We start from the raw sequence: 115,343 nt of genomic DNA, 5'->3' as shown, positions 1-115,343 counted from the left end.
TCCATGTGAACATCTCCTATTATTCAAGGTTTCTACAAAGTTATCCCCATTCGGGGGATAACTTTGGTGAATTACACACAAATTATCCTCAATTATTCAATAATGCAAAAAACCATCCGGTCTTTTTTGTTGATATCTTTTTTAACATACACTTTTGCTTCGGGAAATGCAGCTTTAAGCATCTCTTTTACCGCCGCTCCCTGTTTATAACCTATTTCCAAACCGACAATTCCAGGTTTGTTTAGCAATTCCGGCAGTTGCTGCGCCAATTTTTCGTATAAAGCAAGACCATCATTATCTGCGAATAATGCTAAATGCGGTTCAAAATCACGGACACTATCCGACAAGTCTGCAGCTTCACTGTAAGCAATATAAGGCGGATTAGATAAAATCACGTCCCATAATTCACCTTTTAAAGGCTCCGCCAGATCGCCTTGTAAAAAGGCAACATCTGCCATAAGCTTTTCGGCATTTTTTTGAGCCATTTGCAGCGCTTTTTCTGATATGTCTGTAGCCGTCACTAATGCTTCAGGAATTTCGCATTTCATCGTCACTGCAATGATTCCGCTCCCTGTGCCAATATCGGCTATTTTTAGATTTTTCCCTGGAAAATGACGCTCAATTTGACTTAAAGCTTCTTCAATCAGTTCTTCAGTTTCCGGCCTTGGAATCAGCACATGTTCATCGACCTGAAAACTTCTGCCGTAAAATTCCTCGCTGCCCGTCAAATGCTGAATTGGTGTGCCAGCAACATGGCGCTCAATGTTTGCCCAAAAACGCTCATGAACTTCCTTGTCGATTTCATCCCGCAACGATGCAAGAAGCCCGGCATGCGATAAGCCGAGTTCGTGTTGAAGAAGAATGCGCGCTGCTGCTTCCTCTCTGCCATTATCCTTTAAAAAAGAAGAAGCCCCGTTAAGGGCCTCGAAAATTAATATTTTATCAGTCATTGTTCAAACTTTCCATTTTTGCAGACTGTTCTTCTACAACAAGCGCTTCAATGATTTCATCCATTTTGCCTTGTAGAATCTGATCCAGCTTTTGGATGGTCAATCCGATGCGGTGATCGGTCACACGGTTTTGCGGGAAATTGTAAGTTCGAATCCGTTCAGAACGATCTCCTGTACCTACAGCGGATTTTCTTACTGCATCATACTCAGCTTGCGCTTCTTGCTGGAACTTATCATAAACACGCGCCCGCAAAACTTTCATGGCACTCGCTTTGTTTTTAATTTGGGATTTTTCATCTTGGCACGTTACTACAGTATTTGTCGGAATGTGGGTTAAACGCACAGCTGACATGGTCGTGTTAACCGATTGCCCGCCGGCTCCGGACGAAGCATATGTGTCAACGCGAATATCATTGTCATGGATTTCCACTTCAACTTCTTCCACTTCCGGCAAACATGCAACAGTTGCCGTTGATGTATGGATACGTCCGCCTGATTCAGTTTCCGGAACCCGTTGAACGCGGTGTGCGCCGTTTTCGTATTTCAGTTTTGAGTAAGCGCCTTTTCCGGCAACCATGAAGACCAGTTCTTTAAAGCCGCCAAGACCTGTCGGATTGGAATCCATAATGGTGACTTTCCAGCCATTTGTTTCGGCATACCGGCTATACATGCGGTAGAGATCTCCGGCAAACAATGCCGCTTCATCCCCACCAGCTGCCCCTCGGATTTCCATAATGACGTTTTTATCGTCATTTGGATCTTTTGGTATCAATAAAATGTGGAGACGCGCTTCAACTTGTGCCAATTGCGCTTCCAGTTCGTTCACTTCTTCTTTTACCATTTCACGCATATCCGCATCCAGCTTGTCTTCAAACATCGCTTTTGCGTCATTCAATTGAGAAGTCAATTCTTTGTATTCCCGGTAAACTTCTACGGTTTCCTGTAAATCGGATTGCTCTTTGGAATACTCCCGCAGTTTATTGGTATCGCTGACAATTGCCGGATCGCTTAACAGTTCATTCAAACGGTCATAGCGATCTTCAACTGCCTGTAATCGATCAAACATGATTTCACCTCTAATTTTCAAGTTTCTTCTATATAAATGTATTTATTATTTAGATACCGTAACGCCTGCTGGCACTTCGTGATGATGGCGGCAGCGCGGCTCATATGCTTCTGAAGCCCCCACTAGAATGGTCGGATCATCAGCACCTGCCGGATTGCCATCAATCAAGCGTTGAGTTCGGCTTGCCGGTGATCCGCAAACAGTGCAAACCGCTTGCAATTTTGTAACTTGTTCAGCAATTGACAATAGGATTGGCATTGGTCCAAACGGCCGGCCGCGGAAGTCTTGGTCCAGCCCGGCGACAATAACCCGGAACCCGTGGTTCGCCAATTTCTGGACGTTTTCAACCACTTCATCATCGAAAAACTGAGCTTCATCAATGGCAATAACGTCGTATTCATCGTTGACGTACTTCCAAATTTCACTGGAATGTTCAACAGGCATAGCGATAACAGACGTGCCATTATGTGAAACGACTGCTTCCTCACTGTAACGGTTATCAATTTTCGGTTTAAACACCGCAATTTTTTGTTTGGCAAATTGTGAACGGCGAACGCGGCGGATCAGCTCTTCCGATTTCCCGGAAAACATGCTGCCGCAGATTAATTCCACCCATCCGGATTGTTTCATGACGTACATAAGTATAGCCCCTTTCAAACACTTTATCATTTTTATCACGAGTCCGACTTTCGCCAATTAAAGGAACGCCACTGCTCGTACAAACCGCTTATTGTCATCGGCAACCTTCCGGAATCTAAACTTCCGATGATTGCACTTTCACTTTATCATACCTAAAATTCTATAAAAAAACCGCTATTTCTCTCTATGTAAAACATATTTTAAGGATTAGAACGAAAAAAAATACCTGCCTTGCGTTTTCGCGCCAGGCAGGTATATTTTTTTGATTACTGGTTGATTTCTTCTTTTAGGCCGTATTTTTTGTTGAAACGGTCTACGCGTCCATCTGCAGAAGCAAACTTTTGGCGTCCAGTATAGAATGGGTGGCACTCTGAGCAAAGTTCAACGTTGATGTTTTCTTTTACAGAGCCTGTTTGGAACGAGTTGCCGCAAGAGCAAGTTACTGTTGCTAATTTGTAATCTGGATGAATACCTGTTTTCATAATGTTTTCTCCTCCTGCCCTGAACCATCTGGAACAGAGTTTATTAGTATCTATTTCACTATTGCCTTACACGGCTCTTTAGGCCGTATATGCAATAGCTCTGCTTTAATTCACTTATACTATAATATCAGAAACCGAAGCTGTTTGCAACTATTTAAATCATCTTCTTGCTGTTTCGATGTGCTTTCATTTCGGTGTTCAGTTGACCAAAAAATTCTTCATTGGTTTTTGTCCGGCCAAGTTTTTTCAAGAAGCGTTCGCCAAAATCCGGTGAGTCGGAAAAAGTATTGCGGATCGCCCACAATTTATCCAGCTGCTGCCGATCAATAAGCAACTCTTCTTTGCGTGTGCCGGAACGGCGGATATCAAGAGCCGGGAACACACGGCGTTCCGCAAGGCTGCGGTCTAAATGCAATTCCATATTGCCTGTTCCCTTGAATTCTTCATAGATAACTTCGTCCATCCGCGAGCCGGTTTCTACTAAGGCCGTTGCAAGAATCGTCAAGCTGCCGCCTTCTTCAATATTCCGGGCTGCCCCAAAGAAGCGCTTCGGACGGTGGAATGCCGCTGGATCTATTCCTCCTGATAGTGTACGCCCACTCGGCGGAATAACCAAATTATATGCTCGCGCAAGACGCGTGATGGAATCCATCAAAATAATGACGTCACGCTTGTGTTCAACAAGGCGCATGGCGCGCTCTAAGACAAGCTCCGCCACTTTCACATGGTTTTCCGGAACTTCATCGAACGTAGAAGAAACTACATCGGCATCGACCGATCGCTCAATGTCGGTTACTTCCTCTGGGCGCTCATCAATCAATAGCACAATCAGTTCGGCTTCCGGGTGATTGGTGGTAATCGAATTGGCAATCTCTTTCAACAGCATGGTTTTCCCTGCTTTTGGCGGAGCGACAATCAAACCGCGTTGACCAAATCCCACGGGAGCCACTAAATCCATGATGCGCGTCGATAAATGCTTAGGGGTTGTCTCTAAGCGGATGTGGCGGTCGGGATAAAGCGGCGTAAGCCCAGGAAAATGGACGCGTTCTTTCGCAACTTCTGGATCTTCCCCATTTACTGCTTCAACTTGCAGCAAACCGAAATAGCGTTCGTTTTCTTTTGGCGGACGCACTTTTCCGGATACTTTGTCCCCGTTCCGCAAATCGAAACGGCGGATTTGCGAGGCGGAAATGTAAATATCCTGTGAACTAGGAGAATAATTGATCGGGCGCAGGAAGCCAAACCCTTCGGAAGGAATGATTTCAAGTACGCCTTCCATAAAGAAAAAGCCTTCTTGTTCGGCACGCGTTTTTAGAATTGCAAAAATCAATTCTTTTTTCGTCAGTTTGCTGTAATTTGTTAATTTGTATTCTTTCGCCAAACTGTAAAGTTCTTTTAGCGTCATGTTTTCCAAAGCGGAAATTGTTATTGTTGCCATAAGTCAGACACCACTCTTATTTTTATAGGATTTAATAGATGAGGATCGTTCAGGTTGGGAAGCTCTTTTAAAGAAGGAGTCCGGCAAATCGCCGGACTCAAGAAGTATCATTATGAATCATATACAGCAGGACTCATGTTTCTTTTGTTGTGGCGTCATTTACAAACTGCACAGTACCAAATTAATATGCTTATGAGCACTAAGGTATGGCCATTTGCAAAAATGCAGTTTCACTCTTCCGTTCAAGCTTCAAAACTATCTTCGTAATTGTAGCATATATCTTTAGCTTTATAGAGGTTAATTTGCGTCTTGCGCTGTTTTGGAATTTAGGCTCGCCACCGGATCAATCGTCTCTCTCCGGATGTCCGCGCCAAGTCCCCGCAACTTTTCAATAATTGAGGAATAGCCTCGTTCAATATGATAAATTTCGCGGATTTCCGTCTCGCCTTCCGCCATCAAACCTGCAATGACCAGTGCAGCGCCGGCGCGCAGATCAGAAGCTACTACAGTAGCCGCTGTCAGTGGGGTCGGCCCTGTAATGATCGCCGCTCTTCCTTCTACCCGGCCGCTTGCGTTCATGCGGCGCAGCTCATCGATATGTTTAAAACGAGCGGAATAGATGGTATCCGTTATCATCGAAGACCCTTCCGCTTGCGTCATCAATACCGAGAACGGCTGCTGCAAATCTGTAGCAAATCCAGGATAAACAAGGGTTTTCACATCAATTGCCTTTAAATTTTTCGACTTCGGAATAAAAATGGACTCTTCGCCTTCTTGCACGTCAACGCCCATTTCCCGCAACTTCGCGGTTAATGCTTCCATATGGAATGGAATGACGTTATCAATGGTAACCCCATCGCCTGCTGCAGCTGCCAAAATCATAAACGTTCCAGCTTCAATGCGGTCAGGAATAATGGTGTGTTTTGTGCCGTGCAATTCTTCAACGCCGTCAATCCGGATAATGTTCGTTCCGGCCCCTTTGATTTTAGCGCCCATGTTCGTGAGAAGCGTAGCGACATCAATAATTTCAGGTTCTTTTGCAGCATTTTCGATGACGGTTTGCCCTTTTGCCAGAACAGCAGCAAGCATAATGTTAATGGTCGCGCCTACACTGACAACATCCAGGTAAATTTTTGCACCGCGCAATTCATCGGCACGCAAATAAATAGCCCCGTGTTCATTTGTCACTTTGGCGCCAAGCGCTTCAAAGCCTTTAATGTGCTGGTCGATGGGGCGTGGACCAAGAAAACAGCCGCCAGGCAGCCCAATCGCCGCATGTTTAAAGCGGCCAAGCATAGCTCCCATCATATAGTAAGAAGCGCGTAATTTTTTAACGTTGCCGTTCGGCAGTGGCATATCGACCATATTTGTCGGGTCGATGCTCATGTTCCCATCTTCAAACGTTACTTCTCCACCAATTTCTTCCAAAATATTCTTCAGTGTCCAGACGTCGGAAATTTCCGGCAAGCCCTCAATATCCACTGGTGAATTGGCTAAGATTGACGCAGGAATCAATGCCACTGCGCTGTTTTTAGCCCCATTCACTTTAATAGTGCCTGATAAGCGGTTGCCGCCTTTAATTTTGTATACATCCATCAGATCGAATTTCTCCTTTGGTCCCACTTTTCCGGGCAAACGTATGCCTGTAAAAGTTCGATTAGTTAAACGAACGCCAAGCGAAAAAACTTGCTTGACGATGTTTTACTGAATCCATTACTCGGCAGAGCGTTTTTCCCAGTCAGCCAAGAATGCTTCAATTCCTTTGTCAGTCAACGGGTGGTGAAATAATTGCTTGATTACTTTAAATGGCATTGTGCCAATGTGTGCCCCATTCAACGCAGCTTCGGTAACGTGTTGAGGATGGCGGATCGAGGCAGCGATAATTTCTGCTTTGATCTCGTGGATTGTGAAAATCGTCGAGATGGTGGAGATTAGATCCATTCCATTGTGGCCAATGTCATCCAAGCGGCCAAGGAAAGGCGAAACGTAAGCCGCTCCAGCACGGGCTGCCAAAAGCGCTTGGTTGGCGTTGAAAATTAGCGTAACGTTAACTTTCTTGCCTTCACCAGCTAGAACCGCACATGCTTTCAAGCCATCCGGCGTCATCGGCAATTTAACCGTGATATTCGGAGCCAAAGCTGCCAATTCACGGCCTTCTTTGATCATGCCTTCCGCATCAAGGGAAATTACTTCCCCGCTGATCGAACCGTCCACAAGTGCAGCGATTTCTTTCAAGCGGTCGTGGAAAGACACGTTCTTTTCTTTTGCAACTAGAGAAGGGTTAGTCGTAACTCCGGAAAGGATGCCCCAAGAGTGGGCTTCTTTGATTTCATCGAAATTTGCCGTATCAATAAAAAACTTCATCGATTTTCCTCCTAGTTATGTTGAAAAAGAGAAGAGACCTATCGGACGCTTCTCTCCTCCATCCATTTTTAATGGTGATTTTATTATGCTTTGCCTGAACTGCCGAATTCGCGCATTTTGCCAATGACTGTCGCTTTGATCGCGTCGCGCGCAGGCGTCAAGTATTTGCGTGGGTCGTACATTTCTGTATCTTTAGCCAAAGCTTCGCGGACTGCTTTTGCAGAAGCGATTTGGCTTTCTGTGTTGACATTGATTTTCGCTGTTCCAAGTGAAACAGAACGCTGAATATCTTTTAATGGAATTCCAGTTCCTCCGTGCAATACTAAAGGCACGTCGCAAAGCTGAGAAATTTCTTCCATTTCTTTAAAGCCTAAGTTTGGCTCGCCTTTATATGGTCCATGGACAGAACCTAGAGCTGGCGCCAAGCAGTCAATACCTGTTTGATCAACTAGCTGCTTGCATTCCTGCGGATCTGCGTAAATAACGCCATCAGCGATCACATCATCTTCCTGTCCGCCGACTGTTCCTAGTTCCGCTTCTACAGACACACCATTTTTATGTGCATATTCCACTACTTGCTTCGTGGTTTCCACGTTTTCTTCGAACGGGTGATGGGACGCATCAATCATGACTGAAGTAAATCCAGCATCAATCGCTTCCTTACATTTTTCAAAGCTGGATCCGTGGTCCAAGTGGATTGCCACTGGTACGGTAATTTTGTAATCATGCATTAATCCCTTCACCATATGTACTACTGTGGTGAATCCACCCATATAACGGGCAGCTCCTTCAGACACTCCTAAAATAACTGGAGAATTTTCTTCTTGTGCCGCTTGGAGAATGGCTTGAGTAAACTCAAGGTTATTTAAGTTGAATTGGCCAATTGCATAGCCTTCCTGTTTTCCTTTAATCATCATTTCTTTCATTGAAACTAATGCCACGCTAAATTCCTCCTAAGGCTAGATATAATGTAAATATCCATACTATCATAACAAAATCCCTGTACCTTCGCCACTGCCGAAGCTGTCAGTCTTCCAATAAACTCTTTACAGCGTCCCGGACTTCGAAAACATCGAAGGGTTTTGTGAAATACCGGACCGCCCCGCAGGTGATTGATTCTTCGATCAAATCCATTTCCCCATATGCCGTCATCATCATAACCCTTAAATCCTGCTGTTCTTTTTTCAGTCTTTTTAAAATTTCAATGCCATCCATTCCTGGCATTTTCATATCCAGAAGAACCATATCCGGACGGGCTTCCCCCGCTTTTTGAAGTGCTTCTCTTCCATTTCCTGCTGTAACCGTATGAAAACCTTCCAGCGAAAAAACTTCATCCAATAAAAGCCGAATGCCCGGCTGATCATCTACAATTAAAATTGTTTTCACGAAGAGTCACCCTTTCATTTCCTTCTGGAATTGCTTTCCTTTTATTCTACCAAATTTTTCCCAACTTTATCACTCTTTCCTTTCATCTGATATACTTTTGTCATGAGGTGAAGAAAGATGAAAATGTTGACAACGCAACTCACAGGATTATTCCAGCGTATTTCCCAACAAGAAGAAGCCATTGAAGATACCGCCCGCCTATTAGCGCAGGCAGCAGTTGGAGAAGGAACTATTTTCTTAGCGGCTTTTGGCGAAATGAAAGCTGTTGTCGCAGCTGCCATTAACGGAGCAGAGCCGCTTCCGCGCATTGCCGAATGGCAGCCGGACAGCATCGTCACAAGCGCTGATCGTATTTGGATCTTAGCGAAAAAGGACGAAGGCGACGAACTTGCCGGCAGGCTCGCCGATGCCCACATGCCATTGGCCATGCTTGCAGCTGAAACGAAAGAAACCGATATGGCCGACGCTTTTATTTCATTGAAAATGGATAAAGGACTGCTGCCGGCAGATGACGGCGGACGGACACTCGTCCCCCATGCGATGGGCGCCCTTTACGTGTATCACGCGGTGAAACTGTTGATTGATGAAATGTTGGCAGAATAAAGCAGAGAAAAAAAGAAAAAAGCCTGCCTGAAAAATTCAGGCAGGCTTTTAAAATTATTTATTTTCAAGAGACGCGCGCACAAATTCACGGAATAGCGGCTGCGGGCGGTTCGGGCGCGAGATGAATTCCGGATGGAATTGGCAAGCCACAAACCAAGGATGGTCAGCAAGCTCAATGATTTCCACCAAGCGGCCGTCCGGGCTTGTGCCTGAGAATTTAAATCCAGCAGCTTCGAATTGCTCGCGGAATTCGTTATTGAACTCATAACGATGGCGGTGGCGTTCGTAAATAATTTCCTCACCATACGCTTCGTGGGCTTTCGACCCTTTTTCCAATTTCGCAGGATACAGGCCAAGACGCAGTGTGCCGCCCAGGTCTTCAATATCTTTTTGCTCCGGCAATAAATCGATGATTGCATAAGGCGTTTTCGCGTTCAATTCAGACGAATGCGCACCTTCAAGTCCCATGATGTTGCGGGCAAATTCAACTGAAGCCAATTGCATGCCAAGGCAAATTCCAAAGAACGGCACATTGTTTTCACGAGCAAATTGCGATGCCACAATTTTCCCTTCAACTCCCCGGTCTCCAAATCCGCCTGGAACTAAGATGCCATCCACGCCTTGCAATGTTTCTGCGACGTTATCTGCATTGATGTGTTCCGCGTTGATCCACTCTACTTCAATTTCAGCATCATGGGCAAATCCAGCGTGTTTCAAGGCTTCAACAACTGAAATATAAGCATCTTGCAATTCGACATACTTTCCGACAAGACCGATTTTCACTGTTTTTGATAATGATTTCACTTTGTCGACCAACGCAGCCAATTCAGTTACATCAGCTTCAGGCGCTTTGATGCCGAAATGGTCGAGGACGATTTGGTCCATATGCTGCTCTTTCAAGCGAAGCGGCATTTCGTAGATCACGTCAACATCGCGCGATTCAATCACTTCTTCTGGCTTGATATCGCAGAACAACGCAATTTTATCCTTCATGTCTTGCGGCACTTCGTGCTCCGTGCGCACAACGATCAAGTTTGGCTGGATTCCGAGGCTGCGCAATTCTTTAACGCTGTGCTGGGTCGGTTTTGTTTTCATTTCTTTTGCTGCACCTAAATAAGGAATCAGCGTACAGTGAATGTACATAACTTGCTCACGGCCAAGATCAGACTTCATTTGGCGAATCGCTTCCAGGAATGGCAATGACTCGATATCGCCGACCGTACCGCCGATTTCTGTGATAACAACATCCGCCTTAGCTGTTTTCGCAGCGCGCAGCAAGCGATCTTTGATTTCGTTTGTGATGTGCGGGATCACTTGAACAGTTCCACCCAGATAATCGCCGCGGCGTTCTTTTTGGATAACTGTCGAATAGACTTTCCCTGTCGTCACATTCGAATATTTGTTTAAGTTGATATCGATAAAACGTTCGTAGTGTCCAAGGTCCAAATCTGTCTCTGCACCGTCTTCTGTCACAAATACTTCCCCGTGCTGATAAGGGCTCATCGTGCCCGGGTCAATGTTGATGTATGGATCAAATTTTTGAATGGTTACACTTAATCCTCTATTTTTCAATAAACGCCCTAAAGACGCGGCTGTAATCCCTTTGCCAAGCGACGATACTACGCCACCCGTCACAAAAATATACTTTGTCATGCTCGTTTCCTCCTCAAAATAAAAAATAAAAAGCGCCCCGCCTGCAGCATGCAGAGGGAGCGCGTAAACTGTACGATTTCAATCTCCTTTTTAAGGAGCCCAGTAAAATCTTATCTAGTCTCGCTTAAGAAGTCAAGGTAAAAAATAGTCAGTTTATTTCAGGTCCTCGTCGTCTTCATCTTCTTCAACATCAAGATCTGCATCTAAATCATCTTCCAGATCTTCATCATCTTCGACAAGGATTTCAGCACCTAAATCAACTTCTTCATCCTCGTCTTCGTCAAAATCGAGAACTTCGTCGACTTCAACCGGCAATTTGATTTCGTCCTCATCATCGTCTTCATCTTCATCAACGATTCCTATGCCTAGATCAATGCTTGTGCCATCTTCATCATCGTCTTCGTCATCATCTTCATCGTCGAAATCGTCAAATTCCAATTCATCTTCCAATTCAAGATCCATATCATCGAAATCTTCATCGTCTGCAACTTTCGCTTTCTTCTTGCGTGCTTTAACAGTCGGAGCCGATTCTTCTTCGATTTGTTCCACCGGATACCACTCGCGAAGCCCCCAACGGTTTTCCCCAAGGATCAAGAAGCGTCCATCAATGTTCATGTCCGTATAGAACTGCACTAAACGGGCTTTCATGTCCTCTTTCGACAAGCCCAGCAAGTTCTCGATTTCTGCAACAATTTCAGGATAAGTTTTTGTTTCGTGTGTTTCTTCTAAAATTGCATATGTTAAGTCAACAAATGACTCTTCGACCAGTTCTTCTCTTGTTAATTCACGGATTTTCATTCGTGCACGTCCCTTCTTCTGTCTTAACTTAATTCATTATATACAAAGTAGTGTCCGCCGGCTAGCGTGTTTTCTTTTTTCTCTTGTACAGTTCAGACCATGCAAAATAAAACAAATAGAAAGAAAGGATAAAAAAAGGAATCGATCCAAGCGCTTTGCCGTATAGGAAAAAAATAAGAATCGTGCAGAAGATAAAGATTATGTAATGTGTCAGTTTAGGCATGGAGTATCATCCTCCGCATTTTCTACAATCATTTCTCATTACATTATACAGAAAACTGCCGGCCTTGACGAACAACCGGTTTTGGGGATTAGACATTTTGTTGGTGGCCTATATCTCCCTTGAATATTTCCCCCTATAAATAAACACGCAAAATCGTTTTGCAACGACTTTTGCGTGTCCATCTTTCATTCCAACCTGCAGCAGGCATGTCCACTTACATATTTCGTCTATACTGACCGCCTACTTCATATAAAGCTGTTGTAATTTGGCCAAGACTGGCAACTTTTACAGTTTCCATCAGTTCTTCAAAGATATTGCCGCCTGTCTTTGCTACTTGCTTTAGGCGCTCGAGTGCTTCTGCCGAATCGTTGCGGGCTTGGAACGCGCGCAAGTTATTGATTTGCGTTTCCTTCTCTTCAGTGGTCGCACGGGCGATTTCCATCGAGTTGATATCGTCGTCGCTTTGCGGATTTGGGTTCAAATACGTGTTGACCCCAATGATTGGCAGTTCGCCGGTATGTTTTTTCATTTCATAATACATCGATTCTTCTTGAATTTTTCCGCGCTGATACTGCGTTTCCATCGCGCCTAAAACCCCGCCGCGGTCGTTGATGCGGTCGAATTCTGCGAGTACCGCTTCTTCGACAAGCTGCGTCATTTCTTCAACGATGAACGCGCCTTGCAGCGGATTTTCGTTTTTGGACAGGCCATGCTCTTTTGTGATGATCATCTGGATGGCCATCGCACGGCGCACGGATTCTTCCGTCGGTGTCGTGATCGCTTCGTCATAGGCATTCGTGTGAAGCGAGTTGCAATTGTCTTGCAATGCCATCAACGCCTGCAATGTTGTCCGGATATCGTTAAAATCGATTTCCTGTGCGTGCAAGCTGCGGCCAGATGTTTGGACATGGTATTTCAGCTTTTGGCTGCGTTCGTTCGCGCCATATTTATCGCGCATGACAATCGCCCAGATTCGGCGTGCTACACGGCCGATCACTGTATACTCCGGATCCAGTCCGTTTGAGAAGAAGAACGATAAGTTCGGTGCAAAATCGTCGATATTCATGCCGCGGCTCAAATAGTATTCCACGTATGTGAAACCATTCGACAACGTGAATGCGAGCTGCGAAATCGGATTCGCCCCAGCTTCTGCGATATGGTAGCCGGATATGGACACCGAATAGTAATTGCGCACTTTATGGTTGATAAAATATTGCTGGATATCCCCCATCAAGCGGAGTGCGAACTCAGTGGAGAAGATGCATGTGTTTTGCCCTTGGTCTTCTTTCAAGATGTCGGCTTGGACCGTCCCGCGCACCACTTGCAGCGTGCCTTCGCGGACTTCCGTGAATTCCTCGACAGTCAATGTGCGCCCAAGCTCTTCTTCACGTTTTTTTACTTGCTGATCGATCGCCGTGTTCATGAACATCGCAAGGATGATCGGTGCTGGGCCATTTATTGTCATAGAGACTGATGTGGACGGTGCGCAAAGGTCGAAGCCTGCGTACAATTTCTTCATATCGTCCAATGTGCAGATGGAAACGCCCGATTCCCCAACTTTTCCGTAAATATCAGGTCGATGGTCAGGGTCTTCGCCGTAAAGCGTCACCGAGTCGAAGGCCGTCGACAAGCGTTTGGCATCATCGTCTTTCGACAAATAATGAAACCTCTTGTTTGTCCGTTCCGGCGTGCCTTCTCCTGCAAACTGACGCTTTGGGTCTTCTCCTTCCCGTTTGAACGGGAATACGCCAGCTGTGTAAGGAAAAGAGCCCGGAACGTTCTCTAAGTAAACCCATTTTAAGATTTCACCATAATCTTCGAATTTTGGCAGCACCACTTTTGGCACTTTGATGCCTGATAAGCTTTCCGTACGCAATATCGTCCGGATTTCTTTGTCGCGCACTTTTGTTATAAATTCATCGCCTGTATAAGCTTCTTTTAACGCTTTCCAATTGGCAAGAATGCGTTTCGATTCGGCAGTCAGTTCGTCGCGTATGCCATCCGCAAGCGATTGCAGCGACTGGATCAGTGCGTCATCCGGCGCTTTTTCTCTCACTGCTTCGATGCCGCCTTCCAATTGGAACAAGCGGCGTGCAAATTGAGACTGTTCTTGTGTTTTTGCATGGTAGCCCCGAACTGCATCCGTAATTTCCCGGAGATAATAACGGCGCTCATTCGGAATGATCATGTTCTCTTTTTGGGTTTTTGCGAACATTTCATAATCGGTCTGCCAATTTGTCCCGCATTTCGCGTTTACAACAGCGACCAATGCAGCAAACAACGCATTCGTCCCTTTATCGTTAAACTGGCTGGCAATTGTGCCGAATACCGGCATGTCATCCAAATTTTTATCCCATAATTCCCGGCTGCGCTGAAATTGCTTCTGCACTTGGCGAAGTGCATCTTCAGAACCTTTGCGCTCGAATTTGTTGATGACGATCAAATCGGCATAATCAATCATGTCGATTTTTTCAAGCTGTGAAGGCGCACCGAATTCACTTGTCATCACGTACATCGAAATGTCCGAGAAATTTGCGATTTCCGCATCCCCTTGCCCAATTCCGCTTGTTTCAACAACAATTAAATCAAAATCAGCTGCCCGAACAACATCCAGCACATCTCCAAGAGCACCGGAAATTTCGGTGCGTGAACCGCGTGTCGCCAAGCTTCTCATGAATACGCGTTTGTTGAAAATGGCATTCATGCGGATACGGTCGCCAAGCAGCGCGCCGCCTGTTTTTTGTTTTGTCGGATCAATTGATAAAACCGCTATTTTCTTATCCGGCAGTTCGGATAAAAAGCGGCGAATCAGCTCGTCTGTCAACGAACTTTTTCCTGCACCGCCTGTTCCGGTAATCCCAAGAATCGGCGTGTTTTTGCTTTGCGAGCGAACGGCTTCGAGCAACCTTGTAACGTCTGTGTCCCGCGTATGCGATTCTTCAACCGCTGTAATGGCGTTCGCAAGCGCTACCGGATTTTCGGTCGACAAGTTTTCTGGAACTAAATCGGGTTTGGCGGTCGAGAAATCACATTCTTCCACAATCTCCTGAATCATTCCTTGGAGCCCTTTTTTACGGCCATCTTCCGGAGAGAAGATGCCTGCAATGCCGTATGCTTCCAGCTCTTCTATTTCGCGCGGCAAAATAACACCGCCGCCACCCCCGTAAATCCGGATATGGTTCGCGCCTTTTTCCTGCAGCAAGTCGTACATGTATTTGAAGTATTCCATATGGCCGCCTTGGTAAGAAGAAATGGCGATGCCTTGGACATCTTCCTGGATTGCTGCATTGACCACTTCTTCCACTGAACGGTTATGGCCAAGGTGGATCACTTCTACGCCCGTGCTTTGCAAAATGCGCCGCATGATGTTAATGGAGGCGTCGTGGCCATCAAAAAGGCTGGATGCCGTTACAAAACGGATATGGTTTTTTGGCTTGTATGTTTTTTGTTCCTGTACTATAGCCATAATCTATTATGCCCCCTGTATTGAGATTTTTTCTCCTGCCATCCCCTGCAAAAGAAAGTGCGTCTGTGTCTGGATATATTCTTGAATGGTAAACTCCCGGAGTGCCCAGCGCCGGAACGCCCACATCTGCCCTTGGACAAACAAGTGATGGGCCGCAAGTTTGATTTCTTTCGGTGTCATTTTCAATTCACCGCTTTCTCTGCACTCCATCAGTAAACGCTCAAACAACGCTACCATTTCCAATTCTTTATTCAATACGTATTGCAGGGCGTCTTTCGGAAGTGATTTCGACTCTTGATACATGACAACAAATTCGTCCTGCATATCATCGATCAAGCCGTAATAATGTTCAAGCGCCGTAACCAGCACTTCCAGCGAGCCTTTTTCGACGTCCAGCGAATCTAGGCGCGCATGCACCTCGTCGTAAATCGAATCGCAGACGAGGTATAGCACATCTTCTTTTGTGCGGATGTATTCGTAAAGCGTGCCTATGCTAAACCCTGCCGCTTTCGCAATTTCCCTGGTCGTCGTCCGGTGAAAGCCTTTTTGTTTAAAAAGCGTGACAGCACCGCGGATCATTTGCGCACGGCGCTTTTCGATCAGGCTTTCGTCTTTTACGGAGGACTGTATTTCACGCTTTTTATTCATAGTCATTACCTCCGGTTATTTTGTGACCATACGGGAAATAACAAGACGCTGGATTTCCTGTGTGCCTTCGTAAATTTGTGTAATCTTTGCATCGCGCATAAAACGCTCCACTGGGTAGTCTTTCGTGTAACCATAGCCGCCAAATACTTGAACCGCTTCGACAGTCACTTTCATCGCCGTGTCGCCGGCCATCAATTTCGCCATCGCCGATTCTTTGCTGTACGGTAATTTGTTCGATTCAAGCCATGCCGCCTGGTATGTCAATAAACGCGAAGCTTCGATGGAAGTTGCCATATCTGCCAGTTTGAACGAAACGCCTTGGTTTGCTGCAATCGGCTTGCCGAATTGTTCGCGCTCTTTCGCATAATTGACGGATGCATCCAATGCGCCTTGCGCAATTCCAACTGCCTGCGCCGCAATGCCGTTGCGTCCGCCATCAAGCGTCTGCATGGCGATTTTGAAGCCTTGGCCAAGTTCCCCAAGCATGTTTTCTTTCGGCACGCGGCAGTTATCAAAAATGATTTCCGTTGTCGGGCTTGAGCGGATGCCAAGTTTTTTCTCTTTTTTGCCGACCGAGAAGCCTTCAAAATCTTTTTCGACAATAAAAGCGGTCGTGCCTTTATGTTTTGAATCCGGATCGGTTACTGCAAAAACGATGTAGATATCGGCGATGCCGCCGTTTGTGATGAAGATTTTCGAGCCGTTCAAGATCCAGTGGTCGCCGTCTTCTTTTGCGTTTGTTCTCATGCCGCCGGCGTCAGACCCGGATTGCGGCTCAGTCAAGCCGTATGCACCAATTTTTGTTCCTTCGGCCATTGGGCGCAAGTATTTTTGCTTCTGCTCTTCCGTCCCGAATGTGTATACCGGCCATCCGGCAAGCGATGTATGGGCTGAAAGCGTAACGCCAGTCGATGCGCAGACGCGCGATAATTCTTCGACGGCGATGCAGTATGCCAAATAATCGGAGCCGATGCCGCCGTACTCTTCCGGCCATGGAATCCCGGTAAGGCCAAGCTCTGCCATCTGGTCGAAAATCTCACGGTCGAACCGCTCTTCTTCGTCACGTTCTTCTGCTGTCGGCCCTACTTCGTTTTCCGCAAAATCGCGGACCATTTTACGGATCATTTCATGTTCTTCGCTCAATTGAAAGTTCATTGTCCAATTCCTCCAGTTTTTGAATGTTTTATGTGCTATTCTGAAGACATCACTCCAGCTCTTTTTCATGTCTCGAAGCTAGCGAAGCGATGCAGAGACAGGCGGACGCTTTCCGCGGGTGGACCGCAGGAGTCGACGCCTTCCGCTCTTTCTTCTAGCAATCATCTAGTTTTTTGTAATTGTAAAGCCTAAAATCATTACTTTACAAATTGAATTAAATATAAATGCGTTGCTGATATTACAAGAGATAGTTATGCTTTTCGCAGGCTTGTGTTATATCATCCATTACACTAGTTTTGAAACAGCAATCCTATAGTTTCTTTCATATAGTAAGAATTCCTTAGCTTCGGCGCGTCCAGGGGCTAAGCGAAGCCAGGAGACGGACGATCTTCCCGGCTCCTGGCGGGAGCTATGCCCAAAGCGTCCGATGCGATTTATAAAAATCGATTCTTTTAGTTCAACATATAGCTAAAGTAGGTTTATTATTTTAATAACTGTTTACTAATTACAATGCGCTGTATTTCACTTGTACCTTCGTAGATTTCCGTAATTTTTGCATCCCGGAACAGGCGCTCTACCGGATAGTCCTGCGTATAGCCGTAGCCGCCGAATACTTGGACGGCTTCTATTGCCACGTCCATCGCCGCTTTTGATGCGAACAGTTTGGCAATCGATGCTTCTTTGTTGCAGTCTTTGCCTTTGGCATATAAGTCCGCTGCATTGTAGACGAGCAGCTTTGCCGCTTCCACTTGCGTGGCCATGTCAGCGAGCTTGAAGCCGATGCCTTGTTGAACTGCAATCGGCTTGCCGAATTGCTCGCGCTCTTTTGCATATGCCACTGCGTAATCATATGCCGCTTCCGCAATGCCAAGGGCTTGGGCCGCAATGCCGATGCGCCCGACGTTCAAGTTTGCCATGGCAATGCTGAAGCCTTTGTTTTCCTCGCCAAGCAAGTTTTCTGCCGGCACTTTCATATTATCGAACGTCAGCTGAACGGTTCTTGACCCATGAAGCCCCATTTTCTTTTCGTCTTTCCCGACAATCAAGCCCGGAAAATTCTTCTCAACAATAAACGCTGAAATGCCCCGGGAGCCAGCTGCTGGTTTAGTGGAAGCGAAAACGATATATGTATCGGCTTCGCCGCCGTTAGTGATAAAAACTTTTGAGCCGTTGATGATATAGTGGTCGCCGTTTTTTACAGCTTTGGTTTTCAAACTTGCCGCATCCGATCCTGCTGCCGGCTCAGTCAAAGCAAATGCACCAAGGTATTCGCCAGATGCCAGTTTTGGAATGTATTTTGCAATTTGTTCTTCCGTACCGAAATTCAAGATCGGATTTGTTCCGACCGAAGTGTGCACCGATAGAATAACGCCGATTACCGCGCTCGCTTTGGATAATTCGTGGATGGCGCAGATGTAGGAAGTGAAATCCATTTCTGAACCGCCGTATTTCTCAGGCGCTGTAATGCCCATCAAGCCTAAATCCCCCATTTTCCTGAGAATTTCATGAGGAAATTCCCCATCTTCCATCCGGTCGATAAATGGCGCAATTTCTTCGCGTGCAAAATTTCGGACCATATCGCGCATCATGACCTGCTCTTCTGTAAAACGCAAATCCATTGTTGGTCCTCCTAATTTAACTGTACTCATAGAATCCGCGTCCTGTTTTTTTGCCTAGCCATCCGGCTTTCACGTACTGGCGCAAAAGTGGGCTCGGCCGGTATTTGCTGTCCCCAAAGCCGTCATGCAGCACTTCCATGATATAGAGGCATGTATCCAAACCGATAAAATCAGCTAATTGCAGCGGCCCCATTGGGTGGTTCATGCCGAGGCGCATAATGTCGTCGATCGCTTCTTTTGTGGCGACCCCTTCTTGAAGCGTAAAAATCGCTTCGTTGATCATCGGCATTAAAATCCGATTGGAAACAAACCCTGGAAAGTCATTGCATTCGACAGGCGTTTTCGATAATTGAACGGTCATTTCTTCGACCGTTTTGTAAACTTCATTAGTCGTAGCAAGGCCCCGGATGATTTCAACCAATTTCATGACCGGTACCGGATTCATGAAATGCATGCCGATCACTTGTTCCGGGCGGTTGGTGGCTGCCGCGATTTCCGTAATTGGAAGAGACGATGTATTTGATGCCAAAATCGCATGTTTTGGGGCAACTTCATCGAGTGTTTTAAAAATGCTGTGTTTGATTTCCATATTTTCAACAGCGGCTTCGATGACAATGTCTGCATCAGAGGCGTCTTTCAGATCAAAGGAAGAAGAAATACGGCCTAAGATCGCCGCTTTCTCTTCTTCCGATATGCGCCCTTTTTCAACATTACGGGAGAGGTTTTTTGTAATCGTACCGATTCCCCGGTCATATGCCTCTTGTTTCATATCGTTCATTTTCACATTAAAGCCTGCTTGCGCACATACTTGCGCGATGCCGGAACCCATTTGGCCGGCGCCGATAACCATCACGTTCTGGATTGCCATAGTCAGTTTTCCTCCTGTTTTGGAACTTCGATCATGATAGCGTCGCCTTGTCCGCCGCCTGAACAGATAGCCGCGATGCCGACCCCGCCTCCGCGGCGTTTTAATTCATAAGCCAGGGTTAAGATAATGCGCGCGCCGCTTGCGCCGATTGGGTGGCCAAGTGCCACCGAGCCGCCGTTGACATTGACTTTTTCAGCATCCAGTTCTGCAATTTTCGAACTAGCAAGCGCCACTGCAGCGAACGCTTCATTGATTTCAAAAAGGTCAATGTCATCGAGTGATTTACCAGTCTTTTTAAGAAGTTCATTGATGACAATTCCTGGTGTTTCAGGGAAACGATGCGGTTCGATTGCAATTTCTGTGTGGGCTAAAATATGGGCAAGCGGCTGTTTGCCTTCTTTCTCTGCGCGCTCTTCACTCATTAAGACCAGCGCCACCGCTCCGTCGTTGATGCCAGGCGCGTTTCCGGCAGTAATTGTGCCGTCTTTGCCAAATGCCGGCTTTAGTTTCGCCAATGCTTCGATTGTTGAATTGGCGCGAGGCGCTTCATCAAAATCAACAGTGATCGGATCGCCTTTTCGCTGCGGAATTTCAATTGGTGCGATTTCTTCCGCAAACAATTCTTTTGCTTTGACTGCACGCTCGTGGGAACGGGCAGACCATTCATCTTGTGCTTCACGTGTCAGACCGAACGTTTCAGCTGTTGAATTGCCGTATGTCCCCATATGGACTTTGTCCGGATGGAAGGAACATGACAAACCATCATGGACCATGCCATCAATAACTTGAGCATCTCCCATCCGCATGCCCCAACGCCCTTTCGGCAAATAGTAAGGCGCGTTTGACATCGATTCCATACCGCCTGCTACGATAACTTCCTCATCACCCAAACGAATGATTTGATGTGCAAGTGTTATGCTTCGCATTCCTGAAGCACATACTTTATTGATTGTTTCCGATTTGACGTTATACGGAATTCCCGCTTTTTTTGCAGCTTGGCGCGAAGGAATCTGCCCTTGGCCTGCCTGCAAGACGTTCCCCATAATAACTTCCTGCACATCTTCCGGCTGGATTCCTGCACGGTTCATCGCTTCTTTGATCGCTACTGCCCCTAGTTCGCTTGCCGATAGCGTGCTTAAATTGCCGCCGAATTTCCCAAATGCTGTACGTGCCCCATCTAAAATTACTGTTTTTGCCATGATATTTTTTCCTCCCCTTTTTTGTAAACGGTTACATTTGTGCCGAAAAAAATATAGAGAAGTGCGGGAAAATCGCTTTAAGTAAACGCATCTCCCTGGAGTCGCCGCTGTTACTCTTTCTCCAGGCTGCTTCTCTTGATACTCTTGTGCTTCACTTCGCCAGCTTCACTTGACCCTTTGCTCCTGCATCGCTTCGCTGCTTCGTCGCAAAACATTGCCTCTGCATCGCTCCGCTAGCTTCGAGGCAAACCTATGATGCCGTACTCCGTAAGGCATCATAGGTTGACTGAACGCTCGCTCGGTTTTGTTGCAAAGGAAAAGGGAGCGTTAAACTCCCTTTCTTTTTTAGCTTATAACTGAATCTTAACCAATATTCTGGCTTTTTGCAATTTTTTATTTTGTGAAGTCTTATTGGACGATGGATGCTTCCAGTTCTGGCGTTTGTTTGCCGATGACTGCAAGTTCCAGAAGTTCTGCAACGTCGTAAGTGCCGACTGTCTCTTCCACTTCTTTCGCCTTTGTGCCATCTGACAGCATCGTCAAGCAGTATGGGCAGCCGGATGAAATGATTGTCGGGTTGACGACTAGCGCTTGCTCGGTTCGTGCTACGTTGATGCGGTGGCCTTTGTCTTCTTCCATCCACATCAGGCCGCCTCCGGCCCCACAGCACATCGCATCTTGGCGGCTTCGGACCATTTCCACCAACTCGACGCCTTCAATCGCTTTTAGGATTTCCCGAGGCGCATCATAAACGTCATTATAACGGCCGAGGTAACACGAATCGTGGAAGGTGATTTTTTCATTAACCGGGAATTGCGGCTTTAACTTGCCTTCCTGCAATAGCTCGAACAGCATTTCCGTATGGTGGTAAACTTCTGCACGGAAACCGAAGTCCGGATACTCGTTTTTGAAAATGTTGTAAGCGTGCGGATCAATCGTAACAATTTTCTTAATACCCGCTTTTTCGAATTCCTGGATGTTCGCTGTCGCAAGCTCTTGGAACAAAAATTCGTTCCCTAGGCGGCGCGGCGTATCTCCGGAGTTCTTTTCCTTGTTTCCTAGAATCGCGAATTTCACGCCTGCTTCGTTCATCAAGCGTGCAAAGGACACCGCAATTTTTTGTGAGCGGCTGTCGAATGAACCCATTGAGCCAACCCAGAATAGGAATTCAAATTCTTCGCCTGCTTTATTCATTTCTTTTACTGTCGGAATGCTGACATCAGGCGCTGCATCTCTCCAGCTTTCTTTTTCTTTGCGGTTAAGGCCCCATGGATTCCCCTGTTTTTCGATGTTTGTCATCGCGCGTTGTGCATCTTTGTCCATTTTCCCTTCAGTCATAACAAGGTAACGGCGAAGGTCGATGATTTTATCAACGTGTTCATTCATAACTGGGCATTGATCTTCACAGTTGCGGCAAGTTGTGCATGCCCAAATTTCTTCTTCTGTAATAACATCGCCGATCAGGCTTGGGCTGTAAAGTTCGTCGATTGATACGCCTTCAGCGCCAGCAGCCATCGCCAGCTGATTGCCTTTTGTATTGTTGAATGCCAGTGCAGGCACCCAAGGTTTTTGTTTCGTCATCACTGCACCAGTATTCGTTAAGTTATCACGCAGTTTCGTAATTAAATCCATCGGCGAAAGCATCTTGCCTGTGTTGGTAGCAGGGCACATATTCGTGCAGCGCCCGCATTCTACGCAAGCATAAAAGTCGATCATTTGAGCTTGGTTGAAATCGGTAATTTTGCCGACGCCAAATGATGGCATGGCGTCTTCATCTTCTTCATCTTCCAGTTCTTCAAAGTTGATCGGTTTCAAGCGGCCAACATGATCCACGCGGTGGAACCACGTATTGACCGGCCCAAAAATCAAATGCGCATGCTTTGATTGAGGCACGTAAACCAAGAATGTCAATAAGAACAATAAATGAGCCCACCACATGATGTAGAAGACTGCAGCCGCGGCAGTTGCCGGCATCCATGAAAATCCAGCAGCAATTGCAGATGCTACCGGTTCTGTCCAAGCTGCTGCATGATTGTGCCAAATCATCGCCATTCCGTTCCCGACAAGAACGGAAACCATCAGTCCGCCGATAAAAATCAAGACAAGACCTGATTTCCATCCGCGCTTTAAGCGGACAAGCTTTTCAATATAACGTCTATAGAACGCCCAAACCACAGCCACTAAAATCATCAAAGTCACAAGTTCCTGGAAGAACGTGAAAGCAGGATAAAGTGGACCAAGCGGCAAATGCGCTCCTGGAACCAATCCTTTGATGATAAAGTCGATGGCGCTCGCTTGTACCAATAAGAAGCCATAAAAGAACATAACGTGAATCGTTCCGCTCTTCTTATCTTTCAACAATTTCTTTTGGCCAAATACATTGACCATCACTTTGCGGAGACGTTCTTTGAAATTTTCTTCAAACTCCACTTTTTTGCCGAGTCTGATAAAGTCATACCTGGTCTTTAGCAGGTACAGGAACAAGTAAACGGCGTACGCAGTTATGCCCAGAAACAAGACCCAGTTTGCTATGAGCAATGGCTCCATGAAGATATCCCCCTTATGTGTGTATATTCAAAAAACTTTCGATCCGGCTTCCCTATAAACTCTAGCTAATTATAGATTATATGCCTAATCATAAAATATGAATGAGCATTCAGTCAATAGGAAAATTGAAAGGGTTTTCATTAATTCAAAAGCAATTTCTTCCGTTCGTCAAGTGAAAATTTGAAAAGCAGGACAATATCAGAAATTCTTAAGAAAAACGAAAAGTTTTCAAACAAAAAGAAATACCGCTCAATGCGGTGTTTCTTTTTTAGCTTGTTGAGAAAGTTAACGTTGTATGAGCGAGCATTCCATAACCGATAGTTCTCCAACCAGCTGCGAAGCTATTGGCCGAAGTTATTTTGGCCAATAGCTTTGCGACGAGCTTGCGCAGGAGCATATGTTTTAAATGCCGCGGGCGAGCGCCAAGCCTCCTCAGCCGCTTCGAAAACCTTGTGCTCCTGCATCGCTACGCTAGCTTCGTCGCAGGCAAGCAGTGGTCGAACGGCATTCGGCCACTGCTTTGCAACGAAGCGCAGCTGCAGGAGCAGTACGGTTTTCTCCGCCGCTTGGCTCCCTATTGGGAGAGCAGGAAACACCACCAGCGAATTCGCCCAAACAATCATGAGCCCAGAGCATCTCCAAAGCGAATGAAAAGAAGCGACATGCAGCGGAAGGCGGCGACTCCTGCGGGAATGGTGCGAGTCCTGAGATCCCGCAGGGAGCGCCAGCGAGCGAGGAGGCTTAGGCCGCACCCCGCGGAAAGCGTCCGCCTGGAGCGCAATGTGAAAAGAGCAACAAGAGTTTCTCGACAGCCTGAAAAAAGAAACACCGCTCAATGCGGTGTTTCTTTTTTAGCTATGGATGGGGTAAATATAACGTCCGAAATGTTCAGCCAACCGGTTCCGATTTCCCCCGCGAACACCAATAAGCACACATGTCGACGGGCCAGCCGATGCATTCATATTGATGCTGTGATCAGAATGTATTTCTTCACCGAGCAGCCGCTTTGCTTCGTAGCCGATTCCTTTTGAGCCTACGGGCCACAAGCGTTCAATCAATCTGCTCGCCCGAGCGTCGCTTAGTTTTTTTAAATCTGCAAGCTGATGTGTTTTCAATAGTACATCCTCGCCGGTAAGCGGTACGCCGTAAACAAACCACTCCAACGATTTTATAGACACATCCTCTTTTCGCTTACCTAGCATCGTTACGGCAATCCCGGATTGCAGCGTTTCGATGTTTGTTTCAGAACTGCCGCTAAACTGGACATTTTCAGTGCCAGTTTCTGCAAGCAATTCTTCAATTCCTTCAACATAGCGTTGCCACTGCTCTTCCCCGCTAAAGTTATGGATCAGCACGGCTTCAGGTTCGCTGTTTGCGGCCCATTGCTCAAGCAAGGCGACCCGCGCTGCGAACTTTGCCGTCACCGCGTCCGGCGCTTTTACAAAATCCATCGGTTTCTCACCGATTCCTCCAGAATTGTCCGATGTAATAACCCATTCGCCCAGCAGCAATTCATGGCGCATCACTTCACCCTCTCCCTTAGCCGGCTCGCCATAAACGGCATGGCGGCGGCCGCTCCTAAGGCATTCATTGCTGAAGCGATCAGCAGCCCTGGCACTGAAGTATAGAAAAATGCAGGCGACAACAAAAAATAGAATGGCAAAGCTGCAACAACACCGTTTCCAAAAACGAAAGCAATCCATTTTAAAACTTGGCGTCCACTCTTATGGAGTTTTGCAAACAACCAGAGGACCAATCCCATTTCAATGGCGATAAGTGCATGCATAGGGCCAAGCGGAAAGCCACCGTACAACGCCGAAGCCAAATGGCCAAGCGCAGCGACTGTTCCAGTGAGCGGTGCTGATAAAAACAATGCCGCAATGAGTGCCGGCATGGCATCGAGTGCAACTGACGCAATACCTACAGGAATTTTCAGCATGCCGCCAATGGCCGATAAGCTGATGAAGATTGCCGCCAAAGCAATATTTCTTGTGGTCATCAGTCTTTCTTTTTGGCGCGGCCGCCGTTTTTGAAAACTTTAGCGCTTCGGACATATTCATTATCAGGCACACCTGCCCGTGAATTGACCACACGCGCTGCCGCAAACAAATAATCGGACAGGCGGTTCAGATAGCGCTGAACCACAGGCGGAAATTCTTCTCCAGATTTCATCAAAGTGACCGTCTGGCGTTCCGCACGCCGCGTAACCGTCCGGGCAATGTGGAGTGTTGCTGCAGCAGGCGTTCCGCCCGGCAAGATAAAGCGTTCTAACAGCGGCGGTTCCTCCATCAATTCATCAATTCGTTTTTCAAGTATGGCGACTGGCTCTTCCGTCATTTTAAATTGCGGTTCTTTCCGCACATCAGCCAAATCACCGCCGCAATCAAACAATTCATTTTGAATAGCTTCCAAATCTGCAAGCAGGTCCGAATATTTCGCTGTATCCATTTCTGTCATCGCTTTGCCGATAAATGAATTCACTTCATCGATTGTGCCATACGCTTCGATTCGCGGTGCGTCCTTATCTGCGCGTGCTCCAATCAAACTTGTCTGCCCTTTATCACCGGTTTTTGTATAAATCTTCATCGTTATCCGCCCCTTTTAAAGTTTCTGGTATGCCGTACCATATCCGCGTCACACTTGCCGCTTCTTTGAACAAAAACTGATACAGCCGGCCGACAACATCCCGCTGCTGCCGCTCAATGGGTTCAAGTGGCACAATTCCGCGGTTGATGTCTGTTAAAATCCAGATTTGCCGATTGCTTTCATTCAACAGGATTGCATCTTTGGCGCTTTTCAAGATTTCCGCTTCGCTTTGTTCCGCTTCAAGCTGAGTCTTTACCCATTTCTCCACTCCCGCTATCACTGTACAAAGCGAGCTTCTTGCAGGCATCGCTGCTTCAAGCCAAAAAACTTCCTGGTTTCCCAGCAGTGCTTTCACGTACTCGCGTTTGCCATTAAAGGCACCTCCGAAAACGATGTGCATCGTGTTCCCTCCTCGAATGCTTGCCGGTTTTGCCATACAATTGTATAGAGGTGGCCATGGAGTACCGTTTGTTTCCAAAACGATTCCTGTTTTGCGCGTGCCAACAAATAGCGGATTGGTCCACCGTGAGTTACAATCATAAATTCTTCTTCATGTGGCAGCGCGCAGACGGCCCGTTCCACACGTTCGGCTACCTGATTTAAGCTTTCGCCTCCAGGTGGCTTGTACCGGAATGGATCATTAATCCAATTGCGGTATGCTTCCATGCTTTCAAGTTCTGCATAGGTTTTTTGCTCCCATTTGCCGAAATGGCATTCGCGCCAATTTGCATCTGGATGATAAAAAGCGGCCGGAAACAAAACTTCCGCCGTTTGCCGGCAGCGCTGCAAGTCGCTTCCCCAGACATTCTTTACTTCCGGAAAAGCTAGCGCTTCAAACGGCGCAACCGGTTCATCAGTCCAGCCGATATACTGCTTTGCCTGGTTTCCGACGGTCGGGGCATGCCGGATCAAATGAAGAACAAAAAGGCTATCCATAACAAAAGCTCCGTCCCTTCTATATAAGCTCCGAATAAGTCGCCGGTAACTCCGCCAAAGTTCTTCAAACACCACTTTCTGTAAACATAAAGCGAAACCAGGAGAAATGCAACCAGTCCAAAAGCCAGTTGCCAGCTTTCCCAATAACTTAATAAGATTAAGGCAATTGCCAAATAAACGACTGCCCCTAAAGCAATCTGCCCGCCATTTGTCCTCTGTTGAAAAAAAGCTGCGAGCCCAGTTTCTTTTGCACTTGTGGTTTTACTGAACAACACCATCAATCCGATTCGCGAAAAAACAGGTACCAATGCTATCGCGATTAGCGGCATTTGATCAATCATTTCTGCCAGAACCACAATTTTCCCGAAAATGAGCAGCATCATCGCCATCGCACCGAAAGCGCCAATTCGGGGGTCCCCCATTATTTCCAATCGCCGGTTCCGGTTCTGATATGAAAAATAAGCATCTCCCACATCCGCTACGCCATCCATATGCAGGCCGCCAGTCAAGAAAATGCCGATGACAGCAACAACGAAAGCGATGAATAATGGACTTAATTCCGTAGAATTTATCAGCAGCCAGACAGTAGCCGCCGTGACGCCTCCGAAAAGCAGCCCAAGTACCGGCAGCAACAAATACATAGACGTTACGTCATTCTTTTCCAGTGGCAATTCTTTTTTCACAGGTATGATGGAGAAAAACTGTAATGCGAGCAACCACCCAGTTCCCAGATGCTTCATCCTTTCCCCTCCATAATCCGCTCGACTTGTGCCCAATCGATATGCGCTTTTACATGGCCAGCAAAGCGGCTGTAGCGATCCGAGCACTCTTGAACCATGGGTTGGGATAAGTTTTTTTCTTGGCGGATGGGTGCTAAAAAGGCTTGCCTGGAATCAGCCGAGCCAAAAATCCCGTGAATATGTGTGCCGATCAACCGTTCCGTTTGAACACCCTCGGTTCCATCTTCAAACGAGACCAGTGCTTTCCCGCCATATTTGGACCTGCCCGTATGAATTTCATAGCCATCAACATTAAAAGTCTGCTCATTCATTTTGGCCGTTCCGCTGCGCCTTTTAACAAACTTCTCTTTCGTAAAGTGCGTAACCATTCCAGAAATCAGGCCAAGCCCTTTTTCGAATTCAGCTTTCGTTCCGTCAAAACCATCGGGATCGGATAAGCTATCGCCAAGCATTTGAAAGCCGCCGCACAGCCCAATAATTCGCGTCTTATTTTCAATTGATAAAAGCGTATCTTCAATTTTTTGTTCTTTCCAATAACGTAAATCCGCGATGGTGCTTTTGGTGCCCGGAAAAACCAAAATATCCGGTTTGCCGATGTCTTTTACAAATTCCACCCAGCGGACCGAAACATCCGGTTCATTCAAAAATGGTTCCAAGTCCGTAAAATTCGATAAGTAAGGATGCTTCAATACCGCCATGTCAATCGGCCGATTCCGATTGTCTCTTGATATTTCACGGACGCCCAATGAATCTTCCTGCTCGATTTCATGATTCCCCATGTAAGGGATCACCCCAAGGACCGGCAATTTGGTATACGCTTCCAAAAAGGCAATGCCGTCTTCAAACAGCCGGATATCTCCTCGAAATTTGTTGATCAATAGGCCTTTTACCCGCTCCGGATGCGGCATGAGGGCAAGCGTTCCGACTATCGAAGCAAAGACGCCGCCCCGTTCGATATCAGCAACTAAAATCACCGGGACGTCCGCGCGCTCTGCCACAGCCATGTTGACAATTTCCCGGTCATTTAAATTCACTTCCGCAGGGCTCCCTGCGCCTTCGATGACCAAGTGCGTATAGTTTTTCGATAGATTCACTAATGCCTGGTCTATCGCTGCCAATCCTTGTTCGTAAAAATTTGCCCGATATTCCATGCCACCCATTGTTTCGAGCTTTTTGCCAAACAAAACAATTTGCGACTTCATATCGCTTTCGGGTTTCAGCAAAATCGGATTCATATCCACCGTTGCAACTGTTCTCGCCGCTTCTGCTTGAACGCCCTGAGCCCTGCCGATTTCTTCGCCTAAAATGGTGACATACGAATTGTTCGACATGTTTTGGGATTTGAATGGTGCCACCTGAATTCCTTGATCGGACAGAATCCGGCAAAATGCAGTACAAATCAGGCTTTTTCCAACATCAGACGCCGTCCCTTGAATCATTACACCGCGCATTCCATCACTTCCTTCTGTAAACGGCTCCGTTTTCCATTTCAAAAGCTCGATCTGCCTCAATAACCAGCCATTGATGGATTTTCCCAAGCCATCTTTGGTAAGTTTCATCACGAATAAAATCGTCCAATACTTCATTCGATACAACAACCAAAAGCTGCGCCTGATTTAGTATTTCAGCTAATGTCTCCTGCAATTCCAGCCATTTTTGCTCCATACACCCTGGCTCTTCTGCACAAGGAGAATTTCGTTCCCATCCTTCATAAAGTTCATTTGCCAGCCAGGTTGTTACGCAATCCCAAAGTACAGCGTCCCCACTACGGATTTCCGGAAGTACTTGTTCCATATTCATAGGCTGCTCAATTGTCGTCCAGCCTTGGCCCGAGCGGTCATGTTGGTGTTGTCGAATGCGCGCTTCCATTTCTGCATCATGGGCTTGGCCGCTTGCGAGATACAGGCAACGGGCAGCGCCGGCAGTCATTAGCAGCTGTTCAGCGTATGCACTTTTCCCGCTCCTGACACCACCGCTGACAAAAATCATTTGTCCTCTAGCCATTTTACTATCGCCTCCCGGAGGTCCTTCATCTGAGCAGTGGATTTCATGCCGATGCGGAACCATCGTCCTTCCATCATACGAAACGATTTTGTATGGCGAAGCACAATCCCCGCTTTTAGCATATCTGAGAAAAATTGGTCGGATTGCTGTGGATCGGGCAATCGGAACGATAAAAAGTTCACCATGGAATCGGTCACCACGAAGCCTTTATCCTTCAAAAATATCATCATTAATTGCCGTTCTATCGCTGCTGAACGGACAATTCTGTCACGATATTCGTTTTCTCCAAAACAGCGGGCTCCAATTGAAGCTGAAAGCGCATTAACATTCCAATGGGCAGCCCCTCTTTTCAAGGCTTCTATAAGAGGCGGCGAGCTGATCACATAACCAAGCCGGAGCCCTGGGATTGCATACATTTTAGTCATTGAGCGTACAATAATGAGGTTCGGATGGCCATTCAATTCCGCCACAATCGAATTCCGTTCACCTATAAAATCAATAAACGCTTCATCGACGACCATTTCACAGCCAGCTTTTCGGCAAGCTTTTGCTAGTTCAAGTAAATCTTCCTTTGGCAGCAATCGCCCTGTCGGATTGTGAGGATTGCAAACGTATAACGCCGCACATCCTTCAACAACTTCCTTTGTTTTGGCTATATCGAGCCTCCATGCCGTTTCTGCTTTCAGCTCGACCTCGGTGATTTCTACATTTTCCGCTTCCAGGGTTTTGCGGTATTCCGAAAATGCGGGTTCAATCAGAGCTACCCGCTTTTCCCGATACCGCCTAGCTAGCCAAGTGAAAATCTCTGCCGCGCCGTTTCCTGCTGCGATTTGATCTGCCGAAATCCCGTGAAATTTGGCCGCTGCACCTCGAAACGGCTCCGCGTCGGGATCCGGATAGCGGCCGACAAGCTCCCTCAAATCTGGCCAAGTTTTTTCTAGAAATGCGGGAGGGCCGAATGGGTGGACGTTTTCGCTGAAATCATTTATTTGTGCCGGCGGTTCAATTTCCATTTGTTTGTATAACCGGAGTGGATTTGCTCCATGATCAGGCAAGTTCAAGTAGTAGCCCTCCTAATGCAAAAAGAATAAAAAACCAGAAAGTGGCCGTGTGCATATGTGAAATTGCCATTTGAATATGATGTGCCCCCAATTGAAAAACTGGTGTGCCCATGCGTGCCCGGTCCGATTCCACTCCTTTGTAGGTATTGATGCCGCCCAGCTCGATGCCCAACTGGACAGCTGTTGCCGCTTCCAACCAGCCGCTGTTCGGGCTTGGGTGTTTTTGGGCATCTCGCTTCCACTCCCCCAAACGCTCACGCATAGTTAAAGATCGCTCATTTTTGGTAGTGATCAAAATCAGGAACCCTGTAATGCGGCTTGGGATCCAATTCATCAGGTCGTCCAGGCGCGCAGATGCATAGCCGAATCGATGGAATTCGTCATTTTTATATCCGACCATTGAATCGCATGTATTTACCGCTTTATATAACCACAATCCTGGAGCTCCAAGAAAGAATGCCCAAAACAGCGGCGCAGTCACTCCGTCGCTCGTATTTTCGGATACGGTCTCCACCACGCCCCGGGTAATTTCGCTTTCGTTCAACTTGCCAGTATCCCGGCCGACAATCCACCCGAGTTTTTCACGTGCTGTTGCTAAATCTTTTGTGATCAACGGCCGGTATACTTCTTCCGCGGCATCGCGCAAACTTTTCTGCGCCAGCCCGGCAGCTATAAGCAGCGCTTCAATTGCTGCCCCGATCAGCCAGTGGATGGAATGGCCGATATAAACCAAAAAGAACGCACAAGCAAAGGCGCTTGCCGCCACAATCCCAGTCATCAAAAAACCGTTGCGGAATGCCTCAGATCCGCGGTTCCATTTTACGGTCAACTTGGAAATCAAGTTTCCAATCCACCGGACTGGATGCGGCCATGCTGGCGGATCGCCTATAATGCGGTCGAGCAATAAACCGGCGGCTATAGCTAAGAGGTGGGCCGTCATCTTTTTTTCGCCTCACGGTATAGTTGAATTGCTTCAACCGTGCATTCAAATACGCCGGCACCGATTAATTTTCCAAGCTCCGTGATGGGACCCGCATATGGCAAATGCTCGCCTTGCTGAGTCGCAGCAACCAAGCAGCTGTCAGTTGATGTGCCCGTCGCTATCGTGTCCGTCAGTGGATCCAGCACCCCCTCATGATGGAGTGCTTTTGATTTCGCTTCAGTTGCTGTAATCATCGATTGGATGAACGCTTCATCCGACAACTCCCCATTAATGAAAATCCACGTATTGATGGTCCCGACTTTTACTGCACGGTCAAGCGCTTTTGAGACATCAACTGCGTTGCCGACTCCAGCGGTCACTGCAATGACGACTGAGCCGAATGGTCCTTGATATTCTTTGATGATCACATCTTCGGTTCGGACTGCCGTCATCATCCCCACTGTATCAGTCGCTTTAAACCCTTGACTTTCAATGAACCGTGCCATTTCCCGAGTACTGTCATCGCATTCATATGTGTTGTCGACATGGCGGTTCATGAAAGTCCGGTACCAGCCCGCCCCTGCATTGATAACCGCGGATGACACTGTTTTTAACGGAATTGGGCTTTGGTACAGGACGTAATCGGCAGAAACCGCAAAATCTCCCGCTGCTATCCGGGTGTGGGCAGCCGTCCGATTGACCCCTGGAAGCAAGGTGATTTGCGGCTTTGGCAATTCGGGATGGGGATGGTTGCTGACCCTCGTTCGGTAGACAGCTTCGATGTCTTGTTCACGGACCACTTCATGCGGTTCGCCCATGCGTTTGATATGCCCCCCATCAAGCAACAGCAATTGATCACAATACATTGATGCTAAGTTGATATCATGGAAAATGGAAACCACCGTTAATTCTTTTTCAATCGCTTGTTTCTTTATAGTATCGAGCAATTCTTTTTGGTGGTTGATATCCAAATGATTTGTTGGTTCATCCAGCAGAAGAATCGAAGCATTCTGCGCAAGCGCCTGGGCAACAAAAACCCGCTGCTGTTCTCCCCCCGACATCCGGTCAATCAGCGTATTTTCATATTGCTGAATGTTCATCAGTTCCATAGCTTCTACTACAGCCGCCTCGTCCTCTTCTGACCAAGACGCGAACCAGCCGCTTTGGTGCGGATATCGGCCGAGTGAAACCGTTTCCCTTACTGTATGTTCAAAAGCATGTGCATGAAGCTGCGGCAGCACAGCCATTTTCCTTGCTAATTCTTTAGCGGAAAACACTGAGATGGGCCGCCCATCTACTTCTACTGTTCCACTGGCAGCAGGCAAGACGCCGCTGATCAATTTCATCAACGTCGACTTTCCGCTGCCGTTCGGTCCTAAAATCCCGAGCACATTCCCTTTTTCCACATGGAATGAGACATCGCTGACAATCTTCTTATCGCCATACCCGCCAGTTAAGCCAGTTATCCGAAGCATATTAACCCCCTCCTTTCCGCTGACGGAAAAAGATAAACGCAAAAACCGGTGCACCAATAAATGAAGTAATAACCCCAATCGGCAACTCGGTTGGTGAAATGATTGTCCGCGCCACCAAATCACAAAGAATGAGCAAAGCCGCTCCGTTAATGAAAGACAGCGGCAAAACATGCCGGTGGTCCGCTCCCCAAAGAAGCCGGACCATATGCGGAACAACCAGTCCTACAAAACCGATTGTACCGGAAACGGAAACTGCTGCTCCTGTTAAAACAGAACCGCCGATCAAAATCATCATTTTCCGTTTTTTCACATCAACCCCGAGGTGACGCGCACGCTCTTCTCCGAAAAGCATTGCATTCAATTCTCTGCGGTTCAGCCATAAAACAAACGATCCGACAAGAAAAAATGGCAAAGCCATTTGAACATATGGCCACCCCCGCATTGAAACGCTTCCCAGCAGCCAGCCGATAATTTGGCGCAATTCTTCTCCCGTCAACGCAATCATCAGCGAAATAACAGATCCAAGAAACGAACTAAAAATGATTCCGGTTAAAATCACTGTTTCCATTTTCATTGACCGATCCACCAGTTTCGCAAATCCCATGACTGCAAGCATTGTTGCAAGCGCCCCGATCATGCTCATGACCGGCAGTGTAAATATCCCTAAAAAAGGCACTGAAATGCTGAAAAAGAGTGTCATCACAGCGCCAACTGAGGCACCGGACGACACTCCTAAAGTGTAAGGGTCGGCTAACGGATTTTTGAGAAGCCCTTGGAATGCCGCTCCTGCAATGGCAAGAGACGCTCCAACAAGGCCCGCCAGCACAACACGCGGCATCCGGATATTCCATAAAATATTGGCTGCCGATTGATCGGCACTCCGGTTCCATAACACTTCCGGAGAAATTGAAACCGTGCCGACCAATACCCCCAGCAATACAGCTCCTCCTAAAAAAAACAGAGAAACAATATAGGCTGCCGTGCTTTTATTCACTGAAAACCTCCGGGTAAACAGCTTTTGCCAATTCCTCTAAACCATCCGTCAAGCGTGGGCCTGAACGGCTGACCATATCCGAATCGACATCATAGACAGCTTTTTCTTTTACTGCAGTTACATCTGAAAAACCACCGCGCTCCATGATTTGGTCGACAGCTTCAGGATTATACGTTCCTTCTGTTGTCACAATGACATCCGGGTTTCTATCTACAATTGCTTCTGGATCGATCGTTGCCCAGCCTTCAAGATCACCAGCTGCATTTTCAGCATTGATGATGGAAAGCATTTCGTCCATAAATGTGCCGCTTCCTGTTGTGTAAATTTCAGGAACGCTGCTTACTTCGATGAATACTTTTTTCTGTTCATCAACTGCTGCGGCTTTTTCTTTAATTTCAGCCACTTCTTCTTTCATTTCAGCAATTTCAGCTTCCGCTTCTTCTTGTGCTCCGGTCGCTTTGCCGATTGTGTCAATTGTTTCGTAGACTTCTTCAAAATTCTCGGCATTGTTTACGACAAAAACTTTGATTCCCGCGTCGCGCAATTGTTGAAGCCCTGCATCGCCAACGCCCAACCCTGATTCATGCGCAAGCACGACATCCGGCTGCAAAGAAATGATTTTTTCCACGTTAAATTCCTGGCCGCCGATTTTTTCTGCTTCAGCCGCTTCTTCCGGGTAATTATCAAAATCGGACACTCCGACAATTTTATCGTCTAATCCAAGCTCATACGCAATTTCTGTGTTTGATGGAATCATTGAGACGATTGCTTTAGGCTCTTCTTCGATGGTGATTTCATCTCCCACCGCATCCGTCAATGTTACCGGAAATTCCGCTTCCGCTGGTGCTGCCGGCGTTTCTGTCGCGGTTTCCTGTTCAGCCGGCGCTGCTTCCTGCCCGCATCCTGCAAGCAAAGCCGCTGCTAATCCTGCACTTACCCCAAACTTCCAAACCTTCTTCATCAATAAAATCCTCCGTTTCTATTTTGAAAAGTACAGGCGCTTGCGCTTTTCTATGTCCAGACTCCGGCGCCTAGCCCCTCGAGGTCGCTTCGGTCTTGCCTGCCATGGCAAAATGCGCCATGACCTCCAAGCCCTCCAGCGCTTGTCGGGGCTCCATAGGCGCCTGCGCTTTTCTTTGTCCAGACTCCGGCGCCTAGCCCCTCGAGGTCGCTTCGGTCTTGCCTGCCATGGCAAAATGCGCCATGACCTCCAAGCCCTCCAGCGCTTGTCGGGGCTCCATAGGCGCCTGCGCTTTTCTTTGTCCAGCTCCAGCGCCTAGCTCTTCGGGTCATAAGCCATCCCGGCTGTGCGGCAAAGAGCGCTGCTTCGCCGGTCCGGCTTATGCCTGTCAGAGCTGACCAGGCGCTTCCGCTTTTCTTGCTAAAAAAATCCCCCGCAAACTTTGCGAGGGATTGAAAGGATGACATAAAAAGGCATGTGCATCCCGCCTTGTCCTCGCAAGCGTGTGGGTGTTTCATAAAGGCAGGTCTCCTGGCTTGTGGTCATCGCTTGCTGCGCCTTCCCGAAGTTTCCTTCAGTGGCATGTCGCAGTTCGCTCTCACATACAGTGGCGGGACCGCGCCGGAGTCGAACCGGCTTCCCTTTTAACTCATGTTCTTAGACATAAGCACCTTTATGATGGGTTATCAAATTATCATTCGCGTTTTATTATACACCAAAAATTTCCCTTGTCTCTTACATTTTTTCGGGAGCAGCGACGCCTACTGTTTTCAATGCATTGGCAATTGTCATTCTAACAGCGGTGATTAACGCAAGGCGGGCGCACGTCAACTCTTCGTTTGAAGCGTCCAAAACTTTGTTGGCATTATAGAAACTATGGAAGTTAGACGCTAATTCCTGGATATATGTTGTCACACGGTGTGGTGCGCGAAGTTTTGCCGCGTCCGCTATCACTTGCGGGAAATCGCCGATTTTCTTCAAGACGTCGATTTCTTTTTCAGACGCCAGCAAGTCCAGGTTGGCCGTTGAAGCGGTGAAGCCTTGGCTTTCCGCTTGGCGCAAGATGGAACAAATGCGTGCATGCGCGTATTGCGAATAGTAAACCGGATTTTCGTTGGATTGTGAAACTGCCAAATCCAAATCAAAATCCATATGCGAATCGCCTGAACGCATTGCAAAGAAATAACGGACTGCGTCAAGGCCGACGAGTTCAACAAGTTCGCGCATTGTCACGGCTTTACCTGTCCGCTTGCTCATTTTCATTTTTTCGCCATCTTTGTATAGCTGCACCATCTGGATAATGCTTACTTCGAGTGTATCACGGTCATAGCCAAGCGCTTCGATTGCCGCTTTCATGCGCGGGATATAGCCGTGGTGATCCGCTCCCCAAATATTGATCAGCTTATCAAATCCACGCGATAATTTGTCTTCGTGGTAAGCGATATCAGGCAATAGGTACGTGAAAGAACCGTCATTTTTGATCAATACGCGGTCTTTGTCGTCGCCGAACGTTGTCGAGCGGAACCAAGTTGCTCCTTCTTCTTCAAAAATGTGGCCATTGGCACGCAACTTGTTCAAGGCGATATCAATTTCCCCTTTTTCATACAAAGACGTTTCCGAGAACCAAACGTCAAATTTCACGCGGAAATCCGCCAAGTCTTTCTGCAGCTTCGCCAGCTCCACTTTCAAGCCGTGAGCACGGAATTCCTTGTAGCGCTCTTCGTGTGTCATATCGGCAAATTTGTCGCCGTGCTCTTTCACCAAATCTTCGGCGATGTCCTTGATGTCCTGGCCTCGGTAGCCGTCTTCCGGCATGCTGTCAGCATGGCCAAGCGCTTCGAAATAGCGGGCTTCGATTGAAAGCGCCAAGTTGTTGATTTGATTGCCGGCATCGTTAATGTAATATTCACGGGACACTTCGTAGCCTGCAAGGTCGAGAACATTGCACAAGGAATCGCCGACTGAAGCGCCGCGGGCATGGCCCAGGTGCAGGTCGCCGGTCGGGTTTGCGGAAACAAACTCGACTTGTACGCGTTCTCCGCCGCCTGATGTTGAGCGGCCATATTCTCCTTGTTGTTCAAGAACCGTTTTCACTACATCCAGCAAATAATCTTTTTTGATTGTGATGTTGATAAATCCAGGTCCGGCAATTTCAACCGTTTCAATGTTTGCCGCTTCCTTGTCGAGGTTGGCTACAATTGCTTCCGCAATCGCACGCGGCGGCTTTTTTGCAAGCTTCGTCAATTGCATCGCAATATTTGTCGCGTAGTCGCCGTTAGTTTTGTCTTTCGGCGATTCCAAATGAACCGTTACCGGTTCTGCTGTCAATTCCGCTTTTTGGACTGCTTCGCTGATCACTTGTTTAATCGTATGTTGAACTTTTTCTACTGCATTCATCATTTGCCCTCCGTAAACTGTATTTCCATTTCATATTCGCCGACATGATCGGCACCCATCGCCAAATCATAGCGGACTTTAAATCGGTTATTTTCAACTGACAACTCATGCGCCTTAGTCGTCAACATGAATGACCCTTGCGCATTTGTTAAATTGCCCGTTTGTTCTTTATGTAATAAAAACGGAAGCCGCATCTGCAAGCCGCCACTCCTTAAAATAAGCGCTTCATCTTCACTCAGTTTCACGACCGTCCGGATTTCGAGATCATCCTGCTGCTCTGCGTATTGCAAATAGCGCCGATTGTTTTTCTCCGTCAACAAACCTTCCGACCGCAATTCCATTACTTGATCATCCACATTCGGCTGGCGGATTGTAGTCGTGAGTCTGATCAATACGGATTTCTGCATCCTCTCCGCCTCCCCGTTCGTTTATCCCGCTTAATAACCTTTTCATTATAGCCTGAATCCGAGGCGTTTTTCAATTAAGTTTCCGGTTGAAATCAAAAAGGACCGCATGCATTCGCTAAGCTGATGCATGCGGTCCGGTCCATTGGATTTCAAATTAAGAAGAGAATCAATTTACTTCGTATACGTCTTCACAAAAGAAGGGCGCGGAAAAATATTCGGGCGCTTGTCAATGCCATCTTCGGTGCCGCGTTTTGCATGCGCATGGCCATATGCTTGAGACTGCTGCCAATTCTTGAACGATTCTTCATCTTTCCAAAGTGTAAGGATGATGTAGGTGTCCGTATTTAATGGGCGCAAAACACGAATCGCTGCAAAACCAGGTTCTTTCTCGACCATGCCTGCTCTGTTCTCAAAACGCGACTCGAATAATTCCCGGCCTTCCTCTGTAACCGGAATGTTGTTGAACACCGCAAAATAGCCGTTATTGATATCTCCGACAGCATTCAATACTTGGTAACTTTCAAATCCTTGCACAGCAGCGCTTTCTTCCGATTCAAAAAGAACTGCCGATTCCTCGCCATTTATGAGGTATATCAGCCGTGAATTCGGAAATGCGGCGAGAATCGCCACTCCTTGATCCCTGTGGCCTTCCCATTTATATAATTCCATTATCAGCACCTCTTCCAATTATGTATTCCGTTTTATTTTATCGTTTCCATTAAAAAGAAGCCAATCAACGTCAGCCGTGCAGAAACACCGTTACAAATTATTCTTGGCCAATAAGCCCTCCTTTTTTAAGGCAGGGCAAGACAAATCGGAATCCAGGCTCTGTTATTTCTCATTAAGCCCCAGTTTTCGGATCAGCGGCTTTATAGACAAGCCTTGGACGATCAACGAAAATAAGACGACTGCAAATGTCAGGAGCAGTACAGTTTCCCTTCCTTCAAAATCAGCCGGCAAGCTTAATGCCAACGCAATTGACAAACTGCCTTTCAATCCTCCCCAATTCAGTAAGACCCGCTCTTTCCTGTTCAAGCTTCTCGCAGGCATTGTGCTGAAAAAAAGCGCAATTATTCGCGCGGCTATAACAATAAAGACTGCATAAATGATGATATTCCATTGGCCAGCAAAGTTGATATTCCGAATCTCTAAACCAACAATCAAGAAAATCAACGAATTGGCAATTAGCGTAATAACATCCCAAAAGACATTGATGTTTCTTTCTGTGTTTTCGGACATGCCAATCTTCCCGCCATAATCACCAAACACAAAGCCGGCCGCTACAACTGCAATTACACCGGATACATGCAAATGTTCGGCAATAAAATAACTTCCGAAAAACAAGATGGCGGAAATCGCGATTTCAAATGGGTAGTCATCATAAAATCGAATGATTTGGGAAAAAACAAAGCCAAGAACAAGGCCGACCAAAACTCCGCCTACCGCAAACTGCAGAAACAGCCAAATGCCACTTCCTACCCCGGCCCACCCCATTTCAATATACGTCAACAGATACAAGGACGAAATTTGAAAAAGGACAATCGCGATGCCGTCGTTGAATAAAGATTCACCTTCCATGATGGTGGATAGTTTTTCAGAGACCCCTGCCGACTTGAAAATTGAAAGCACACTGATCGGATCCGTGGCACTCATTAAAGCTGCAAAAGTAAAAGCCACGGCTATCGGCAAGCCGATCAAATAATGGGCAGAAAACCCGATAATGATAAAAGATAGGAAAGTTCCGCCTAAAGCCATCCACAATACTGTCTTTTTCCATTTGTATAGGTGATGGAATGGGAGTTTTAACGTGGCATCTCCAAGCAAGATCGGCAAGAATAACGAGATGATTATGGCTTGAAAAACATTGGATTGCGTGATGTACTCTTCCGCGTGGTCAATCAACGGTATAGGGAGGGTGACTATCCCTAAAAAAAGTCCAACTAATACCAGAGCAATCGTATCCGGTTGGTGAAGCTTTTTAGCAACTCCGACAACCGCAATGGCGATTGCCATGAGAACAAGCAGCTGAATAAAAACATTGTCAAATTCATGCATCATGCATCTCTCCTAACCTGTCGATTAACTATACTTTTCTCTAAAAAAAGCAACTTAAACCTGATTCCGACAGAAGAAAGGCGCAGAATTAAAAACGGCATGAAAAAACTTCATTTTACGTCCGCTTATAATCATCCAGCTCGCTTTTATGGATTCTCAACAGAAAAAGCCAGCCTGGAAAATTCCTGGCTGGCTTTTAGCAGTATTTTATTTTACCCAGCCGAGGATCATTTCACGGATCAATTTGCTGGCTGTGTTTGCGGTTTGGTCAGAATGGTCGTAAACCGGTGCGACCTCCACTAAATCAAAGCCGACGACATTGACGTCGGAAGCTGCGATGGCGTGGATGGATGCGAGCAATTCACGTGAAGTAATGCCGCCTGCGTCGACTGTGCCAGTGCCTGGCGCATGCGCCGGATCCAAAACGTCGATATCGATCGTCACGTAGACAGGACGGCCAGCTAAGGTCGGTAAAATTTCTTTCAACGGTTCAAGCACTTCAAACATGGAGATGTGCATGCCGTTTTCTTTTGCCCACTGGAATTCTTCTTTCATGCCGGAGCGGATGCCGAATGAATAGACGTTCGACGGTCCAATATGGTCAGCGATTTTCCGAATTGGAGTGGAATGTGAATATTCTTCGCCTTCGTAATGTTCGCGAAGATCCGTGTGCGCGTCAAAATGGATGATCGCCAAATCTTCGTATTTGCTAGCGACAGCTTTCATGACTGGCAAGGAGACGAGGTGTTCGCCCCCCATGCCCATTGGAATTTTTCCGTCGTTCAACAACGTATGAATATACGTTTCGATTTCCAGCAGGCTTTTTTCCGGATTGCCGAATGGCAGCGGAATGTCGCCTGCATCGAAAAATTTCACGTCTTCAAGCTCGCGGTCCAAGTACGCGCTGTACTCTTCAAGACCGATCGATACTTCGCGGATTTTGTTCGGGCCGAAGCGCGAACCTGGACGGTAGCTCACTGTCCAGTCCATCGGCATGCCATAAAGGACCGCCTTGGATTCTTCGTAGTTCGGGTGGCTTTTGATAAATACTTTTCCAGAATACGTCTCATCGAATCTCATCTTTTATTCGCCTGCCAAATCTTTTACGAATTTTGGAAGCACGAATGCCGCGCTGTGCAATTCTTTCGTGTAGTATTTCGTTTCGATCTCATGGAAACGCTCAGCCGGCACAGCCAATGGATCGTATTTTTTCGAGCCGATTGTGAATGCCCAAAGCCCTGATGGGTAAGTCGGGATGTTCGCCAAGTACAATTTTGTAATCGGGAAGATTGTCTTCACGTCTTTTTGCACTTGCTCGATCAAATCCGCTTTAAACCACGGGTTATCTGATTGAGCGACAAAAATGCCGTCTTCTTTCAACGCTTTTGAAATTCCAGCATAGAAGCCTTTTGTGAACAAGTTTACTGCAGGGCCAACCGGTTCAGTTGAATCCACCATGATGACATCGTATTTGTTTTCGGATTCAGCGATGTGCATGAAACCGTCTCCGACAATCACTTCAACGCGTGCATCTTCAAGCCCTGAAGCAATCGATGGCAAGAATTTCTTCGAGTACTCGATCACTTTGCCGTCAATGTCGACAAGCGTCGCTTTTTTCACAGATGGGTGCTTCAGCACTTCACGGATTACCCCGCCGTCGCCGCCGCCAACAACCAGAACGTTCTCTGGCTTTGGATGAGTGAACAACGGTACGTGCGCTACCATTTCGTGATAAACAAATTCGTCTTTTTCAGATGTCATGACCATGCCGTCAAGGAAAAGCATATTGCCCCATTCAGCTGTTTCAGCCATTTCAAGGAATTGAAAATCCGTTTGTTCCGTATGAAGCGTTTTGTTGATCTTCATCGTGATCCCGAAATTTTCCGTCTGCTTTTCTGTGTACCAAAATCCTGCCATTTATAATCAAACTCCTTTATCGTCCAGAATATATTTTATCTAAGTAAAGTATTTTTTTGCATACTTTTAAAAGTATAAGTGTTTTCAAAGAAAGTGCAATAATTTTTTCTACATGCTTCTTTACCCAATACACTAAACAATATTCCCAAAACAAAAAGGTTTCCTGTACAGGGAAACCTTTCCCTTCACAGAAAACCTTTTTGGTCCTGATTGTGCGGAGCAAGAAACATGAGGCATTGGCTTGGGTTGACGCAATGGCTCACATCACCTGCTCGCATTACAGGTGTCCTAGCTTTATATTTAAAAGCTGTACGTCTAGTGTACTGCGTTTCTTTAGCAACTTCAACCGCTAATGAAGGTATTTCCAACTGTCACAAACTGTTCATTTTTATACTGGTTCTACGCGTTTAAATCCGCATGAAGCTGCTCTGCACTGCGGTTCCACATCTCTTCATTGTGGCTTTTCAGGTAGTCATGCAGCACTTTTTTTGACGGTGCATCCATGTGGTCGACAAGAATTTTGCGCTTCATGGATTTGTCCATGCGGTTAACATGGTCAGCCAAGATTTTATAGCCGCGGCGTTTTTCCCGGTTGACGACCATTTCGCAAGCAGCTACGCCTGCATAATAGGGTCCTTGCGGATTGAAATCGATGGTGACCCATACTAGCCAGTAATCTTTTCCGCCTGCCGAATCCTCCCGGTTGGTGGTGAACTTGATGCCGCGCTCGACTTCGCTTCTTGCGTGCATGGCCCCGATATCGACGACAGCCGTTCCTTCTTCCACATCGATGATGACTGGAGAAACGTTTTCCAGCGATAATGAGCCAATGCCATAGCCCTTATGTCCATCAGTCGGATCGTCTTTTATAATAGTAAAGCCCAGTTTTTGTTTTGGTTTTTCTTCATTTGGCATGTTTACAATCCTCCGTTCTGCTATGATGGTGGTAATCTCAAGAAAAGGAGCTGTATCCATTATGCCATATGTGACTGTTAAAATGCTCGAAGGGCGCACAGAAGACCAAAAACGAGCGCTTGTTGAAAAAGTGACAGAAGCCGTTTCTGAAACAACTGGCGCACCGGTTGAAAATGTTGTCGTCTTTATCGAGGACATGAAAAAAACCGACTACGGTACAAAAGGAAAGCTTTTCTCTGATCAATAAAACACATTAGAAAACAAAACTCCCGCTAGCGGGAGTTTTTTTCATTTACATCAACACAGCTAGTTCTTCAATGAATTCGAACGCTTGGCTGATTTCTTCTTCTGTGAAGTTCAGCTTGCCTTTGACTATGTGCAGTTTCTCAATTTGTTCTGAGCGCTCCAAATGATCGAAATACAAAAGCGTCGCGGTCAGTTCCAAAAAGCGGCTGCTTTTTTCGTTGAGCTTTGTGGCTTGAAGCGAATTGGCAAGCACTGATTTGCCGAGCGCGTCGCGGAACTCTACTCCTTCTGCAGTCACGCTATAATTGTATTGCACATATGAACCTTTATCTTCAAGCTTTTCTGATAGAAATCCCATATCGCATAATTCCTCGATGCGAGCTGTCAGTTCTTCCGAATACGGTCCATAAATATGAAATTCATATTTTTCCTGAAATGGCACACCCATTTTTTTCAGTATGTAAATCATCTTCTGTAATTTTTTGCGGCCGGTGACCCCTTCCGCCAATGAAATAAAATCCACTATTTTCGCGTGTTCCTGGAGCAATTATACTCCTCCTTCTCGAAGCATTTGCAGGATTTGCTGTTTGACGGCTTTTTTCTTGCCATCAATCAACAGTTCTGCAGGAAAATACAATTTATAATCGGTTCGCCGTTTGCCTGAAATGGCATCAACGATTTGTGAAGACCGTGACAATTCTTTGATTTCGTTGGTTGGCATGAGCAGATGGATCGGCAGGCGCTCTTCTTCCTCGCCTGGACGGTAAAAATCATATGGCAAATCGGATGTCGAATCATCTATCAAATAATAATCAGGATCGATTCCTGCTTTTCTGAACAGCTGGGAAAGTTCCCCGAGCTTCCGATAGTCCTTCCCAGGATCAAAGTCGACATACTGAAACAGGCGGCGGTTGACAAAACGGTCGCTCAGGTCGGATAAAATCGGATCTCGTTCGGTCATCCACAACTGGAAATACGTCATCAATACCCCTTCATCGAGCGCCAAATAATCCTTCAAGTTGAAGCTTCTATTAAAAAACGCCATAAAGTGAGTCGGCGGCTGCTCAAATTTATATCCGGATTCGCTCAATTCCTTGGCCCGTTGCAAAATCTTCCGCAAAATAACTTCTGCGCTCCGGGCAACCGGATGGAAATACACTTGCCAATACATTTGATAGCGGCTCATGATATAGTCCTCGACTGCGTGCATCCCGCTCGATTTGATGACCACCTGGTCTTCCACAGGACGCATGACACGCAAGATGCGTTCCATATCAAAATGCCCGTAAGAAACGCCTGTATAGTATGCATCGCGTTGAAGATAGTCCATGCGGTCCGCATCAATCTGGCTTGAAATCAGCGAGACGACTTGCTTGTTCGGATAGGTTTTCGCTATCACTTCGGCCACTTTTTTTGGAAAGTCGGCCGCAACCTTTAATAGAATTCCGTTGACTTCCGTGTCGCCAAGCAAAATTTCCCGTGTGAACTCTTCATGGTCGACGTGGAACACTTTCTCAAACGAATGTGAAAAGGGTCCATGGCCAAGGTCATGAAGAAGCGCCGCACACAAGACAACAAGGCGTTCGCTCTCGTCCCATGCCGGGCGCTCATGGAAAATATCATCGACGATTCGGCGGACAATCTCGTAAACGCCGAGCGAGTGGTTAAAGCGGCTATGCTCCGCTCCGTGAAATACTAGATAAGAAGTCCCTAATTGTTTGATTCGGCGAAGGCGCTGCACTTCACGCGAATTGATCAAATCCCAAATCACTTGGTCACGTACATGGATGTACCGATGAACCGGATCTTTGAATACTTTTTCTTCTGCTAACTTTTGCGCAGCATAGCTCATGGCACACCTCCAATTTGTTCTATTGACTGTTATTTTACCTTAGCCTCAATTTGTCATTCAAGAGGCGCTGGTAGCATTTTCTTATTCCGTTCCACTACCCGGTCCAAATAAAACCCATAGAGCTCCATTTCTTCCGGAAGAAGCGGCTGCGGAGCCGGCATGCCAAGCATGCCGTATAAATCGAGCACCACTTCAGGCACAGTGATGGTTCTTCCCAACAGCTCGCTGAGCGACGCCATCACTTCCGGTTGAATCACCGGGTATGTGAATTTCGTTTCTTCTCCCGCAAGGCCCGCTTCGTAAAAGCCGCGGATCAATTCCGCACGCTCAGCCCCGCTGCCTTCGACGCACAAGTAGATTTGAACCGCAACGCCTCGGCGGATGCGGCGCTGGGAAATGCCTGCGAACTTTTTGCCCCCGATGCTCAGATCGTAAGAACCAGGGCAGTATGAGCCGACGATTTCGTAGGCTTCGATCGGCGCATCTGGAAATAAGTTCTGAATCAATTCGAGCATCATATCATATCCTGACGAAATATCAATGGCGCTTTCCTTTTCCGACATGACGAGCGAAATGTTCAGGACTCCGGCATCCAGCACGACGGCCAACCCGCCGGAATTGCGGACAATCGGCGTAAATCCGCGCGATTTCAATAGCTCCATACCCGCTTCAACGTGCGGCAATCGGTGGTCTTGAATGCCGAGCACGACTGTATTGTCATGGACCCACGTACGGACGGTCGGCAGGCTCTTGCCTGACCCGACCAGCTCGCATAAAGTATCATCCGCAGCAAACGACTCCAATGCAGACCGATTTTTCGCGCTCAAGGACTGGTCCCAAAAGCGCCACTTGGTTTCTTCTGAAAATAACGGCATAACAATTTCTCCTCTTCCCGAATAGCTTCCTCTTAGTTTACCCGACTCACGCCCCGCTGAAAAGGCGTCCAGGCCATGACGAATTGGTGACAGCCATTTCTTTTGCAGGAAGTTAAATGGGTGTTGTGATAAACTATTTTTGTGAGAGCAAGACTAAAAGGAGTGTTTGATAAATGAATGAAGCAGCTATTACATTAGACGGCTGGTACGTCCTTCATGATTTCCGGTCGATGGACTGGGTTTCATGGAAAATGTTGTCGGACGAAGAGCGCCAGTTCGCAATCGACGAGTACCAGGCGTTTATTCAAAAAGTAAACGCAGCAGACGAAAATAAAACCGGAGCGCACGCGCTATACTCCATCGTCGGTCAAAAAGCTGATTTGATGTTGATGCTTTTGCGTGAAACGATGGATGAGCTTCGCGAGCTTGAAACGGAATACAACAAACTGACATTGATCGCGTATACTGTGCCGACTTACTCGTACGTTTCTGTCGTTGAACTTTCCAACTACCTGGCTGGAAAATCAGACGAAGATCCATACCAAAACCCGCATGTACGTGCACGCTTGTATCCTGAACTTCAACGTTCGCAATATATTTGCTTCTACCCGATGGACAAACGCCGCCAAGGCGATGACAACTGGTACATGTTGCCGATGGATGCGCGCAAAGAATTGATGCTGAGCCACGGTAAAATCGGCCGCAGCTACGCAGGCAAAGTAAAACAAATCATTTCCGGTTCCGTCGGCTTTGACGACTATGAATGGGGCGTGACGCTTTTCGCGGATGACGTTCTTCAATTCAAGAAATTGGTCTACGAAATGCGCTTTGATGAAGTCAGCGCCCGATATGCTGAATTCGGTTCGTTCTATGTCGGTACGCGTTTAGACGCAGACCGCTTGGTTAAATTTTTGGAAGTATAAGGATTTAAAGCCGCCCATGGGCGGCTTTTTTATTATTTTTGAACACGAACGCACCTCCCGCTTATAGTTTCGCACCTCAACAGCATTTTTCCGTACCTTAACAGCGCTTTTCCGCACCTTAATGTCCATTTTCCGTCATAATTTAAAACTAAATTCTGACATTTCTTGAGTTATACTAAAAGAAAACGGGGTGTTCGTATGTTAGCAATGCGCCAAACAAATTATGCGAAATGGGCTTTTGCCTTACTTCTGCTCGTACTGAGCAGCAATTTCCTGTTGTACCGATCTCCTCTTTCTGATTCCGTAATTCCAGATGAAACGTTTTGGCTGGTCGCCGGCTCCCTTGTCGATTTAGCCGTTGTTTCGCCGCTATTGATGCTCGCGGCATTCCGCTTGTCCACCAAACAGTTTATCGGCTTTATTGCCACCGGGTTCATCATCGCCAGATTCCTCATCCCAGAACTCTACTTCGAACCCTTCACCTTTATGTTCTACATCGGCATCGCTTTTGAGGCGCTGGTTTTATTTGCTGAAATCGCCTTGCTTGGGCTGGTGTTCTACCATGCCCCCGCCATTTACCGATCAATCAAGCGCCAGAACGAAAGTCCATTATTTTCGGTGCTTCCAGCGGTACAGGAGCGCATCAAATCCAATCCTCTTGTAACGCTCGTCATATCGGAGGCGCTCATGTTTTATTACGCATTTTGCACATGGAAAAAAGCGGCCCCTGAAAGTGCAGACAGTATAAGCTTGCACAAAAATACCAGCGCTATCGCGTTTTATATCATGCTGATCCATGTCATTGTCATTGAAACCATAGGGCTGCACTGGTGGCTGCACGATAAATCGTTTATCCTTTCCATTGTTCTATTGGTATTGAACGTTTACACTGTTGTCTATTGTATTGCGGAAATCCAGGCGATCCGGCTGAATCCGCTCCAAGTACAAAACGGAAAGATTTACGTGGCGTTAGGCTTAGCAAAGCGCATTGCCGTGCCTATCGAAGCAATCGATAAAATTAGTTGGGGAGAAAAAGCGGAAAAAGACACACTTTCTTTTGTTGCAAAGGATATTGAAGAAGCGGATCCACAAGTGGTCATCCATTTCAAAACACCGCAAACCGCGATTCTACTGTACGGCATGAAAAAAAGCGTCTCAAAAATTGCATTGAAAGTCGATGATCCGGAGAAGTTAAAAAAATTATTAAGTTGAAAAAGCAGCCCATGGGCTGCTTTTCATTTAATGCCGCTACCATAGTTTTCTTCATGAAGTATTTCAATTTTAACATGAACTTTTGAGCCTTCTGCATGACGAAAAAAGTGTTCTTCATGAACTTTTTCGCTTTTTACATAAAATTCTTAAAAATAGCTTTCCAACTATAAATTCAAGCTCTCTATAATGAATGTTTTATCTACTCCAAGTACTTTTTCCATAGTTTACTTCATGAAGTTTTCCGACTCTTACATGTACAATCGATCTATATACATGAACTCTTGAAGCTTCTACATGACTTACCAGATTTTTTATATGAAATTCTCACATTCCTACATGCGTTCTCCAAAATTCCCCATAAAAAAGCAGCTCGCCCGTAGCGAACTGCTTTCCCTAATCTCCTATAACGCTTTTGCAGCAGCAATAATCAGCATGATCCAGCCGGCGATGAATGCGACGCCGCCGATTGGCGTAATAGCGCCTAAAATACTGATGCCTGATAAGCTTAAGACATACAAGCTGCCTGAGAAAATGACGATGCCCGCAAGCATCAAATAACCAGCCCAGTTGAGTGAGCTTACCTGTCCAATAAACGTGGAGCTCATCAATATTGCTACGATCATCAAGCCAATTGAATGGAACATTTGATACTGCACTGCTGTTTGCCAAGTGGCAATATATTTATCCGCGACGCGCCCTTCTAGCATATGCGCGCCAAATGCACCGAATGCGACAGACAACAATGCGTTGACCGCTCCGGCAATCAAGAAAAACTTCATGATTTCTCCTCTTTCCGCTTAAAAATCAAACAATGAATCTCCGTTGGCGTCTTCTTCTTTCAATTTGTTTTCGCCCAACATAATTTGTGGCTTTGACGCCGGGGACGCGAGCGGCATGGCACGCGGCTTTTGGTCCTGTGCGTTTCCGTCTTCGTCCAATATTAAATTGCATAAAGCCCGAATGGCAGCAACAGATTCGCGCATTTTTGCCGGATTTTCAGTCCGCGCTCGGCTGGCGTATTTTTCAATTTCACTCAAAATACGTTCAGGTGCGACAGCCATCGTAAATCCCCCTTTCGTTTCTGCTCTTATCCCTCTGTTTTAGTGGTCTCGCACTTCAACAAATGGGCCATTACTCCGCAAAGTTTCTCTTTATTTTAACACGCCTTGTTGAAAGCGCATTAGGCAAGGCAGAAATCAATCGGTTGCCGGCCGCGCTTTTGTAACATTTCGTTCACTTTTGAATACGGCCGGCTGCCAAAAAATCCGCGGCTGGCACTGAGCGGACTTGGATGCGGCGCTTCAACCACATCGTGGCGTTCCAGGTTGATGAGCGGCTTTTTCTTTTGGGCCGGTTTGCCCCATAACACAAAGATGACCGGTTCTTCCCGGTCCGACAATTTGCGGATCACTTCATCCGTGAATGTTTCCCAGCCTTGATTGCGGTGGGAATTCGCCTGTCCTGCCCGGACCGTCAGTACCGTATTGAGCATCATGACGCCTTGGTCAGCCCACTTTGTCAGTGTGCCGTCTTTCGGCTTTTTGCAGCCGAGGTCTTCCTCCAGCTCTTTTAGCATATTGCGCAAGCTAGGCGGATGCGGAACTCCCGGCTGGACCGAAAAGCTCAAACCATGCGCCTGATTTGGGCCATGATACGGGTCTTGCCCCAAAATAACGACTTTAACATCTTTGTAAGAGGTATGCTCGAACGCTGACCAAATGTTTTCCTTAGCGGGATAAATGGTCTCGCTTGCATACTCATCTTTCAAGAATTCCCGCAGCTTCAAGTAATAAGGTTTATCAAATTCTTCTCCCAGTACTTCCTGCCAATCATTTTGAAAAATCTGCTTCCCCATAAACCCCACTCCTTAATCTTCGAATTGAACTTTCACATCATAATCGACCAGATTGAACATTTCTTGGACAGACCGGGCCGCATTAGCTTCCGCCGTCTCTAGTACCCCTTGGCCAGTTGTTTCTTCAACCATCAACTTTTTCGCTTCTTCCGCAAGCTCATAGGCTTCCGAAATATCGGTATCTCCACGTAGAAGCCCTTCGTACGAATACACTTCTACTTGGTCCATGAACAATTCGGGCCCTCCCAGAATTTTTGCTGGCGGCAATGTCAACGTCGCAGTCTTGGCTTCTTCATCAAGCACGATGTCTTCTTCGGCGACTTCCGAAAAATCAATGCCTGCACGAACCGACCCAGGAATTACAACCAGCAATTGGCGCTTTGTCCCTGGCAGATCCAAGCCAATTTCTTTGCCGAATAACGCATTATCCTGCCGCTCGATGATCACTTTCGAATAAGCTTCCGCTGTCGATAATTCATTCAGATCCTGAATCCGCTCCAAGAACGCGCCTTTGCTTTCTGTCGCGGTAGAACCTTGAATCATCCACCAAGTGCCAAGCGGCAGCGCGACCAGCAATAAAAGCAAAGCCGTGATGAGCACAAAAAACGAATTCCGGAAGACGCCCATCATGACTTTGGTTGTCCGCCAGAATCCAGACTCTTTTGTTTCTCCTTTTCCTTTCACTTCGTTCAATAAACGCTCGATTTCCGTCAACTTCGGATCTTTTGCCACGCGACATCCCTCTTTCTATTCATTTCATCATTGCCCCGTGATAGGATAAGCAAAAGGGGCGATAATGATGGCTGATTGGCGAGAAAAAATAAAAACAATTTCTGCAGCGAATGGTTCCAGCGCTCCAGAAGGTGCAAAACGGGCCGGCATCGGGTGCCTGGCTTTTTTCTTAACTACTGTATCCATTCTAACATTTATCATCGCGATAGGTCTTTTCAGAAGCGGCAATTGGATCGTCGCATTATTCATCCTGGCATTCTTTGCGCTGAGCACTGTAACTGCTGCGATTCTGCTTACTCCACAAAAGACCGATTCATTGTAAATGCTGTGGTTTTTGATAAAATAAAACTATAAAATCAATTTCTTTAAAGGAGTTTGACCGATGACACTTAAGAAGACATTAACAATCGCAGGTTCAGATACATCCGGCGGAGCCGGTATTCAAGCGGACTTGAAAACGTTTCAAGAGCATGGGACATACGGCATGAATGCCTTGACCGTCATCGTCACCATGGATCCAAATAACGGCTGGAGCCACGGCATCCATCCAATTCCGGTTGAAACGCTTCACGCGCAGCTTGAAACTGCATTTTCTACAGGTGTTGACGCTTTAAAAACAGGTATGTTGCCGACTGTCGATATTATAGAAATGGCCGGAAAAGCGATCAAAAAATCCGGTTTAGAAGATGTCGTCATCGATCCCGTTATGGCGTGTAAAGGCGAAGACGAAGTATTGTTTCCTGAAAACGTCGATGCCATGATCACCCATTTATTGCCGGTTGCTAAAGTGGTGACACCGAATTTGGTCGAAGCTGGCCAGCTCTCTGGTTTAGGTACGCTTCAAACCGTCGAAGATTTGAAAGCAGCAGCGGAAAAAATCCATGCACATGGCGCACAATACGTTGTTATCAAAGGCGGCAAACAGTTGAAACACGAAAAAGCTGCTGATTTGCTGTTTGACGGCACAACACATTATTTGCTGACTTCCGAAAAAACAGATACAACTTATAACCACGGCGCCGGCTGCACATTTGCCGCTGCAATTACCGCGAACTTAGCGAACGGCAAACCCGTAAAAGACGCTGTACTTGATGCCAAAACATTCGTTTCCGCTGCCATCCAGCATGGCTGGAAGCTGAACGAATACGTCGGCCCGGTTATGCACGGCGCCGCCAATAAATTCGAAAAACCTGAAGTTGAAATAAATGAAGTTTAATCTCTGCCAAAAAGGAGGCCGCAATTGCGGCCTCCTTTTTTATAGCTCTTTCTTCATAAACACTTGCGCAGCAGTAATAATAAACCCGAATTCTTCAAGCGCTTCGTGCGTCAATTTATTTCCCTCAACTGGCACGTTCACTGCTATTCGATTTATATTTCCTGAAAATTGATCAAATACAGCTAAAATGAGTTGTTCCGCAATTGCCTTTCTGCCTTCAGAGTCTGGTGCCACTTCACACTGGTATAACACCGTAGAAGCATGCTTCCCTTCATGGTCCATTGTTTTGCGGAAATATGCGTATCCAATGGCCTTGCCGGTTTTGTCTGCTGCAAAGACTGCTTCTCCATCTTTTACGCTTTCCCACTGAGTTTGCCAAGTGAAATCGCCTCTATAAAATGATAGCTGACCGGCGTCTTCAGGAGTTGCCGCTGATAAACTGATTTTATCGCCGGCAGAAGAAAATTGAATATTTTTCACTTTTCCTTTCAATTGCATAAAATGCACTTCGTCCACTATGCTATAGCCCATCCGTTTGTAAAACTCAATCGCTTGCTTGTTTTCTTTGACCGCTTCAAGTGTTGCGGCATGGACGCCTTCGGATTGAAGGATATCGAGCGCTGCTTCCATCAGCTTCTTGCCGATACCTTTCCCGCGCACGCTTGGCGCCACCCCTGTACCGCCGTTCCACGCTACTTTTTTCCCCTGCCATTCCCGGACGCCGTTTCGCACCAACCCCACTGGTGTGCCGTCTTCAAAAGCTACGACTGATAACTTGTCCGATAACCCCTCTGCTTCGCCTCTTTTTTCAAATGCATCCGGCGTAGTAGTCATGTCGAAATAATACCCTTCAAATCCTGTATTCCAAGCCTGCACTTTTTCTTCAACTGTACAATGCTGCATGTTCTTGATTTCAACCATTTCCATCTGTCCTTTCGGTTTATCATCAAACTTTACATATCATGGAGATCCTTAACTTGGACCATTTTTTCACGGAGTTGGCTGCGGTTCCAATTGACCACTTCTTCTTTTTTCGCACTTAAGCTCCGTTTTTTCACTTTCGGATTTTTCGAACGCAGGTAGCCTTCCATCATGAACGAAACGGCTAAAATCGAAAGCGCGATAAAGAGGACAGGCGACAGCGGCATCCACGGAGCGCCGTGCAGGTAGCGGAACGATGAACCGAACAAACCGGACCATTCAAAAGAAATCGACATCGGCGGATCACCAAACATCGGATCACGGCTGACCTTTGTGCCCCCCAGGAATAAATTGAGAAGCCCAAGATGGGCCAGGACGATGAAAGTCTCCATCACTTGCTGGCCGTATAACACTGCAAGCTTCTCACGCATGTGTGGAATAAGGTGTTTTCGAATAATACGGAGCCGGCTTGCCCCAAGGATCCGGGAGGCTTCAATATATTCTTTTTGATACAGGATAGCCGCTTCACTTCCGACTAGGACGGCGACAATCGGTACGGTGAGGAGCGCCATGACCACTACTTGAATGGCGATGCGTTCCCAAATGGTATTAGTAAACCCGCCTTCTGGCATCCACAGGACTGGCGTTAAAAGAAACGAAGCGAAAACCGTTAACGGGATATAATGAAGAGAGTCTGCCAGCCCGCTGACCCAAGAGCGGTGGCGCTGTAAATATGTCCCGAGCATATAGCCAAGCGGAACGGCAATCAGCATGCGCAGCGCTGCTACAGCCAGTGCCGCTATGATCGTATATTTAGCGCCGATCATCAACTTGCCGAGCATATCGAATCCAAATTGATCCGTGCCAAACGGATAGGCCCATTGAGGCGAAATTGGCGCCCCTTCTACTGCACGCCCATTTTCCATGATAAAACGGACTTGCCTTGGCACATTTCCCCAAAACCATTCGTAAGCAAAGCTGCCAATGAGAAAAAATGCCAGAATGGCAAAACCGATGACAAAATAAGGCTGTTTCCACATTTACAGCACTTCCTTTCCACGAAGACGGCGAAGAAAAAACCATTCGCCAATGCTATACAAGAAAAATATCGGCAAGAAAAAACTGAAGATCGTTAAGATAAATATTTGCGGCATCATATTATCGCGTAAAAACAGCATAATTCCTGGCAAATTGAACATTAGTTCAAGGACAAAAAGATTTGAAAGCATGAACCAGACCGTTTTCTTAGATTGAAAAAATACACTGATAACCGCATTGCGAAACATATGAACCAGAATGATGAACGTTTTTGAAAATCCGAGCGAGCGCGCAAGCTCTACGTACATTTGGCGCTCTTCTTCCTGAAACGTCAGCATACATAGCCGGTACAGTTGAATCATCGGCAACAATGCCAGGCATGAAACCGGAAGCCAGTAAATCCGATTAGCCCCTGTTACCGCAATACTCGATATAAGGATGCCTGTCTGTTCTAAGAAAAAAATAACCGCTAATTGCGCCAGCATGATGATCAGCAAATCCGGAAGCGATTCCAAGAAATACAGCACCATTTTCACTCGATCCCTAGCCCGTTCTCCTAACAGCATGGTCAGCACTGTAAAAGTTAGCGCAAAGAAAACCGCCGCGCCGAGTGCCAAAAACAGGATTTGAAGGGAATAGCTTATGTATTCAAGAATGTTAGGAAATACCGGCATTTCTTTTTGTATGCGGTAGTTGAAGACAGAAATATCCTGCACTGGCCACATACTTTCCAGCACCGCGCTGATAGTCCTGAAATACTCGGCCAGCTGCAACTCTCCACCCAATAGCCCAGACAATAAAATCGGCAGGCCGCTGACAAGGAGGATACCAATAATAGAAAAAATAAACTTCAATAGTAGTTTCATACCCGGCTCCTTTTGTTAAAATATTCTATTTAATCTTAACATTGTTAGTTTTCCCGTAAAGCATCGTTTTCGCTTTCTTTTCAACTTTTGCCTATACTAAAAAAAGAAGTATTGTTGAGGAGGAGCATTATGGAATTAGTCGAAGTAAAAAAGTTGCAAGTTCAGCTGGATGCTTTTGCAGGAAAAGATGTGTATTTACATCTTGAAACAACTAACGGGTCTTATGCCACCCATTTTAACGAAGGTTTTTTTAATGCAGGCGCATTTATCCGCAATGTCGTGATCAATTACGAACTTGGCAAAGTGGTTGGCGAAAGCCCGCACCGTGTTGGCTTGAAACTGCCGCATGGCTGGGTCTATGCACAAGGCATCACTCATTATGAAATGGACGAACATGGCAGATTGCTGCTTGCTGGACATGACGGATCAGGGAAATTGGCGGTGGCGCTTGAAATTAGCGAAACACCGTTCAGTTATTAAGGAGGAACGAAACATGGCACTTCCAGAAGAACGGCACGTACTTGTTGTCTTCCCTCACCCGGACGATGAAGCGTTTGGAGTATCGGGAACAATATCAACATATATTAAACAAGGAACTCCGGTTACATATGCTTGTCTCACGCTCGGTGAGATGGGGCGAAACCTCGGAAATCCGCCATTTGCGACGCGGGAATCCTTGCCGGAAATCCGGAAAAAAGAATTGCAAGCGTCCGCTGACGCTATGGGACTGACTGATTTACGCATGATGGGGCTCCGGGATAAAACAGTCGAATTTGAAGACGACGAAAAAATGGTCGGCATGATGACCGATTTGATTACCGAGTTGAATCCTTCACTGATTATCACGTTTTATCCAAATCTGTCTGTTCACCCGGACCACGAAGCGACTGCCCGCGCTGTCGTCAGAGCCGTACGCCGCATGGAAAACCGCCCGAAACTCCACTGCGTCGCTTTTGCGAACAATACACTTGAAGTGCTTGGGGAACCCGACATAATCCATGATATGAGCGCTGTTCGCGACCAGAAAATGGGGGCGATGAAAGCCCATATTTCCCAAACTGCTTGGATGCTTGAAGAAATGGAGCATAAACTGGCACAAGGCGATATGGACACCGAAAACTGGCTGACTCGTGAACGCTTTTACAATTATCGCTGGGACGAAGATTTTGAGGAAACATTTTAATAAAAAACGCGGTTTTCTATCCGAAAACCGCGTTTTTTATATTAATATTGTAATTACACCGTTAAAAGTATGCGCTTTCATCAAGAAAATCATGTATACTCTGAAGAGTTACATTTTTATTTCATTGGAAAAGGGGAATCATTCGTGAAAAAGTATCCACTATCAACATGGCTATTATTTTTAATTCCTTCACTATTAGGCATTCTGTTGTTTATCGTGCCCGTGCCAACTGCAGATGGCTGGGTCGTGACAGTTGCCTTGCTGGCGAATTTACTGGCCAGCGAAATTGAAGCCTATGCCCCTTGGATCATGATGGCTATTATGATCATTGCAGCGCTTGGCTCACTTGTATTTATCACAAGGAAAGTTAATGAAAAACATCACGTTTCGTTCCTTGATAAATTGTTCAATGTCAATTTGTTTTGGACCATCGTCCGTATCCTTGGAGCAATTTTTGCCATCATGGTCATGTTCCAATTCGGCCCTGAGGCTATTTGGAGTGAAAATACAGGCGGACTTTTATTGTCAGCTGGTGGGCTTCTTGCCTTCCTCTTCACCATCTTCTTGTTTGCCGGTTTATTATTGCCGCTCTTGATGAACTTTGGACTACTGGAGTTTTTCGGGACTATGATGGTGAAAGTCATGCGCCCGTTATTCCGCCTGCCTGGCCGGTCTTCTGTTGACGCGCTCGCGTCTTGGGTAGGAGACGGGACCATCGGTGTGTTGTTGACAAATACCCAATACATTCAAAACAAATACACGCAACGAGAAGCTGCTATTATCGGAACAACTTTTTCTGTTGTTTCAATTACGTTCGCAATCGTCGTTATCCAGGAAGTCGGGCTTGCCCAATACTTCTTGCCGTATTATGGTACGGTCATTTTAGCTGGAATTGTGCTTGCTCTTATCATGCCGCGAATTTATCCGTTAGCCAAAAAGCCGACAACGTTCATGAATGGCAAACAACAGGATACAAAATCAGAAGCGGTTCCGGAAGGATATAACGTCTTTTCCCACGGGCTTGAAAGCGGATTGGAAACAGCAGAAAAAAACCGTTCAATTGGTGAGTTTTTCAAAGACGGCTTTAAAAATGTATTGGATATGTGGATTGGTGTGGCGCCAGTCGTTATGGCTTTCGGTACGGTCGCATTGATTTTAGCAGAGTATACATCCGTATTTGCAATATTAGGTGCCCCATTTGTGCCTTACTTGAACTTGCTAGGCGTTCCGGAAGCAGCAGAAGCTGCACAACTCATGGTCGTCGGTTTTGCCGATATGTTCTTGCCGGCAATCCTTGCGGCAGACATCGAATCTGAAATGACGCGTTTTGTCGTAGCAACAATGTCTGTTACGCAGTTGATCTACATGTCTGAAGTTGGCGGATTGCTCCTGGGATCAAGAATACCTGTGGGCATCCTTGACTTGATCGTTATTTTCCTGCTCCGCACTATCATCGCTTTGCCGATTGTTGTCGGCATCGCCCACTTATTGTTTTAAAAAAAGAACCCTGCGCAAAATTTGCGCAGGGTTCTTTTTATACATTCTGTAATTTAATTTTCAACTTTTCCAGCATGTCCACTGTCATGGCATCCAAATCATATTGGGCTTTAAAGCCCCATTCTTGTTCAGCCGCAGAAGCATCGATACTATCCGGCCAGCTATCAGCAATTGCTTGGCGAACTGGATCTACCTCATATGAAATTTTAAACTCTGGAATGTGCTTGCGTATTGATGCCGCAATTTCTTCTGGTTCAAAACTCATCGCTGTGACATTGAAAGAGTTGCGGTGTTCTAAGCGGGAAGCGTCCGCTTCCATCAAATCGACAATTGACTGCAATGCATCCGGCATATACATCATGTCCATGTAAGTTCCATTTGCGATATATGATGTGTACGCCTGTTTTTCAATTGCCTTATAATAAATATCCACTGCGTAATCTGTCGTGCCGCCGCCTGGCTGCGCTACATGCGAAATCAATCCGGGGAAGCGTAAGCCGCGCGTATCGACGCCGAATTTGTGGAAATAATAATCGCACAATAGCTCGCCGGCCACTTTGTTGACGCCATACATTGTTGTCGGGCGCTGCAACGTATCTTGCGGGGTATTAACTTTTGGAGTTGACGGGCCGAAAGCGCCGATTGAGCTAGGCGTGAAAAATTGCATGCCGAGTTCACGGGAGGCTTCAAGCGCATTCACCAATCCCCCCATATTCAAATTCCAAGCAAGCAATGGTTTTTCTTCTGCTGTCGCTGACAGCAAGGCCGCCATATGCATCATCGTATCTGCTTTAAAATCTTTCGCTAAGTCGTACATCCGTTGAGCATCCGTTACATCAAGCAATTGGAACGGTCCGTTTTCTAACGATGCCGGCCGGATATCGGTTGCCAAGACATTGTCGACTCCATATATCCCTTGTAATTTCCCAACCAGTTCAGAGCCGATCTGCCCTAATGCCCCTGTGATCATAATACGCTTCATCATTCAAACCCCTTCCGAATAAGAAAACAATTGTCCTCTGTAAAAATACACTCATATTGAGATAATTGCTGATTTCACGCCATTTACTATGATGTCATTATAAATTGTTCTTTTTAAAAACACAACGACTTTTGTGATTCAGATAGTTGTACTTTGAAGAACAAAAGGCTGTTTTTAGCTAATATACTAATTTCAAACTATTTAATTGAGCTGGCGAATAAGGGGTGCTATAATAAAACAGCCCTAAAAGCCAAGTGTTTATGGGCTCTTTTTTGTCTTATTAATAGGGTTTTCCACCCTTTAAACCTACTATTCCACTCTGCTTAGTTTAACCGTTTCTTTCTACTAAAAAAGGGTATAAAAAATAGGAGTATGAATTTGGAGCAAAGGAATACGGGAAGCGGTCTATTAACAAAAATTCTATAGGAAATAGAGGAGATCAAAATGAAGAAATTCAGCTTATTATTACTATTGCTGGTAAGTGCAGTTGTTTTGCTGGCTGCTTGCGGCGGAGGTTCGCCACAAGAAGACCCGACAACAGACGGAGCGACAGGTTCGGGCAGTTCAGAACAAGATGTATTGGCGAAAGTTCAAGAAGAAGGAAAATTGGTTGTCGGTACTGAAGGGACCTACCCTCCTTTCACTTTCCACGATGATTCCGGTGATTTGACTGGATTTGACGTGGAAATCGCCCGTGAAGTCGGAAAACGCCTTGGCGTTGAAGTGGAATTTTTGGAAACGCAATGGGACGCTATCTTTGCCGGACTTGACGCAGGCCGCTTCGATATGGTCGCGAACCAAGTCGGGATCAATCCTGAACGCCAGGAAAGTTATGAGTTCTCAGATCCGTACATCACTTCAAAAGCGGTACTAGTAGTAGGAAAAGACAATACAGAAATCCAGAGCTTTGAGGATTTGGAAGGCAAATTGTCTGCCCAGTCTTTAACGAGCAACTATGCAGAAACTGCCCGTTCTTTCGGAGCTGAAATCGAAGGCGTTGAAGGCTTCAACCAAGCGATCGAATTGCTTAACTCTGGCCGTGTCGATGCAACAGTCAACGATAGTTTGACTGTCTTGGACTTTTTGAACCAGCGTCCTGACGCAAACATCCAAGTTGTAGACGAAGCTGACGATGCAGCACAAAGTGGTTTATTGTTCAGAAAAGGCAGCGGCGCCATCGTTGAAGAAGTCAACTCAGCACTTGCTGAAATGATCGAAGACGGTACGTACGAAGAAATCTCCAACAAGTGGTTTGGCGAAAATGTACTTGAATAGTATTTTTTCGGATCCAGTCAGAACGGAGCGGCTTATGGACATTGCTCAATCAGCCTGGGGACCATTATTGGAAGGGTTGGTTCAGTACACAATACCTTTAACGCTTATCGCTTTTATACTCGGGCTCATTTTGGCAGTCATCACTGCCCTAGCCCGAATCTCTACCGTTAAAATTTTTCAGATTATCGCCCGGGTTTATGTTTCCATCATCCGCGGGACACCGTTGTTAGTCCAGCTTTTCATCTTATTTTACGGGTTGCCGACGGCCGGGATAGTCATTGATCCATTCCCGGCGGCAATCATCGGATTTTCCCTGAATGTCGGGGCATATGCTTCTGAAGTTATCCGGGCATCTATTCTTTCCATACCGAAAGGCCAATGGGAAGCCGCCAATACAATTGGCATGACGTATACGCAGGCGCTTCGCCGCGTTATCCTGCCGCAAGCGGCGCGCGTGTCCATCCCTCCCCTTTCAAACACGTTTATCAGTTTGGTCAAAGATACTTCACTGGCATCGCTTATTCTTGTTACGGAAATGTTCCGCATTGCGCAGCAAATTGCCGCAACGAACTATGAATTTCTATTGCTGTATGGGCAAGCTGCCCTCATTTACTGGGTCGTCTGCTTCTTGTTGTCGGTCGGCCAAGACAGACTGGAACACCGATTTGACCGCTATGTATCCAGATAATAAGAGCATTCAACAATTGCAGTAAGGAGCGAGCTATGATTTCCATTCGAAATTTACACAAAAGATTCGGCGAGCTTGAAGTGCTGAAAGGCATCGACCTCGATGTCCAAAAAGGACAGGCCGTGGTCGTCATCGGCCCTTCCGGATCCGGCAAAACGACGTTTCTAAGATGCTTGAATATCTTAGAGACGCCGACTGCCGGTTCGGTGACGATCGATGGCCAGACTGCCGACTTTTCAAAACCTTTTTCCAAAAAACAAGTGACGGCTTTCCGCAAGCAGTCTGCCATGGTTTTTCAGCATTACAATTTGTTCCCGCACATGACGGCGCTCGAGAACGTCATGGAAGGCCCGGTCATTGTCCAGAAGAAAGACAAAGCATCGGCCCGTAAAAAAGCCGAGCAATTGCTTGAAAAAGTTGGGCTTGGCGACAAGATGGACTATTACCCGTTCCAGTTGTCGGGCGGACAGCAGCAGCGCGTCGGCATTGCACGGGCGCTTGCTTTGGAACCTAAAGTGATGCTGTTTGATGAACCGACTTCAGCACTGGATCCGGAACTTGTCGGCGAAGTGCTGCAGGTAATGAAAGACTTGGCCTCAGAAGGCATGACGATGGTCGTCGTGACACATGAAATGCGTTTTGCCAAAGGTGTGGCAGACGAAGTCTTATTCATGGACGGTGGCAAAGTTGTTGAACGCGGCCGCCCTGAAGACGTGTTTGACAACCCGAAAGAGGCGCGTACCCGCCAATTCTTGAATATGATTGAAAAAACAGACGTGATTTAAAACTCGCTGCCAAAGCTGGCAGCGAGTTTTTTTATTGAAATGATTTCTTCGAAGTTTTTATGTATAATTATACTCACATTGCATTTAATATACTTTCTATATAAAGGAGCCGCTTATTCATGCAAACAATGCTTTTAAATAAAATCGATTCCCTCTTCGAAGAAATGATCGAAACGCGCCGCCATCTTCACATGCATCCTGAGCTGTCCCATCAAGAAGTCGAAACGCCAGAGTTCATTGCTAATAAACTAGAAGAAATGGGCGTAGAAGTGCGCCGCGGCGTTGGCGGAAATGGTGTGGTCGGCTATATACGGGGTGGCAAACCCGGTAGAACAATTGCTTTTCGCGCTGATTTTGATGCACTGCCAATTGATGATAAAAAAGAAGTTGCTTACAAATCGACTGTTCCTGGTGTCATGCACGCGTGTGGACATGATGGCCATACGGCTGGCCTTCTCGGATTTGCCAAGGCCATGGCGGCTGTAAAAGACGAATTGCCGGGCACAATCGTACTGATTCACCAATTTGGAGAGGAAGCGCCTCCAGGCGGCTCCCGCGCGATGATTGCCGATGGCTGCCTCGACGGCGTTAATTTGGTGTACGGGGCACATGTGCAAAGCAGTTTGGAACATGGCAAAGTGTTTGTCCGTGACGGCTTTTTGCAGGCTTCAGAAGATACGATTAAAATTGTTGTGCGCGGTTCTGGAACACACGGCGCGGAACCTCATCTCGGCGTGGATCCGATTTTGGCTGCGAGCCATATCATGATTGCACTGCAATCGATTGTCAGCCGCAACACCGATCCACTGCAGGAACTGGTCGTCACCATCGGCAAATTCCATGCCGGCGAAGCGGATAACGTCATTCCAAGCGAAGCCGTTCTAGAAGGAACAATTCGCGTTTTTAATCCTGAACTCCGCAAGCTCGCAAGTGAACGAGTGGCCGCGATTGCCGAAAATGTAGCACTTGCGATGGGTGCCAGCGCAGAAGTGATGATCGAAAGCGGCTATGATTCGTTATGGAATCATCCGGAAGCGACGGATATTGTCCGTACAGCTGCCCGCAGTGCGATTGGCGAAGAAGCCGTAATGGAAATTCAGCCGGTCATGCCGGTTGAAGATTTTGCTTATTATACGCAGGCAGTGCCCGGTGCGTTCTTCTTTGTCGGTGCCAAAATGGCTGAAGAGTCGCTCGTCTATCCGCATCATCATGAGAATTTTGATTTTAATGAAGAAGCGATGCTCATTGCGGCAAAAGTGTTTGCGGCGGTTTATATTGAAGCACAAACTAAAATGATTTTGTGATTCGGGAAAGTAAATCAGGCATAACGGAAAGTATTCAAGCTGAGTCGTAAAGTATTTTGTTCATTCCAGAAAACAAGTCCTTTTATTGGACATGAAAATCTGCGCCTGAAATTTTATGGAGCATGTTTTCTAATTCATAAGAAAAACCCGCCGGGCTGTTGTTATCAGCCTGGCGGGTTTTGACATTCTTTAGTTGATAACGCCAAGTTCTTTGCCGACTCTTGCATACACTTCGATCGCTTCATCAAGCATTCCTTTCGTATGCGCCGCTGTCGGCATGTTGCGTACGCGGCCCGTGCCTTTTGCTACTGTCGGGAAGACGATTGATTTTGCGTAGACGCCTTCTTCGAACAAGCGCTTCGAAAATTCCTGCGTCAATTTTTCGTCGCCAATGATGCAAGGCGTAATCGGCGTCTCGGAATCGCCGATGTTGAAGCCAAGCTCTTTCAAGCCTTTTTTCAAGTAATCGCCGTTGTCCCATAATTTGTCATGCAGTTCAGTGGAATCGATAATCATCTGCAAAGCCGAAATGATCGCTGCCACGTCTCCTGGAGTTACTGCTGTCGAGAATAAGAATGGACGCGAGCGGACGCGCAGCCAATCAATCAAGTTCTTTTTGCCGGCAACATATCCGCCGACCACGCCGACAGCTTTGGACAATGTACCCATTTGCATGTCGATTTCTTTTTCAAGGCCGAAATGCTTCACAGTGCCTTTCCCTTTGCCTGTAACCCCTGATCCGTGGGCATCATCCACATACGTGATCAAGTCAAATTCTTTTGCAATTTCCACGATTTCGGGAAGTTTCGCAATATCACCGTCCATCGAAAAGACGCCGTCAGTAATGACCATCACTTTTTTGTACAAGCCGGATTCTGTCGCTTCTTTCGCTTTCGCACGCAAATCTTCCATATCGGAATGCTTGAACGCAATGATTTTCGCTTTTGACAAGCGGCAGCCATCGATGATTGATGCATGGTTCAGCTGATCGGAAAGAATCGCATCATTTTTGTCCATCACCGCAGAAATTGCCGCCATGTTGCAGTTGAATCCGGATTGGTAAGAAATTGCCGCTTCCGTCCCTTTGAACTCCGCCAATTTCTCTTCCAATTTCACATGTAAATCCAATGTGCCGTTGATGGAGCGAACCGCTCCTGCGCCGACGCCGTATTTATCAATGGCTTCTTTCGCCACTTTTTTCAAGTCTTCATTTGTCGCAAGTCCTAAGTAATTGTTTGAAGACAAATTGATCAAGTCTTTGCCGCGGACTTTAATGACCGGTCCATTTGGTCCTTCCACTGGATCAACTTCGTTATATAAGCCTTGTTCTTTTAGTTCGCTTAAATTGGCATCTAAAAACGCATCTAATTTTTTCGACAATGTTCCTCTTCCTTTCAAAACATAATTCTGTACATGTCCTATCATACCGCAAAATTCAGCCAAAAGAAAAAGCGGACCGCAGTCCGCTTTTCTCTTACTGTTTGTTTTTGCTTTTGCCTTTGTTCGGCTTTTCTCCCTTGTACAGCACTTCATATGTGAATTCCTGCGCTTCTTTTTGTCCTGGCTTAGCTGCATAAGAAGTAATCATCTTCACATTGCCCTCGCGAAGTACCTGCTGCAAATCAAGAGCTTCCTTGTTTGTTACGTTGAAAGGATCCACATGGAAGACGCGCTCTTTGCCGTTTTTCTTTGTTTGAATGAACGTCGTTGTGAAATTCACATAGTCGCCTTTCAATTGGCCAAGTGATTGGAACGCATCCGTTGAAGTTCCGGCGTTTGAGAAATCTCCCAGCTTAACATTTCTGACAAACCAGCCGGCATTATTTGAGCCCCAATCCGTCAAGTTGCGGAATGAAACCAGAACTTCCTGGCCTGCATAAGCAGACAAGTCAAACGTTTCAGTCGACCAATCTTTATTTGTTCCAGTAAATCCTGGCACGTTTTCCTTAATTGTCGGATAACCTTCTTCCACTACGTCACTTCGCGTGTTTTCATTTTCAAGTGAGGTCCAAGTGTCTCCATTGTCCGTTGAAACTTGCACCATACCAAAATCCCATTGTTCTTCGATGTCGTAGTAATGGTCGAATGTCAAAGTTGCATTTTCCGCAGGAACCGTCGCACCAAAAATCAGCGCTTGGTCCGCTTCATCGCCGTTATTGGCATGCAGCACTTGCGCGCCCGAACCTTTAGGATCGGCAACTGTGCTCCATTGCAATGGAAGGAAATCAGCACCATCAAACTTTAAGCCGCGGACATCTCTTCCAAAATTAAATTCTTTGAAATCGCCGCCCCATGCAGGAACGCCTTCTTTTTCAAACGTTTTTGCACTTTCAAAATCGACGGTTTTGCCGCGGACTGCTCCAGTTGTGCCAACCGGCAAGCTGCGAAGGTCGATGCTGTCGATATCGTAATCGCTATCAACTTTTGAATGGTCTAAAGTCAATGCTGTCATGAAATCTTGGTAAATTTCAGTAAACGTTTTATCTGATCCGTATTTCTTAAGAACTTGGTCTACACTTGCCATGCCTTGGCTTGTCCCGTCAACCGCCAGTTCGCGGATAAATTCCTGTCCGAATTTGTCATACATATAAAGAGTAAACAAATATACTTGGCCGTAGTCCGCGATTGTTTCCGGACCTGTTTTAGCTGTTCCATGTTCATCCCAATTGACTAGCGAGTTTTCCGGATGATCCAAGTAGAAGTTGATCGATCCGGCATCGTGGCCATAGCCGCCTAAGAATTCTGAGAACGTAGACATTCCTTCGTTCAGCCATGTTTCTTCAGCGCCGTCATTGTCGGCATGGATCAAATGCTGCAATTCATGGATTGTCGTTCCAAAAAACGTCGATTCAAGGCGCGTTTCCCATGAATTCGTGTCGATAGTGATAATGTTGCGGTCAGTATAGTTCTCCAGCGTCTGCCAGAAGAAACCGGCTACAAAGAATGGATAAGACGGATTGTCCCATCCTTCATCCTGTACGTTGTCAACCAGCATGATCACTTTATCGGAACCTTCATAGTAATCTTCAGGAAGTCCTACCATTCCTGGCAGCGGTGATTCCGAACCGTCCAGCTGATCCGGCGTTCCGAAGAAGTCAGTCGCTTTCGGGTAAATGTTGCTGTCAAATTCGTCCCGCAACTTGTCGACTTGTGCCTGTGTCACTACGTCAGCCGGCTTTGAATTATTTGGTCCGTATGCTAAATCCTTTGCCACCCAAATTTCCACATTGTCACCAATGCTGCGGAGCGTAAATTCTTTTAAATCTAAGTTGCGGTTAAGGAAGTATTTGGTACCTTCATCTACTGTAAAGTTGCTATCAGCAGCAGTTTCGTTACCGCCAACAGTTTCGTCCGCCAGTTCGCCCACCTGTGCTTTTATTTTCTTTTCAGCTTCTTTCAAGAAATCAGCATCTTGAGAAAGCTGGTTTAGTTTTTGGTCAATATCAACACGTTCTCCGTAACGTTCACTGTTCCAGTCCTTTAACGAAGCTGTGGATACAGTTTCAGTCGGTGCAGCAGCTGCCGGCGAGTATAGAGATAATGCCAAAGCGCTTGCTGACAAGATTGACACCCATTTGCTCTTCTTCATATTCCTGCCCCTCTCATTACTATCAGAATTTTCCTGCTAATAAGTATATTATCAGCTCACATTCTTATTAAAAATAGGACAAATGTAATATTTCGTCTATCTAAGTAAAATATAGTTTATATATTTATTATTTTATTAACTATATGATTTAATTCTTTTTCGCTCTTTTCCATAAAAAAAGAGCCGCAGCAAGCTGCAGCTCTTCTACCTTTATTGCAATTATTGCAATGCGTTATTCAAGTCTTCCATCAAATCTTCCACATCTTCTATACCGACCGAAATGCGAACAAGGCCTTCAACAATTCCGAGCTCGCCGCGGCGTTCGACAGGAATCGATGCGTGCGTCATTTGAGCCGGAACTGATATTAGGCTTTCCACTGCACCTAAGCTTTCCGCAAGTGTGAAATACTTAAGTTTCGCAATGAGTTCACCCGCTTTTTCCTTGCTGCCAACATCAAATGAGATCATGCCGCCAAAACCGGTTGCTTGCTTTTGCATCAGTTCGCGGCCAACATGCGATTCAAGGCCCGGGTATATAACCAAGCCCACTTTCTCATGCTGATCCAGGAATTGCGCAATTTTCAGCGCGTTGGCGTTCGTTTCTTCCATGCGGATGCCCAGCGTCTTCAAACCGCGAATCAATAACCATGAATCTTGCGGTCCAAGCACCGCGCCAATTGAGTTTTGGACAAAGTGAAGCTGTTCAGCAAGTTCTGCTGTGTTTACAACTACCAGGCCCGCAACGACGTCACTATGGCCGCCGATGTATTTAGTGGCACTGTGCAAGACGATATCCGCACCGAGTTTGATCGGATTTTGCAGATACGGCGTCATGAACGTGTTATCGACAATTGTAAGGAGGTTTTTCGATTTAGCAAATTTCGCAACCGCTTCAATATCCGTCACTTTTAGCAGCGGGTTAGTCGGTGTTTCAATGAAAATTGCTTTTGTATTTTCTTGGACTGCAGCTTCAACCGCTGTCAGATCACCCGTGTCCACAAATGTAAACTCAAGGCCAAAGCGGTTTAAGACTTTATTCATCACACGGTAAGTTCCACCGTAGACATCATCAGTCAAAACGATGTGGTCGCCTGCTGAAAACATCATCATAACAGATGAAATTGCAGCCATCCCTGACGCAAACGCGAATCCTGCGTGGCCGTATTCGACATCCGCAATCAATTCCTCAAGCGCATGGCGTGTAGGATTGCCTGTACGTGAATATTCATAGCCTCTAAACTTGCCAACTGCATCTTGTTTATACGTACTGACTTGATAAATTGGCGTGGAAACGGCACCAGTCGTTTCGTCCCCAAAAATTCCGCCGTGGATCAATCTAGTTTTTGCTCTCATTTTTTATCCTCCTCGAACGTTCTTCCGTATATATCCTGGCTCATATAGCGTTCGCTCGAGTCGGCAAATACGGTAACGATATGGCTTCCAGGTTTTGCTGTTTCGGCTTCTCGCAATGCCGCAACATACGCGGCACCTGAAGAACTGCCTACAAGCAAGCCTTCCCTTTTAGCTAATTCTTTCAACGCTGAAAATGCTTCTTTATCAGTGACTGTATGGATTGAACCGAAAAAAGAAGAGTCCATGTAATCCGGCAGGAATTCCATGCCTATCCCTTCTGTCAGATGAGGACCGCTTTGGCCACCGTTTAAAATTGACCCTTCCGGTTCGACAATAGCTGTTTTAATGTCTTTATTTTTTGATTTCAAATACCGGGATGTTCCCATAAAAGTACCGCCGGACCCTGCACCCGCTACGAAAATATCAATTTTGCCGTCAAGCGCTTGCCAAAGTTCAGGCCCGAGTGTCCGGACATACGTTTCCGGATTGGCCGGGTTTGAAAATTGGGAAGGTGAAAAGGCATTTTCCTGCTCAGCCAACTCTTTCGCTTTCGCGATGGCGCCTTTCATGCCCGCTTCTGTCGGCGTGTTGATGACTTCCGCTCCAAGCGCGCGCATAAGCGCCTGCTTTTCCTGGCTAAACTTCTCCGGAACTATGAATTTCACTTTATAGCCTTTGCCGATTGCAGCAAGCGCTAAGCCGATTCCGGTATTGCCGGCAGTCGGTTCAATCATCGTTCCGCCTGGCTTTAATACCCCGCGGCGCTCCGCATCTTCAATCAACGAAATACCCAGGCGGTCTTTGACGCTGCCGCCCGGGTTAAAAAACTCCAATTTCGCAAAAATGCGGCACTGGTTCGGGATGTCCATATGTGTCAATTCCAGCAGCGGTGTATTGCCGATCAACTGCTGGATTCCTGTTGCAAATTTCATGTCCATTCTCCTTAAGCAGTTTCTTCTGCAAACACTTGACGCCACTCGTCTTTTTTCGCCAGCATTTCACGCGCCAATTCTTTTGCACCTTCTAAGCTGTGGCTGGCTGCCCAACCGCATTGCACTTCGTTGCAGGCTGGAACTTCATCTGCTTCAATCACATCTTTTAATGTATTTTCCAAAATTCTTAAAACATCATCATAGTCGTCATGATTGATGACGGATAAATAAAAGCCGGTTTGGCAGCCCATTGGCCCAATATCAATGATTTGATCAGAATGGTTGCGGCTATGCTCAGCCATCATGTGCTCAAGTGAATGAAGACCGGGCATATCCATATGCTCTTTGTTCGGCTGTTTGAAACGAATATCGTATTTGCGGATTGTATCGCCGTTGGCACCAGTTTTTTCGCCAGCCAAACGCACATATGGCGCCACTACTTTCGTATGATCCAAGTTAAAGCTTTCTACATTCATTTTTTTCATTCTGCCCATCTCCTTTTGGTTTGTTGGCCAAGCCTTACCGGCCGTTTTCGCTTTTCTTTGTCGCGTCGATCAACCAAACGTACTTGTTAAGCTGCGTGAATTCCACTGTGAAGCCTGCTGCTTCAATCAATTTCAGCATCACTGGCAGGGTTGTATAGTATTCGCGGTTCAAGTCTTCCACCAGGTTTACATGTCCACGCGTTTTTTCAAATTCAATTATTTCTTGTTGTGCTTCAACTGATTTGAACACCGTATCAGCAAAAACCACTTTCCCGCCTGCCGGAAGTTTTTTTGCGTATAGCTTGAATGCTTCCGCTTTCTCCTCGTCCGTCAAGTGGTGGAAGGCATATGTGCTGACAAATGTTTTGGGTTCAATCTCTATTGTAAAGTTTAAAAAGTCGCCGTCAAGAATAGCGACATCCGGCATTTTTTCCGCCGTGACTGTGCGCATCGCATTGTTTGGCTCAATCCCAATCACTTCCAACCCTCGAGCACGCAATTTTTCAGTTAAATTGCCTGTACCGACGCCGAATTCCACAACAGGGCCGCTGGCTGCATCTGCAACCGTCTGTAAAATCTCATTATATTTTAAGAAGACATCTTGGTATTCTTTATCTTTTCCGCTGACAGAATCATCATACGTATGAACCCATTCATCAAATATTTCTACGAATTCCAGACCCATGAAAACTATCCCCTTTGAGGTTATTTCTATAAACCCAATAGTATTACTCGGTTTTATTTATAACATATGCAGGAAGGGGTTTCAACTATTCAGATTAGCTATCAGATCTTCAGAACAGGCGGCATGTCGTTCTTTTTTCCAATGATTTTTTTCAAGGTTTTTTCAAACCACGGCAAGGTGAATTGGACAATTCTTCCCGTAGTAAGTGCGACGGCAATCGTACCAATCCCAACCGGTCCGCCAAGCAGCCAGCCGGCAAATGCTACAGCCACTTCAATGCCCGCCCGGACAACACTTATGCTAAGACCTGTTTTTTCAACCACAAAAAGCATCAAACTGTCTCTTGGCCCCGCTCCGATCTTTGGCGCTACATAAAATCCAATGCCAACACCGGCCAAGATGATTCCAAGCGCAAAAACAATAATCTGGCCTAGCATGGTTTCAATGTCCGGAATAATAAAATTAAAGATATCAATAAAAACACCGACCAAAACCATATTTAAGAATGTGCCAACTTGCGGTATGCGGCGAGTTAAAACAGCAGTCAATGCAATAATGACGAGGCCAGCAACAATAGCCCATGTGCCAATCGTCAAACCGAAATTCATATATAGGCCCACATGCAAAACATCCCAAGGGCCGATGCCAAGCTTATTGCCTTTGATTGTCAGCGTAAAGCCAAGCGCCATCACAACCAATCCACACAGAAAAAACAGCCAACGGTAATACAACGAACGCTTCATCCACTCACTTCTTTCTATACTTGTAATAAGAAAAACCACCCATTCATCAAAAATGGGTGGCTTTGTTATTCGTCTCCCACTGTTAAATCCGCCAATTGTCCGCTTGTCACTTTCAGCAATTCTTCTGGGGAGAGCTTGATCTGCATGCCGATTTTTCCAGCCGACACAATAATTTCATCTAGGGCATGAGCTTTGGCTCCTACGAAGGTTGGAAATGGTTTTTTCATTCCGATAGGTGAACAGCCGCCTCGGATATAACCGGTCAGCGCTAAAATCTCTTTCACCGGAACCATTTCAATTTTCTTTTCACCGGCAGCTTTTGCCGCTTTTTTTAAATCCAGTTCCGCCGAAACCGGAATGACAAAAACATAATGCTGTTTTGAATGGCCGACCGCCACGAGCGTTTTATGGACGGTTTGATCCGAATAGCCGATTTTCGCTGCAACAGAGACTCCGTCAACGAGGCCGTCTCCGGGTTCGTATTGCAGAATGTCATAAGGAATTTTTTCTTTATCTAAAATTCGGGCTGCGTTGGTTTTAGCAATTTTTTTAGCCATGGCGTTCCCTAGCCTTTCAACAGTCTGTTACCAACATACCATCATTTGCGTTTTCCTAATCATTCTGTCCAAGCAATTTTTTCAGCGCATCCGCCATTGCTGTGTTGACTGGCGGCTCGTCCTGCTGCTTCAGGAATTTATTGACGTCTTTTTTGGTCGCCTTTGATTGCGACGATTTTTTGCGCTTTTCAAAAGCCGACAATTTTTCGCGGTGTCCGCATTTGCAGACAAATATCTTGCCATCGCCTTCGCCTTGCATTTCCAATTTTTTATGGCAATTCGGGCAGCGGGCATTCGTCTGCATCGCCACTTGCTTTTTATAGCCGCATTCGCGGTCCTGGCAAACATTCATTTTGCCGCGTTTGCCGTTCACTTCAAGAAGCGGTTTGCCGCAGTCCGGGCACATTTTGCCGGTGACGTTGTCGTGTTTGAATTTTTGGTCGCTTTTTTTGATGTCGGATACCGATTTTTGGGCGAACGCAATCATTTCTTTCATGAATTGCTCTTTCTTCAGTTGCCCTTTGGCGATTTTCGTCAATTGCTGTTCCCAGTTGGCAGTCAGTTTCGGAGACTTCAAATCTTCCGGAACAAGTTCCAACAGCTGGCGCCCTTTCGAAGTCGTCATCACATCATTGCCTTTTTTCTCAATCAAGAATGTATTGAACAGCTTGTCGATAATATCGGCGCGTGTCGCTACAGTGCCAAGTCCACCGGTTTCACCTAATGTCTGAATCAATTCTTTTGATTCGCCGGCCATAAATTGCGCTGGATTTTCCATGGCACCAAGAAGCGTTCCTTCATTGAAGAATGCTGGCGGCTTTGTTTTGCCGTCTGTCAAAGCGATTCCTTTAATAATGAGCTTCTGCCCTTTTTCGAACGCCGGCAACGTTGTTTCACGATCATCGTCTTCATCGTTGTAAATGCGTTTCCAGCCTTCGCTGCGGATGGTATTGCCTTTTGTCTGGAACGTCTCGCCGCCGACGTTCAGTTTTACCGTCGTCTGGTCGTATTCGTGCACCGGATAAAATACAGCCAGGAAGCGTTTAACAATCATGTCGTACAGTTTCCGTTCCTTGTCGCCCAAATCATGGAGCGGCGGCGTTTCCTCAGTCGGAATAATCGCGTGGTGATCGGAAACTTTTGCATCGTCAATGACGCCTTTTTGCGCTGTGACGGTGCCTTTCAGAATCGTATTCGCGAGCGCCCGGTATGGCCCCATTTCAACCGCTTTTATGCGGTCTTTCAGTGTGTCTTTCATATCAGTGGTTAAATGCTTCGAATCCGTCCGCGGGTAAGTGACAATTTTATAGCGCTCGTACAAGCCCTGCAGTGTATTCAGTGTTTCTTTTGCCGACCAGCCAAAGCGTTTATAAGCTTCTTTCTGAAGTTCCGTCAAATCGAACAAAGGCGGTGCCGGCTGCCGTTTCGGCGTAACCTTGATGTCGGTCACTTGGCCTTCATGTGTATTGTCGAGCTTTTGGAACAGCTTATCGATTTTTTCTTTGTCGAACGACTGCGTCGAGTTGCCGTCAGTCCAAGTGAACGCGGCTTTGTCCGTAATCGCCTGCAAACCGTAATACGGCTTCGGCTGGAAGTTGCGGATCTGCTTTTCACGCTCCGCAATCATCGCGAGCGTTGGCGTCTGTACGCGTCCTGTCGACAGCTGCGCATTATGTTTCACGGTCAGCGCACGCGTTGCGTTGATGCCGACCACCCAGTCCGCTTCCGAACGGGCGACTGCCGCGGCGTACAAGTTGTCGTATGCTTTGCCGTCTTTCAAGTTGCTGAAGCCGTCTTTGATCGCTTTATCGGTAACTGACGAAATCCACAATCGCTTGATCGGCTTGCGCGTTTTCGTTTTCTCCAATATCCAGCGAGCTACGAGCTCCCCTTCGCGCCCAGCATCGGTCGCGATGATCACTTCGTTAACATCGCCGCGGCTTAATTGGGATTTGACCGCATTATATTGCTTCATTGATTGCTTGATCGGCACAAGCTTGAACGGATCCGGGATGATCGGCAAGTTTTCCATTTTCCATTCTTTATACTCAGCATCATATTGCTCTGGCTGCGCTTGTGTCACCAAATGGCCGAGCGCCCACGTGACAATATATTGTTTTCCTTCTAAATAACCGTTTCCTTTTTGGGAACATCCTAATACGCGTGCAATATCGCGTGCCACGGATGGTTTTTCTGCTAGTACTACAGATTTCATTTCGTTTCACCCTCATTTCTACAGAAATTATTATAGCATCGAATAGGAGAGAAAGTATTTTTGCTGTTTTGGAAAGTAAATTTTAATAAACAGAAAGTATTTTAATGAAAATGAAAAGTATATACTCTTCTAACTCCAAAAGAAAAAACCTCCCGCAGGAGGTTTTTTCTTTTCTTCTTAATGATTGTCCAATGTGACTTTCGACAAATGCTGGCTCATCTCGGCGTATTGCACGAAGACGCGCGCCAGTTCGCGAAGCCGATTGTGGACGTCATCATTGATGATTGTATTGGCTGCATCAAAATGGCTTGAATGAGTATAGACGTAATTCGGTGTCACGAGGCAGCGGAAATAGTCGAGTATCGGCTTCAATTGGTTTTCGATTACCAAATGATGCTGATAAGTTCCGCCATTTGCCACGATTGATACCGGCTTATAGCGCATTGTGTGTGGATGCAGCATATCAAATGTGTTTTTCAAAACGCCCGGAATAGAGCCTTGGAAAATCGGTGATGCGATAATATAGCCATCCGCATCTTCAAAACGGCGAACAATTTCGCGCATATCATCGTTGTATTCGGCGATTGGCCGCCCATCGACAAATTGATGTTCAAAATCAGCAAGGCGCAGTACTTTCAGTTCCATTTCCGGATTGAAGTCCTGAATATATGTTTTCACTTGCTCTAAAATGGCGCCGGTTTTGCTGCCGATTATGGTACCGTCTACTAACAAAATTTTCATTATTGAATCCTCCCTGAATGCGCATATGCAGAGCGGCATAGCCACTTTGAATATTCCTTTGGTTTCCTTTTTTGCGGCAAATTCTGCAAAACGGATAACCGGTTAACTTTATCATAGCAAAGAAGGATTCCGAACGCGTATCGAAAAACCTTATGAAATTGAGATTTCATTCTTTAGACTGAGACAATACCTTTTGCCGGTTTGTTTCAAGTTTTTCCTGCAGCCGCCCTTGCTGATAGGCTGGCGGTGAAAAACTGACAATGATGTCGCCGGTTTTCGGTTCCACATCCTGGTTGCCTGTAAAAAACTCGATGCGTCCTTGTGCACGTTTTATAAACAACGGAATTGTCCCTGCTATCCCGTTTTTCCTGAAGTCACTGTATGTGTACTGGGCGGTTAGCGGTGTTTTCCTAATACTAAAGCCTTCTTCCAATTTTTTATCAAGTTCGTGGATATTCCATTCATCGCCAAACAAATTCCGGCCGCTGAGCGATGAATGAAAAACGGTCGGATCTCCGACTTGCAACGCGGTTTGATACAGATTGTCCCGGCCAAGTTCCGGCACGAAATTACTGACCACAAGTGAATTATATGAATCGGTCTCGGTAGCTACAATCATTGTCTCGTAAGGCGTTAAATCCACTTCATACTCAGTATGTTCCGATAGGATTTCGCCTGCATGAACCTGTAGTCCTGACAGCCGTGCTTCCTGCAGCCGTCCCCAAGACGAGTCAATAATTAGGACATTTTTGTTCAAATCCTGCAGCGTTTTGGCAAGCAAGGTGGCGAATTTGCTTGAACCGACGATAATGATTCCAGGCTCAGCAGAAGACGCCAAGCCAAGTTTTCTGCCTAGCCAGCCAATTGTGAAGCCATGCGCGACTACGGTTGCCAATACAAGGGCGAAAGTCAATGCCGTCAACAGCTGTGCGTCTTGGAATCCCTCTTCTAATAAAGTGCTGGCAAAATAACCAGAAACCGTAAGCGCTACAATGCCGCGCGGGGCAATCCAGCCAACCAGTGTTTTTTCTTGTACAGTCATGTCAGTGCCGATTGTCGACAGCCAAATGGACAATGGCCGAACAAGAAACAGCATCGCCAACACAAAAGCAATAATCCTCCAATTGAAAATACTGATTAAAATCTCCAACGGAATCGAAGCGGTGAGCATGACAAAGATGCTCGAGATAAGCAACACTGAAATGTTTTCTTTGAAGTGGCGCATGTCATTGATCGAAGAGATGTGCATATTGGCCATCGTCATTCCCATCGCAGTTACAGCCAATAGGCCCGTTTCGTGCATAACTATGTCCGACAGCGTAAAGGTCAGCAAAACGACCGCAAAGACCATCGGTGATTTTAAAAACTCTGGAACTTGCCCCTTTTCAAACATCACGCCCATGGCACGGCCAGCTACCACCCCTAACAGAACAGCAAATAATGATGCTAAAAAGAACAGGCCGAACGCTGCCGCCGTTTCATCGCCTCTTGCAAAAAGGACGAATTGAAAAGCGAATAACGCAAGCAATGCGCCAAACGGATCGACAATTATGCCTTCCCATTTCAAGATGGCGGCTGGCCTTGAAGCCAATTTTGACTGCCGCAGCATCGGCAGGATTACAGTTGGCCCGGTAACAATGAACAACCCGCCAATGACAAATGCGACAGCCCACGACAACCCGGCCATGTAATGCGCAGCGAGCGACCCGGCAATCCAAGCGATAATGGCTCCGACTGTAACAATTCGCCAGACCGGTTTATTGAACCCTCTAATTTCCTTGAAATCCAGATTCAAACTGCCTTCAAACAAAATAATTGCTACGGCCAAAGAAATAATCGGCCTGAACATTTCCCCAAAACTTTCAGCAGGCTGAATAATATTTAACAATGGCCCGACAAGCAGCCCTGCAATAGACATAAGAACTATAGCCGGCAATTGCAGCCGCCAAGCAATCCATTGAGATAGTATCCCTAAAAAGATGATCAACATTAAATCGAATAACAATGTATCGATAGTATTCTGCCTCCTTAATTTGTGCCTTTTCCGAGGCATCCTTTCTTATTTTGAACATTATACGGGTTTTAGCGTTTCAAGGGAAAGAACTTGCAAGGCGTGAGGGATTCAAAAATGAATTTTTTGTGCTATAATGTTAGAAAAACTAGGGTGATTTTGTGAGCAGACAGGAAATTGAATTTGAAATTGCTGAACTGAAATCTGATTATGTCCGCCAGCAAGGTGATATTGAAAAGTTGGAAACGACTGGACATGCCGGCATGGTAGAAAAAGCTGAAGAACGTTTAGAAAAAATGGAACAACGATTAGCAGAATTAAACCGAAAACTCGCGGAACTGTAGCCGCGATTTTTTTTTGGTATTAGATAGCCATTACGCTATTCAGGCGCTTACACTTTACTTTTGATCTAGTTTCAGCGCCTAGCCCCTCGAGGTCGCTTCGGTCTTAGCTGCCATGGCAAATAGCGCCATGACTGCCAAGCCCTCCAGCGCTTGTCGGAGCTGACACAGGCGCTTACACTTTACTTTTGATCTAGTTTCAGCGCCTAGCCCCTCGAGGTCGCTTCGGTCTTAGCTGCCATGGCAAATAGCGCCATGACTGCCAAGCCCTCCAGCGCTTGTCGGGGCTGACACAGGCGCTTACACTTTACTTTAAAATATGGAGGAATACGATAAATGAGTTTATTGACAGTAGAAAATTTAAGCCATACATTCGGTGACCGCACGCTTTTCAACAACGTGTCATTTCGTTTGGTTGAAGGCGAACATGTGGGGCTTGTCGGCGCAAACGGCGTCGGGAAATCCACTTTGATGAATATTTTGACAGGGAATTTGATTCATGACGATGGCCGTGTTGAATGGCAGCCGAAGACCCATTACGGTTATTTGGATCAGCACACGAAACTCCAACCAGGCCGCACAATCCGCGAGACATTGCAAGACGCGTTTTTGCCTTTATATAAGAAGGAAGAAGAATTGAACGACATCGCGATGCAGATGGGCGAAGCCAGCCCGGAACGCCTCGAAGAGTTATTGGAAGAAATGGCCGAAGCGCAAGATGCACTCGATGCCGGCGATTTTTATACATTAGACGTGAAAATCGAAGAAATTTCTCGCGGTTTAGGCCTTGATGCAATCGGTTTGGAACGCAATGTTGAAGCCCTTTCCGGAGGACAGCGTACAAAATTGCTTCTTGCCAAACTGCTTCTTGAAAAACCGAAAGTGTTATTGCTCGATGAGCCGACCAACTATTTGGACGAAGAGCATATTCAATGGCTCGTCAATTATTTGAAAAACTATCCGCATGCATTTCTTTTGATTTCGCATGATACAGAATTCATGAGCAGTGTTACAGACGTGATTTTCCATTTGGAATTTTCTCGTTTGAGCCGCTATACAGCCACTTACGAGAAATTTATCGAACTTGCTGAACTAGCAAAACAACAGCATTTGGATGCTTATGAAAAACAAGCCGATATGATTAAAAAGACAGAAACATTTATCGCAAAAAACAAAGCCCGTGCTTCTACTACCGGGCGTGCGAAATCACGCCAGAAACTGCTCGACCGCATGGACCGGATCGAAAAACCCGAAATGGCAGCGAAGCCGCAGTTTTCATTCAAAGAAACGCGCAGCCCTAGCCGCTATGTTGTTGAAGCGGAAGAGCTTGTCATCGGCTACGATAAACCGCTAATGCCCCCTTTGTCTTTCATGATCGAACGCGGTGAAAAAATTGCGCTTGTCGGCATGAACGGTGTTGGTAAATCGACGCTCCTCAAAACGATGCTTGGCAAGATCAAACCATTGGACGGCGAAGTGATTCGCGGCGAATACTTGACGCCAAGTTACTTTGAACAAGAAGTAAAAGCACCAACACACACACCTCTCGACGAAATTTGGTCCGCTTATCCGAGTATGGAACAAGGCCAAGTGCGCGGGGCTCTTGCACGCACAGGCCTGAAAAGTGAACACATTTCGCGTTCAATGGCTCAGTTGAGCGGTGGCGAGCAAGCGAAAGTCCGCTTGTGCAAGTTAATGTTGGAAGAAAGCAACTGGCTCCTTTTCGATGAACCGACCAACCACTTGGATGTTGATGCGAAAGCAGAGTTGAAGCGCGCTATGCAAGCTTACAAAGGCACCATCGTCCTTGTCAGCCACGAACCGGAATTCTATGAAGGTCTGGTCACAAAAGTCTGGAATGTCGAAGAATGGATCAATGCAGGCAAACAGCCACAAGAACAAAAATAAGCCACACAAAAACCCCAGCTGAAAGATCAGCTGGGGTTTCTTTGTGCTTTCTCGCTTTTATGGCAAGTAAGATTTCCACTTCGCTAAGCGGGAATCTTACTTGCCATAAAGTCCGATTGCATCAATTAATACTTAGTGGGATGAAGAAGTCCCACTAAGTGAAGTTTCTCTTTATCCGCGGTCATACCCTCGGGGTCATATGCCACTCATGATGAATTGTTTCTTTAGGGCCGTATTAAGCTATTACATATTCCCGCGTTCGTGCATCTTCAATCAACATATCTTTCAAGCGCTGTTTCCCACGGAACAAGCGCGATTTTACAGTACCAATCGATACTTTCATCGCTTCCGCAATTTCAATCAACGATAGTTGATGAACGTAGAAATAAAGAATCGTCGTCCGGTAAATTCCGTCCAACTCAGCAATTTTAGTCCGAATCATTGTAGAAACATCTTGTTGCTCCAACAATTCAGCTGCTCCTGCTTCATCGGAAGCGATCAAATCCAAAAGCGACACATCCAAACCTTCCGGCTGGTGCATCACATGCTTACTGCGGCGCACATTTTTGCGGTAACGGTCGCGGAAGGTGTTCATGCAAATTGTAGTCAGCCAAGCTTTCGCATGTTCCACTTTGTCTATAGAGGATTCATAGCGCACCACTTTCAGCCAAACTTCCTGCATCAAATCTTCTGCTTCGGCTTTGTTCCGCGTTAGTTTCAAACATAAATGATAAATATAGCGATTGTATTCTGAGTATAGGTGTTCCATCTTGCATGCCCCCGTCCGGTTTTCTTATTATCCTCATTGTGCCGGAACTAAAGCTTTCACTCTATCGCATCGACTTTCATTTCTCTTACAAAGATGTAATCTAGAAAGGCGGAAGCGCACATATAGCCCCGACAAGCGCTGGAGGGCTTGCCAAACATGGTGCTTTTTGCCATGAGCGGCAAGATCGAAGCGACCTCCAGGGGCTGGGCTCTGGAACTAGACAGCAGAAAGGCGGAAACGGCCGAAAAGAAAAAACTCTTTGCCTGTAGGCAAAGAGTTTACGCATACACTTCTTCATCCGTTTTTGTGATAGTCAACCGTTCAATTCGATTTCGGTCCATCTCGTTAATTTCGACATGGAGATTTTCATACTCGAATTGTTCGCCTTCGCTAGGCACATGGCCGAGCTGCTGCATGACAAATCCGGCGATGGTGTCGTGGTCATTCGGCACATTGATATGGAACATCGCATTAACGTCATCAATTTCCAAGCGGCCATGGCATGACAGTCTAGTTTCCGTCATTTCAAAAACCAGCTCTTCTTCCTCAATATCTGTTTCGTCTTCGATTTCCTGGCCAATCATTTCTTCGATGATGTCTTCATGCGTTACAATGCCGAGCGTCCCGCCATACTCATCCAAAATGACCGCCATGTGTTTTTTCTTGGACAACATCAACTTGAAGACTTTCTCCACGCTGACCGATTGGACAACAAACAGTGGATTATCATCCATCAATTCCGCTAATGTCCGGTTCGGATTCATCGACCATTCAATCAATTTTTTCGAATAAAAAAGTCCGACCACATTATCCATGCTTTCCTCATAGACAGGATAGCGCGTATACGAAGACTCCAAGATCAGATCCCGGACTTCTTCGTATGTGGAATTGATTGCAATGCCGACAATGTCGGTCCGGTGAGCCGACATGACGTCCGATACATCTTTGTTCGGGAAGTCCAATACTCCTTTGATCCGCTCAGACTCTTCTTCTTCAAACGTTCCCTCTGTCGACGCAATATCCACCATCGTCCGCAATTCTTCTTTCGAAATCGTCGCTTCTTTTACGGCGCCTTTTGAAATGATGCGGATAAAAATATTGGTAAACTGCGATAAGATCCAAGTGATCGGCTTGAATAGAACAACCAGAAACGAGATGACGGGAAATACCAAATAGGCGACGCGGTCCGAGAAAGTTGCCGCAATTGTTTTCGGCAGCACTTCGCCGAAAATGATTAGAACAACGGTCAACACTGCTGTCGCTATGCCTACTTCCCAGCCTCTTGTCAAGGCGATTGTTGTTACTAGAGTCGGAAGCATGATGTTGGCGATATTGTTTCCGATCAATAGTGAAGTGATCATCCGGTCCGGCTTCGCAATCAACTTTTGCAGCCGCTGCGATTTCGCATCGCCCTGCTCTGCGCGAAGCTGGACCTTCATCCTGTTAACAGCTGTTAAAGCCGTTTCACTTCCGGAAAAGAAAAACGACATTACTAAAAAAAATCCTAATGCAATAAACAAATCAGTTCCCCCATTTATATTAAAAACGAAATTTTACGAACTCTTTCCGTATTATGCATTATAGCATACGAATTTTCAGCGTGTCGAAAACCAGAACTTGGTATGTTATAATTTTTTTCATAATTAAAAAACTAAAAAAGCGAGGTACGATAAATGAATGCACAAGCAATAGACACTTATTTTAAAGAACATCGCGAAAACCACCTGGAAGAGCTGAAAGCGTTTTTGCGAATCCCTTCCATCAGCTCTCTTTCCGAACATAAAGAAGACGTCCGCCAGGCTGCGGAGTGGCTAAAAGCTTCAATGGAGAAAGCCGGGCTGGAAAATGTAAAGGTCGACGAAACTGCCGGCCACCCGGTCGTTTATGCTGACTGGCTCCACGCAGAAGGCAAGCCGACGGTTTTGGTGTACGGGCATTATGACGTCCAGCCTGTTGACCCCCTTCATCTATGGGAAACGGCTCCGTTTGATCCGCAAGTGCGCGACAACAAGCTGTATGCCCGCGGCGCAAGTGATGACAAAGGACAGACATTCATGCATGTTAAAGCGGTAGAAGCTTTGCTTCAATTGAACGGCGAACTTCCGGTAAACATGAAATTCATTATTGAAGGCGAAGAAGAAATCGGCAGTCCGAACCTTCCCGTCTATGTGCAAGAAAATCAGGAGCTGCTAAAATCGGATGTCATCGTCATTTCCGATACCGGGATGCAAGGCCCGGGGCGCCCAGCAGTCTGCTACGGACTTCGCGGCTTAGCTGGGATCCAGATCGACTTGAAAGGCCCTAAAGGCGATTTGCACTCTGGCTTGTACGGCGGCGCAGTGCAAAATCCATTGCACGCCATCTCTGAAATCTTGGCTTCTTTCCATGATAAAGACGGCGTCATAACCGTAGACGGTTTCTACGATAACCTAGTGCCAGTTTCCGATGAAGAACGCGCCGAGTTTGCCGCCCTGCCATTCGATTTGGAAGAAGAGAAAAAAGCGCTTGGCATCACGGAAGATTTCGGCGAAAAAGGCTATTCGTTCCTTGAGCGGACGTGGATCCGCCCAACGCTTGAAATCAACGGCATCACCGGTGGCTTCTCAGGCGAAGGCATCAAGACCGTCCTGCCGTCTGAGGCCAGCGCAAAAATCACCTGCCGGCTTGTTCCAGGCCAAGATCCGGACGATATCGTCGCAAAATTGAAAGCACACGTCGAAAACCATAAACCGGCTGGCGTGACTGTCTCAATTTCCGAGTTCGATAAAGGAAAGCCATTCCTCACTCCATACGACCACCCGGCAATCCAAGCGGCCGGCCGTTCGTACGAGAAAGTGTATAACGTCCCCACCGCTTTCACGCGCATGGGGGGATCGGTCCCGATTGTGGCAGCATTTGATGAAATTCTCGGGCTTCCGGTTGTATTGATGGGCTTCGGCTTGTCTTCCGAAAACTTCCATGCGCCGAACGAACATTTCCATCTTGAAAACTTTGACAAGGGGCTTCGCGTCATCAGCGATTACTTGTTCGAAGCCGCCAATTTATAAAGCAAGCAACGGCCATCCCAAAATCGGGATGGCTTTTTATTTGGAATAAAACCCAGTGCCTGAATTACTGGTTCTATGAGCAGTTGCGGTTGATCACTTAGAAAGAGTTTAGCATCAAGAACCTTCCTCTCTGGCAGCCCACCTGCATAGTCTATTATCAGCTCCTCCAACTCTTGCATCATCCCACTTCCTTTGCTGATTGATCGATTCTTTTTCTGATGTGTCCACTCCTTTTTCCCACTCTATCTCCAGTTTCTTCCCTCTTTAGCCCTTCCTTTCTTTTCTATAAACTGCTTTAATTACAGTAACAAAGCATTTAGGAGGCCCTTAATGATTGTTTACTGGATTGCATCCTATCTTATTGGGAATATGTTAACGGCTTGGTGGGTCGGCAAGTGGAAAGGCGTCGATTTACGTACTGAGTTGAGCGGCAATTTGGGCGCTCGAAATGCGGGGGCCGTCATCGGGAAAACCGCTTTTTTTCTTACATTTTTAGGTGATGCCGGAAAATCCGCATTCGTTGTCTGGCTCGGCAAATATTTTCAATTTGACTTGTGGATAATTGCAATCGCCGGGCTTTTGGTGATTTGCGGCCATTTGTTTCCCTTCTGGCTAAAGGGGCGGGGCGGAAAAGGCATTGCTTCGTTCATTGGGGTAACACTAGTTTTGACTCCTGGGCTTTTTCTTATCATGTTTATCGTTTTTGCCGTGTTTTTGCCGATTGTCAGAAGCGCGACACTGACCATGCTTTTCAGTTATGCCGCATTTGTTGCAGCAGGGGTTTACCGGGAGCAGTTGGAATGGGCATGGCCACTTGCAATTGCCATTCTCTTCATCTTAATCAAGCATCAGAAAGATTTGAAGGAATCTTTTGAAAACCGTTTTTCCAAAGCCTAATATTATTCAATTAACGCCAGTTGTTTGTAACATACTCACCCATTTGAACAGAAATCGGATTATGCTACCGGGTCAATATTATTAATGGTATAGTTTTATTATTCAAATTATAAAAGATGGGATGTTTTAAATGAAAAAACCAATCGCCTGGATCTTAGACAGTACCGCATATGTTACTGAAGAATTCAAAGCTCATCCAGATGTCTACGTGGTTCCATTAAACCTGCATTTCGGTTTGGAAGAATTCGTCGACGGTGTAGACTTATCAAATGAACAGTTGTATCAGCGCATTAAAGCCGCTCCAGAGTTTCCTAAAACGTCTCAGCCTTCTGCCGGCAGATTTGCTGAACTTTACGAGAAACTGAAAGAAGAATATGAATGTGGCATCGCTATCCATGCTTCTGCGAAACTAAGCGGCACGATTGCTTCATCTGTTTCAGGAGCCCAAATGAGCAATTTCAAATTATATGCCGTTGATTCAATGGCTCTGTCTTATGGCTTGTCGGGCTTGTTGGAAAGAGGGTTGGAATTGGCCGAACAAGGGCTAGAAGCAGAAGCGATCGCTCTTCAATTAGAGGCCGAAACCACAAATTTCCGCAATTATATACTGATCGGCAACTTGACGCAGCTTTATAAAGGCGGCCGTATGAGCGGTGCACAGTATTATATCGGCAGCTTGCTGCAAGTGAAGCCGATTGTCCAGCTCACTCCTGAAGGCGAACTAGCTCCTATTGATAAAGTGCGTTCACATAAAAAAGCGGTTCAATATTTGTTGAACCACGCAAAACAAGACCATGCAGACTACGGAGTAAATACTTTTCAAGTAATCCACGCCAATATTCCAGGCGAGGCCGAAAGCGTAAAGCAGGAAGTATTGAAGTTTGCTCCCGAAGCAAATGTCTTAATCGGCAATATCAGCTCTTCTCTTGCCGTCCACGCCGGCGAAGGAACACTGGCACTCATGTGGAGAAAGCCACCTCAATAATGAAACATTCCTTTTTTATATCGCTTGGCAAAGTTCGACTTGCGTCAAATCAGTAATATAGTCCTAATTATACGCATTTCATTATTTTTTCATCTTATTGATTTTGCTGTAGCCCCTTCTGTGCGAACTTTCTACCCCTAGTCTGCTACAATAAGAATGAGAATAAGGTGCGAGGTGGATTTGATGCAGCATGTAGAACGGGAACTTACAGAACACGTAATGCTTTGTGATGCAAAAGGCCAATTAAATCCCAACGCCATCGGCTTTGCAAGAGAGCCGCTTATCGAGTGCAATTTGCGGGGGAACTTTTTGCGTAAGAAAAAGTGGAACTATTGGTGTGTTTTTGGGGAAGAATTAATGTTTTCGGCAACTATTAGCCACTTGGATTACGCGACAATCTGCAACGTCTACTTTTTGAATTACGAAACATTGCGCTTTCAGGAGAAAACTGTCATTGTTCCATTCACACGCCAGCTTAAGCTTCCTGGACAAGTATTGGAAAGCAGTTTTTTCCGTCATGACGATATGGCCATTCAATTTGATTACAATCACAATAAAACACATATTACGGTTACTATAAACGATTTTGAAGGTGAATCGCTGCAGGCTGATCTGGAGGTGCATCATCCTGAGGCGCACGATTCCTTGAATGTCGTCATTCCTTGGAATCGGCAGACGTTCCAGTTTACCGGGAAACACCTCTCTCTTCCAACTTCAGGTTCCGTAAAGATCGGGAGCCAGCGATTCGAATTTGATGTAGATGACAGTTATGCCATCTTGGATTACGGCAGAGGCATCTGGCCTCGGGAAACCTCATGGAATTGGGCTATGGCCTCTCAGCGTTTTCATGGCAAAGTTATCGGATTGAATTTCGGCGGCAAGTGGACCGATGGAACCGGGATGACTGAAAATGCTTTTTTTATAAATGGGAAAATGACCAAAATTCATGAAGATGTTTTATTCCGATACAACCGGGAAAATTACAAGGAACCATGGCTTATTCATACGAAGTTTTCTGATGATGTGAGATTGACCTTTGTTCCGTTTTTCGAGCGCATCTCCAAAACAGATGTCCGGCTTGTTAAATCAGAAATTCATCAGCTTTTCGGCTATTATAACGGCTATGTCCGCGAGCCGGATGGAAAAAAGGTCAAAATCCTTCAAATGCTTGGAGCAATCGAAGAACATCATGCTAAATGGTAAAAGAGGCGCCTATTCGGCGCCTCTTTTTTATGGAAACTTTGTTAGCATCGTTTCAGGGTGATTTGTGATGAGTCCGTGTATTCCTATTTGCTGGAGCTCTTCCACATATTGAAGGTCGTTGTCGGTATACACGTAGATTATTGCGCCTTTTCTTAGCGCATCGGTAGCCGTTTTCCGATATGCGGCTGACAGCGACATGTGAATGCGGTTCGTGCCGATGACCCGCGCATAATCATAAACATCAACTAATATTTGAGAGGTCGAAACAGCTGCTTCGACATGCGTTTCTTTGCATACTTTTTGAACATCTTCGTGGTTGAATGAAGACATGATCAGCCGTTCGGTCATCCCCCGCTTATCCGACAATGCAATCACCTTTTCAATCAATTTGTCGTATGGGAAAAAATCCGTTTTCAACTCAATATTAAGACGGTGCTCCGTTTCTCGGAAAATATCAAACACCTCATCGAGTGCCGGAATTCTTTCGCCTTCCCATTCAGGAGAAAACCAGGCACCGCAATCTAACTCCTTTAGCTCGGCAAGTGTCTTGTCTTTTACATATCCTTGGCCATCTGTAGTGCGTTCCAGTCTTTCGTCATGGATAACGACAACTTTATCATCTTTTGATAACTGCACATTTATAACAACTCCCGCAACCGGCAACTCCGCGGCTGCCCGGAAAGCTGCAAGTGTATTTTCAGGATAGTGTCCTGAATTTCCTCTATTCGCGTAAATTTTCATGAAGGTCCTCCTAATATATCCGTCCGTATTTCCTAAAGTTACAAGAAGAAGTATTGATCAAGCGCGTCCTTTGAATTAATTGACACCGGAAGAGCCTGTGTTCCTTGTGTGGATCCGGCAATGTATGCCACTTTCTTCGCGCGAAGAAGGCGCTGGGCTATGGTTTCTGGATAATGGCGCATAATTCCTTTTTCAAGAAGCTTCTGATGAAATGTTTTGTCTTTTTCATTATTTTTTGCACTTATTTAGTTTTATACCCAAAAGTGAAGTCAATCATGCGGCATCACAAAGATTGGGAAATATCGGAATCTACCAAGCCATTACAGGACTTTATGTATACAGCCCACATCATTGTCGGCCATACGTTGAACAATTTGCGGTTGGCTTCTCAAAATATGCTGAAACTGCTTGAAAGCCGGTTGGATTATCCAATTTCCGCTCTTCATCGATGCCCCTATTAAAGATTAAAAGCACGAGAATCGGGAATGATTACCGTAATACGACAGCGAAAGGATGAGACTAATGAGTTATCGTAAATCTTCTCTATTAACCGTTTTATTCCTCTCCTCATCAATGGGGCTTGCTGCTTGCGGCAGCAGCGAAGAAGTGACGGAACCAGTCCAAAACGAAGAAACGACTGATCCTTCTGACACGAATGCCGATGCGGCTACTAGCGGTGGAGTTGACAGTGAAGATGTCGGAGGCGGGACATTCGGCTTTACCGAATTCGAAATGACAGTGGACTATCCAGACCAAGATGAAGCCTATTCTGTTAGCTATGAGGAAGTCCGCGAGAAAGTCGAAGCCACATACACAAATAAACTTGAAGACATGGAGCTTAGCGGCAATGAGGCTTGGGATCAGATTGAACCGGCATTCATGAATATGGAGCTTCAGCCTGACATGGCGGAAGAAGATGTTATACCGCAAGTGGTGGAAGCTTTCGGTTTAGAAGAAGGCTATAGTAATATTGAAATCCAAGTTCAGTACCAAGGTGGAGAAAATAAAGAATACCAAGCATCCGGAAACTGAGCAGTCATATGAAACCACCCAACTTGATGGGTGGTTTTTTGGTTTATTTCATTTCTTTCCGCTTCCAGTAATGAACGGTATCTATTGGCAGAAATCCGGCTTTTTCATACACCCGAACCGCGTCATTTGTCGTTTCAACATCCAGCAGCACTTGGCCCTTTTCTTTAAAAAACGCATGGTTGCGGCACCAGCGCAAGAATGCCTGGCCGTAGCCTTTGCCTTGCTCTTTTGGATCAACTGCAAAAGCGGTAATCCATAGTTCATTGCCTTCCGCAATAAGCGTCGCCGTTGCTACAATCCGGCCATCTTTTTTCATCAGCCATATTTCCCGTCCTGCATCCTCAATATTATGCACCATGACCGACAGCACTTCTTCATCAAAAGCCGCCACTAAAACCGCCGCTAATTCGGATTGTTCGTCGTTATACGGGAGAACCGATACTCCTTCCGGCAATCCGCCCGCTTCAAGCGCCGATGCGCCAAGCAGAATTTCTTTAAAGTCGGCTACATAACCCAGACTTGCCAGAAAAGCCGCCGCTTCTTCATCTTCAATGAATACCGCTAGTTCACTTTCCGCTTCCCTCTGCTGAAGCCCATACGAGATGCCATCTGCCAGGGCAGTTCCGATGGTTTGCCGCCGGAAATCCGGGTGGACAATAGCCGACCATTCGTAATGGTGAAGCCCTACAATATCAACACAGGTGGCAAAACCGATCAAGCCGCTGCCTTCCATATAGGCCAATACCGCAAAGCCTCTCGCTTCCGGCATCCGCCAAGCTGGAGCATTCAACACTGTCTCATAATTTGTCGGCAACCCTTCCAGCAGCTCGTGCATATCGCGGGTTGTGTCTTCATCAAGCGGAAACGAATCAATCGATAAAGATACATTCATCAAGTTTCCTCCTTTTCGTTTTTCTTTTATCGTATCATAACGGAATTAATCCGACGACCGCGTCGTTGATAGTGAAATTATAAAAAGAAGCTGCCCTAAGTTTAAGGACAGCTTCTCCACCTTTTATAACTTGGCATCCGCAAGCATGTTCGCATACATTCCGCCACGAGTAAGGAGTTGCTGCTGCGTACCGGATTCGACCAATTCTCCCATACTCATAACCATAACCAAATCCGCTTGTCGGACTGTATTCAGACGGTGGGCGATAACGAAACTCGTCCGCCCCTTCATCAGCCGCTCCAGCGCTTCCTGGATTTTCAGTTCCGTCACTGTATCGATCGAGCTGGTCGCTTCATCAAGAAGCAAGATAACCGGATCCGCAATGAGCGCCCGCGCAATCGACAGCAATTGCTTCTGCCCTTGGCTGATCATCGAACCATCGCCGGAAAGAATGGTATCGTAGCCATTCGGCAATTTTTCGATAAACTCATGGGCATTGGCTTTTTGGGCCGCTTCCATCACTTCTTCGTCGGTGGCATCCAAACGGCCGTAGCGGATGTTCTCCATTACCGTTGCTTCGAAAAGGAACGGATCTTGCAGCACAAACGCAATTTGCTTCCGCAGCGTTTCCCGTGGCATTGAAGCAATCGGAGTGCCATCCAGCCGGATTTCCCCTTCGTTGGCATCATAAAAGCGCGCAAGCAGCTGCATGATGGTCGTTTTTCCTGCACCTGTCGCTCCCACCAGCGCCGCCGTTTGGCCGACGTTCACCGTAAAGCTGACATTGCGGATGGTCCAGTCTTCTTCAGCACCTTCGTATTTAAAGGAGACCTCATCAAAAACGACTTGGCCGCGAAGTTCTTTGTCCGCGTTTTCAACTTGATCGTCCGGCTCTTCCTTTTCGCCCATAATCGAAAATACGCGTTCGGCCCCTGCAATGGCCGATAAAATGGTATTAAACTGGTTGGCCAGATCATTTAATGGGCGCGTGAACTGCCGGGCATACTCAGTGAAAATGACAATCACACCGATTGAGACCGAACCTTTCAACGCCAAAACCCCGCCTACACCGGCTACAATTGCAAAGCTTGCGTTATTTAGGAAGTTCATTACTTTTGGGATAAAACCGGCATAGGTCCATGCCCAAAAACCAGTGCTTCGCATTCGTTCGCTTTTCACGAGGAATTCCTCCATAACACGAGGTTCCTGTGAAAAGGCTTTGACAATCTTCTGGCCAGAAATCGTTTCTTCGATATAACCATTCAAGTCACCGATGGCTTGTTGCTGTTCCTTATACAATCTTCCCGTCCGCTTTGTAATCCATTGCATCGAAACATACATAAGCGGAATGATGACAAGCGTCAGCACCGTCAACAACGGGCTGAGCATCACCATGACGACGGCGGTGCCAAGTAACGTCAAAATACTCGAAAACACTTGGATAAATGAACTGTTCAGCGTTGATGAGACGTTTTCGATATCGTTCGTCATCCGGCTCATCAATTCACCGTGCTGCCGTTTATCGAAAAAGGAGACGGGCAATCGCTGCAAATGCTCGAATAGCCCAGTCCGCATGCGGTAGATGACTTGCTGGGCGATTCCGACCATCCAGTAGTTCTGTAAATACATCGTCAGCGAATAACCTGTGTAAACCGCAACCAGCCAGGCAATAATCGTGCCCATGCCACTGAAATTCTGCGGAACAATGTAATGGTCAATAATATGGCCAACGAGATATGGACCGAGCAGCGCTAAGGCAGAACTGATGAACACCAAACCCAGCACAATAATCAGCAAGAAACGGTGTTCATCAACCAGCTTCCAGATTCTCAGCAAAGTCGACTGCCAGTTTTCTGCCCGTTCCGTTTTTTTAGCCGTGTTCTTCTTCAAATCTTCTTTTTTAATGACCGGTTCATAGCCAAAGGGACGGCGGATGGCATCAAACATATTCGTCCACCTCCTCTTCTTGTTGGGAAAGCGCAATCTGCCTGTACAATTCCGAGTCTTTCATTAATTGGTCATGCGTGCCATAAGCGGAAACAGCCCCTTCTTCCATAAGCAAAATGCGATCGGCTTTTTTTGCCGTCCGGATTTTCTGGGTCACCACAAGCATTGTCGCTTTTTCGCTATCCAGTGCTTGCCAAAGCGCCGCTTCCGTTTTCACATCCAAAGCGCTGGTGCTGTCATCCAAGATGAGAATGGATGGTTTGCGGACAAGCGCGCGCGCAATAGACAACCGCTGCTTTTGGCCGCCAGACAAATTGACGCCTTTTTGCCCTACTCGCGTACTATAGCCTTTCGGGAAACGCTCGACCGTCTGGTGGATTTGGGCTTTCGCAGCAGCATGAGCCAATTCTTCCTGCTCAGCCTGTTCTTTGCCCCAAGACAAATTATCGGAAATCGTGCCTGTAAAAAGGAGCGATTGCTGCGGCACGACGCCGATCGTTTTTCGGAGTGCCTGCAAAGACCAGCTTTTCACATCATGCCCATGCACCAGGACGGCGCCATCGACAGCATCGTAAAACCGTGGAATCAGCTGCAGCAATGACGTTTTTCCAGATCCTGTCGCTCCCATAATAGCCAGCTTTTCATTCGGCTTCATCCGGAACGAAATGTTTTTCAGCACTTCGCGGGTTGTTCCAGGATAGGTGAAAGAAACGTTTTCAAAAACAACTTCTCCGCGGCGGCTTGCCTGCGTTTCACCTTTTTCTTCTTTCTCACGGCTATCTTCCGCAAGAAGCACTTCTTCAATCCGTTCTGAAGAAGCTTTCGCTCGGGCGAACGCCATAATAATAAAAGAAAACATGGAAAATGCGCCTGTCATGCGCATGGCGTAGTTTACGATGGCTACCAGTTCACCAATTTGAGCGCTGCCGGTCTGAATATGCGAAGCGCCAAACCATAGTACAGCCAATAGCGAAAGGTTCATGCCGAACAACAGGACCGGCAAGACCACTTCCATGATCCGGAAGGCTTTGACAGTATCAACTTTGAGCGACCCTGCGACGCTAGAGAATCGGCTCGCTTCGTAGTTGCCGCGCAGATACGCTTTGATCAAGCGCACTGCCTGCAAGTTTTCTTGGATCAATCGGTTCACCCGGTCCAGGCGCTTTTGGACATACCCGAAGTGGGCGACTCCTTTTAATACCATTACATATAAGAATAAAAGCAAAACAGGAAAAACAATGACCAAATATACGGCTAATTTAGCATTGAGGACAAACGCCATCACCATGCTTCCTATAACAAGCAGCGGAGCCCGGAGCATAATCCGCAGCCCCATAAAAAGCACTTGCTGAACAAGTGTAATGTCGCTCGTTAGCCGAGTGATTAAAGCGGATGCAGGAAATTTGTTGAAAGTGGCCAACGAAAACGACTGGACACGGCCATAAAGCACGCGCCGCAAATCAAACGAAAAGCTTTGCGAGACGTGTGAGGCATAGTATGAATTGGTAATGCCTGATAAAAGCGCAATGACAGACAGCCCCATCAGCAAAATTCCCAGCTGGATAATCCGCTCTTGGTCGCCGGCTACGATGCCGTCGTCCACAATTTTTGCAATAACAAACGGCTGCATCAATTCGACCGTCAGCTCGAGCAGCATTAACAATAATGCGAAGATAATATAACCTTTATAAGGTTTTGCATAAGAAAAAACCGTTTTCAAACAACCAGCCCCTTAAACATTTCGAAACTCGAACTTTTATGGTAATTATTATGCCACAACTTTCTGATAATCCATAATGATTTTCCTTAAAATATGAAAAAACAGCATCTTGAAAAGATGCTGTTTCTAATGTCGCTATGCTTTTTCTTCTGTCAGTTTTTCTTTTCCGGCTAGAGAGAGCCAAGTAACAAAAACCAACATTGCAAATGCCCCGAACAATTGGAGAGGCGCCAGTAATTCGCCGAACCAGAAAACCGAAAGAATCATTGCCGTTAATGGCTCAAACGAAGACAAAATGCTCGTCTCGACTGCTGTAATAAACCGCATGCTGCTTAGAAACAGCACAAAAGCGAGCGTACCAAGCACAATAATACCGAGAATGGAGATGACCGCCTGAAAACTCATGATTTTCGGCCATTCGTTCGACAGGAAAATAGGATTAACCAGGCCGGCGAAAATTCCGCCGATAAGCATGGACCAGGCGACAACCAGCAAGACCCCCCATTCCTGCATCAATCGCGCTGGGTAAATAGTGTAAAATGCGAAAGCTAGCCCGAGTAAAAGCCCCCATACTAAAGCCTCCCCGCTGATCGTCAATTTATCCGGCTGGCCATTCGTCAACAACAAAAACAATCCGGCGAGTGTTCCAGCCATACCAATCAATTGATACGAAGGCGGCCATTTTTGTTTGTTGAGCGAGACAAATAAAATAATGTAGATTGGCGCCAAAAATTGCAAAAGCGTTGCGACCACCGCGTTGCTCGCATGAATTGCTGTAACAAAAGCAAACTGGCATCCGAGCATGCCGAGAATTGAAAAAACAACTAGTTGGCGTACCCACATCCATTGCCGGAAGACGCCAGTCAAGCGTACTTTTTTCAATTTCAAAAAAATGAGCAGCAACATGCCCGCTATCGTCATGCGGAGCGTCAGGAGAAATGAAACAGAGAACTCAAAAAAAGCCAGCGTCCATTCGATCAACGGGCCAGTTGCCCCCCAAAGCATAGCGCCGCTGATGACCATGGCGATTCCTTTCAATCGATTCACACGACCGCACCTCTCTTCAGGATAAAAATGCTTTTATGGATGGCTTCAAGATTAGAAAGAAACGTTTAGCATCAATCCAATGTAGACCGTTACGATAAAACCTGTTCCAAAAAGAAACGGCAACCACGATGAAACTTGCCGGTAGGAACTGAAAACCATCATGCTCAGCAGCAAAATACCGATTACAAAAAGTACGATACCATTTACTGACCAGTCAAGAGAAGCGTCAAACGGAATAGATTGCTCTCCCTTAAGCAAAACAACTAAAGGAGCAGCGCCTTCCGCTTGAAACGTATGATGGATTTCATGTGGCGGTGCTTGCTTGCTCATAAACGCGGTAAAAAGAAATACGAAAAAAAGCAGAAGACTTTCCACTTTTAACCACGTTCGATCCAATAGACGCCCCTTGTTCAAAAAACCATTGATAAAAGCAGCAGCAAGCAGCGGAATAATGCTTAAATGCTTTAGCAGCAGCATTTGTCCGTAAGGCAACACCCAAGAATTGGCGTAACTTTCCGGTTCAACAAAGTAAAACATAATGAAAACACCTGTAGCGATCAGTGCGGCTACACAAAAAACCGCATAAGGCGTAAACCAGGACAAAAAACGTGCCCAGTTGGAATCATCTATTGAAAACCAGGCAATGTGCAATAATACGCCTGTCCAAATTACCATGAAAAAGAAATGCAGTGAATGGCTGGCAAATCCAGACCAAAGAGATAATGACGCAACGTGGCTAAAGTAACCGATCACCAAAATCAATAAAATCAAATAATAGGCTTGGTTATATTTTGAAGTATCAAAGTAAATGGCAAACCCCAAAAGAAGCGACAAAGCAACTGTAACGAGCCAACCATGGCCATTGCCCGATTCAAGCAAAACGGTTAGAAACGTCCCGATCCATCCTTCACCGTTTTCCAAAAAAACCGTGAGTTCAATCAGCGGTGCCAGTGAAAACAGCGCGGTGCCAGCGACACAAATCAACAGTAAAGCTTTAGACTCAGAAATCCGCGGCTTTTTATCTTCAGGAACAAATTTCAAAACAACCGATCCGGCAAGATACGAAAAAACTGTATACAGCAGAAAATCAGCTATCGCTGTGAAAGTTATCATTGCTTCTTCTTAAAGAGGGTGAACAGTCCCGCTACTACTAATAAGCCAGCAGCGACAATCAGCACCATCACGAGCGCATTGCTTTCTTCTTCGCCGCCGGCAGCTGCCTGCTCGTTAGTTTGTTCTTCCACAACCGGCTCTTCGGCCGCGGTCCCCTCTTCTTCAACAGCGGGTTCTTCATCTGCGGTTCCTTCATTTTCCACTACTGGTTCTTCTATAGTTTTAATATCGATGGCAAACGGAATTTCCCCTTCAATCGGATGGCCGTCAGCGCCGATAATTTTCCACTGAACCGAATAAGCCCCGTTAGGCAGTTCTTCGGCTATAGTTCCGGACATCATATCTCCAGCCACCTCAAGGCCTTCGAATTCGTAGGTTTTATCTTCTCCTTGTAGAACCATTGTGCTTCCTTGCTCAATCGTTGTACCAAATGTAAGCTGCACTTCTTCAAGCATTTCTTTGATCACTTCACCCTCAGCAGGTGTCGAAGCCGTCAATGTTGTATGGGCTTGCGCAGAAAACGGCAGTACCAAAATCAGGAATAATGAAGCCAATATTATTTTTCTCATAACCTTCTCCTCAGTAAATTATTATTTTATTCTCGATTGTCTCATGCCATTAGAGTTTATCATAGTGAACAATATTCATAAAATGATAGAGAATATTTCCAAATAGATGACGTTCTGCCTTTTCTTCTTTATAATGAAAATAAACTATGGAGAAGGAGCGTCATTGAATGAGTGAAATGCAAGAACTGTTATCCGACAACCTCGTTTTTAACCATATCCCTTTTCCCATTATCATTATGGATAAAAACGGGCTCGCTGTATGGTGCAACCGCCATGCGGAACGAATTTTCCAGATCGAATCGGAAACGGTCAAAGGCAAAATTATTCCTTATATGAACCCTGAAAAAGCTGACTCACTAAAGCAGCCTTGGGAAGCGATACTACATAACAGAGAACCGATACGATTTGAAGATGTCGAAATCGAGCTGACTGATGGTATACGGATATATACAACTGTTGTTGCGAAAGCTTTCACTTCAGAACAGGATCAATTTGTCATGGCTATTTTTGAAGTCGACGAATCTCAGACAGAAGGCTCGGCCAGCAGAGAATTGGATAGCTTGCGCCAAGGCTTGGACGATTCGTTTATGTTGCTTTATTTTGACGAAGAGTTTTTGATTACATACGCAAATCCGCTATTTTTGAAGTTGAGCAAGTGGACGCCAAAGCGGATTCTAGGAAAACCGATTTGGCAAATGTTCGGTGGTGAATCCGACGACGTCCATTTAGTGGAAACCATCATGTCTACGTTGAAGAACGGCGACGTCTGGAATGGGGAAGTTAAAAAACTCAAGAAGGACGGAGAAGTTTATTGGGTGGATTTAACGGCTATCCCTATGCATGTAGCAGGCGATGACGCTTATTATATATTTCTTGAAAAAGACATTACCGCAACAAAGAATGCGCAGCACCATTTAGAGGAAATCGCTTTTATCGACCCTGTGACTGGGTTGGAAAATCGCCACCGTTTGGAGCAAGTGGTCAATGAATTTATAGAAGAAAAAAAGCACTTTTCATTTGTTTTTTTGGACATCGATCATTTTTATACACTCCGGGATGTTTCAGAAACCGATACAGAAAACCAATTGCTGATCGAATTTACAAAGCGGTTGCGCACGTATTTCTCAGACTCTATCATCACTCGGGCAGGATTGCATGAATTTGCTTTGGTCACACCGCTCAGCAATTGGTTTATCGAAGGATTTCTTCATTATTTGCAGCAACATCCGATCTACCTTCACGGCGCTGCCATTCCGATGACTGTCAGCGGAGCCATTACACGCTATCCGGAAGACCAGCAAACATTTGTCCATTTGATCAAAGCCTCACATGCTACGGTTAAAAAAGTGAAAGACCGCGGAGGAAGTGCTATTTCCATGCTGACCGCAGACGATCATGAACAGTTGAACCGTAAAGCACAAATTGAAAAACGGCTTATCCATGCGCTCGACCGACGAAACCTGCAACTGCTTTACCAGCCGCAAGTCAACTTAAGAACCGGTGAAGTCGAACGGGTAGAAGCGCTCGTCCGCTGGAATGATAGCGAAGTTGGGATTGTCCCGCCAAATGAATTGATCCCGATTGCTGAAGAAAGTGGCATGATTCATGAAATCGGATTATTCGTCCTGGAGACAGTATGCGCCCAATTAAAAGACTGGAATTCCCGCGGTTTGGATCTCCACGTCAGCATCAATTCATCCATCCGGGAATTCCGTGATAAAGACATGGCGACCGCATTGATGAAACAAGTCGAAATTCATGGCTGCGATCCCCGCTCACTGACAATCGAAATTACCGAGAAGTTTGCGCTTGAAGCTGAAGCAGAGCGTTCCATTATCCGGCAAATGCAACAATTGAACCAACAGGGCCTAAGCTTTACATTGGACGATTTTGGCACTGGCTATGCTTCATTCCGCTATATGCTCTTATTGCCAATTTCATCCCTGAAAATCGACCGGACCATTATCCAATCCATAACGCGCCAAGAAAAAATGCAAAAAATGATCAACGGCATGATTCAATTCGGTAAATCACTTGATTTCCAAGTAACTGCTGAAGGCGTCGAAACGAACGAACAGCTTGAATTGCTTCGCGCCATGGATTGCGACAGTATCCAAGGATTCATCATCGGCCATCCGATGGAAGCAAGCGAGCTTGAAAAATGGCTTAAATAAAAACAAAAATCAGCACGGCCAAAATTGCTTTTGGCTCATGCTGATTTTTTTTGCATTCGTTTAGCTTGTTGTTTAAAAAATAATTGCATCAATACTTCAGCAAAAACAAGGCCCATTGCAATAGCGCCAGAAACCATTAATGCTTCCGATGCGAACGCAATCGCTTCCAGATAGTTGTTTTCCACAATATTGCGCATTGCATTATACGCTTTGCTTCCCGGCACTAGCGGAATGATTCCTGCAATACTAAAAATGATCATCGGCATTTTGAATTTTTTTGCCAAAATATGAGCTGCCAACGCCACGGCAAATGCACCGGCAAAAGAGGCCTGGACTGAATCGTCAAAAGCCAAAAAATACGCTCTGTATATGAGCCAGCCGCTCATCCCGACCAATCCGCAGCTCACCAAAGTTTTTTGGGGCGCGTTAAACACAATGCCAAAAGAAGCTGCAGCAATAAAACTAAGTAACGCTTCAAGTAACCAATTCATCGTACCCCTCCTTAGAATGACAAGACAAACGCAACACCTGCGCCGATTGCAAAAGCCGTCAAGAATGCTTCAGCTCCATTCGACAAGCCCGAAACAAAATGGCCTGCCATCAAATCGCGGACCGCATTGGTGATTAATAATCCCGGAACCAGTGGTATGACGGAACCGATAATAATGGTGTCGAGATTCGTTCCCCATCCCAGATTCACAACTAAGGAAGCTAGAACCGCCACCATAAAAGAACCAATAAATTCAGAGAAAATTTTCACACGTGTTTGCGCCAAAATCATTTCCACAATGAAATACCCCAATCCCCCAAACAAAAAAGCAAAAGGGAAATCGCTCCAATTTCCGCCAATTAAAATCATAAAACAACCACTCGCTATAGCAGATGCGAGCACTTGCAGCTTCATACTGAACAAATAATCGGTTTTATTGATAATTTGCATTTCTTCATATGCTTCTTGTAATGTGTATTCTCCTGAGACCAATTTTCTTGAAACCGCATTGACTAAAGCTACTTGCTCCAAGTCTGTTCTCCGGCTATTAATTCGGACAAAACGGGTGGCAAGTTCATCACTTGGCGAAAACATGATTCCCGTTGGTGTAACAAAACAATGGGCGTTCATCATATTTTGCGATACTGCCATGCGCATCATCGTGTCTTCCACCCGGTAAGTTTCCGCTCCGCTTTCCATCATTATTTTGCCGGCCAACAAACAGCATTCCAGGGCAAGCTCCCGCCTCGTCTCTTTTATATGAGCCACATGCTTTCCCCCTCTTTTCTTCCTGTCTATCTTAACCTAACAACACAAAAAACTAAACGCTCCGATAGTCCGGAGCGTTTAGTCCAAAATACTACTATATAAGTTGAACTAATAATCTTTCACTGTCGATATTCCGTAAAACAGCTGGGCTTGCCGCGGGCGTCTCCGCTGTTTTACTCCATATCTTAGATAGCACTGCAGAAACGCACAAAGTTGCTGATTCTCAACGGGCTTAACTAGCGCCGGCGCGTCCAGGGGCTAGGCGGAACTAGGAGACGAGTGTTTTTCTCGGCTTCTAGTGGGACGACAAAGCAGCGTAGCGATGCAGGAGCAATCGTCTTTGACCTTCCCAAAACGTCCAAAGCGGTGTATGAAATGATAATTCTTAAATTCAACTTATATAATTGGTTGTTATGGTTTCAATATTACTTTTGTACATTCTTCCGTGCGGTCGTTGAAGATTTGATAAGCAGCACTCGCCTGTTCCAAAGGAACCACATGCGAAATGATTTCGCGTGGGTCAAATTCCTCGTTTTTGATTTTTTCAAATAGCATCGGCATCAAATGGACAACTGGAGCCTGCCCCATTTTCACAGTAACGTTGCGTTCGAAAATATTGCCTAACGGGAATTGATTGTAGTTTAATCCGTATACGCCTGTCAATTGAATTGTCCCGAACTTGCTTACCGCATCTTTGGCAATGTCAATCGCACTTAACGTTCCGCCTTGCAATTTCAGTTTTTGTTGGATCGCTTCTGCAGGAGATTTCTTGCCATCCATTCCTACACAGTCAATGACTACTTGAGCGCCGCCGGCTGTAATTTCATGGATAAACGCTCCTGTATTATCATGCATGGTAAAATCGATAATTTCTACGTTATTCATTCTTTTTGCACGTTCCAGGCGATAATGTACATGGTCTACCGCTATGACGCGTTTTGCGCCTTTCATCCAAGCGAACTTTTGAGTCATAAGCCCAATTGGCCCACATCCAAGAACTACTACTGTATCACCCGGCTTAACTCCTGCATGTTCTACGCTCCACCATGCCGTCGGAAGGACATCGGATAAAAACAGCACGGATTCATCTTCCAATTCCGCGGATTCCGGTATCACAAGAGGCAGGAAGTTCCCGTACGGCACACGCAAATATTCCGCTTGGCCGCCTGCGTAGTTGCCGTAGCGTTCGGTGTAGCCAAATAGCGCTCCTGTATCGTAGTGCGGATTGCCATTCGAATTATCGCACATGCTCTCTAGGTCATGGGTGCAGTAGTAGCAATCGCCGCAGCTTACATTAAACGGCAATACGATGCGGTCGCCTTTTTTCACTTTTGTCACTTCCGGCCCGACTTCTTCTACAATACCCATTGGTTCATGCCCGATGACAAATCCTTTTCGAGTCGGCAAGGCGCCTTGGTAAATATGCAAATCCGAGCCGCAAATTGCCGTCGATGTAATGCGTACGATAATGTCGTCTTTTTTCTGGATTTTTGGATCTTCAACTTCTTTAACTTGAATGTCCTTAACTCCTTGGAACGTTACTGCTTTCATCCATATCCCTCCGTTTTTTCAGAATACTTTCCTTCTTCCCTATTTTTGATAGTAAAAAACGTTAAAAGCGGAGGCAAAGAATTTTCTTTGCCTCCGCTTTCGTTCATTTATAGCTCAATGCGCTTGTTAAACTGAATGTTTCTAAGTTATAGCTTTTTACTTCTGTCGGAGAAACTGTATAAAGCGAGTCGTCGATATAGAGTATCCGTTGAACGCTGGTTTCCCAATTTTCGATATCGGATTCTGTCTTAGCCAATAAGTTCGCCGTTTCTTCAATGCCTTCCGGCGTAATGGAATAGATCATTGCCCCGGCTCCTTCAAACTCTACATATTCACTTTCCGTTCCACTAAAAAGTGCAACTGGAAAACCGTATAAATTCTTGTCAACATGGGTGAACAGCGCTTTATGGTCGTATTGAAGCGTTGAATACGTTCCCGAGCCGCCGATTATTTCCGTATCTTTTTCAACTGGATTGGAAAAATCCGTGACATCGAATAGGGATATCTTCATCCCGCCCGTCACAACCCGCGGCTCTCCGCCTTTTACCGGTTCAAGCTTCGTGTCATAGCCAAAACCGATCAAATGGTTTTCCCCTAGCGGATGCAAATAATTCGAGAATCCTGGAATTTTCAGTTCACCCAGTACTTCCGGTGCTGAAGGCGTCGAAACATCGATGACGAAGAGTGGATCAGTTTCTTTAAAGGTCACCATATACGCTTTGTCTTCCATAAAGCGGGCTGAGTATATCCGCTCTCCTGGAGCCAAATCTTCCACCGAACCGACTTGCTCCAGCTTGTCATCAAGTATAAACAAATGGTTCTTAGATGGTGCCGCTTCGTCCCAAGCAAAACCTTCAGTAGTTACTGCCCGGAAGTAGCCGTTAAACTCATCCATCGAAAACTGATTCAGCAGCGAGCCTGTAATTTCAGCTGAAGCCAGAAATTGTACAGCTGCACTGTCCAATGCAAATTTGAAAATTTTTGTGTTTGCTTGCTGAGGCAGCCAAATCGACATATCAAGTTCTTCGTCTTTCTCGTCTTCGCTGATCGGCATGAAAGCTGAAGCTGTCAAATACAAATGGTCTTTTGTCATGTACAACTGCTCGCTGCCTCCTAAAAACCCTTCTGTCACAAGTTCATTCTTCTCCGGATCGGCTAAATCGATTGCCGTAATGATACTATAGCTTGCAGATGTTGTCCCGGGAAGAATGACAATACTTTCAAACGGCAGCGGCTGCAGATCTTTCCCTTTTTTCGAATCGTACGAATGCGGCCGGATTTCCCCTTTATCCGGCTCTTCTAAAATACGGTAATCAGGAATGGCGCTTGTTACGTAATACAACAGGCCATCCGTCAATCGGGCGCTGTTCAAGTTTCCTTCAGTGCCGAATTCCCGGATTAACGTTGGATTTTCTGGATCTTCCACATTATATAGATGGACGGTAGTCAATGCTGTTTGCGGACGATATTCGAGAATTTCGCCTGCTAGCGGCATGGCGGAATACTCGCTTCCAATCACCACCAACACATTATCTGACAAAAACAACTGCTGCGGATACATCTCCTCTTTAAAGGTCAGTTCCTTAGCAACTGCCATTGCTTCCGGGTTCCTTACATCCGTGATGACCACTTTTGCTTCACTGATGGCGTAAATATAGGAACCGTCTGTCTTCACCAGATCCGCTTCGTCCACTCCATCAACTTGGTTATTGGTAGTTGAATAACTTTCCCCGCCGCCTCCACTTGCAGAGCTGCTATCAGCCGACTCTTCGGTAGCGACAGACCCTTCGGTTGTGAATAAACCTGGCTGCCCGCTGTTTCTCTCTAAAACCATCAGCTGCTTGAAATAGGCCTCCAGCTCTTCCGCGTTCGACAATTTCTTCAATTCTTCCTGTACAGAAAATGAAATTTCAGATGCAGACAGCGATTTCAAAAAACCGCTTTTTACCGCCGACTCTTTAATGTGCAATTTGTAATCACCGACTAATAGCTGAGGAATATGAATGGTTTTTCCGTTCTCGAGCAAAACCATATCCGTTTTTACCGGATTGCCTTCAGCATCAGTGACATACAAATCCCCTCTTTCAATCGCATCGGGATCAAGCTCTGAAGAAAAGCTCGCACTCCAACCTTGCTCTGCCAAGGCAATAGCAGACGCACTGACGGAAACTTTATCGCTCATGACAGCAAAAGCCACCCCGAAAATTGCGATTACTACCGCAGCCAGCAGCCAGATTCCCCTTTTCTTCATTATATTCCCATCCTTTCGGCCCTTCTTTTCCCATTAGACAGCAACGCGCTGAAAAAGTTACAGCTATCCCTGTAAATTTTTCATTGAATTCCTGAAAACTTCAAAGAAGTTCTCTATTGGCGAGGCAAAAATGCCTCCGCCTTGTCCAAACTGAGCGTTTCCTCCGCCTTTCCCATCGGTCATGGCGAGTAGTTCTTTTAAAGGAATCCGCATATCACCGGTTGCGCTGGCGCCTCTTGCGCAGACGAAGCGGATTTCTTCCTGGTGAACCGACACAAACAAAAGCACCGCTTTCGGATGATTTGCAATTACGAGCTTTGCAAGTTGCTGGACTTCTTTGATTGGCCGATCCTCGAATACTTTTTCAATCGTCTCATTGTCCGGATCGGGGCTTAACGTTGCCGCTTCTGCTTCTAACAACTTGCCATTCAATTCTTTTATGGATTTTTCATTCCCAGCTTTTTCTTGCAGCAACGCTGATGCTGCAATATTCAATTCCTGAATCGGCGCATTCAACTGGCGAACCAGTTCGTCTGTCGTTTCAATCAGCTGTTGAAAGTAATGGAATGCGCGCTTGCCGCATAAAAAATAAACACGGGTGCCGCCTTTGGATTTTTCCATACTAATCAATTTTAACATGCCGATATCCGCCGTATTCAGCGGGTGCGTCCCTCCGCATGCATTAATGTCGACACCTTCAATCATCACTAAACGGACGGGGCCTTCCACTGCCGGAGGCTTCCGCAACTTCAAAGCTGAAACTTCTTCATTGGCAACCCAAGTCGTTTGAATCGGAATATGCCGCTGAATCACCTCATTGGCTTTCTTTTCGACGTCCAGCCATTGTTCTTTTGTGATATGGGGAGTATCCAAATCGATAGAAACTCGTTCAAAGCCGAGATGGAAGCTGCTTGTTTTCATGTTATAATGATCATCAAAGACAGCACTAAGTACATGTTGGCCCGCATGTTGCTGCATATGGTCCCAACGGCGTTCCCAATCAAGTTCCAATGAAGCAGCGCCGAGCGGCAATGGCTGTTCGGTGTAATGGCGAATCTCGCCCTCAACCGTTTGGACGTCAAAAACTTTTACATTATTAATAATTCCCGCATCAGCCGGCTGTCCGCCGCCTTCCGGGTAAAAACATGTTTTATCGAGCAATGCAAAATAGCCGGCTGCATCTTTATCGCTATGAATAACAGTTGCCTCTATTTTTTTCAGTTCTGGATTTTCATAATATATTTTCGTGGTCATGTAAAATTCCCTCATTCCTGATAATAATCTTTTGTCTTTTCGGTTCTCTCCCGTTGCTGTGTTTATAAAAATTCGCTGAGTGGAAAATGATAACTAATAGAAGGCTTAAAGGAGGTTAATGGTGTGCCAAGATTCAACCATACTGTTTTATTGTATAACGCTCAGGCCGGCCAGTCCATGAGCGATACGATGATCGCCCTCACCACTCCTGCGCTGGCAGCAGAATCCCAAGCACTTGAACTGGTTCAGACGAATTCTCCTGAAGAGTTTACCGAAGCATGCAAACAAGCTGCAGAAACTGCAGATGCCCTGTTTGTGGTCGGCGGCGATGGGACAGTCCATTTGGCGGTCCAAGCGTTGACCACACTTGAAAATCCTCCGCTGCTTGGGATTTTGCCTGGGGGAACATGCAATGACTTTGCCCGAACACTCGGAATTCCACTTTCTTTAGATGAAGCTGCAGCCTCTCTTGTTGGCGGAGACATTAAAGAGATTGATACCGCCCGGATCAACGGAAATTCTTTCCTTAATTTTGCTGGCATCGGCGTCATAACGGAGGCTTCGACTAATATCGACCCCGAATTGAAAGAACGCTATGGCAAGCTGAGCTATTTCATGAGCGGCTTGCGGTCGCTCAGACAAGCCGAAACTTTTTCGGCCACTGTTGAAGTAGATGGGATCGTCCACCTCGAAGAAGGCGTGGTCATTTTGGTGATGAATGGCAAATCGATTGGCACCCATACAGTTCCTCTGCCGCTGATTGACCCTACTGATGGGTTGCTTGACATTTTTATCGTGCAGTCTTCTTCTATCGCAGCCATACGCGAGTGGCTTTCTCTTGCACAGCCTGAAGTTTTAACTGATGAACTAGAACACGTTACCCATTATCAGGGACGCCGTATTGCCATCCGGACCGAGCGCGAAATGGATGTCGATACCGATGGGGAAATATATATGAAAACACCTTTGGAAATTGAAGTACAACCGAAAAAATTGAAAATGCTCGTTCCAAAAGCAGAAGAAAATACCTTTTCAGGAATTTCCGCATAATAAAAGGATGGCCGGATATCCGGTCATCCTTTTATTATGCGGACGGCCACGGAGGCAGCATCCTGTTCAACTTTTTGTCTTCACGTTTGCCAAGCACGTACTCGGCTTGCATGATTGTATGAATTTCACGTGTTCCTTCATAGATGACCGGAGCTTTGGAATTGCGTAAATACCTGGCTACCGGATACTCATCGGAATATCCATAGGCTCCATGGATCTGCACCGCGTCATCTGCTGCTTTATTGGCGAAATCGCAAGCCTGCCATTTTGCTAATGACGTTTCGCGAGTATTGCGGATTCCATTGTTTTTCATCTCTCCTGCCCGGTAGACAAGCAGCCGGCTCATTTGATAGCCCGCTTCCATGTTGGCAATCATTTGCTGCACCAATTGGTGTTCGCCAATCGGCCTGCCAAATGTCGTGCGGGACTGGCAATACTTTACGCTTTCTTCCAAACAGGCCATGATTAAACCGCAAGCTCCAGCTGCAACAGTAAAGCGGCCGTTATCAAGTGCGGCCATCGCAATTTTAAATCCTTCTCCTTCTTCCCCAAGCCGGTTTTCAGCCGGTATGCGCAAATCATCAAAAAACAGTTCGCCGGTATTCCCTGAACGGATACCGTATTTTCCTTTGATCGCCTTTGAAGAAAAACCTGGACGCGTGCGTTCAACTATAAACGCACTGATGCCTTGATGCTTTTTCATTTTGTCCGTATAAGCAAATACGATAAAATGGTCGGCCACATCACATAACGAAATCCAGGTTTTCTGGCCGTTTATTACATAGTCATTTCCGTTGCGTACCGCCGTGGTCAAAAGTGCTGCAACGTCAGAGCCTGCTCCCGGTTCCGTCAATCCGAATGCCCCAATTTTTTCACCTCTTGCCTGAGGAATCAAAAATTGTTCTTTCTGCCATTCAGTTCCCCATTGCAAAAGCGTCATTGAGTTCAAGCCGGTATGGACAGAAACCGCGGTACGAAAGGCAGTGTCTCCGCGCTCCAATTCTTCGCAGACAATTGCCAAGGAATTATAGTCCATTCCGCTGCCGCCGTATTTTTCCGGAATGCACACCCCCATCAGTCCAAGATCAGCAAGCCGCTTCCAGACATTTGGATCAAAACCACCTTTCGCGTCCCACTCTGCAATAAAAGGGGAAATCTCAGCTTCCACAAACTGCCGTACTGTTTTTCTGAGCAATTCTTGTTCATGTGAAAATTCAAAATTCATGCGATGCCCCTCCTTTTGGACGGTTCAGCTTTGATAGGTCGAATAATGTACCGTTTCTTTTATCAACACTCCGCGTGTTGCCATTTCTTCTATATATTTGTCTCCAGGAACAATTAGCTCTGGCGGATGTGCTCCTCGTTCAGTGATAATATTTGTACCGATCATTTGCGCCGCCACCGAAACCGTAAACGCTGTTGCGCGAGCCATTGCTGTAATGCCTGCCTCCATGTCTTTCAAGGTAACCATATCGTAAATATAAGCAAGTTCTTCATCTTTTCGGCTGCCGGCAACAATCACCCGCATCACTACTGCGTCCTGTTTGTCACCGAGTGCAGTGATAGGCTTAAGCACTTCTCTCAACACATCGCGCACTTTAATCACATGGCCGTCGACAACAACGGTTTTCTTGCGGTCGGTAAAGCCCAGATCTACAAGCAGGCGGAACTTATCCGCATGCCCTTTGTAGCGGACTGTTTTGTATTCGAGCGTTTTGATGCCTCTAAAAGACTCCAGCAACGTCGAAGTTCCTCCTGAAGTATGGAAAGCTTCCAATTCGTTAAATCCTTCAAAAGCAATTGGCTCCGTCTCGGACAAAGATGGCACTTTCAACAGCTTGCCATCACGGATAATATAGGACGGGTCTGTGTAATGATCGAACACGCCATCGAGCGAAAACACATGATTATACTCGAGCGGCGGTTCGGGATTTACCGGAATACCTCCGACAAAGAGCTTGATTTCATCGACTTTATCCAGCTTAGCGGCGCCATATCCGGCTAATATATTAATCATGCCCGGAGCCACTCCCAAATCCGGTATGACTGTCACTCCTTTTTCCACTGCTTTTTCGTGCAGCGCTAAAACCGCTTTTGTCGCCCCGCCGATATGCCCCCCAAGGTCTACTACATGAACTCCGCATTCAATGGCGGCTTTTGCCACTCTTTTATTGAACGTATAAAAAAGCGCATTGATTGCCACGTCTGCTTTAGACAAGACATACGCCAATTCTTGGTCGTCATTGGCATTTAGCTGGAGTACTTCCAATTTGTCGCTTTGGAGGCCATTCTTAAAAGCGAGGGCTTGCTCGACCGCTACATCCGCTAAATAGACTTTTTCCACCTTATCACTGGCAATCAAATCTTTCGCGGCTTGTTTACCCATCAGTCCTGCACCTAATACAGCTGCTTTCATCCTTGGCATCTCCCTCCATTTAAATTTCATTATCGATCTGAGCACGTTGAAGCTTGCCGCTGTAATCGACATATATGCTTTTCCATTCAGTAAAAACATCAAGAGCGGCAACTCCGGAATCACGGTGCCCGTTGCCGGTTCCTTTTGTTCCACCAAACGGCAAATGGATTTCTGCTCCCGTCGTTCCCGCATTAATATAAACAATCCCTGTATCCAAATCGCGCTGCGCTTTGAATACGCGGTTGACATCAGTTGTATAAATTGAGCTTGATAAACCGTAAATAACGTTATTATTCACTTCAATCGCTTCTTCAAAATCCGCGACTTCTATAATGGAAACAACCGGTCCAAATATCTCCTCCTGGGCGATTCGCATATCCGGCGCAACATCTGTAAACAATGTCGGGGCGTAATAGTTTCCCTTGTTATAAGGCGCATAAGTTAAGATATTACCGCCAACAAGCAAGGTTGCTCCTTCTTCTTGTCCGATGCCGATATAAGAATGAATTTTTTCAATGGCTTTTTGATTGATGACCGGTCCCACTTTTACGGATTCGTCTAATCCGTCGCCAATCGTCAAGGTTTTAATTTTATCAATAAGCCGGTTTTGCAGTTCTTCTTTTACGTCTTTATGGACAATGACGCGGCTGCAGGCTGTACAGCGCTGCCCGGCAGTTCCAAAAGCGCTCCAGAGAATGCCTTCGACCGCCAGTTCGAGATTTGCATCTTCCATGACGATTACGGCATTTTTGCCGCCCATCTCCAAGGATACTTTCTTTAAATTCCTGCCCCCTGCTTCTGCAACTTTCCGTCCTGTTTCCGTTGAACCAGTAAAAGAAATGACGCTGATGTCCCGATGCTCCACCATGGCAGTTCCCACTTCCGAGCCGGAGCCGAATACAATATTCGCCACGCCATCCGGCAGTTTTGCTTCATGGAATATTTGGGCCATCTCGTTGGCCATCATCGGTGTTTCCGTAGCCGGTTTCCACAGGAATGTGTTGCCTGCTACAATGGCCGGGAACGATTTCCAAGTAGCGATAGCCACAGGGAAATTCCACGGCGTGATCAAACCGACAACGCCGATTGGCGATCGGACGCTCATGGCAAATTTATCGGCAAGTTCCGACGGGGTCGTTTCACCGAACAAACGTCTTCCTTCTCCAGCCATGTAATACGCCATATCGATGCCTTCTTGCACTTCACCGCGCGCTTCTTCAATCACTTTGCCCATTTCTTTTGTCAAAACTTGAGCCAGTTGTTCTTTTTTCTGTTTCATCAGCCTGCCAATTTCAAATAAATAGTCCGCCCTTTTAGGTGCTGGCACTTTCGCCCATTTTTTCTGTGCGGCTTTTGCAGCTTTTACCGCTATGTCTACATCTCTTTCTGTCGACAAAGGCACTTGAGCCAGTTCTTCTCCGTTTGCAGGATTCAGCACCGCCGTGTATTCAGCAACCGAGCTCTCCTGCCATTTTCCGTTTACGTAATTCGCTAATTTCATAATTGTCCCCCCTTTTCGCTAATTAAGAAACCGCTTTCAATCCTATTGTTTCATATCGCAAGAAAAAATCCTAGGAGTCTATATATAAATATCTGAATTTTCTTTTAACATTTTATCGGATTTGCCGTTCAAAAGTCTTTTTGCTACTGTGCACAAAGAATCAATTGAACTCTTTTTATTGAAACGGATTGACAGTCACGGTGCGTAATAGTTAACTAGAAACTGAGGTGATCAAATATGTACAAAGTACAAGAAGTGGCAAAAATTGCAGGCGTCAGTGTCCGGACCCTTCATCATTACGATAGCATTGGGCTTATGAAGCCTTCGAACATAGGGTCCAACCGTTACCGTTACTATAATGATGAGGATTTGAAACTGCTTCAGCATATTCTATTCTTTAAAGAAATCGGTTTTTCGTTGAAAAAGATTCAAGAGCTTGTCGCTGAAGGATTTGATCCGGAATCCGCACTTGCTCAGCATTCATCGTTTTTGCGCCAGAAACAAGAGCGTCTTGAAAAATTGATCCAAAACGCTGAGATGACTCTCCATGAGTACCAAGGGACAAAAAGCATTACGAACGAACAGCGTTTCAATGCTTTTGCCAACGATAAAGGAATCGAAAGCATCGATAAGTATAAAACAGCGGTCAAGCAAGAAGCTCCTAAATTAGCTGTAACTGCCGGGGCAGCAGAAAGCATAAGTGAAATCAATTATGCAGATGAGCCATTTACAATTGAAGAAATTGTTTCAGTTGAAGGTTTATCACCTTCTGAAGAATTTACAGCTAGCGAAGCAATCAGCCTGCCGGAAAACTCTACATCAATCGAAAAAACAGAAACTGTTGAAGAAACCGCTCCTACAGAAGAGTCAGTGTCAGAAGATGAACCTATCCTTGCTGATGAGCCCCAAGTTGAAAAAGCTGCTCCTGAAAAAGAAAAGGAAGATTTAGAAGAAATCAACCGGGAAGGCAATCGCATATACACTACAGTAGCTTCGTTGATGCATCTGCCGGCGGATGCAACAGCAGTCCAGAAGGAAATGGAAGCTTACTACATATTGCTAAACCGCTTCTACAACTGCAATCCGAAAATGTTCCGTGGGCTTGGCGACTTGTATGCCTCAGACAGCCGCTTCTCCCATAACATAGACCAGCATGGCAGTGGCTTAGCCAAGTATTTGAAAGATGCCATGTACATTTATGCAGAAGGCATCGAAAATGCGTGAGTTAATCGGTCCTTGCACTAATTGCGGCAAAGATGTCTATTGTCGGGATGGCTTTTTAGAAGGCGCTTATATCAATAGCAAACTGCTTTGTATTAAATGTGCAGAATTGCAAGAGAATCCCCCGCAAAAGTAACCCTTTTGCGGGTTTTTTTAATTTACTCATAAAACTGGCAATTGTGTTCCCCTCTTTCTTACTTTAAACTTCTTGTTAAGTTGATCTGGTGTTACACACAAATAGAAATGGGTGATCCCGATATGCCACTGCAACGAAGAATTTTTTTATACGGAGCGCTTTTCATCTCAACAGTCATGGTGCTTGCAGGTATTTCGTTTTATCTGACCATTTCGGATGCAATCGAAAAAGAGGCTGGTGAACGCGCGCTGGACATTGCGGAAACGACTGCTGAGCGCCCAGATGTCATACTGGCATTCCAACTGCCTGACCCTTCGGCCTCTCTTCAGCCAATTGCCGAGACTATCCGGGCCCAAACCGACGCCGAATACGTGGTAATCGGCAATCAAGATGGAATTCGCTACGCCCATCCTTTGGAAGACCGGATAGGGAAAAAAATGATTGGGGATGATAACGAGCGGGCCCTCCTGCATGGGGAAGCCTATGTTTCTGAAGCCACCGGTTCACTTGGGCCTTCTCTTCGTGGCAAAGCGCCCATATTCGATGAGACCGGCACTATCATCGGCGTTATTTCAGTCGGATTTCTAAAAACAAGCATGACCTCCACTTTCCTTGAATATGCCGATTCGATCATCGGCATTGTCCTGATCGCCATTGCTTCCGGTGCCATCGGTTCAATGGTTCTTGCCCGCAACATTAAAAGGACGCTGTTCGGTTTGGAACCGGCAGAAATCGCCAGCCTTTATAGAGAGCGTAATGCGTTGATAGAATCTGTCCGCGAAGGCATCATTATGGTAAACAAGAGTGGGAAAATCACCATGGCGAATAACTCGGCTTATGAAGTTCTGTCAGTGCCTAAAGACAAACAGCTCATAGGTAAACTGATCGAAGAAGTCCTGCCGAATACTCAATTGCCCCATGTCCTGACTACAGGAGAATCCCAGCTCGACCGTCCCATGACCATTCATGGAAACAAGACGATTGTCAACCGGATACCAATCCGACACGGGAATGACATCATAGGAGCTGTCTCCAGTTTCCGCCTGCAGTCTGATATTGAAGGGATGAGAAACGAAATAACCCAAGTGCGCCAGTATGCCGATGCATTGCGTGCACAGACCCACGAACACAACAATTTGCTCTATACCATTTCCGGGTTGATCCAGCTGAATTCACTCGAAGAAGCTATGGAGCTGATCCATGATGAGACGGAAGAACAGCAATCACTTGTGCATTTTGTTTTGAAACATGTACAGGATCCGCTTCTCGGAGGCATTTTAATCGGCCTTTTCAACCGGGCCCGCGAATTGAAGGTGAAATTTCTGTTGGATGAGGAAAGTTTTTTGAAAGAGCTTCCTCCACAATTTGAAAAAAGCCTGTTCATTTCGATCCTTGGAAATCTGGTGACAAATTCGTTTGAAGCGGTTGAACACCTTCCGGAAGATCAGCGAATTGTCCGGCTATTACTTTCCAATAATGGATCAGAAATCTTAATAGAAGTGGAAGACTCAGGAGAAGGACTGGATCCCAGCATTCTTACAGATCTTTTTAAAAAGCGCATATCCACAAAAAATGGCGAAGACCGGGGATACGGATTGGTCAAAGTATATGAGAATGTTCGTGATCTGAATGGGGATATCGCCATGGAATCAGGAGATTTGGGCGGAGCGCTAATAATTATTTCCATAAAAACAGGAGGAAATTGAGATGATCGAAGTTTTAATTATCGAAGATGACAAAAGAATTGCCGATATACACAAGCGCTTTATTGAAAAAATCGAAGGGTTCCAAGTAGTCGGTTCAGCCAACACTGGATCAGAGGCAAAAGATTGGATACAGACGTTAAAACCGCAATTGATTTTACTTGATGTATATCTTCCAGATATGAGAGGAACCGAACTGATGGCTTTTATCCAAGATGAAAGCCCGGAATCGGATATCATCTTTATCACTGCAGCTTCTGAAACCGATATTGTCAAGAAAGCCTTCCGGGGAGGCGTTTTTGACTATATTTTAAAACCCTTAACTTTCGACCGTTTTAAAGAAAGCCTGCTTACCTACCATCAAAAAAGAAGTTCATTGGAAAAGCAAGGCTCATTGGACGAAGATTCCATCAAGTTGCTTTGGAACAAAAGCCTTTCTGTGCCTAGTGAACAATCGGTTACACCGAAAGGAATCGATCCTAATACAATGGCCAGAATTAAAAGGAAATTGGCCGATTGCAGCTCAGGCATGACAGCAGAGGAAATGGGAGCCGCTTGCGGGATGAGCCGCTCAACTGCCCGGCGTTACCTTGAACACTTGGTTTCCGAACAGTCAGCTGTTGCTGAACTGCTTTACGGAACCATCGGCAGGCCTGAAAGGCGGTATTTCCCCCGCCCGTGAACTTTATGAACAATATTAATAATTTGGATAATATTGTACTTATGCCCACAAACATTGAATTTCATAAAAGTTCTGATAAGTTAAAGACAGCAAATGAAAGCGCTGTCTTTTTTATTATTTTAAAGGAGGATGATTTATATGTTGAAGAAAATATTTTCAGTTTCAATGGCTGGTGTTTTAGCTCTAAGTCTCGCTGCTTGTTCTTCCGGAGGAAACACGACTGCAAGTGAAGCAAAATATCCTGAACGCGGAATCACCATTGTTGCACCGTCCGGAGCTGGCGGCGGCTGGGATTTGACTGCTCGTTCCATCGCAAAAACCATGAGTGCCACAAAGCTGATTGAAGAGCCGATTACTGTGGAAAATAAACCCGGCGGCGGCGGAGCCGTTTATATGGCAGAGTATGCTACTAAAGAAGCGGAAAACGACTACATGATGCTAGTGAAATCTCCTCCAATCTTAATCAATAACAATAAAGCGGAAGGCAACAGTCCATACGGCTATAAAGATACAACGCCGCTTGCTCAATTGACACGCGACTATGGTGCAATCGTCGTCAGAGAAGATTCTAAATTCCAAACGTTGACAGATGTTCTGGAAGCCATCAAAGCTGACCCTACTGCAGTGACTTTGGCAGGCGGTTCCGCTCCTGGATCGATGGATCATCTTGTGGGCATCTTGCCGGCATTTGAATATGGCATTGACCCGAAAGCGGTCAAATATGTTTCTTATGACGGCGGCGGTGAAGCGGTAGCTGCTTTGCTTGGCGATAACGCTGATGTCATCGCAACCGACGCCTCCACAATTGCGGAATACGTAAAATCCGGAGATGTCCGCGTTCTTGCTGTCAGTTCACCGGAACGCCTTGAAGGCGAACTGAGCGAAGTGCCGACATTCATGGAAGAAGGAATCGATGCCGAATTCACCATCTGGCGCGGAATTTTCGGTCCTAAAAACATGAGCGATAACGCAAAAGAATACTGGTCCACAAAATTAGAAGAAATGTCCAAAACCGAAGAATGGAAACAAGAGCTTGAACAGAACGGCTGGCAAAGTGAATACAAAGATGCCGCAGGTTTCGAGGAATATCTTCAAACCCAGGAAAAAGTTATTGTCGAATTATTGACGGCGCTTGATATGCAAAAATAATGCGAAAGCGGCTTCGGCCGCTTTCTTACTTTAAAAAGGAGTGAAAGACAATGAGTAAAACGTTCGATCGCTTTGCTGGAATCGCATTTTTACTGATTGGCCTTCTGTTTGTCATCGAGAGCCAGCGGATTTCCGAAAGTTCCTACGGTTCAGCGGTCGGCCCGGACATCTTCCCCATCGGCCTTGGAGCAGTATTGATTTTATTGAGCCTGCGCCTGCTATACGAAACGTTCCGTTATCAAGCCGACACCCAAAAGGGAGAACCTGTGTTATATAAGAAGTTTATCGTGATTTTTGTCAGTGCGCTTTTATATGCGGCACTGCTGGAGCCACTGGGGTATGTTATTACGACTTTCGCATTTCTTTTGGTTGCGTTCCAAACAATGGAGCGCGGAAAATGGATCAAGTCCATTGTGATTGCAGGACTGTTCTCATTTGGCGTTTATTACTTTTTCGCTGAATTCCTCGGCGGTTCGCTGCCAGGTTTCCCGGTATTTCTATAAGAGAGGAGGAGCAACATGAATACTATACAATTTTTGATGGATGGATTCGGTATCGCTTTTCAATGGCAGAACATCCTTTTCGCCTTTGTCGGAGTTTTGATCGGGACTGCAGTTGGCGTATTGCCTGGAATAGGGCCAATGAGCGGAGTAGCACTTCTGATTCCTGTTACAGCGACCTTGACGGCCGGCTTGCCGACCGAAGCGGCAGCGGCAAGTTCGATCATCCTATTGGCGGGTGTCTATTATGGCGCCATGTATGGCGGTTCAACAACCTCCATCCTGCTTAATACACCCGGCGAATCTTCTTCTGTTGTTACGACGCTTGACGGTTACCAAATGGCCAAGCAAGGACGCGCCGGATCGGCTTTGTCCATAGCCGCCATCGGATCGTTTGCGGCAGGGATCATTTCACTGATCGGCCTAGTGCTGCTGGCGGAGCCCTTATCAAATGTGGCTCTTCAGTTTGGCCCTGCCGAATATTTCTCCCTTATGCTGCTCGGCCTTGCTGCAGTAAGCGGGCTTGCCGGAAAATCGATGACAAAAGCTTTGATGATGACCGTGTTCGGTTTGATGCTTGGTACAATCGGAATCGATGCCGTTTCCGGAATTGCCCGTTTCACTTATGATATCCCTGTCCTATACTCCGGGCTGGAATTCCTGACAATCGCTGTCGGCCTCTTCGCCTTGGGAGAAGTTTTCAAAACTGTTTTAGAGCGGGATCATGAAGATGGCACAATGGCGAAAATCGGCCGGATCCTCCCGACAAGGAAGGATTTGAAAGAAAGCGCTGCACCTATCATGCGCGGTTCATTTCTCGGATTTTTCATTGGTGTTCTGCCTGGTGCAGGAGCTACACTTGCTTCATTTTTCTCCTATATCGGAGAGAAAAAGTTCAGTAAAACACCGGAACAATTCGGCAAAGGGGCCATCGCTGGTGTTGCCGGCCCGGAAGCCGCCAATAACGCTGCTTCAGGCGGCGCCATGATTCCTCTACTGACTCTAGGGATTCCCGGTTCCGGGACAACCGCCATTCTTATGGGCGCTTTGATCATGTACAATATCCAGCCCGGCCCGTTATTGTTTGATGACCATCCAGAAGTTGCTTGGGGGCTCATAGCGAGTATGTTTGTCGGAAACCTCATGCTGCTTGTGCTGAATATGCCGCTGGTCAAAGTATTCGCTAAGATCATCCAGACACCTAAGAAATATTTGCTTCCAATCATTATCGCTATTTCGTTCTTCGGCGTCTATGCCGTGCAATATACCACTTTCGACTTGTATCTGCTTCTTGCTTGCGGTGTGCTTGGCTACTTGCTGACAAGAAATGATTTTCCTGTTGCACCTCTTGTATTGGCGTTGGTTCTCGGCCCGATGATCGAAAACAATATGCGCCGTGCATTGACCATTTCAAACGGCGATTTCTCTACTTTCGTTACAAACCCGATTTCGTTGGCTCTGCTCATAGTGGCTGCTGCATGGCTGCTTGTTCCCCTGCTTTTGAAATTGAAAGGCCGTTCAGTTGTATTAAATGAAGAAGGATGATTCACAGGTATTGAACCCCTTTTTCCTGCATTTCATTTCCTGTTATAACAAACAAAAAAACCGTCCATTAGGGACGGTTTTTTTTATTTGTTTAAACTTCAGTTGTTTCTTTCAGTGCATCCAAGCGCGCCTGCACTTCTACGCCTGTCAAGCCGTGTTCGAATGCATAGCGGTTGCGCGGATGTTCGCGGCACTCGTCTGAGCATGAACGCATGTATTTATGTTCGTTTTCTTCTGAAGCCAAGATTTTCTTGTTGCATTCAGGGTTTGCACAGTTTACATAGCGTTCACACGGTTCCCCAGTAAAATGGTCTTTGCCGACCACTACATGTTCCACTTGGTTTACTGGAACTGCGATTCGCTCATCGAAAACGTATAATTGGCCGTCCCACAGTTTGCCTTGCACTTCAGGGTCTTTACCGTAAGTGACAATGCCGCCGTGCAATTGGGCTACATCTTCAAAGCCTTCTTTTTTCAGCCATCCAGAGAATTTTTCACAGCGGATTCCGCCTGTGCAATACGTTAAAATTTGCTTGCCTTCAAACATTTCTTTGTTTTCACGGACCCATTCCGGCAAATCACGGAAGTTTTCAATGTCCGGACGCACAGCGCCGCGGAAATGGCCAAGGTCGTATTCGTAGTCATTGCGGGCATCAAGCACGATCGTATCTTGATCCTGCATGCGTTTATAAAATTCTTCAGGCTCTAAGTACGTACCTGTTAATTCGTTCGGATTGATGTCTTCTTCCAGACCCAAGTGAACGATTTCTTTTTTCGCTCGTACATGCATTTTTCTGAATGCATGGCCATCTGCTGCGTCAATTTTGAAGACGATATCCGAAAAACGCGGATCGCTTTTCACCATCTCCATATAAGCTTCTGTCTGTTCGATTGTACCAGAGCATGTACCGTTGATTCCTTCATGGGAAACAAGGATACGGCCTTTCAACCCAAGTTCTTTACAGGCTGCCAAGTGCTCAGCTGCGAAAGTTTCAGGATCTTCGATTGGTGTATATAAATAATAAAGTAAAACGTTGTGTGTATGATTTTGCATGAATCATACCTCCTAATTTTTCATTTTATTGCCTAGCCTCTTAAGGCTTCAAAACCTTATCAATTCTACAACAAAACAAAGAGTTTTTCAACTTCTCGCCGAAAAAAAACATCCGCCGAATGAACTGACCCAAAAAAGTTAGACAAAAATTTAAGCAGCTTGTTGCGCATGAGTCCGGTAGTCAACCGGACTCATGTTTTTTAATTTGGACTTCATTCGTTTCCCGTTGTAATAAATCAGGTAGTCGTCCAGTTCCTGAAGGAAGTGCTCCACACTTTCAAATTCCTGCAGGTACAGGAGCTCCGTCTTGAGAATGCCAAAGAAGTTCTCAATAACGGCGTTGTCGAGGCAGTTCCCCTTACGGGACATGCTTTGAGTGATGTTTCGATCTGCTAATGCTTTCTGGTATTTTGCCATCTGGTAATGCCATCCCTGATCCGAGTGGAGGATGA

At 46.1% G+C, this 115,343-nt stretch carries 111 protein-coding genes and 1 riboswitch (1 of these 112 running past the window's edge); of the genes, 29 read left to right on the top strand and 82 right to left on the bottom strand.

Translation table 11 applies throughout. The features are described from left to right. The 10 genes from FQV28_RS10885 to FQV28_RS10840 form a co-directional block, all read right to left on the bottom strand. Positions 1-5, bottom strand: partial view of an L-threonylcarbamoyladenylate synthase gene (locus FQV28_RS10885; protein ID WP_146496417.1) — the start only. Its footprint begins 988 nt before the window's first position; the window shows 5 of its 993 coding nt (coding positions 1-5); the start codon lies at positions 3-5; its stop codon lies beyond the left edge, outside the window. 87 nt (positions 6-92) lie between these two features. Next, entirely contained in the window at positions 93-950 is an 858-nt protein-coding gene (gene prmC / locus FQV28_RS10880) for a peptide chain release factor N(5)-glutamine methyltransferase (RefSeq protein ID WP_146496415.1), read from the bottom strand. Continuing rightward, positions 943-2,016 carry a peptide chain release factor 1 gene (gene prfA, locus FQV28_RS10875; protein ID WP_146496413.1) on the bottom strand — a complete coding sequence of 358 codons (1,074 nt, stop codon included), beginning with the start codon at positions 2,014-2,016 and terminating at the stop codon, positions 943-945. Before prfA ends, prmC begins: the two co-directional genes overlap by 8 nt. A 45-nt stretch (positions 2,017-2,061) precedes the next feature. After that, positions 2,062-2,655, bottom strand: a complete 594-nt coding sequence (locus tag FQV28_RS10870; RefSeq protein ID WP_146496411.1) for a thymidine kinase — start codon at positions 2,653-2,655, stop codon at positions 2,062-2,064. Between the two features lie 266 nt (positions 2,656-2,921). Next, positions 2,922-3,137 (bottom strand): 50S ribosomal protein L31, encoded by a 216-nt coding sequence (rpmE, locus tag FQV28_RS10865; RefSeq protein ID WP_106532840.1) that lies wholly within the window; start codon positions 3,135-3,137, stop codon positions 2,922-2,924. 154 nt (positions 3,138-3,291) lie between these two features. Next, positions 3,292-4,575 carry a transcription termination factor Rho gene (gene rho / locus FQV28_RS10860; protein ID WP_146496409.1) on the bottom strand — a complete coding sequence of 428 codons (1,284 nt, stop codon included), beginning with the start codon at positions 4,573-4,575 and terminating at the stop codon, positions 3,292-3,294. A gap of 297 nt (positions 4,576-4,872) precedes the next feature. Further along, positions 4,873-6,171: a UDP-N-acetylglucosamine 1-carboxyvinyltransferase gene (locus FQV28_RS10855; RefSeq protein ID WP_146496408.1), complete on the bottom strand. Its 1,299-nt coding sequence runs from the start codon at positions 6,169-6,171 to the stop codon at positions 4,873-4,875. A 117-nt stretch (positions 6,172-6,288) separates the two neighbouring features. Next, the gene (gene fsa / locus FQV28_RS10850; RefSeq protein WP_146496406.1) at positions 6,289-6,939 is read right to left on the bottom strand and encodes a fructose-6-phosphate aldolase; all 651 of its coding nucleotides are present in this window, start codon (positions 6,937-6,939) and stop codon (positions 6,289-6,291) included. 83 nt (positions 6,940-7,022) lie between these two features. Further along, positions 7,023-7,880 carry a class II fructose-bisphosphate aldolase gene (locus FQV28_RS10845; RefSeq protein ID WP_146496404.1) on the bottom strand — a complete coding sequence of 286 codons (858 nt, stop codon included), beginning with the start codon at positions 7,878-7,880 and terminating at the stop codon, positions 7,023-7,025. A gap of 85 nt (positions 7,881-7,965) precedes the next feature. Beyond that, positions 7,966-8,325, bottom strand: a complete 360-nt coding sequence (locus tag FQV28_RS10840; protein ID WP_146496402.1) for a response regulator — start codon at positions 8,323-8,325, stop codon at positions 7,966-7,968. Positions 8,326-8,442: 117 nt separating this feature from the next. On the opposite strand from FQV28_RS10840, the gene FQV28_RS10835 reads away from it, so the two are divergent. Beyond that, positions 8,443-8,928, top strand: coding sequence for a DUF2529 family protein (locus FQV28_RS10835; RefSeq protein ID WP_146496400.1), 486 nt, complete (start codon positions 8,443-8,445; stop codon positions 8,926-8,928). Positions 8,929-8,982: 54 nt separating this feature from the next. Here the strand turns inward: FQV28_RS10835 and FQV28_RS10830 are convergent, their stop codons facing one another. The 30 genes from FQV28_RS10830 to FQV28_RS10685 form a co-directional block, all read right to left on the bottom strand. Next, entirely contained in the window at positions 8,983-10,581 is a 1,599-nt protein-coding gene (locus FQV28_RS10830) for a CTP synthase (RefSeq protein ID WP_146496398.1), read from the bottom strand. Positions 10,582-10,734: 153 nt separating this feature from the next. Then, positions 10,735-11,379, bottom strand: coding sequence for a DNA-directed RNA polymerase subunit delta (rpoE, locus tag FQV28_RS10825; protein WP_146496396.1), 645 nt, complete (start codon positions 11,377-11,379; stop codon positions 10,735-10,737). 437 nt (positions 11,380-11,816) lie between these two features. Then, the gene (icmF, locus tag FQV28_RS10820) at positions 11,817-15,068 is read right to left on the bottom strand and encodes a fused isobutyryl-CoA mutase/GTPase IcmF (RefSeq protein WP_146496394.1); all 3,252 of its coding nucleotides are present in this window, start codon (positions 15,066-15,068) and stop codon (positions 11,817-11,819) included. A 6-nt stretch (positions 15,069-15,074) separates the two neighbouring features. After that, positions 15,075-15,716, bottom strand: coding sequence for a TetR/AcrR family transcriptional regulator (locus FQV28_RS10815; RefSeq protein ID WP_146496392.1), 642 nt, complete (start codon positions 15,714-15,716; stop codon positions 15,075-15,077). Positions 15,717-15,731: 15 nt separating this feature from the next. Next, positions 15,732-16,871, bottom strand: a complete 1,140-nt coding sequence (locus FQV28_RS10810) for an acyl-CoA dehydrogenase (protein ID WP_146496390.1) — start codon at positions 16,869-16,871, stop codon at positions 15,732-15,734. Positions 16,872-17,353: 482 nt separating this feature from the next. Next, complete coding sequence (locus tag FQV28_RS10805) at positions 17,354-18,490, bottom strand: acyl-CoA dehydrogenase (protein WP_146496389.1); 1,137 nt, start codon at positions 18,488-18,490, stop codon at positions 17,354-17,356. A 16-nt stretch (positions 18,491-18,506) separates the two neighbouring features. Continuing rightward, positions 18,507-19,358: a 3-hydroxybutyryl-CoA dehydrogenase gene (locus FQV28_RS10800; protein WP_146496387.1), complete on the bottom strand. Its 852-nt coding sequence runs from the start codon at positions 19,356-19,358 to the stop codon at positions 18,507-18,509. Between the two features lie 2 nt (positions 19,359-19,360). Beyond that, positions 19,361-20,557: an acetyl-CoA C-acetyltransferase gene (locus FQV28_RS10795; RefSeq protein WP_146496385.1), complete on the bottom strand. Its 1,197-nt coding sequence runs from the start codon at positions 20,555-20,557 to the stop codon at positions 19,361-19,363. 408 nt (positions 20,558-20,965) lie between these two features. Next, positions 20,966-23,104 carry a (Fe-S)-binding protein gene (locus FQV28_RS10790; RefSeq protein ID WP_146496384.1) on the bottom strand — a complete coding sequence of 713 codons (2,139 nt, stop codon included), beginning with the start codon at positions 23,102-23,104 and terminating at the stop codon, positions 20,966-20,968. 851 nt (positions 23,105-23,955) lie between these two features. Continuing rightward, positions 23,956-24,627 (bottom strand): alpha-ribazole-5-phosphate synthase, encoded by a 672-nt coding sequence (locus tag FQV28_RS10785; RefSeq protein WP_370455130.1) that lies wholly within the window; start codon positions 24,625-24,627, stop codon positions 23,956-23,958. Then, complete coding sequence (locus tag FQV28_RS10780; RefSeq protein ID WP_146496380.1) at positions 24,627-25,103, bottom strand: ECF transporter S component; 477 nt, start codon at positions 25,101-25,103, stop codon at positions 24,627-24,629. Before FQV28_RS10780 ends, FQV28_RS10785 begins: the two co-directional genes overlap by 1 nt. Then, on the bottom strand, positions 25,103-25,690 hold the full coding sequence (locus FQV28_RS10775) for a cob(I)yrinic acid a,c-diamide adenosyltransferase (RefSeq protein ID WP_146496378.1): 588 nt from the start codon (positions 25,688-25,690) through the stop codon (positions 25,103-25,105). Before FQV28_RS10775 ends, FQV28_RS10780 begins: the two co-directional genes overlap by 1 nt. Further along, positions 25,665-26,090 (bottom strand): bifunctional adenosylcobinamide kinase/adenosylcobinamide-phosphate guanylyltransferase, encoded by a 426-nt coding sequence (locus FQV28_RS10770; protein ID WP_146496376.1) that lies wholly within the window; start codon positions 26,088-26,090, stop codon positions 25,665-25,667. Before FQV28_RS10770 ends, FQV28_RS10775 begins: the two co-directional genes overlap by 26 nt. Then, positions 26,042-26,626, bottom strand: coding sequence for a histidine phosphatase family protein (locus tag FQV28_RS10765; RefSeq protein WP_146496374.1), 585 nt, complete (start codon positions 26,624-26,626; stop codon positions 26,042-26,044). Before FQV28_RS10765 ends, FQV28_RS10770 begins: the two co-directional genes overlap by 49 nt. Continuing rightward, the gene (gene cobS, locus FQV28_RS10760) at positions 26,599-27,366 is read right to left on the bottom strand and encodes an adenosylcobinamide-GDP ribazoletransferase (protein ID WP_146496372.1); all 768 of its coding nucleotides are present in this window, start codon (positions 27,364-27,366) and stop codon (positions 26,599-26,601) included. Before cobS ends, FQV28_RS10765 begins: the two co-directional genes overlap by 28 nt. Further along, positions 27,363-28,925, bottom strand: coding sequence for a cobyric acid synthase (locus tag FQV28_RS10755; RefSeq protein ID WP_255472919.1), 1,563 nt, complete (start codon positions 28,923-28,925; stop codon positions 27,363-27,365). Before FQV28_RS10755 ends, cobS begins: the two co-directional genes overlap by 4 nt. Beyond that, the gene (locus FQV28_RS10750; protein WP_146496368.1) at positions 28,822-29,370 is read right to left on the bottom strand and encodes a bifunctional adenosylcobinamide kinase/adenosylcobinamide-phosphate guanylyltransferase; all 549 of its coding nucleotides are present in this window, start codon (positions 29,368-29,370) and stop codon (positions 28,822-28,824) included. The genes FQV28_RS10755 and FQV28_RS10750 overlap by 104 nt, the downstream gene beginning before the upstream one ends. Continuing rightward, positions 29,352-30,431: a pyridoxal phosphate-dependent aminotransferase gene (locus tag FQV28_RS10745; protein WP_146496366.1), complete on the bottom strand. Its 1,080-nt coding sequence runs from the start codon at positions 30,429-30,431 to the stop codon at positions 29,352-29,354. The genes FQV28_RS10750 and FQV28_RS10745 overlap by 19 nt, the downstream gene beginning before the upstream one ends. Further along, positions 30,418-31,371, bottom strand: coding sequence for an adenosylcobinamide-phosphate synthase CbiB (cbiB, locus tag FQV28_RS10740; protein ID WP_146496364.1), 954 nt, complete (start codon positions 31,369-31,371; stop codon positions 30,418-30,420). Before cbiB ends, FQV28_RS10745 begins: the two co-directional genes overlap by 14 nt. After that, positions 31,368-32,828 (bottom strand): adenosylcobinamide amidohydrolase, encoded by a 1,461-nt coding sequence (locus FQV28_RS10735; protein ID WP_146496362.1) that lies wholly within the window; start codon positions 32,826-32,828, stop codon positions 31,368-31,370. The genes cbiB and FQV28_RS10735 overlap by 4 nt, the downstream gene beginning before the upstream one ends. Position 32,829: 1 nt before the next feature. Beyond that, entirely contained in the window at positions 32,830-33,822 is a 993-nt protein-coding gene (locus FQV28_RS10730; protein ID WP_146496360.1) for a FecCD family ABC transporter permease, read from the bottom strand. Beyond that, positions 33,815-34,783, bottom strand: a complete 969-nt coding sequence (locus FQV28_RS10725; protein ID WP_146496358.1) for an ABC transporter substrate-binding protein — start codon at positions 34,781-34,783, stop codon at positions 33,815-33,817. The genes FQV28_RS10730 and FQV28_RS10725 overlap by 8 nt, the downstream gene beginning before the upstream one ends. 50 nt (positions 34,784-34,833) lie before the next feature. Then, entirely contained in the window at positions 34,834-35,301 is a 468-nt protein-coding gene (locus tag FQV28_RS10720) for a hypothetical protein (RefSeq protein ID WP_146496357.1), read from the bottom strand. Further along, positions 35,288-35,473: riboswitch (cobalamin riboswitch) on the bottom strand. Its footprint overlaps the gene before it by 14 nt. 45 nt (positions 35,474-35,518) lie before the next feature. Beyond that, positions 35,519-37,180 carry an arginine--tRNA ligase gene (argS, locus tag FQV28_RS10715; protein WP_146496355.1) on the bottom strand — a complete coding sequence of 554 codons (1,662 nt, stop codon included), beginning with the start codon at positions 37,178-37,180 and terminating at the stop codon, positions 35,519-35,521. Beyond that, complete coding sequence (locus FQV28_RS10710) at positions 37,180-37,587, bottom strand: YwiB family protein (protein ID WP_146496353.1); 408 nt, start codon at positions 37,585-37,587, stop codon at positions 37,180-37,182. The genes argS and FQV28_RS10710 overlap by 1 nt, the downstream gene beginning before the upstream one ends. A 171-nt stretch (positions 37,588-37,758) precedes the next feature. Then, on the bottom strand, positions 37,759-38,256 hold the full coding sequence (locus FQV28_RS10705) for an antibiotic biosynthesis monooxygenase family protein (protein WP_146496351.1): 498 nt from the start codon (positions 38,254-38,256) through the stop codon (positions 37,759-37,761). A gap of 162 nt (positions 38,257-38,418) precedes the next feature. After that, positions 38,419-39,642 carry a cation:proton antiporter gene (locus tag FQV28_RS10700; RefSeq protein WP_146496349.1) on the bottom strand — a complete coding sequence of 408 codons (1,224 nt, stop codon included), beginning with the start codon at positions 39,640-39,642 and terminating at the stop codon, positions 38,419-38,421. Positions 39,643-39,849: 207 nt separating this feature from the next. Next, on the bottom strand, positions 39,850-40,722 hold the full coding sequence (gene speB / locus FQV28_RS10695; protein ID WP_146496347.1) for an agmatinase: 873 nt from the start codon (positions 40,720-40,722) through the stop codon (positions 39,850-39,852). A gap of 3 nt (positions 40,723-40,725) precedes the next feature. After that, a complete protein-coding gene (gene speE / locus FQV28_RS10690) occupies positions 40,726-41,559 on the bottom strand; it encodes a spermidine synthase (RefSeq protein WP_146496345.1) in 834 nt (277 codons plus the stop codon). 399 nt (positions 41,560-41,958) lie between these two features. Further along, positions 41,959-42,474, bottom strand: a complete 516-nt coding sequence (locus FQV28_RS10685; protein ID WP_146496343.1) for a YwhD family protein — start codon at positions 42,472-42,474, stop codon at positions 41,959-41,961. 61 nt (positions 42,475-42,535) lie between these two features. Here FQV28_RS10685 and FQV28_RS10680 point away from each other — a divergent pair, with 61 nt between their 5' ends. Continuing rightward, on the top strand, positions 42,536-42,721 hold the full coding sequence (locus FQV28_RS10680) for a 2-hydroxymuconate tautomerase (protein ID WP_033542009.1): 186 nt from the start codon (positions 42,536-42,538) through the stop codon (positions 42,719-42,721). A gap of 45 nt (positions 42,722-42,766) precedes the next feature. On the opposite strand, the gene FQV28_RS10675 is transcribed toward FQV28_RS10680, so the two are convergent. Genes FQV28_RS10675 through FQV28_RS10665 form a run of 3 tightly spaced genes read right to left on the bottom strand, consistent with a single transcriptional unit; the run spans position 42,767 to position 45,447 of the window. Then, positions 42,767-43,267: a YwgA family protein gene (locus FQV28_RS10675; RefSeq protein ID WP_146496341.1), complete on the bottom strand. Its 501-nt coding sequence runs from the start codon at positions 43,265-43,267 to the stop codon at positions 42,767-42,769. Continuing rightward, positions 43,268-44,572 (bottom strand): HD domain-containing protein, encoded by a 1,305-nt coding sequence (locus FQV28_RS10670; RefSeq protein WP_146496339.1) that lies wholly within the window; start codon positions 44,570-44,572, stop codon positions 43,268-43,270. It lies immediately after the preceding gene. 53 nt (positions 44,573-44,625) lie between these two features. Continuing rightward, complete coding sequence (locus FQV28_RS10665; protein WP_146496337.1) at positions 44,626-45,447, bottom strand: lipoate--protein ligase family protein; 822 nt, start codon at positions 45,445-45,447, stop codon at positions 44,626-44,628. A gap of 173 nt (positions 45,448-45,620) precedes the next feature. Here FQV28_RS10665 and hemQ point away from each other — a divergent pair, with 173 nt between their 5' ends. Further along, a complete protein-coding gene (hemQ, locus tag FQV28_RS10660; RefSeq protein ID WP_146496334.1) occupies positions 45,621-46,370 on the top strand; it encodes a hydrogen peroxide-dependent heme synthase in 750 nt (249 codons plus the stop codon). A gap of 198 nt (positions 46,371-46,568) precedes the next feature. Then, the gene (locus FQV28_RS10655) at positions 46,569-47,582 is read left to right on the top strand and encodes a beta-carotene 15,15'-monooxygenase (RefSeq protein WP_146496331.1); all 1,014 of its coding nucleotides are present in this window, start codon (positions 46,569-46,571) and stop codon (positions 47,580-47,582) included. Positions 47,583-47,983: 401 nt separating this feature from the next. Here FQV28_RS10655 and FQV28_RS10650 read toward each other — a convergent pair whose 3' ends face one another. The 4 genes from FQV28_RS10650 to FQV28_RS10635 all read right to left on the bottom strand — a co-directional run bounded on the left by FQV28_RS10650 (position 47,984) and on the right by FQV28_RS10635 (position 50,169). Further along, positions 47,984-48,361, bottom strand: a complete 378-nt coding sequence (locus tag FQV28_RS10650; protein WP_146496329.1) for a DUF423 domain-containing protein — start codon at positions 48,359-48,361, stop codon at positions 47,984-47,986. An 18-nt stretch (positions 48,362-48,379) separates the two neighbouring features. After that, a complete protein-coding gene (locus FQV28_RS10645; RefSeq protein WP_146496327.1) occupies positions 48,380-48,643 on the bottom strand; it encodes a YwdI family protein in 264 nt (87 codons plus the stop codon). A 119-nt stretch (positions 48,644-48,762) separates the two neighbouring features. Further along, positions 48,763-49,437 carry a uracil-DNA glycosylase gene (locus FQV28_RS10640; RefSeq protein WP_146496325.1) on the bottom strand — a complete coding sequence of 225 codons (675 nt, stop codon included), beginning with the start codon at positions 49,435-49,437 and terminating at the stop codon, positions 48,763-48,765. A gap of 12 nt (positions 49,438-49,449) precedes the next feature. After that, entirely contained in the window at positions 49,450-50,169 is a 720-nt protein-coding gene (locus tag FQV28_RS10635) for a DUF4230 domain-containing protein (protein WP_146496324.1), read from the bottom strand. A 67-nt stretch (positions 50,170-50,236) separates the two neighbouring features. On the opposite strand from FQV28_RS10635, the gene FQV28_RS10630 reads away from it, so the two are divergent. Both FQV28_RS10630 and pdxK read left to right on the top strand, forming a co-directional pair. Next, positions 50,237-50,491 (top strand): hypothetical protein, encoded by a 255-nt coding sequence (locus tag FQV28_RS10630; protein ID WP_146496322.1) that lies wholly within the window; start codon positions 50,237-50,239, stop codon positions 50,489-50,491. Positions 50,492-50,551: 60 nt separating this feature from the next. Then, positions 50,552-51,385 carry a pyridoxine/pyridoxal/pyridoxamine kinase gene (pdxK, locus tag FQV28_RS10625; RefSeq protein WP_146496320.1) on the top strand — a complete coding sequence of 278 codons (834 nt, stop codon included), beginning with the start codon at positions 50,552-50,554 and terminating at the stop codon, positions 51,383-51,385. Between the two features lie 39 nt (positions 51,386-51,424). Here pdxK and FQV28_RS10620 read toward each other — a convergent pair whose 3' ends face one another. Genes FQV28_RS10620 through FQV28_RS19220 form a run of 3 tightly spaced genes read right to left on the bottom strand, consistent with a single transcriptional unit; the run spans position 51,425 to position 54,210 of the window. Next, the gene (locus tag FQV28_RS10620; protein ID WP_186763846.1) at positions 51,425-52,306 is read right to left on the bottom strand and encodes a GNAT family N-acetyltransferase; all 882 of its coding nucleotides are present in this window, start codon (positions 52,304-52,306) and stop codon (positions 51,425-51,427) included. A 32-nt stretch (positions 52,307-52,338) separates the two neighbouring features. Next, on the bottom strand, positions 52,339-53,346 hold the full coding sequence (locus tag FQV28_RS10615; protein WP_146496316.1) for an ABC transporter permease: 1,008 nt from the start codon (positions 53,344-53,346) through the stop codon (positions 52,339-52,341). Then, the gene (locus tag FQV28_RS19220; protein WP_255472894.1) at positions 53,347-54,210 is read right to left on the bottom strand and encodes an ABC transporter permease subunit; all 864 of its coding nucleotides are present in this window, start codon (positions 54,208-54,210) and stop codon (positions 53,347-53,349) included. Between the two features lie 129 nt (positions 54,211-54,339). On the opposite strand from FQV28_RS19220, the gene FQV28_RS10605 reads away from it, so the two are divergent. From FQV28_RS10605 to FQV28_RS10595, 3 genes are all read left to right on the top strand, one after another. Then, positions 54,340-54,690 (top strand): YojF family protein, encoded by a 351-nt coding sequence (locus FQV28_RS10605; protein WP_146496314.1) that lies wholly within the window; start codon positions 54,340-54,342, stop codon positions 54,688-54,690. A gap of 13 nt (positions 54,691-54,703) precedes the next feature. Beyond that, a complete protein-coding gene (gene bshB2 / locus FQV28_RS10600; protein ID WP_146496312.1) occupies positions 54,704-55,393 on the top strand; it encodes a bacillithiol biosynthesis deacetylase BshB2 in 690 nt (229 codons plus the stop codon). A gap of 144 nt (positions 55,394-55,537) precedes the next feature. Then, the gene (locus FQV28_RS10595) at positions 55,538-56,890 is read left to right on the top strand and encodes a YjiH family protein (protein WP_146496310.1); all 1,353 of its coding nucleotides are present in this window, start codon (positions 55,538-55,540) and stop codon (positions 56,888-56,890) included. Positions 56,891-56,927: 37 nt separating this feature from the next. Here the strand turns inward: FQV28_RS10595 and FQV28_RS10590 are convergent, their stop codons facing one another. Beyond that, complete coding sequence (locus FQV28_RS10590) at positions 56,928-57,872, bottom strand: L-threonine 3-dehydrogenase (RefSeq protein ID WP_146496308.1); 945 nt, start codon at positions 57,870-57,872, stop codon at positions 56,928-56,930. 444 nt (positions 57,873-58,316) lie between these two features. Here FQV28_RS10590 and FQV28_RS10585 point away from each other — a divergent pair, with 444 nt between their 5' ends. From FQV28_RS10585 to FQV28_RS10570, 4 genes are all read left to right on the top strand, one after another. Continuing rightward, positions 58,317-59,147, top strand: coding sequence for an amino acid ABC transporter substrate-binding protein (locus tag FQV28_RS10585; RefSeq protein ID WP_146496306.1), 831 nt, complete (start codon positions 58,317-58,319; stop codon positions 59,145-59,147). Continuing rightward, the gene (locus FQV28_RS10580) at positions 59,134-59,835 is read left to right on the top strand and encodes an amino acid ABC transporter permease (RefSeq protein WP_146496304.1); all 702 of its coding nucleotides are present in this window, start codon (positions 59,134-59,136) and stop codon (positions 59,833-59,835) included. The genes FQV28_RS10585 and FQV28_RS10580 overlap by 14 nt, the downstream gene beginning before the upstream one ends. A 35-nt stretch (positions 59,836-59,870) precedes the next feature. After that, a complete protein-coding gene (locus FQV28_RS10575; protein WP_146496302.1) occupies positions 59,871-60,620 on the top strand; it encodes an amino acid ABC transporter ATP-binding protein in 750 nt (249 codons plus the stop codon). Between the two features lie 119 nt (positions 60,621-60,739). Beyond that, positions 60,740-61,924, top strand: a complete 1,185-nt coding sequence (locus FQV28_RS10570) for a M20 metallopeptidase family protein (RefSeq protein WP_146496300.1) — start codon at positions 60,740-60,742, stop codon at positions 61,922-61,924. 189 nt (positions 61,925-62,113) lie between these two features. Here FQV28_RS10570 and FQV28_RS10565 read toward each other — a convergent pair whose 3' ends face one another. From FQV28_RS10565 to FQV28_RS10515, 11 genes are all read right to left on the bottom strand, one after another. Beyond that, on the bottom strand, positions 62,114-63,304 hold the full coding sequence (locus FQV28_RS10565) for a glycine C-acetyltransferase (RefSeq protein WP_146496298.1): 1,191 nt from the start codon (positions 63,302-63,304) through the stop codon (positions 62,114-62,116). Positions 63,305-63,398: 94 nt separating this feature from the next. Continuing rightward, positions 63,399-65,513 carry an immune inhibitor A domain-containing protein gene (locus FQV28_RS10560; protein ID WP_146496296.1) on the bottom strand — a complete coding sequence of 705 codons (2,115 nt, stop codon included), beginning with the start codon at positions 65,511-65,513 and terminating at the stop codon, positions 63,399-63,401. A gap of 219 nt (positions 65,514-65,732) precedes the next feature. Further along, positions 65,733-66,866, bottom strand: coding sequence for a bifunctional cystathionine gamma-lyase/homocysteine desulfhydrase (locus FQV28_RS10555; RefSeq protein WP_146496294.1), 1,134 nt, complete (start codon positions 66,864-66,866; stop codon positions 65,733-65,735). Beyond that, positions 66,863-67,798: a PLP-dependent cysteine synthase family protein gene (locus tag FQV28_RS10550; RefSeq protein ID WP_146496292.1), complete on the bottom strand. Its 936-nt coding sequence runs from the start codon at positions 67,796-67,798 to the stop codon at positions 66,863-66,865. Before FQV28_RS10550 ends, FQV28_RS10555 begins: the two co-directional genes overlap by 4 nt. Positions 67,799-67,809: 11 nt before the next feature. Continuing rightward, positions 67,810-68,283 (bottom strand): S-ribosylhomocysteine lyase, encoded by a 474-nt coding sequence (locus FQV28_RS10545; RefSeq protein WP_186763845.1) that lies wholly within the window; start codon positions 68,281-68,283, stop codon positions 67,810-67,812. A 34-nt stretch (positions 68,284-68,317) separates the two neighbouring features. After that, positions 68,318-68,968: a class I SAM-dependent DNA methyltransferase gene (locus FQV28_RS10540; protein ID WP_146496288.1), complete on the bottom strand. Its 651-nt coding sequence runs from the start codon at positions 68,966-68,968 to the stop codon at positions 68,318-68,320. Positions 68,969-69,069: 101 nt separating this feature from the next. Further along, complete coding sequence (locus tag FQV28_RS10535) at positions 69,070-69,711, bottom strand: YczE/YyaS/YitT family protein (RefSeq protein ID WP_146496286.1); 642 nt, start codon at positions 69,709-69,711, stop codon at positions 69,070-69,072. 65 nt (positions 69,712-69,776) lie between these two features. Further along, positions 69,777-70,268 carry a Cys-tRNA(Pro) deacylase gene (ybaK, locus tag FQV28_RS10530; RefSeq protein ID WP_146496284.1) on the bottom strand — a complete coding sequence of 164 codons (492 nt, stop codon included), beginning with the start codon at positions 70,266-70,268 and terminating at the stop codon, positions 69,777-69,779. A 55-nt stretch (positions 70,269-70,323) separates the two neighbouring features. Continuing rightward, positions 70,324-72,483, bottom strand: a complete 2,160-nt coding sequence (locus tag FQV28_RS10525) for a DNA topoisomerase III (protein WP_146496282.1) — start codon at positions 72,481-72,483, stop codon at positions 70,324-70,326. A gap of 177 nt (positions 72,484-72,660) precedes the next feature. Continuing rightward, complete coding sequence (locus tag FQV28_RS10520) at positions 72,661-73,224, bottom strand: NADPH-dependent FMN reductase (protein ID WP_146496280.1); 564 nt, start codon at positions 73,222-73,224, stop codon at positions 72,661-72,663. A gap of 166 nt (positions 73,225-73,390) precedes the next feature. After that, complete coding sequence (locus FQV28_RS10515) at positions 73,391-75,214, bottom strand: cation:proton antiporter (RefSeq protein ID WP_146496746.1); 1,824 nt, start codon at positions 75,212-75,214, stop codon at positions 73,391-73,393. 182 nt (positions 75,215-75,396) lie between these two features. Here FQV28_RS10515 and FQV28_RS10510 point away from each other — a divergent pair, with 182 nt between their 5' ends. Further along, complete coding sequence (locus FQV28_RS10510) at positions 75,397-75,579, top strand: SE1832 family protein (protein ID WP_146496278.1); 183 nt, start codon at positions 75,397-75,399, stop codon at positions 75,577-75,579. A 333-nt stretch (positions 75,580-75,912) separates the two neighbouring features. Beyond that, positions 75,913-77,484, top strand: coding sequence for an ABC-F family ATP-binding cassette domain-containing protein (locus tag FQV28_RS10505; RefSeq protein ID WP_146496276.1), 1,572 nt, complete (start codon positions 75,913-75,915; stop codon positions 77,482-77,484). 235 nt (positions 77,485-77,719) lie between these two features. On the opposite strand, the gene FQV28_RS10500 is transcribed toward FQV28_RS10505, so the two are convergent. Next, positions 77,720-78,253, bottom strand: coding sequence for an RNA polymerase sigma factor (locus tag FQV28_RS10500; RefSeq protein WP_146496274.1), 534 nt, complete (start codon positions 78,251-78,253; stop codon positions 77,720-77,722). Between the two features lie 278 nt (positions 78,254-78,531). After that, positions 78,532-79,773 (bottom strand): CNNM domain-containing protein, encoded by a 1,242-nt coding sequence (locus FQV28_RS10495; protein WP_146496272.1) that lies wholly within the window; start codon positions 79,771-79,773, stop codon positions 78,532-78,534. A gap of 153 nt (positions 79,774-79,926) precedes the next feature. On the opposite strand from FQV28_RS10495, the gene FQV28_RS10490 reads away from it, so the two are divergent. After that, positions 79,927-81,300 (top strand): dipeptidase, encoded by a 1,374-nt coding sequence (locus FQV28_RS10490; RefSeq protein ID WP_146496270.1) that lies wholly within the window; start codon positions 79,927-79,929, stop codon positions 81,298-81,300. Here FQV28_RS10490 and FQV28_RS10485 read toward each other — a convergent pair. Further along, entirely contained in the window at positions 81,273-81,479 is a 207-nt protein-coding gene (locus FQV28_RS10485) for a hypothetical protein (RefSeq protein ID WP_146496268.1), read from the bottom strand. The genes FQV28_RS10490 and FQV28_RS10485 overlap by 28 nt on opposite strands. Before the next feature lie 151 nt (positions 81,480-81,630). Here FQV28_RS10485 and FQV28_RS10480 point away from each other — a divergent pair, with 151 nt between their 5' ends. From FQV28_RS10480 to FQV28_RS10470, 3 genes are all read left to right on the top strand, one after another. After that, positions 81,631-82,197 carry a glycerol-3-phosphate acyltransferase gene (locus FQV28_RS10480; RefSeq protein WP_146496266.1) on the top strand — a complete coding sequence of 189 codons (567 nt, stop codon included), beginning with the start codon at positions 81,631-81,633 and terminating at the stop codon, positions 82,195-82,197. 130 nt (positions 82,198-82,327) lie between these two features. Then, positions 82,328-83,182: a DegV family protein gene (locus tag FQV28_RS10475; protein WP_146496264.1), complete on the top strand. Its 855-nt coding sequence runs from the start codon at positions 82,328-82,330 to the stop codon at positions 83,180-83,182. Positions 83,183-83,365: 183 nt separating this feature from the next. After that, on the top strand, positions 83,366-84,385 hold the full coding sequence (locus tag FQV28_RS10470) for a DUF2804 domain-containing protein (protein WP_146496262.1): 1,020 nt from the start codon (positions 83,366-83,368) through the stop codon (positions 84,383-84,385). A 27-nt stretch (positions 84,386-84,412) separates the two neighbouring features. Here FQV28_RS10470 and FQV28_RS10465 read toward each other — a convergent pair whose 3' ends face one another. Beyond that, positions 84,413-85,126, bottom strand: coding sequence for a glycerophosphodiester phosphodiesterase family protein (locus FQV28_RS10465; RefSeq protein ID WP_146496261.1), 714 nt, complete (start codon positions 85,124-85,126; stop codon positions 84,413-84,415). Between the two features lie 275 nt (positions 85,127-85,401). Between FQV28_RS10465 and FQV28_RS10460 the strand changes: the two genes are divergently transcribed. Both FQV28_RS10460 and FQV28_RS10455 read left to right on the top strand, forming a co-directional pair. Beyond that, entirely contained in the window at positions 85,402-85,587 is a 186-nt protein-coding gene (locus FQV28_RS10460; RefSeq protein ID WP_146496259.1) for a hypothetical protein, read from the top strand. 61 nt (positions 85,588-85,648) lie between these two features. Further along, positions 85,649-86,158, top strand: coding sequence for a YusW family protein (locus tag FQV28_RS10455; RefSeq protein ID WP_186763844.1), 510 nt, complete (start codon positions 85,649-85,651; stop codon positions 86,156-86,158). A gap of 43 nt (positions 86,159-86,201) precedes the next feature. On the opposite strand, the gene FQV28_RS10450 is transcribed toward FQV28_RS10455, so the two are convergent. The 6 genes from FQV28_RS10450 to FQV28_RS10425 form a co-directional block, all read right to left on the bottom strand. Next, entirely contained in the window at positions 86,202-87,050 is an 849-nt protein-coding gene (locus tag FQV28_RS10450) for a GNAT family N-acetyltransferase (protein WP_146496255.1), read from the bottom strand. A 123-nt stretch (positions 87,051-87,173) separates the two neighbouring features. Continuing rightward, on the bottom strand, positions 87,174-88,997 hold the full coding sequence (locus FQV28_RS10445) for an ABC transporter ATP-binding protein (protein ID WP_146496254.1): 1,824 nt from the start codon (positions 88,995-88,997) through the stop codon (positions 87,174-87,176). Continuing rightward, a complete protein-coding gene (locus FQV28_RS10440) occupies positions 88,990-90,717 on the bottom strand; it encodes an ABC transporter ATP-binding protein (RefSeq protein ID WP_146496251.1) in 1,728 nt (575 codons plus the stop codon). The genes FQV28_RS10445 and FQV28_RS10440 overlap by 8 nt, the downstream gene beginning before the upstream one ends. A 135-nt stretch (positions 90,718-90,852) precedes the next feature. Further along, positions 90,853-91,764 (bottom strand): DMT family transporter, encoded by a 912-nt coding sequence (locus FQV28_RS10435; RefSeq protein WP_146496250.1) that lies wholly within the window; start codon positions 91,762-91,764, stop codon positions 90,853-90,855. 51 nt (positions 91,765-91,815) lie between these two features. Then, positions 91,816-92,877 carry a copper resistance D family protein gene (locus FQV28_RS10430; RefSeq protein WP_146496248.1) on the bottom strand — a complete coding sequence of 354 codons (1,062 nt, stop codon included), beginning with the start codon at positions 92,875-92,877 and terminating at the stop codon, positions 91,816-91,818. Continuing rightward, positions 92,874-93,446 carry a copper resistance CopC family protein gene (locus FQV28_RS10425; protein ID WP_146496246.1) on the bottom strand — a complete coding sequence of 191 codons (573 nt, stop codon included), beginning with the start codon at positions 93,444-93,446 and terminating at the stop codon, positions 92,874-92,876. The genes FQV28_RS10430 and FQV28_RS10425 overlap by 4 nt, the downstream gene beginning before the upstream one ends. A gap of 167 nt (positions 93,447-93,613) precedes the next feature. Between FQV28_RS10425 and FQV28_RS10420 the strand changes: the two genes are divergently transcribed. Further along, a complete protein-coding gene (locus FQV28_RS10420; protein ID WP_146496244.1) occupies positions 93,614-95,620 on the top strand; it encodes a sensor domain-containing protein in 2,007 nt (668 codons plus the stop codon). Positions 95,621-95,655: 35 nt separating this feature from the next. On the opposite strand, the gene FQV28_RS10415 is transcribed toward FQV28_RS10420, so the two are convergent. From FQV28_RS10415 to FQV28_RS10395, 5 genes are all read right to left on the bottom strand, one after another. After that, entirely contained in the window at positions 95,656-96,111 is a 456-nt protein-coding gene (locus FQV28_RS10415) for a threonine/serine exporter family protein (RefSeq protein WP_146496242.1), read from the bottom strand. An 11-nt stretch (positions 96,112-96,122) separates the two neighbouring features. Further along, on the bottom strand, positions 96,123-96,878 hold the full coding sequence (locus tag FQV28_RS10410; protein ID WP_146496240.1) for a threonine/serine exporter family protein: 756 nt from the start codon (positions 96,876-96,878) through the stop codon (positions 96,123-96,125). Positions 96,879-97,289: 411 nt separating this feature from the next. After that, the gene (locus tag FQV28_RS10405; protein WP_146496238.1) at positions 97,290-98,429 is read right to left on the bottom strand and encodes a zinc-dependent alcohol dehydrogenase; all 1,140 of its coding nucleotides are present in this window, start codon (positions 98,427-98,429) and stop codon (positions 97,290-97,292) included. A gap of 103 nt (positions 98,430-98,532) precedes the next feature. After that, positions 98,533-100,680: a beta-propeller domain-containing protein gene (locus FQV28_RS10400; protein ID WP_146496236.1), complete on the bottom strand. Its 2,148-nt coding sequence runs from the start codon at positions 100,678-100,680 to the stop codon at positions 98,533-98,535. A 63-nt stretch (positions 100,681-100,743) separates the two neighbouring features. Then, positions 100,744-101,934 carry an alanyl-tRNA editing protein gene (locus FQV28_RS10395; protein WP_146496234.1) on the bottom strand — a complete coding sequence of 397 codons (1,191 nt, stop codon included), beginning with the start codon at positions 101,932-101,934 and terminating at the stop codon, positions 100,744-100,746. Between the two features lie 123 nt (positions 101,935-102,057). Here FQV28_RS10395 and FQV28_RS10390 point away from each other — a divergent pair, with 123 nt between their 5' ends. Then, entirely contained in the window at positions 102,058-102,984 is a 927-nt protein-coding gene (locus tag FQV28_RS10390; protein ID WP_146496232.1) for a diacylglycerol/lipid kinase family protein, read from the top strand. Positions 102,985-103,018: 34 nt separating this feature from the next. Here FQV28_RS10390 and FQV28_RS10385 read toward each other — a convergent pair whose 3' ends face one another. Genes FQV28_RS10385 through FQV28_RS10375 form a run of 3 tightly spaced genes read right to left on the bottom strand, consistent with a single transcriptional unit; the run spans position 103,019 to position 106,901 of the window. Further along, a complete protein-coding gene (locus FQV28_RS10385; RefSeq protein ID WP_146496230.1) occupies positions 103,019-104,209 on the bottom strand; it encodes an acyl-CoA dehydrogenase family protein in 1,191 nt (396 codons plus the stop codon). A 24-nt stretch (positions 104,210-104,233) separates the two neighbouring features. Then, entirely contained in the window at positions 104,234-105,400 is a 1,167-nt protein-coding gene (locus tag FQV28_RS10380) for a saccharopine dehydrogenase family protein (RefSeq protein WP_146496228.1), read from the bottom strand. 19 nt (positions 105,401-105,419) lie between these two features. Further along, complete coding sequence (locus FQV28_RS10375; protein WP_146496226.1) at positions 105,420-106,901, bottom strand: aldehyde dehydrogenase family protein; 1,482 nt, start codon at positions 106,899-106,901, stop codon at positions 105,420-105,422. 237 nt (positions 106,902-107,138) lie between these two features. On the opposite strand from FQV28_RS10375, the gene FQV28_RS10370 reads away from it, so the two are divergent. The 6 genes from FQV28_RS10370 (at position 107,139) to FQV28_RS10345 (ending at position 113,837) form a co-directional block, all read left to right on the top strand. Continuing rightward, positions 107,139-108,125 (top strand): MerR family transcriptional regulator, encoded by a 987-nt coding sequence (locus tag FQV28_RS10370; protein WP_146496225.1) that lies wholly within the window; start codon positions 107,139-107,141, stop codon positions 108,123-108,125. Positions 108,126-108,380: 255 nt separating this feature from the next. Continuing rightward, positions 108,381-109,964, top strand: coding sequence for an ATP-binding protein (locus FQV28_RS10365; RefSeq protein WP_186763843.1), 1,584 nt, complete (start codon positions 108,381-108,383; stop codon positions 109,962-109,964). 1 nt (position 109,965) lies between these two features. Beyond that, positions 109,966-110,643 carry a response regulator gene (locus FQV28_RS10360; protein WP_146496223.1) on the top strand — a complete coding sequence of 226 codons (678 nt, stop codon included), beginning with the start codon at positions 109,966-109,968 and terminating at the stop codon, positions 110,641-110,643. A 138-nt stretch (positions 110,644-110,781) separates the two neighbouring features. Further along, complete coding sequence (locus FQV28_RS10355) at positions 110,782-111,792, top strand: Bug family tripartite tricarboxylate transporter substrate binding protein (protein ID WP_186763842.1); 1,011 nt, start codon at positions 110,782-110,784, stop codon at positions 111,790-111,792. A 50-nt stretch (positions 111,793-111,842) separates the two neighbouring features. Continuing rightward, positions 111,843-112,295, top strand: coding sequence for a tripartite tricarboxylate transporter TctB family protein (locus FQV28_RS10350; protein ID WP_146496221.1), 453 nt, complete (start codon positions 111,843-111,845; stop codon positions 112,293-112,295). 15 nt (positions 112,296-112,310) lie between these two features. Next, positions 112,311-113,837: a tripartite tricarboxylate transporter permease gene (locus FQV28_RS10345; protein WP_146496219.1), complete on the top strand. Its 1,527-nt coding sequence runs from the start codon at positions 112,311-112,313 to the stop codon at positions 113,835-113,837. Between the two features lie 91 nt (positions 113,838-113,928). On the opposite strand, the gene trhO is transcribed toward FQV28_RS10345, so the two are convergent. Next, a complete protein-coding gene (gene trhO, locus FQV28_RS10340; protein WP_146496217.1) occupies positions 113,929-114,891 on the bottom strand; it encodes an oxygen-dependent tRNA uridine(34) hydroxylase TrhO in 963 nt (320 codons plus the stop codon). A gap of 150 nt (positions 114,892-115,041) precedes the next feature. Beyond that, positions 115,042-115,343, bottom strand: a 302-nt coding sequence (locus FQV28_RS10335; protein ID WP_146496215.1) for an IS3 family transposase, incomplete at its 5' end; no start/stop codon positions are given.

This window comes from Planomicrobium sp. CPCC 101079, assembly GCF_007859275.1.
GTDB lineage: Bacteria > Bacillota > Bacilli > Bacillales_A > Planococcaceae > Planococcus.
This window is presented reverse-complemented; position numbering and strand designations above follow the sequence as displayed.

What these genes read in the sequence shown, in the direction of transcription:
- FQV28_RS10570 (WP_146496300.1), top strand. Translation starts at nt 60,740, where the DNA reads ATGCAAACAATGCTTTTAAATAAAATCGATTCCCTCTTCGAAGAAATG.
- argS (WP_146496355.1), bottom strand. Translation starts at nt 37,180, where the DNA reads ATGAATGCAGTAGAAAAAGTTCAACATACGATTAAACAAGTGATCAGC.
- pdxK (WP_146496320.1), top strand. Translation starts at nt 50,552, where the DNA reads ATGACACTTAAGAAGACATTAACAATCGCAGGTTCAGATACATCCGGC.
- FQV28_RS10360 (WP_146496223.1), top strand. Translation starts at nt 109,966, where the DNA reads ATGATCGAAGTTTTAATTATCGAAGATGACAAAAGAATTGCCGATATA.
- FQV28_RS10585 (WP_146496306.1), top strand. Translation starts at nt 58,317, where the DNA reads ATGAAGAAATTCAGCTTATTATTACTATTGCTGGTAAGTGCAGTTGTT.
- FQV28_RS10505 (WP_146496276.1), top strand. Translation starts at nt 75,913, where the DNA reads ATGAGTTTATTGACAGTAGAAAATTTAAGCCATACATTCGGTGACCGC.
- FQV28_RS10365 (WP_186763843.1), top strand. Translation starts at nt 108,381, where the DNA reads ATGCCACTGCAACGAAGAATTTTTTTATACGGAGCGCTTTTCATCTCA.
- FQV28_RS10575 (WP_146496302.1), top strand. Translation starts at nt 59,871, where the DNA reads ATGATTTCCATTCGAAATTTACACAAAAGATTCGGCGAGCTTGAAGTG.
- FQV28_RS10455 (WP_186763844.1), top strand. Translation starts at nt 85,649, where the DNA reads ATGAGTTATCGTAAATCTTCTCTATTAACCGTTTTATTCCTCTCCTCA.
- icmF (WP_146496394.1), bottom strand. Translation starts at nt 15,068, where the DNA reads ATGGCTATAGTACAGGAACAAAAAACATACAAGCCAAAAAACCATATC.
- FQV28_RS10755 (WP_255472919.1), bottom strand. Translation starts at nt 28,925, where the DNA reads ATGAAACTTACCAAAGATGGCTTGGGAAAATCCATCAATGGCTGGTTA.
- FQV28_RS10615 (WP_146496316.1), bottom strand. Translation starts at nt 53,346, where the DNA reads ATGTGGAAACAGCCTTATTTTGTCATCGGTTTTGCCATTCTGGCATTT.
- FQV28_RS10525 (WP_146496282.1), bottom strand. Translation starts at nt 72,483, where the DNA reads ATGAAATCTGTAGTACTAGCAGAAAAACCATCCGTGGCACGCGATATT.
- FQV28_RS10870 (WP_146496411.1), bottom strand. Translation starts at nt 2,655, where the DNA reads ATGTACGTCATGAAACAATCCGGATGGGTGGAATTAATCTGCGGCAGC.
- FQV28_RS10775 (WP_146496378.1), bottom strand. Translation starts at nt 25,690, where the DNA reads ATGAAGATTTATACAAAAACCGGTGATAAAGGGCAGACAAGTTTGATT.
- hemQ (WP_146496334.1), top strand. Translation starts at nt 45,621, where the DNA reads ATGAATGAAGCAGCTATTACATTAGACGGCTGGTACGTCCTTCATGAT.
- FQV28_RS10835 (WP_146496400.1), top strand. Translation starts at nt 8,443, where the DNA reads ATGAAAATGTTGACAACGCAACTCACAGGATTATTCCAGCGTATTTCC.
- FQV28_RS10605 (WP_146496314.1), top strand. Translation starts at nt 54,340, where the DNA reads ATGGAATTAGTCGAAGTAAAAAAGTTGCAAGTTCAGCTGGATGCTTTT.
- FQV28_RS10670 (WP_146496339.1), bottom strand. Translation starts at nt 44,572, where the DNA reads ATGAGCTATGCTGCGCAAAAGTTAGCAGAAGAAAAAGTATTCAAAGAT.
- FQV28_RS10590 (WP_146496308.1), bottom strand. Translation starts at nt 57,872, where the DNA reads ATGAAGCGTATTATGATCACAGGGGCATTAGGGCAGATCGGCTCTGAA.
- FQV28_RS10580 (WP_146496304.1), top strand. Translation starts at nt 59,134, where the DNA reads ATGTACTTGAATAGTATTTTTTCGGATCCAGTCAGAACGGAGCGGCTT.
- speE (WP_146496345.1), bottom strand. Translation starts at nt 41,559, where the DNA reads ATGGCAGGATTTTGGTACACAGAAAAGCAGACGGAAAATTTCGGGATC.
- FQV28_RS10665 (WP_146496337.1), bottom strand. Translation starts at nt 45,447, where the DNA reads ATGCCGTTATTTTCAGAAGAAACCAAGTGGCGCTTTTGGGACCAGTCC.
- FQV28_RS10400 (WP_146496236.1), bottom strand. Translation starts at nt 100,680, where the DNA reads ATGAAGAAAAGGGGAATCTGGCTGCTGGCTGCGGTAGTAATCGCAATT.
- FQV28_RS10800 (WP_146496387.1), bottom strand. Translation starts at nt 19,358, where the DNA reads ATGGCAATCCAGAACGTGATGGTTATCGGCGCCGGCCAAATGGGTTCC.
- FQV28_RS10705 (WP_146496351.1), bottom strand. Translation starts at nt 38,256, where the DNA reads ATGGAATTATATAAATGGGAAGGCCACAGGGATCAAGGAGTGGCGATT.
- FQV28_RS10355 (WP_186763842.1), top strand. Translation starts at nt 110,782, where the DNA reads ATGTTGAAGAAAATATTTTCAGTTTCAATGGCTGGTGTTTTAGCTCTA.
- FQV28_RS10720 (WP_146496357.1), bottom strand. Translation starts at nt 35,301, where the DNA reads ATGAAACACCCACACGCTTGCGAGGACAAGGCGGGATGCACATGCCTT.
- trhO (WP_146496217.1), bottom strand. Translation starts at nt 114,891, where the DNA reads ATGCAAAATCATACACACAACGTTTTACTTTATTATTTATATACACCA.
- FQV28_RS10640 (WP_146496325.1), bottom strand. Translation starts at nt 49,437, where the DNA reads ATGGGGAAGCAGATTTTTCAAAATGATTGGCAGGAAGTACTGGGAGAA.
- FQV28_RS10655 (WP_146496331.1), top strand. Translation starts at nt 46,569, where the DNA reads ATGTTAGCAATGCGCCAAACAAATTATGCGAAATGGGCTTTTGCCTTA.
- rho (WP_146496409.1), bottom strand. Translation starts at nt 4,575, where the DNA reads ATGGCAACAATAACAATTTCCGCTTTGGAAAACATGACGCTAAAAGAA.
- FQV28_RS10650 (WP_146496329.1), bottom strand. Translation starts at nt 48,361, where the DNA reads ATGAAGTTTTTCTTGATTGCCGGAGCGGTCAACGCATTGTTGTCTGTC.
- FQV28_RS10700 (WP_146496349.1), bottom strand. Translation starts at nt 39,642, where the DNA reads ATGCATGAATTTGACAATGTTTTTATTCAGCTGCTTGTTCTCATGGCA.
- FQV28_RS10830 (WP_146496398.1), bottom strand. Translation starts at nt 10,581, where the DNA reads ATGACAAAGTATATTTTTGTGACGGGTGGCGTAGTATCGTCGCTTGGC.
- FQV28_RS10630 (WP_146496322.1), top strand. Translation starts at nt 50,237, where the DNA reads ATGGCTGATTGGCGAGAAAAAATAAAAACAATTTCTGCAGCGAATGGT.
- FQV28_RS10520 (WP_146496280.1), bottom strand. Translation starts at nt 73,224, where the DNA reads ATGAAAATTTTGTTAGTAGACGGTACCATAATCGGCAGCAAAACCGGC.
- FQV28_RS10725 (WP_146496358.1), bottom strand. Translation starts at nt 34,783, where the DNA reads ATGAAGAAGGTTTGGAAGTTTGGGGTAAGTGCAGGATTAGCAGCGGCT.
- FQV28_RS10450 (WP_146496255.1), bottom strand. Translation starts at nt 87,050, where the DNA reads ATGAATGTATCTTTATCGATTGATTCGTTTCCGCTTGATGAAGACACA.
- prfA (WP_146496413.1), bottom strand. Translation starts at nt 2,016, where the DNA reads ATGTTTGATCGATTACAGGCAGTTGAAGATCGCTATGACCGTTTGAAT.
- FQV28_RS10420 (WP_146496244.1), top strand. Translation starts at nt 93,614, where the DNA reads ATGAGTGAAATGCAAGAACTGTTATCCGACAACCTCGTTTTTAACCAT.
- FQV28_RS10375 (WP_146496226.1), bottom strand. Translation starts at nt 106,901, where the DNA reads ATGAAATTAGCGAATTACGTAAACGGAAAATGGCAGGAGAGCTCGGTT.
- FQV28_RS10545 (WP_186763845.1), bottom strand. Translation starts at nt 68,283, where the DNA reads ATGAAAAAAATGAATGTAGAAAGCTTTAACTTGGATCATACGAAAGTA.
- FQV28_RS10475 (WP_146496264.1), top strand. Translation starts at nt 82,328, where the DNA reads ATGAAAAAACCAATCGCCTGGATCTTAGACAGTACCGCATATGTTACT.
- FQV28_RS10710 (WP_146496353.1), bottom strand. Translation starts at nt 37,587, where the DNA reads ATGCAGAAATCCGTATTGATCAGACTCACGACTACAATCCGCCAGCCG.
- FQV28_RS10370 (WP_146496225.1), top strand. Translation starts at nt 107,139, where the DNA reads ATGTACAAAGTACAAGAAGTGGCAAAAATTGCAGGCGTCAGTGTCCGG.
- FQV28_RS10685 (WP_146496343.1), bottom strand. Translation starts at nt 42,474, where the DNA reads ATGCCAAATGAAGAAAAACCAAAACAAAAACTGGGCTTTACTATTATA.
- cobS (WP_146496372.1), bottom strand. Translation starts at nt 27,366, where the DNA reads ATGAAGCATCTGGGAACTGGGTGGTTGCTCGCATTACAGTTTTTCTCC.
- FQV28_RS10810 (WP_146496390.1), bottom strand. Translation starts at nt 16,871, where the DNA reads ATGAACTTTCAATTGAGCGAAGAACATGAAATGATCCGTAAAATGGTC.
- ybaK (WP_146496284.1), bottom strand. Translation starts at nt 70,268, where the DNA reads ATGGCTAAAAAAATTGCTAAAACCAACGCAGCCCGAATTTTAGATAAA.
- FQV28_RS10785 (WP_370455130.1), bottom strand. Translation starts at nt 24,627, where the DNA reads ATGCGCCATGAATTGCTGCTGGGCGAATGGGTTATTACATCGGACAAT.
- FQV28_RS10465 (WP_146496261.1), bottom strand. Translation starts at nt 85,126, where the DNA reads ATGAAAATTTACGCGAATAGAGGAAATTCAGGACACTATCCTGAAAAT.
- FQV28_RS10855 (WP_146496408.1), bottom strand. Translation starts at nt 6,171, where the DNA reads ATGGATGTATACAAAATTAAAGGCGGCAACCGCTTATCAGGCACTATT.
- FQV28_RS10500 (WP_146496274.1), bottom strand. Translation starts at nt 78,253, where the DNA reads ATGGAACACCTATACTCAGAATACAATCGCTATATTTATCATTTATGT.
- FQV28_RS10735 (WP_146496362.1), bottom strand. Translation starts at nt 32,828, where the DNA reads ATGCTTCGGATAACTGGCTTAACTGGCGGGTATGGCGATAAGAAGATT.
- FQV28_RS10560 (WP_146496296.1), bottom strand. Translation starts at nt 65,513, where the DNA reads ATGAAGAAGAGCAAATGGGTGTCAATCTTGTCAGCAAGCGCTTTGGCA.
- FQV28_RS10750 (WP_146496368.1), bottom strand. Translation starts at nt 29,370, where the DNA reads ATGGCTAGAGGACAAATGATTTTTGTCAGCGGTGGTGTCAGGAGCGGG.
- FQV28_RS10425 (WP_146496246.1), bottom strand. Translation starts at nt 93,446, where the DNA reads ATGAGAAAAATAATATTGGCTTCATTATTCCTGATTTTGGTACTGCCG.
- FQV28_RS10485 (WP_146496268.1), bottom strand. Translation starts at nt 81,479, where the DNA reads ATGCAAGAGTTGGAGGAGCTGATAATAGACTATGCAGGTGGGCTGCCA.
- FQV28_RS10405 (WP_146496238.1), bottom strand. Translation starts at nt 98,429, where the DNA reads ATGAAAGCAGTAACGTTCCAAGGAGTTAAGGACATTCAAGTTAAAGAA.
- FQV28_RS10805 (WP_146496389.1), bottom strand. Translation starts at nt 18,490, where the DNA reads ATGGATTTGCGTTTTACAGAAGAGCAGGTCATGATGCGCGATATGGTC.
- FQV28_RS10480 (WP_146496266.1), top strand. Translation starts at nt 81,631, where the DNA reads ATGATTGTTTACTGGATTGCATCCTATCTTATTGGGAATATGTTAACG.
- FQV28_RS10550 (WP_146496292.1), bottom strand. Translation starts at nt 67,798, where the DNA reads ATGAAATTTGCAACAGGAATCCAGCAGTTGATCGGCAATACACCGCTG.
- rpmE (WP_106532840.1), bottom strand. Translation starts at nt 3,137, where the DNA reads ATGAAAACAGGTATTCATCCAGATTACAAATTAGCAACAGTAACTTGC.
- FQV28_RS10780 (WP_146496380.1), bottom strand. Translation starts at nt 25,103, where the DNA reads ATGACCACAAGAAATATTGCTTTGGCGGCAATCTTCATCAGCTTATCG.
- FQV28_RS10620 (WP_186763846.1), bottom strand. Translation starts at nt 52,306, where the DNA reads ATGGTTGAAATCAAGAACATGCAGCATTGTACAGTTGAAGAAAAAGTG.
- FQV28_RS10770 (WP_146496376.1), bottom strand. Translation starts at nt 26,090, where the DNA reads ATGCACATCGTTTTCGGAGGTGCCTTTAATGGCAAACGCGAGTACGTG.
- FQV28_RS10430 (WP_146496248.1), bottom strand. Translation starts at nt 92,877, where the DNA reads ATGATAACTTTCACAGCGATAGCTGATTTTCTGCTGTATACAGTTTTT.
- bshB2 (WP_146496312.1), top strand. Translation starts at nt 54,704, where the DNA reads ATGGCACTTCCAGAAGAACGGCACGTACTTGTTGTCTTCCCTCACCCG.
- FQV28_RS10490 (WP_146496270.1), top strand. Translation starts at nt 79,927, where the DNA reads ATGAATGCACAAGCAATAGACACTTATTTTAAAGAACATCGCGAAAAC.
- FQV28_RS10515 (WP_146496746.1), bottom strand. Translation starts at nt 75,214, where the DNA reads ATGTTGATCATCTTTTTAGGGATACTATCTCAATGGATTGCTTGGCGG.
- FQV28_RS10350 (WP_146496221.1), top strand. Translation starts at nt 111,843, where the DNA reads ATGAGTAAAACGTTCGATCGCTTTGCTGGAATCGCATTTTTACTGATT.
- FQV28_RS10395 (WP_146496234.1), bottom strand. Translation starts at nt 101,934, where the DNA reads ATGACCACGAAAATATATTATGAAAATCCAGAACTGAAAAAAATAGAG.
- FQV28_RS10795 (WP_146496385.1), bottom strand. Translation starts at nt 20,557, where the DNA reads ATGGCAAAAACAGTAATTTTAGATGGGGCACGTACAGCATTTGGGAAA.
- FQV28_RS10815 (WP_146496392.1), bottom strand. Translation starts at nt 15,716, where the DNA reads ATGAATAAAAAGCGTGAAATACAGTCCTCCGTAAAAGACGAAAGCCTG.
- FQV28_RS10555 (WP_146496294.1), bottom strand. Translation starts at nt 66,866, where the DNA reads ATGAGAGCAAAAACTAGATTGATCCACGGCGGAATTTTTGGGGACGAA.
- FQV28_RS10460 (WP_146496259.1), top strand. Translation starts at nt 85,402, where the DNA reads ATGCGGCATCACAAAGATTGGGAAATATCGGAATCTACCAAGCCATTA.
- FQV28_RS10645 (WP_146496327.1), bottom strand. Translation starts at nt 48,643, where the DNA reads ATGGCTGTCGCACCTGAACGTATTTTGAGTGAAATTGAAAAATACGCC.
- FQV28_RS10385 (WP_146496230.1), bottom strand. Translation starts at nt 104,209, where the DNA reads ATGAATTTTGAATTTTCACATGAACAAGAATTGCTCAGAAAAACAGTA.
- FQV28_RS10380 (WP_146496228.1), bottom strand. Translation starts at nt 105,400, where the DNA reads ATGAAAGCAGCTGTATTAGGTGCAGGACTGATGGGTAAACAAGCCGCG.
- rpoE (WP_146496396.1), bottom strand. Translation starts at nt 11,379, where the DNA reads ATGAAAATCCGTGAATTAACAAGAGAAGAACTGGTCGAAGAGTCATTT.
- cbiB (WP_146496364.1), bottom strand. Translation starts at nt 31,371, where the DNA reads ATGACGGCCCACCTCTTAGCTATAGCCGCCGGTTTATTGCTCGACCGC.
- FQV28_RS10790 (WP_146496384.1), bottom strand. Translation starts at nt 23,104, where the DNA reads ATGGAGCCATTGCTCATAGCAAACTGGGTCTTGTTTCTGGGCATAACT.
- FQV28_RS10445 (WP_146496254.1), bottom strand. Translation starts at nt 88,997, where the DNA reads ATGTTTGATGCCATCCGCCGTCCCTTTGGCTATGAACCGGTCATTAAA.
- fsa (WP_146496406.1), bottom strand. Translation starts at nt 6,939, where the DNA reads ATGAAGTTTTTTATTGATACGGCAAATTTCGATGAAATCAAAGAAGCC.
- FQV28_RS10535 (WP_146496286.1), bottom strand. Translation starts at nt 69,711, where the DNA reads ATGAAGCGTTCGTTGTATTACCGTTGGCTGTTTTTTCTGTGTGGATTG.
- prmC (WP_146496415.1), bottom strand. Translation starts at nt 950, where the DNA reads ATGACTGATAAAATATTAATTTTCGAGGCCCTTAACGGGGCTTCTTCT.
- FQV28_RS19220 (WP_255472894.1), bottom strand. Translation starts at nt 54,210, where the DNA reads ATGAAACTACTATTGAAGTTTATTTTTTCTATTATTGGTATCCTCCTT.
- FQV28_RS10540 (WP_146496288.1), bottom strand. Translation starts at nt 68,968, where the DNA reads ATGGGTCTGGAATTCGTAGAAATATTTGATGAATGGGTTCATACGTAT.
- speB (WP_146496347.1), bottom strand. Translation starts at nt 40,722, where the DNA reads ATGAGATTCGATGAGACGTATTCTGGAAAAGTATTTATCAAAAGCCAC.
- FQV28_RS10345 (WP_146496219.1), top strand. Translation starts at nt 112,311, where the DNA reads ATGAATACTATACAATTTTTGATGGATGGATTCGGTATCGCTTTTCAA.
- FQV28_RS10765 (WP_146496374.1), bottom strand. Translation starts at nt 26,626, where the DNA reads ATGGATAGCCTTTTTGTTCTTCATTTGATCCGGCATGCCCCGACCGTC.
- FQV28_RS10415 (WP_146496242.1), bottom strand. Translation starts at nt 96,111, where the DNA reads ATGAATTGGTTACTTGAAGCGTTACTTAGTTTTATTGCTGCAGCTTCT.
- FQV28_RS10680 (WP_033542009.1), top strand. Translation starts at nt 42,536, where the DNA reads ATGCCATATGTGACTGTTAAAATGCTCGAAGGGCGCACAGAAGACCAA.
- FQV28_RS10470 (WP_146496262.1), top strand. Translation starts at nt 83,366, where the DNA reads ATGCAGCATGTAGAACGGGAACTTACAGAACACGTAATGCTTTGTGAT.